The 115,343-nt window shown below is 63.8% G+C and carries 106 protein-coding genes, 1 tRNA gene and 6 pseudogenes (1 of these 113 running past the window's edge); 59 read left to right on the top strand and 54 right to left on the bottom strand.

The features are described from left to right. Positions 1-367, top strand: partial view of an ectoine/hydroxyectoine ABC transporter permease subunit EhuD gene (gene ehuD, locus H3V53_RS06045; RefSeq protein WP_054920513.1) — the 3' portion only. Its footprint begins 293 nt before the window's first position; only the last 367 of its 660 coding nucleotides appear in the window; its start codon lies beyond the left edge, outside the window; the stop codon is at positions 365-367. A 59-nt stretch (positions 368-426) separates the two neighbouring features. Continuing rightward, positions 427-1,251 (top strand): ectoine/hydroxyectoine ABC transporter ATP-binding protein EhuA, encoded by an 825-nt coding sequence (ehuA, locus tag H3V53_RS06040; protein WP_054920522.1) that lies wholly within the window; start codon positions 427-429, stop codon positions 1,249-1,251. Between the two features lie 63 nt (positions 1,252-1,314). Here ehuA and H3V53_RS06035 read toward each other — a convergent pair whose 3' ends face one another. The 5 genes from H3V53_RS06035 to H3V53_RS06015 form a co-directional block, all read right to left on the bottom strand. Continuing rightward, positions 1,315-2,718, bottom strand: coding sequence for an MFS transporter (locus H3V53_RS06035; protein WP_336597169.1), 1,404 nt, complete (start codon positions 2,716-2,718; stop codon positions 1,315-1,317). Positions 2,719-2,878: 160 nt separating this feature from the next. Further along, the gene (locus H3V53_RS06030; RefSeq protein ID WP_336597168.1) at positions 2,879-3,643 is read right to left on the bottom strand and encodes a phosphocholine cytidylyltransferase family protein; all 765 of its coding nucleotides are present in this window, start codon (positions 3,641-3,643) and stop codon (positions 2,879-2,881) included. A gap of 21 nt (positions 3,644-3,664) precedes the next feature. Beyond that, on the bottom strand, positions 3,665-4,669 hold the full coding sequence (locus H3V53_RS06025; RefSeq protein WP_336597167.1) for a flippase-like domain-containing protein: 1,005 nt from the start codon (positions 4,667-4,669) through the stop codon (positions 3,665-3,667). After that, positions 4,666-5,517, bottom strand: a complete 852-nt coding sequence (locus tag H3V53_RS06020) for a HalD/BesD family halogenase (protein WP_336597166.1) — start codon at positions 5,515-5,517, stop codon at positions 4,666-4,668. The genes H3V53_RS06025 and H3V53_RS06020 overlap by 4 nt, the downstream gene beginning before the upstream one ends. Beyond that, positions 5,514-6,203 (bottom strand): CDP-alcohol phosphatidyltransferase family protein, encoded by a 690-nt coding sequence (locus tag H3V53_RS06015; RefSeq protein ID WP_419539426.1) that lies wholly within the window; start codon positions 6,201-6,203, stop codon positions 5,514-5,516. The genes H3V53_RS06020 and H3V53_RS06015 overlap by 4 nt, the downstream gene beginning before the upstream one ends. 251 nt (positions 6,204-6,454) lie before the next feature. Between H3V53_RS06015 and H3V53_RS06010 the strand changes: the two genes are divergently transcribed. Next, on the top strand, positions 6,455-6,889 hold the full coding sequence (locus H3V53_RS06010; protein ID WP_336597164.1) for a hypothetical protein: 435 nt from the start codon (positions 6,455-6,457) through the stop codon (positions 6,887-6,889). Positions 6,890-7,311: 422 nt separating this feature from the next. Here the strand turns inward: H3V53_RS06010 and H3V53_RS06005 are convergent, their stop codons facing one another. Next, a complete protein-coding gene (locus H3V53_RS06005; protein WP_419539425.1) occupies positions 7,312-8,616 on the bottom strand; it encodes a TAXI family TRAP transporter solute-binding subunit in 1,305 nt (434 codons plus the stop codon). 229 nt (positions 8,617-8,845) lie between these two features. On the opposite strand from H3V53_RS06005, the gene H3V53_RS06000 reads away from it, so the two are divergent. Further along, a tRNA-Val gene (locus H3V53_RS06000) sits at positions 8,846-8,922 on the top strand. A 196-nt stretch (positions 8,923-9,118) separates the two neighbouring features. Here the strand turns inward: H3V53_RS06000 and cyoD are convergent. From cyoD to H3V53_RS05975, 5 genes are all read right to left on the bottom strand, one after another. After that, entirely contained in the window at positions 9,119-9,460 is a 342-nt protein-coding gene (gene cyoD, locus H3V53_RS05995) for a cytochrome o ubiquinol oxidase subunit IV (RefSeq protein ID WP_336597162.1), read from the bottom strand. Then, a complete protein-coding gene (gene cyoC / locus H3V53_RS05990; RefSeq protein ID WP_336597161.1) occupies positions 9,461-10,075 on the bottom strand; it encodes a cytochrome o ubiquinol oxidase subunit III in 615 nt (204 codons plus the stop codon). Then, on the bottom strand, positions 10,075-12,087 hold the full coding sequence (gene cyoB / locus H3V53_RS05985) for a cytochrome o ubiquinol oxidase subunit I (protein ID WP_336597160.1): 2,013 nt from the start codon (positions 12,085-12,087) through the stop codon (positions 10,075-10,077). The genes cyoC and cyoB overlap by 1 nt, the downstream gene beginning before the upstream one ends. Before the next feature lie 3 nt (positions 12,088-12,090). Continuing rightward, positions 12,091-12,996 (bottom strand): ubiquinol oxidase subunit II, encoded by a 906-nt coding sequence (gene cyoA / locus H3V53_RS05980; protein WP_336597159.1) that lies wholly within the window; start codon positions 12,994-12,996, stop codon positions 12,091-12,093. Positions 12,997-13,234: 238 nt separating this feature from the next. Continuing rightward, entirely contained in the window at positions 13,235-13,654 is a 420-nt protein-coding gene (locus H3V53_RS05975; protein WP_336597158.1) for a DUF3597 domain-containing protein, read from the bottom strand. A 291-nt stretch (positions 13,655-13,945) separates the two neighbouring features. Here H3V53_RS05975 and H3V53_RS05970 point away from each other — a divergent pair, with 291 nt between their 5' ends. Then, entirely contained in the window at positions 13,946-14,446 is a 501-nt protein-coding gene (locus H3V53_RS05970; RefSeq protein ID WP_336597157.1) for an OmpA family protein, read from the top strand. A 288-nt stretch (positions 14,447-14,734) separates the two neighbouring features. Then, positions 14,735-15,169 carry a septal ring lytic transglycosylase RlpA family protein gene (locus H3V53_RS05965; RefSeq protein ID WP_419539424.1) on the top strand — a complete coding sequence of 145 codons (435 nt, stop codon included), beginning with the start codon at positions 14,735-14,737 and terminating at the stop codon, positions 15,167-15,169. Between the two features lie 381 nt (positions 15,170-15,550). On the opposite strand, the gene H3V53_RS05960 is transcribed toward H3V53_RS05965, so the two are convergent. Further along, entirely contained in the window at positions 15,551-16,714 is a 1,164-nt protein-coding gene (locus tag H3V53_RS05960) for a branched-chain amino acid ABC transporter substrate-binding protein (RefSeq protein WP_419539429.1), read from the bottom strand. A 301-nt stretch (positions 16,715-17,015) separates the two neighbouring features. Between H3V53_RS05960 and H3V53_RS05955 the strand changes: the two genes are divergently transcribed. Beyond that, on the top strand, positions 17,016-17,291 hold the full coding sequence (locus H3V53_RS05955) for a hypothetical protein (RefSeq protein WP_336597155.1): 276 nt from the start codon (positions 17,016-17,018) through the stop codon (positions 17,289-17,291). Positions 17,292-17,412: 121 nt separating this feature from the next. On the opposite strand, the gene ahpF is transcribed toward H3V53_RS05955, so the two are convergent. Together ahpF and ahpC are read right to left on the bottom strand one after the other, a co-directional pair. Further along, positions 17,413-19,005 (bottom strand): alkyl hydroperoxide reductase subunit F, encoded by a 1,593-nt coding sequence (gene ahpF, locus H3V53_RS05950; RefSeq protein WP_336597154.1) that lies wholly within the window; start codon positions 19,003-19,005, stop codon positions 17,413-17,415. A 192-nt stretch (positions 19,006-19,197) separates the two neighbouring features. Beyond that, positions 19,198-19,761 (bottom strand): alkyl hydroperoxide reductase subunit C, encoded by a 564-nt coding sequence (ahpC, locus tag H3V53_RS05945; protein WP_054920476.1) that lies wholly within the window; start codon positions 19,759-19,761, stop codon positions 19,198-19,200. Between the two features lie 243 nt (positions 19,762-20,004). Here ahpC and H3V53_RS05940 point away from each other — a divergent pair, with 243 nt between their 5' ends. After that, positions 20,005-22,395: a DNA polymerase II gene (locus H3V53_RS05940; protein ID WP_336597153.1), complete on the top strand. Its 2,391-nt coding sequence runs from the start codon at positions 20,005-20,007 to the stop codon at positions 22,393-22,395. Positions 22,396-22,449: 54 nt separating this feature from the next. On the opposite strand, the gene H3V53_RS05935 is transcribed toward H3V53_RS05940, so the two are convergent. The 3 genes from H3V53_RS05935 to H3V53_RS05925 form a co-directional block, all read right to left on the bottom strand. Continuing rightward, positions 22,450-23,475, bottom strand: a complete 1,026-nt coding sequence (locus H3V53_RS05935) for a S1C family serine protease (RefSeq protein ID WP_336597152.1) — start codon at positions 23,473-23,475, stop codon at positions 22,450-22,452. A 108-nt stretch (positions 23,476-23,583) separates the two neighbouring features. Further along, complete coding sequence (locus tag H3V53_RS05930; protein WP_054920473.1) at positions 23,584-23,775, bottom strand: hypothetical protein; 192 nt, start codon at positions 23,773-23,775, stop codon at positions 23,584-23,586. Between the two features lie 245 nt (positions 23,776-24,020). Next, positions 24,021-24,212, bottom strand: coding sequence for a hypothetical protein (locus tag H3V53_RS05925; RefSeq protein ID WP_054920471.1), 192 nt, complete (start codon positions 24,210-24,212; stop codon positions 24,021-24,023). Positions 24,213-24,551: 339 nt separating this feature from the next. Between H3V53_RS05925 and H3V53_RS05920 the strand changes: the two genes are divergently transcribed. After that, positions 24,552-24,845 (top strand): hypothetical protein, encoded by a 294-nt coding sequence (locus H3V53_RS05920; protein WP_336597151.1) that lies wholly within the window; start codon positions 24,552-24,554, stop codon positions 24,843-24,845. A gap of 72 nt (positions 24,846-24,917) precedes the next feature. Next, positions 24,918-25,061 (top strand): hypothetical protein, encoded by a 144-nt coding sequence (locus H3V53_RS05915; RefSeq protein WP_336597150.1) that lies wholly within the window; start codon positions 24,918-24,920, stop codon positions 25,059-25,061. Between the two features lie 421 nt (positions 25,062-25,482). On the opposite strand, the gene H3V53_RS05910 is transcribed toward H3V53_RS05915, so the two are convergent. Further along, positions 25,483-25,860 carry a DUF427 domain-containing protein gene (locus H3V53_RS05910; RefSeq protein ID WP_054920467.1) on the bottom strand — a complete coding sequence of 126 codons (378 nt, stop codon included), beginning with the start codon at positions 25,858-25,860 and terminating at the stop codon, positions 25,483-25,485. Between the two features lie 798 nt (positions 25,861-26,658). Between H3V53_RS05910 and H3V53_RS05905 the strand changes: the two genes are divergently transcribed. Both H3V53_RS05905 and H3V53_RS05900 read left to right on the top strand, forming a co-directional pair. After that, a complete protein-coding gene (locus H3V53_RS05905) occupies positions 26,659-26,994 on the top strand; it encodes a DUF3331 domain-containing protein (protein ID WP_336597149.1) in 336 nt (111 codons plus the stop codon). A gap of 203 nt (positions 26,995-27,197) precedes the next feature. After that, the gene (locus tag H3V53_RS05900; protein WP_336597148.1) at positions 27,198-27,755 is read left to right on the top strand and encodes a YbaK/EbsC family protein; all 558 of its coding nucleotides are present in this window, start codon (positions 27,198-27,200) and stop codon (positions 27,753-27,755) included. Between the two features lie 53 nt (positions 27,756-27,808). Here the strand turns inward: H3V53_RS05900 and wrbA are convergent, their stop codons facing one another. Then, positions 27,809-28,408 (bottom strand): NAD(P)H:quinone oxidoreductase, encoded by a 600-nt coding sequence (wrbA, locus tag H3V53_RS05895; protein WP_336597147.1) that lies wholly within the window; start codon positions 28,406-28,408, stop codon positions 27,809-27,811. Positions 28,409-28,708: 300 nt separating this feature from the next. Here wrbA and H3V53_RS05890 point away from each other — a divergent pair, with 300 nt between their 5' ends. Beyond that, positions 28,709-29,293, top strand: coding sequence for a DUF4142 domain-containing protein (locus tag H3V53_RS05890; protein WP_336597146.1), 585 nt, complete (start codon positions 28,709-28,711; stop codon positions 29,291-29,293). A 56-nt stretch (positions 29,294-29,349) separates the two neighbouring features. Here H3V53_RS05890 and H3V53_RS05885 read toward each other — a convergent pair. Next, positions 29,350-29,580, bottom strand: a pseudogene (locus H3V53_RS05885) (MgtC/SapB family protein); the annotation flags it as partial. A gap of 268 nt (positions 29,581-29,848) precedes the next feature. Here H3V53_RS05885 and H3V53_RS05880 point away from each other — a divergent pair. The 3 genes from H3V53_RS05880 to H3V53_RS05870 are packed head-to-tail and all read left to right on the top strand — an operon-like array spanning position 29,849 to position 31,137. After that, positions 29,849-30,205: a hypothetical protein gene (locus tag H3V53_RS05880; protein WP_054920460.1), complete on the top strand. Its 357-nt coding sequence runs from the start codon at positions 29,849-29,851 to the stop codon at positions 30,203-30,205. Continuing rightward, complete coding sequence (locus H3V53_RS05875) at positions 30,202-30,612, top strand: hypothetical protein (protein WP_336597145.1); 411 nt, start codon at positions 30,202-30,204, stop codon at positions 30,610-30,612. The genes H3V53_RS05880 and H3V53_RS05875 overlap by 4 nt, the downstream gene beginning before the upstream one ends. 33 nt (positions 30,613-30,645) lie before the next feature. Then, positions 30,646-31,137, top strand: coding sequence for a lytic transglycosylase domain-containing protein (locus H3V53_RS05870; protein ID WP_054920456.1), 492 nt, complete (start codon positions 30,646-30,648; stop codon positions 31,135-31,137). A 239-nt stretch (positions 31,138-31,376) separates the two neighbouring features. On the opposite strand, the gene H3V53_RS05865 is transcribed toward H3V53_RS05870, so the two are convergent. Then, positions 31,377-31,781, bottom strand: a complete 405-nt coding sequence (locus H3V53_RS05865; RefSeq protein ID WP_336597144.1) for a helix-turn-helix domain-containing protein — start codon at positions 31,779-31,781, stop codon at positions 31,377-31,379. 637 nt (positions 31,782-32,418) lie between these two features. Here H3V53_RS05865 and H3V53_RS05860 point away from each other — a divergent pair. From H3V53_RS05860 to H3V53_RS05850, 3 genes are all read left to right on the top strand, one after another. Next, positions 32,419-32,811 carry a hypothetical protein gene (locus H3V53_RS05860; RefSeq protein ID WP_054920455.1) on the top strand — a complete coding sequence of 131 codons (393 nt, stop codon included), beginning with the start codon at positions 32,419-32,421 and terminating at the stop codon, positions 32,809-32,811. Positions 32,812-32,879: 68 nt separating this feature from the next. Continuing rightward, a complete protein-coding gene (locus H3V53_RS05855) occupies positions 32,880-33,488 on the top strand; it encodes a hypothetical protein (protein ID WP_336597143.1) in 609 nt (202 codons plus the stop codon). An 82-nt stretch (positions 33,489-33,570) separates the two neighbouring features. Beyond that, complete coding sequence (locus tag H3V53_RS05850) at positions 33,571-33,798, top strand: DUF2964 family protein (protein WP_336597142.1); 228 nt, start codon at positions 33,571-33,573, stop codon at positions 33,796-33,798. A 13-nt stretch (positions 33,799-33,811) separates the two neighbouring features. Here H3V53_RS05850 and H3V53_RS05845 read toward each other — a convergent pair whose 3' ends face one another. The 4 genes and pseudogenes from H3V53_RS05845 to H3V53_RS05830 form a co-directional block, all read right to left on the bottom strand. Beyond that, the gene (locus H3V53_RS05845; RefSeq protein ID WP_336597141.1) at positions 33,812-34,891 is read right to left on the bottom strand and encodes a GGDEF domain-containing protein; all 1,080 of its coding nucleotides are present in this window, start codon (positions 34,889-34,891) and stop codon (positions 33,812-33,814) included. A gap of 130 nt (positions 34,892-35,021) precedes the next feature. Then, entirely contained in the window at positions 35,022-35,216 is a 195-nt protein-coding gene (locus tag H3V53_RS05840) for a YqaE/Pmp3 family membrane protein (protein WP_054920442.1), read from the bottom strand. 53 nt (positions 35,217-35,269) lie between these two features. Continuing rightward, positions 35,270-35,608: a YbjQ family protein gene (locus tag H3V53_RS05835; RefSeq protein ID WP_336597140.1), complete on the bottom strand. Its 339-nt coding sequence runs from the start codon at positions 35,606-35,608 to the stop codon at positions 35,270-35,272. 77 nt (positions 35,609-35,685) lie between these two features. Beyond that, positions 35,686-36,407: pseudogene (locus tag H3V53_RS05830) on the bottom strand (sulfite exporter TauE/SafE family protein). 225 nt (positions 36,408-36,632) lie between these two features. Here H3V53_RS05830 and H3V53_RS05825 point away from each other — a divergent pair. From H3V53_RS05825 to rpoD, 9 genes and pseudogenes are all read left to right on the top strand, one after another. Next, complete coding sequence (locus H3V53_RS05825) at positions 36,633-37,523, top strand: hypothetical protein (protein ID WP_336597139.1); 891 nt, start codon at positions 36,633-36,635, stop codon at positions 37,521-37,523. 100 nt (positions 37,524-37,623) lie between these two features. Further along, on the top strand, positions 37,624-38,778 hold the full coding sequence (locus tag H3V53_RS05820) for an acyl-CoA dehydrogenase family protein (RefSeq protein WP_336597138.1): 1,155 nt from the start codon (positions 37,624-37,626) through the stop codon (positions 38,776-38,778). A 424-nt stretch (positions 38,779-39,202) separates the two neighbouring features. Continuing rightward, positions 39,203-41,487 (top strand): annotated as a pseudogene (locus H3V53_RS05815) (DUF3141 domain-containing protein). Between the two features lie 98 nt (positions 41,488-41,585). Next, positions 41,586-42,536, top strand: coding sequence for a phosphate acetyltransferase (locus H3V53_RS05810; RefSeq protein ID WP_336597137.1), 951 nt, complete (start codon positions 41,586-41,588; stop codon positions 42,534-42,536). A gap of 9 nt (positions 42,537-42,545) precedes the next feature. After that, positions 42,546-43,727, top strand: a complete 1,182-nt coding sequence (locus tag H3V53_RS05805) for an acetate/propionate family kinase (RefSeq protein ID WP_336597136.1) — start codon at positions 42,546-42,548, stop codon at positions 43,725-43,727. A gap of 2 nt (positions 43,728-43,729) precedes the next feature. Continuing rightward, positions 43,730-44,509: an enoyl-ACP reductase FabI gene (gene fabI, locus H3V53_RS05800; RefSeq protein ID WP_054920429.1), complete on the top strand. Its 780-nt coding sequence runs from the start codon at positions 43,730-43,732 to the stop codon at positions 44,507-44,509. A gap of 8 nt (positions 44,510-44,517) precedes the next feature. Then, a complete protein-coding gene (locus H3V53_RS05795) occupies positions 44,518-44,823 on the top strand; it encodes an RNA-binding protein (RefSeq protein WP_336597135.1) in 306 nt (101 codons plus the stop codon). Positions 44,824-45,150: 327 nt separating this feature from the next. After that, complete coding sequence (locus H3V53_RS05790; protein ID WP_336597134.1) at positions 45,151-45,312, top strand: hypothetical protein; 162 nt, start codon at positions 45,151-45,153, stop codon at positions 45,310-45,312. A 322-nt stretch (positions 45,313-45,634) separates the two neighbouring features. Next, a complete protein-coding gene (gene rpoD / locus H3V53_RS05785) occupies positions 45,635-47,632 on the top strand; it encodes an RNA polymerase sigma factor RpoD (RefSeq protein WP_336597133.1) in 1,998 nt (665 codons plus the stop codon). A 144-nt stretch (positions 47,633-47,776) separates the two neighbouring features. Here rpoD and H3V53_RS05780 read toward each other — a convergent pair whose 3' ends face one another. The 5 genes from H3V53_RS05780 to H3V53_RS05760 all read right to left on the bottom strand — a co-directional run bounded on the left by H3V53_RS05780 (position 47,777) and on the right by H3V53_RS05760 (position 53,081). After that, positions 47,777-48,217 (bottom strand): PRC-barrel domain-containing protein, encoded by a 441-nt coding sequence (locus H3V53_RS05780; RefSeq protein WP_336597132.1) that lies wholly within the window; start codon positions 48,215-48,217, stop codon positions 47,777-47,779. A 142-nt stretch (positions 48,218-48,359) separates the two neighbouring features. Then, positions 48,360-49,268 carry a hypothetical protein gene (locus H3V53_RS05775; protein ID WP_336597131.1) on the bottom strand — a complete coding sequence of 303 codons (909 nt, stop codon included), beginning with the start codon at positions 49,266-49,268 and terminating at the stop codon, positions 48,360-48,362. A 498-nt stretch (positions 49,269-49,766) separates the two neighbouring features. Next, positions 49,767-50,948, bottom strand: coding sequence for a fumarylacetoacetate hydrolase family protein (locus tag H3V53_RS05770; RefSeq protein ID WP_336597130.1), 1,182 nt, complete (start codon positions 50,946-50,948; stop codon positions 49,767-49,769). 75 nt (positions 50,949-51,023) lie between these two features. Further along, entirely contained in the window at positions 51,024-52,031 is a 1,008-nt protein-coding gene (locus tag H3V53_RS05765) for a LacI family DNA-binding transcriptional regulator (RefSeq protein WP_336597252.1), read from the bottom strand. A gap of 159 nt (positions 52,032-52,190) precedes the next feature. Continuing rightward, entirely contained in the window at positions 52,191-53,081 is an 891-nt protein-coding gene (locus tag H3V53_RS05760) for an SMP-30/gluconolactonase/LRE family protein (protein ID WP_336597129.1), read from the bottom strand. A gap of 984 nt (positions 53,082-54,065) precedes the next feature. Between H3V53_RS05760 and cobA the strand changes: the two genes are divergently transcribed. Further along, entirely contained in the window at positions 54,066-54,827 is a 762-nt protein-coding gene (cobA, locus tag H3V53_RS05755; protein ID WP_336597128.1) for a uroporphyrinogen-III C-methyltransferase, read from the top strand. A gap of 9 nt (positions 54,828-54,836) precedes the next feature. Here the strand turns inward: cobA and H3V53_RS05750 are convergent, their stop codons facing one another. Next, the gene (locus tag H3V53_RS05750; RefSeq protein ID WP_336597127.1) at positions 54,837-55,466 is read right to left on the bottom strand and encodes a CBS domain-containing protein; all 630 of its coding nucleotides are present in this window, start codon (positions 55,464-55,466) and stop codon (positions 54,837-54,839) included. Positions 55,467-55,714: 248 nt separating this feature from the next. Between H3V53_RS05750 and mnmH the strand changes: the two genes are divergently transcribed. Further along, positions 55,715-56,761, top strand: coding sequence for a tRNA 2-selenouridine(34) synthase MnmH (gene mnmH / locus H3V53_RS05745; protein ID WP_336597126.1), 1,047 nt, complete (start codon positions 55,715-55,717; stop codon positions 56,759-56,761). Positions 56,762-56,771: 10 nt separating this feature from the next. Here mnmH and H3V53_RS05740 read toward each other — a convergent pair whose 3' ends face one another. Both H3V53_RS05740 and H3V53_RS05735 read right to left on the bottom strand, forming a co-directional pair. After that, positions 56,772-59,114: a bifunctional diguanylate cyclase/phosphodiesterase gene (locus H3V53_RS05740; RefSeq protein WP_336597125.1), complete on the bottom strand. Its 2,343-nt coding sequence runs from the start codon at positions 59,112-59,114 to the stop codon at positions 56,772-56,774. A 255-nt stretch (positions 59,115-59,369) separates the two neighbouring features. After that, a complete protein-coding gene (locus H3V53_RS05735) occupies positions 59,370-59,858 on the bottom strand; it encodes a GNAT family N-acetyltransferase (protein ID WP_336597124.1) in 489 nt (162 codons plus the stop codon). A 238-nt stretch (positions 59,859-60,096) separates the two neighbouring features. Between H3V53_RS05735 and H3V53_RS05730 the strand changes: the two genes are divergently transcribed. The 4 genes from H3V53_RS05730 to H3V53_RS05715 all read left to right on the top strand — a co-directional run bounded on the left by H3V53_RS05730 (position 60,097) and on the right by H3V53_RS05715 (position 61,534). Continuing rightward, positions 60,097-60,243, top strand: a complete 147-nt coding sequence (locus H3V53_RS05730) for a hypothetical protein (protein WP_336597123.1) — start codon at positions 60,097-60,099, stop codon at positions 60,241-60,243. Positions 60,244-60,257: 14 nt separating this feature from the next. Continuing rightward, positions 60,258-60,827: a lysozyme inhibitor LprI family protein gene (locus H3V53_RS05725; protein ID WP_336597122.1), complete on the top strand. Its 570-nt coding sequence runs from the start codon at positions 60,258-60,260 to the stop codon at positions 60,825-60,827. A gap of 97 nt (positions 60,828-60,924) precedes the next feature. Continuing rightward, on the top strand, positions 60,925-61,278 hold the full coding sequence (locus H3V53_RS05720) for a gamma-glutamylcyclotransferase family protein (RefSeq protein ID WP_336597121.1): 354 nt from the start codon (positions 60,925-60,927) through the stop codon (positions 61,276-61,278). Between the two features lie 109 nt (positions 61,279-61,387). Then, positions 61,388-61,534, top strand: a complete 147-nt coding sequence (locus H3V53_RS05715; RefSeq protein WP_336597120.1) for a hypothetical protein — start codon at positions 61,388-61,390, stop codon at positions 61,532-61,534. 121 nt (positions 61,535-61,655) lie between these two features. Here H3V53_RS05715 and H3V53_RS05710 read toward each other — a convergent pair whose 3' ends face one another. Then, positions 61,656-63,077, bottom strand: coding sequence for an aldehyde dehydrogenase family protein (locus H3V53_RS05710; RefSeq protein ID WP_336597119.1), 1,422 nt, complete (start codon positions 63,075-63,077; stop codon positions 61,656-61,658). A gap of 101 nt (positions 63,078-63,178) precedes the next feature. Between H3V53_RS05710 and H3V53_RS05705 the strand changes: the two genes are divergently transcribed. Then, entirely contained in the window at positions 63,179-64,195 is a 1,017-nt protein-coding gene (locus H3V53_RS05705) for a LysR family transcriptional regulator (protein ID WP_336597118.1), read from the top strand. Positions 64,196-64,291: 96 nt separating this feature from the next. Further along, entirely contained in the window at positions 64,292-64,729 is a 438-nt protein-coding gene (locus tag H3V53_RS05700) for a YciI family protein (protein ID WP_336597117.1), read from the top strand. Positions 64,730-64,762: 33 nt separating this feature from the next. Here H3V53_RS05700 and H3V53_RS05695 read toward each other — a convergent pair whose 3' ends face one another. From H3V53_RS05695 to H3V53_RS05680, 4 genes are all read right to left on the bottom strand, one after another. Next, positions 64,763-65,929, bottom strand: a complete 1,167-nt coding sequence (locus tag H3V53_RS05695) for an ABC transporter permease (protein ID WP_336597116.1) — start codon at positions 65,927-65,929, stop codon at positions 64,763-64,765. A gap of 71 nt (positions 65,930-66,000) precedes the next feature. Next, the gene (locus H3V53_RS05690) at positions 66,001-67,155 is read right to left on the bottom strand and encodes an ABC transporter permease (protein WP_336597115.1); all 1,155 of its coding nucleotides are present in this window, start codon (positions 67,153-67,155) and stop codon (positions 66,001-66,003) included. A gap of 21 nt (positions 67,156-67,176) precedes the next feature. Continuing rightward, positions 67,177-67,881 (bottom strand): ABC transporter ATP-binding protein, encoded by a 705-nt coding sequence (locus H3V53_RS05685; RefSeq protein ID WP_336597114.1) that lies wholly within the window; start codon positions 67,879-67,881, stop codon positions 67,177-67,179. Next, complete coding sequence (locus tag H3V53_RS05680) at positions 67,878-69,335, bottom strand: efflux RND transporter periplasmic adaptor subunit (protein ID WP_336597113.1); 1,458 nt, start codon at positions 69,333-69,335, stop codon at positions 67,878-67,880. The genes H3V53_RS05685 and H3V53_RS05680 overlap by 4 nt, the downstream gene beginning before the upstream one ends. Positions 69,336-69,506: 171 nt before the next feature. Between H3V53_RS05680 and H3V53_RS05675 the strand changes: the two are divergent. From H3V53_RS05675 to H3V53_RS05635, 9 genes and pseudogenes are all read left to right on the top strand, one after another. Continuing rightward, positions 69,507-70,764 (top strand): annotated as a pseudogene (locus H3V53_RS05675) (MFS transporter). Between the two features lie 575 nt (positions 70,765-71,339). After that, positions 71,340-72,005, top strand: coding sequence for a cysteine hydrolase family protein (locus H3V53_RS05670; protein ID WP_336597112.1), 666 nt, complete (start codon positions 71,340-71,342; stop codon positions 72,003-72,005). Continuing rightward, positions 72,002-73,579, top strand: a complete 1,578-nt coding sequence (locus tag H3V53_RS05665) for an aldehyde dehydrogenase (NADP(+)) (protein ID WP_336597111.1) — start codon at positions 72,002-72,004, stop codon at positions 73,577-73,579. Before H3V53_RS05670 ends, H3V53_RS05665 begins: the two co-directional genes overlap by 4 nt. Positions 73,580-73,783: 204 nt before the next feature. After that, positions 73,784-73,966, top strand: coding sequence for a hypothetical protein (locus H3V53_RS05660; protein ID WP_336597110.1), 183 nt, complete (start codon positions 73,784-73,786; stop codon positions 73,964-73,966). Between the two features lie 93 nt (positions 73,967-74,059). Beyond that, positions 74,060-74,695, top strand: a complete 636-nt coding sequence (locus H3V53_RS05655) for an alpha/beta fold hydrolase (RefSeq protein ID WP_336597109.1) — start codon at positions 74,060-74,062, stop codon at positions 74,693-74,695. A 159-nt stretch (positions 74,696-74,854) separates the two neighbouring features. Further along, positions 74,855-75,814 (top strand): NAD(+) diphosphatase, encoded by a 960-nt coding sequence (gene nudC / locus H3V53_RS05650; protein WP_336597108.1) that lies wholly within the window; start codon positions 74,855-74,857, stop codon positions 75,812-75,814. 399 nt (positions 75,815-76,213) lie between these two features. Further along, entirely contained in the window at positions 76,214-76,681 is a 468-nt protein-coding gene (locus tag H3V53_RS05645; protein ID WP_336597107.1) for a FecR family protein, read from the top strand. Next, positions 76,681-77,292 (top strand): OmpA family protein, encoded by a 612-nt coding sequence (locus tag H3V53_RS05640; RefSeq protein WP_336597106.1) that lies wholly within the window; start codon positions 76,681-76,683, stop codon positions 77,290-77,292. Before H3V53_RS05645 ends, H3V53_RS05640 begins: the two co-directional genes overlap by 1 nt. A 113-nt stretch (positions 77,293-77,405) precedes the next feature. Beyond that, positions 77,406-78,941 carry a CHASE2 domain-containing protein gene (locus tag H3V53_RS05635; protein ID WP_336597105.1) on the top strand — a complete coding sequence of 512 codons (1,536 nt, stop codon included), beginning with the start codon at positions 77,406-77,408 and terminating at the stop codon, positions 78,939-78,941. A gap of 46 nt (positions 78,942-78,987) precedes the next feature. Here the strand turns inward: H3V53_RS05635 and H3V53_RS05630 are convergent, their stop codons facing one another. From H3V53_RS05630 to H3V53_RS05610, 5 genes are all read right to left on the bottom strand, one after another. Beyond that, positions 78,988-79,263, bottom strand: a complete 276-nt coding sequence (locus H3V53_RS05630) for a hypothetical protein (protein WP_336597104.1) — start codon at positions 79,261-79,263, stop codon at positions 78,988-78,990. A gap of 410 nt (positions 79,264-79,673) precedes the next feature. Continuing rightward, positions 79,674-80,843 carry a hypothetical protein gene (locus tag H3V53_RS05625; protein WP_336597103.1) on the bottom strand — a complete coding sequence of 390 codons (1,170 nt, stop codon included), beginning with the start codon at positions 80,841-80,843 and terminating at the stop codon, positions 79,674-79,676. Positions 80,844-80,937: 94 nt separating this feature from the next. After that, complete coding sequence (locus tag H3V53_RS05620; protein ID WP_336597102.1) at positions 80,938-81,378, bottom strand: hypothetical protein; 441 nt, start codon at positions 81,376-81,378, stop codon at positions 80,938-80,940. A 75-nt stretch (positions 81,379-81,453) separates the two neighbouring features. Then, on the bottom strand, positions 81,454-82,830 hold the full coding sequence (locus H3V53_RS05615) for an undecaprenyl-phosphate glucose phosphotransferase (protein ID WP_336597101.1): 1,377 nt from the start codon (positions 82,828-82,830) through the stop codon (positions 81,454-81,456). 53 nt (positions 82,831-82,883) lie between these two features. Next, the gene (locus H3V53_RS05610; RefSeq protein ID WP_336597251.1) at positions 82,884-84,374 is read right to left on the bottom strand and encodes a mannose-1-phosphate guanylyltransferase/mannose-6-phosphate isomerase; all 1,491 of its coding nucleotides are present in this window, start codon (positions 84,372-84,374) and stop codon (positions 82,884-82,886) included. Positions 84,375-85,168: 794 nt separating this feature from the next. Between H3V53_RS05610 and H3V53_RS05605 the strand changes: the two genes are divergently transcribed. Continuing rightward, complete coding sequence (locus H3V53_RS05605) at positions 85,169-86,470, top strand: O-antigen ligase family protein (protein WP_336597100.1); 1,302 nt, start codon at positions 85,169-85,171, stop codon at positions 86,468-86,470. Positions 86,471-86,500: 30 nt separating this feature from the next. Beyond that, positions 86,501-87,154 carry a phosphatase PAP2 family protein gene (locus H3V53_RS05600; RefSeq protein ID WP_336597099.1) on the top strand — a complete coding sequence of 218 codons (654 nt, stop codon included), beginning with the start codon at positions 86,501-86,503 and terminating at the stop codon, positions 87,152-87,154. A gap of 72 nt (positions 87,155-87,226) precedes the next feature. On the opposite strand, the gene H3V53_RS05595 is transcribed toward H3V53_RS05600, so the two are convergent. From H3V53_RS05595 to H3V53_RS05575, 5 genes are all read right to left on the bottom strand, one after another. Next, positions 87,227-88,414, bottom strand: coding sequence for a glycosyltransferase (locus tag H3V53_RS05595; protein WP_054920384.1), 1,188 nt, complete (start codon positions 88,412-88,414; stop codon positions 87,227-87,229). 136 nt (positions 88,415-88,550) lie between these two features. Further along, positions 88,551-89,867 (bottom strand): lipopolysaccharide biosynthesis protein, encoded by a 1,317-nt coding sequence (locus H3V53_RS05590; protein ID WP_336597098.1) that lies wholly within the window; start codon positions 89,865-89,867, stop codon positions 88,551-88,553. A gap of 38 nt (positions 89,868-89,905) precedes the next feature. Then, a complete protein-coding gene (locus tag H3V53_RS05585) occupies positions 89,906-90,916 on the bottom strand; it encodes a glycosyltransferase family 2 protein (RefSeq protein WP_336597097.1) in 1,011 nt (336 codons plus the stop codon). Between the two features lie 45 nt (positions 90,917-90,961). Then, positions 90,962-92,077: a glycosyltransferase family 4 protein gene (locus tag H3V53_RS05580; RefSeq protein WP_336597096.1), complete on the bottom strand. Its 1,116-nt coding sequence runs from the start codon at positions 92,075-92,077 to the stop codon at positions 90,962-90,964. 79 nt (positions 92,078-92,156) lie between these two features. Beyond that, the gene (locus H3V53_RS05575) at positions 92,157-94,502 is read right to left on the bottom strand and encodes a polysaccharide biosynthesis tyrosine autokinase (RefSeq protein WP_336597095.1); all 2,346 of its coding nucleotides are present in this window, start codon (positions 94,500-94,502) and stop codon (positions 92,157-92,159) included. A gap of 1,025 nt (positions 94,503-95,527) precedes the next feature. Between H3V53_RS05575 and H3V53_RS05570 the strand changes: the two genes are divergently transcribed. Both H3V53_RS05570 and H3V53_RS05565 read left to right on the top strand, forming a co-directional pair. Further along, positions 95,528-96,457, top strand: a complete 930-nt coding sequence (locus H3V53_RS05570; protein WP_336597094.1) for a GlxA family transcriptional regulator — start codon at positions 95,528-95,530, stop codon at positions 96,455-96,457. A gap of 130 nt (positions 96,458-96,587) precedes the next feature. Next, positions 96,588-97,440: pseudogene (locus tag H3V53_RS05565) on the top strand (ATP-grasp fold amidoligase family protein). Between the two features lie 19 nt (positions 97,441-97,459). Here H3V53_RS05565 and H3V53_RS05560 read toward each other — a convergent pair. The 3 genes from H3V53_RS05560 to H3V53_RS05550 form a co-directional block, all read right to left on the bottom strand. Beyond that, positions 97,460-98,509 carry a helix-turn-helix domain-containing protein gene (locus H3V53_RS05560; protein ID WP_336597093.1) on the bottom strand — a complete coding sequence of 350 codons (1,050 nt, stop codon included), beginning with the start codon at positions 98,507-98,509 and terminating at the stop codon, positions 97,460-97,462. 109 nt (positions 98,510-98,618) lie between these two features. Further along, entirely contained in the window at positions 98,619-100,037 is a 1,419-nt protein-coding gene (locus H3V53_RS05555; protein ID WP_336597092.1) for a response regulator receiver protein, read from the bottom strand. 331 nt (positions 100,038-100,368) lie between these two features. Then, on the bottom strand, positions 100,369-102,057 hold the full coding sequence (locus H3V53_RS05550) for a hypothetical protein (protein WP_336597250.1): 1,689 nt from the start codon (positions 102,055-102,057) through the stop codon (positions 100,369-100,371). A 667-nt stretch (positions 102,058-102,724) separates the two neighbouring features. On the opposite strand from H3V53_RS05550, the gene H3V53_RS05545 reads away from it, so the two are divergent. The 3 genes from H3V53_RS05545 (at position 102,725) to H3V53_RS05535 (ending at position 105,547) form a co-directional block, all read left to right on the top strand. Next, positions 102,725-103,780: an NAD(P)/FAD-dependent oxidoreductase gene (locus H3V53_RS05545; protein WP_336597091.1), complete on the top strand. Its 1,056-nt coding sequence runs from the start codon at positions 102,725-102,727 to the stop codon at positions 103,778-103,780. Between the two features lie 86 nt (positions 103,781-103,866). After that, positions 103,867-105,129 carry a leucine-rich repeat domain-containing protein gene (locus H3V53_RS05540; RefSeq protein WP_336597090.1) on the top strand — a complete coding sequence of 421 codons (1,263 nt, stop codon included), beginning with the start codon at positions 103,867-103,869 and terminating at the stop codon, positions 105,127-105,129. Positions 105,130-105,271: 142 nt separating this feature from the next. Then, positions 105,272-105,547 carry a hypothetical protein gene (locus H3V53_RS05535; protein ID WP_054920346.1) on the top strand — a complete coding sequence of 92 codons (276 nt, stop codon included), beginning with the start codon at positions 105,272-105,274 and terminating at the stop codon, positions 105,545-105,547. Positions 105,548-105,810: 263 nt separating this feature from the next. Here the strand turns inward: H3V53_RS05535 and H3V53_RS05530 are convergent, their stop codons facing one another. Next, the gene (locus tag H3V53_RS05530; protein WP_336597089.1) at positions 105,811-106,506 is read right to left on the bottom strand and encodes a hypothetical protein; all 696 of its coding nucleotides are present in this window, start codon (positions 106,504-106,506) and stop codon (positions 105,811-105,813) included. A 142-nt stretch (positions 106,507-106,648) separates the two neighbouring features. Further along, positions 106,649-107,524 (bottom strand): hypothetical protein, encoded by an 876-nt coding sequence (locus H3V53_RS05525; RefSeq protein WP_336597088.1) that lies wholly within the window; start codon positions 107,522-107,524, stop codon positions 106,649-106,651. Between the two features lie 353 nt (positions 107,525-107,877). Here H3V53_RS05525 and H3V53_RS05520 point away from each other — a divergent pair. The 7 genes and pseudogenes from H3V53_RS05520 to H3V53_RS05490 form a co-directional block, all read left to right on the top strand. Continuing rightward, positions 107,878-107,958, top strand: a pseudogene (locus H3V53_RS05520) (short-chain dehydrogenase); the annotation flags it as partial. Between the two features lie 11 nt (positions 107,959-107,969). Then, the gene (locus H3V53_RS05515; protein WP_336597087.1) at positions 107,970-108,197 is read left to right on the top strand and encodes a hypothetical protein; all 228 of its coding nucleotides are present in this window, start codon (positions 107,970-107,972) and stop codon (positions 108,195-108,197) included. Positions 108,198-108,488: 291 nt separating this feature from the next. Further along, positions 108,489-109,268, top strand: a complete 780-nt coding sequence (locus tag H3V53_RS05510) for a bestrophin-like domain (RefSeq protein ID WP_336597086.1) — start codon at positions 108,489-108,491, stop codon at positions 109,266-109,268. A gap of 135 nt (positions 109,269-109,403) precedes the next feature. Continuing rightward, a complete protein-coding gene (locus tag H3V53_RS05505) occupies positions 109,404-111,299 on the top strand; it encodes an FAD-binding monooxygenase (protein ID WP_336597085.1) in 1,896 nt (631 codons plus the stop codon). A gap of 20 nt (positions 111,300-111,319) precedes the next feature. Next, positions 111,320-111,760: a MarR family winged helix-turn-helix transcriptional regulator gene (locus H3V53_RS05500; protein ID WP_336597084.1), complete on the top strand. Its 441-nt coding sequence runs from the start codon at positions 111,320-111,322 to the stop codon at positions 111,758-111,760. Between the two features lie 252 nt (positions 111,761-112,012). Beyond that, entirely contained in the window at positions 112,013-112,270 is a 258-nt protein-coding gene (locus H3V53_RS05495; RefSeq protein ID WP_336597083.1) for a hypothetical protein, read from the top strand. Between the two features lie 148 nt (positions 112,271-112,418). Further along, a complete protein-coding gene (locus tag H3V53_RS05490; protein ID WP_336597082.1) occupies positions 112,419-113,387 on the top strand; it encodes a hypothetical protein in 969 nt (322 codons plus the stop codon). 121 nt (positions 113,388-113,508) lie between these two features. Here the strand turns inward: H3V53_RS05490 and H3V53_RS05485 are convergent, their stop codons facing one another. Then, positions 113,509-115,188: a glycoside hydrolase family protein gene (locus H3V53_RS05485; protein WP_419539423.1), complete on the bottom strand. Its 1,680-nt coding sequence runs from the start codon at positions 115,186-115,188 to the stop codon at positions 113,509-113,511. Positions 115,189-115,343 lie beyond the last annotated feature (155 nt).

The raw sequence follows: 115,343 nt of genomic DNA, 5'->3' as shown, positions 1-115,343 counted from the left end.
CGTGCACTACGCGTGCTACACGTCCGAAGTGTATCGCGCGGGCCTGAACGGCGTCGCGCGCGGGCAATGGGAAGCGGCGTGCGCGTTGTCGCTGTCGCCGTGGCGCACGTACAGCGGCGTGATTCTGCCGCAAGCCGTGCGGCCCGTGATTCCCGCACTTGGCAATTACCTCGTCGCGATGTTCAAGGACACGCCCGTGCTGTCGGCCATCACCGTCGTCGAACTGATGCAGCAGGCGAAGAACGTCGGCTCGGAAACGTTCCGCTATCTGGAGCCGATCACGCTCGCGGGTCTGTTCTTCCTCGTCATCAGCATCACGTTCGCGCAGCTCGTGCGACGGCTGGAATTCCGCTTGAGGCTGCCATGAAAACGCATGCAGACACCGACACCACTTTGCAGTCCCAGTCCCCCGTGATGGAGAGAGAGATGAAGCGAGACCCCGTTGCCGTGCTGAGCGAAACGCAGAACGCAAAAGGCGAACAGCCGATGGTCCGGTTCGCCGGCGTGACGAAACGCTACGGCACGCTCACCGTGCTCGACGAACTCGATCTGGAAATCGCGCCCAACGAGAAGGTCGCGATTATCGGGCCAAGCGGCTCGGGTAAATCGACGCTGCTGCGCGTGCTGATGACGCTCGATCCGCTGACGAGCGGCCTGATCGAAGTGGACGGCGAGCCGCTCACGCACATGCGCAAGAACAGCGGGCTCGTGCCTGCGTCGCCGGCGCATCTGCGGCGCGTGCGCAGCAAGATCGGCATGGTGTTTCAGAGCTTCAACCTGTTCCCTCACATGACGGCGCTCGCCAATACGATCGAAGCGCCGATGCGGGTGCTCGGCCTGTCGCGCAAGGACGCCACCGATCGCGCGCGCGAACTGCTGTCGCTGGTCGGTCTCGAGGACAAATGCAATCACTATCCGTCGCAACTGTCGGGCGGCCAGCAGCAGCGTGTGGCGATTGCGCGCGCGCTCGCGATGCGCCCGAAGGTGATGCTGTTCGACGAAGTGACGTCCGCGCTCGACCCCGAGCTTTGCGGCGAAGTGCTCAACGTGATCCGGCGCCTCGGCAAGGAGCACAACCTGACGATGCTGATGGTCACGCATCAGATGGGCTTCGCGCGTGAATTCGCGGACCGTGTGTGCTTCTTCTCGCAAGGCAAGATCATCGAGCAAGGTCCGCCGCAGCAGTTCTTCACGTCGCCGCAGCATGAGCGCACGCAGCAGTTCCTGCGCGCGGTTCGCGAAGCCGTTTGAGCGTTCGCGTCGCGCCACGGCGTGACGCGCCTTCGTCCACGCCGGTCACGTCGATCACGTCAGTTACGCCGGCCCTCTTCCACCGCGCGCGAGTTCGTCGCCGCTGTTGTGCGGCAGCTTCGCGGTGACGGGAATGGACGCGGCCGAGAACAGCCCGATCGCGAGAAACGCGGGCCAGAAGTCCGTCCAGACGATGGTGGGATGCCCTTGCAGCTTGTGCGAGATCGACAGGATGATGCCCGCGATCGTCACGCCCAACCCCAGCGAAAGCTGTTGCACGACGCTCGCGACACTCGTCGCGCGGCCGACTTCGGCGCCCGGAATATCCGCGTAGGCGAGCGAGTTCAGCGACGTGAACTGCAACGACGGAAAGATGCCGCCGAACAGCACGACACACCAGATCACGATGTGCGGCGTGCCGGGCGCGAAGAGTCCATAGCTCGCGATGGCGCAGCCGGCGAAGGCGGCGTTGAACATCAGCACGCGCCGAAAGCCGAAACGCGCGAGCACCGACGACGCAATCGTCTTCATGAAGATCGAGCCGAACGCCGATGCGCAGGTGATCGTGCCTGCGGCAAACGGCGTCATGCCGAGCCCTTCCTGCAACGCGAGCGGCAACAGAAACGGCACGGCGCCGAGGCCGATGCGAAACAGCGAACCGCCCGCGACGCTCGCGTGGAAACTCGGAATGCGCAGCAGCTTCAGATCGAGTACGGGCCGCTCGACGCGCCTGGCGTAGTACCCGTAGGCCAGCAGCAATGCGGCGCCGAGCGCGCACATCATCGCCGATAGCGCGTTCGACACCAGTTCGCCGCCGATCAGCGACAAGCCGAGCATGAACAGCGACGCGCCGCTTGCCGACAGCGAGAAGCCCGCCCAGTCGAGCCGCCCAGGATGCGCTTCGCGGACGTTCGCGATGTGTCGGTTGGTGAGCCAGATGCCGAACAGGCCGATCGGAATGTTGACGATGAAGATCAGCCGCCAGTGCAGATAGGTCGTGATGAAGCCGCCCAGCGGCGGACCGATCACGGGCCCGAGCAGCGCGGGCACCGTCAGATAGTTGACGGCGCGAATGAAATCCGACTTCGGCACCGAGCGGAAGATGATGATACGGCCAACGGGCACCATCATCGCGCCGCCGATGCCCTGCACGAAACGCGCGGCGACGAATAACGGCAGATTGGTCGATGCCGCCGCCATTAGCGAGCCTGCCATGAAGATGCCGATCGCCGTGCGGAACACGGAACGCGGACCGTAGCGGTCGGCGACCCAGCCGCAGACGGGAATGAATACGCCCAGGCCGATCACGTAGCTGGTGATCGCGAGCTTCAGCGTGATGGGATCATGCCCGAGATCGCGGGCAAGAACGGGCAGCGACGTGACGAGCACCGTCGAGTCGACGTTTTCCATGAACATCGCGCAGGCGACGATCAACGGAACGATGAAGGCGCCTAGTGCTAAGGCCATGTGGACGAAAGGCGACGACGGAGAAAGCGTCGGCGTAAAGCTGCGATTATGGCATCGTGTCGCCGCGCGACGTTATTGCGCGCGCAACTTCATCGCTCGAAAAAAAAAACGCGCCGGTTGCCCGGCGCGCTTTTTCATCGTTGTGTCCGCGCCGCGGCAATCAGCGCCCCGCACCCACCAGCGGCTGCAGCATCGGCAGAATCTGCGCCGCCGCGCGCTCGACATCGTTCGGAAAGTCGATTTCGATCCACGGCGCGCCCGTGACATCCGCCGTGTCGAACACGTGGCTGCCCTCGAGCAGCAGATCGCGCACGGCTTCCTCGTGCGGCATGTTCGCGCGGCCGCTGTCGACGTATCCCGCGACGATTTGCGCAAAGCGCTTCGCCGTCTGTTCGCGCAGACGGAAGAAACCCACCGACTCGCCAATGGTGTCGTATTCGAGGCCGACCGCGACCTGCTTGCGCAGTTCGACAGGCACGCCGCCCTTCAGGCACAGCTTGACGGGTTCGTCGCCCGTTTCGAAATCGCGGTCGATCAGCAGGCGGTTCGCGTGGGTGTCCGCCACCAGCGCGCTCAGGATGCGCTCGTCGTACAGCACGTCGGCGTCCATCAGCAGCACGTCGCCGCCGCGCGTCAGCGCATCCGCAACGGTATGCACCGTCAGCACGCTGCCCAGATCGAAGCGCGGGTTCAGCCTGATCTCGACCTTGTGCGGCCATTCGATCCGCTCCAGTTCGGCCTCGACCAGTTCCGGCTGGAAGCCGAGCGCGAGCACGACTTCAGTGACGCCCGCTGCATCGAGCATCTGCAGATGACGCTCGAGCAGCGTCACGCCGTCGAAACGCAGCAGGCATTTGGGAAACTGTTCCCCAGCGGGTTGCTGGAGACGCAGGCCAAGACCTGCAGCAAGAATGATGGCGCGCATTCGCGGTCCTTTCTAAAAATATCAATCGACAGCCGGCAGGCGCCCACCGCGCCGCCGCTGCCAGCTACGTTCGCTGAAATGCAGATAGAGCAGGCCAGGCAGGCCGAGCAGCAACTCGCGCGCGCGCTTCACCAGCGACAGGGCGAGCGCCGCTTCCGGCGGCAACCCGACGAGCGGTGCGAGCAGCAGATAGCCGCCTTCCTGGACGCCGAGCGAGCCGGGAATCGCGAACGCCGCGCCGCGAATCGCCTGGCCCAGGCTTTCGAGCAGCAATGCCTCGATCCAGCCGACGGGATGGCCCAGAAAACGCAGCGCGAGCCACACCTCGACCGTACCGACGATCCAGCCCGCGAGGCTCAACGCGAAGCTGGCCGCGACCTTGCCGCGCTGGTCGTATAGCTCGCGCACGGCGACGTCGACGGCATCCGCACGCGTCGTCAGCGCCGACCAGTCGCGCTTGCCGAACACCTTCGAGAGCACGCGCAGCGCCTTGCCGAACAGGCCACGGCGCTGCGCCATGTAGAAGCCGCAGATCATCGCCGCGAGCACGCCCGTGGCAATCAGCGCGGCCGTCTGAAGATCGTGCATCGCGCCGTGCGCCGCCGAAGCGCCGAACAGCAGCAGGCCCAGCATCGCGAACACGATCTGGGCGAGCGCCTGCAACGTGGTGCTGACGGTGATCGCCGCGGCGGCGTCGCGCATGCGCAGGCCGCGCTGCGACAACTGGCGCACCATCATCACCGGTCCGCCGATCTGACCCGCCGGCAGCAGGCTGTTCACCGATTCGCCGATCCAGCGCGCGAAGATCGCGTCGCGCTCCGTCACTTCCTTCTGGTTCCGGTCGAACATCACCGAGATCGCGCCCGCATCGAGCACGAGCGGCAGCAAATGGAACGCCGCGACAATCGCGAGACCCCAGCCGGCTGCCATCAACGTCGACACGACCGAGCCGAAGCCCTGCCACGCGAGCAGCGCGACGAACAGCGCGCCGCCGATCGTCAGCAGGATCATCGCGGCACGCGTCACGCGCCTTCTCCTTTCGCGTTTCGACGGGCGAACTGGCTGAACACCTGGCGAAAACCGAAGTACGCAATAGCGTCCTTCAGGTTCGAGATCACGCGGCGCCACGGACGCATGTTCGGGTCCGTCACGTACTCGAAGGTCAGCGACACGCGCATTTCGTTATCGAGCGCGGGCGTGATGCGATGGCGCAGCTTGTCGCCGTCGAAGAACACCAGACCGCCCGGCGGAATCTGCACGGAGCCCGGCACGTCGGCCTTGTCGGGGTTGCGCGTGTGCAGCTCGTAGTCGAGCCGGCACGACGATTCGTCGATCACGCCGAGCAGCAGCGTGTAGCGGCGGCCGTCGTAGTACGACGTGTCGTAGTGCCAGCCGATATGGTCGCCCGGCTTCGTGTAGTAATAGAGCGCGTACGCGTGAGGATCGTCGGGCGGCGACAGCAGCAGCTTGTCGCCCGTCAGATGCTCGAGCCAGCCGATCAGCTCCTTCGAGCGATACAGCTGTGCGATGAACGGCGCGAGCCGGTCGATCGTATGACGGCTCACGCTGCCGCCCTGCTTGTGACCCGGCAGATAGTTGCGGTTCACTTCGGGCAACAGCGCGCGGGCCGCCGACACCAGTTGCGCCGTCACTTCCGGTGCGAGGAAATCTTCGAGGTACAGAAACGCGCTCTGATCGTCGTAATCCTTGCGCAGTCGCGCGTTGTCGAACGTGCGAACGCGGCTCGCGACAGCGCGATCGGGATCGGGCGCGCCGTTCGATGCACCTTCAGAAACGGCAGAAGCCGGCGCGAGGCCGGCAGTGGTATTGAACGAATGGGATGTCGTCACGTCTTCTTGTGCGGGCGTGCTCATCGGCTCACCCAGGCTTGACTGGTTTCCTGCGCCGGGCGAGTGCGGCGCGCGACGCGCCGGTAATCGATCACCACGTACGCTGCAAATAACGGCGCGCCAATCGACGCGGCCACGAGAAACGGCGCGACACCGCCCGTCAAGGTGACGAGCGGCAGCAGATAGAGCACGTCTTCCGTCTCGAACCCGCCGACGGACGCCTGCTTCGTGCCTGCCTTGCCCGCCATCTCCTCGATGCGCATGCGCAGGAAGAAAATCAGCGCAACCGCGATGCCCGCGATCGTGCCGAGTGCGAACGGCGGCAGGTGCACGCCGATCAGATTGCCGACCTGCGCCGACGTCATGCCGTAGCCCATGCCGCCGAACAGCAGCACGGTGACGAGCGCGTCGCAAGCGAGATCGTAAAAATGACCGATACGGCTCGTCTTGCCGCTGACCCGCGCCAGTTCGCCGTCGGTGTGATCGACGAAATTGGACAGCACGATCAGCAACGCGCCGATGTTGGTCCACATGAACCCGCCCCGAGCCAACGCCAGCCCGCCTGCGAGGCCGATCAACAGGCGCACGGTGGTCAGGTGGTTCGGCGTGACGGGCGTATCCACGAGCGGCATGATGAGCCGCCGGGCGAGCCGAGCGTCCCACATTCTGGGCGGCGGGACGTTGCGGGGAGGATGTGATGGCGAAGTCATAACCCGGAAATATATACGGGATCGAGATTTCTTGCCTCTATCCCTGACAAATGTGTTGCTTTTCAAAGACCTACTGTAACGGACCTGACAGCACGTTTTTCCGAACGCGGGTAGAGTGCGCGTCTGCCGCATCGATGCTACCTGCTCGTACATCGTGCAATTTCCGCTCCTTCGTCGCGCATCGTCGCGGATTCGCCGCCTTTTCCGCTTGTGTCCGCCCGAATTGCCTGCGCCGGCGCTTTGTTCAAAACATGAAACGCATTTTCGCCCGTCCTGTTCTCGCAGCCCTGCTGCTTTCGGCGCTGCCATTTGCACGCGCCGCATCCCTCGATGCCGCCCTCGCCTGCAACGAGTCGGCGCACCAGTTCATCGCCGATCTCGCCGCACAGCAATTGATCGATCCGAAACCCATGCGCGTCGAGAGCAACTCGATCAATGCATTCCGTCCCGTGCGCGGCGCCCGCCTGGAGGCGTACGGGTTTAGCGTGTTTGCCGTGGTCGGCTACGAGCAGGACGATCCCATCTTCCGCGCGGGCAGCGGCGAGCCGCTCGCGAAGTCGGCGTATGGCGCTGTCGTCTGGGGCAGCGACGAAAAGGTGCAGGCCGCCGTCACCGCGGGGGGCAGCACGGCCATCGTTCATCACGTCGCACCGCATGTGACGGCGATTTTCTGCAAGCGCAGCTAGGCGGCTTCCCCGCGCCCATGCCGGCGGGACACGCAGTTATCAACAGATTTCGTGGGTAAGGCTGTGAGCAAGCTCTGAACGAACCGCGCAAGTCATTGACGGCATTCGGTTTGTAGACGATGCATGCATCCGCTGTTTCGCGCTTGCCGCCCGCTTGCGGCGGGCGTCCGGCGGGCGTCTGGCGCGGTTGTCCACAGTTTTCGTGGAGAAGGCTGTGAACATCCTGAGCAAGACGTCGGCAAGTGCCTGATGCAGAAGGATTTGAACGCGCTGCACGCACGATACGGGCAACGCGCATTCGATGCGCCGCCACGCCTTGTCCACAGATTGTGTTCCAACCCTGTGGACAACACCGGGACTTGCCGTGCATCCCACTGACGCGTCACGATTTTTCACCGCCGATTCGCCGCGAGGCAAGCCGCCTACTCGTGCGCATGCGCGCGTCGGCGCGCGCCCTCCAGCCGCTCCCGTACGAAGCGCACGTGCTCGCGCAGGACGTAGAAGCCGTCGGCGTACGCGAGCGGCATGCGCAGCGTATTCAGCGACGCCTCGATCCTGTCCAGCTCGCTCAGCAGCTTCGCGCGTTCCGCATCCGACGAATTGCGCATCGACTCGCGCTCGACGGCGATCAGCGCGCCGTAGTACCGATAGATCCGCGAGCGCACCCGCCACGTGAACAGCGCGGGAATCAGCCGCAGCGCGGGAAACAGCAGCACGGCGATGGGCAGCAGCAACACCAGCAGCCGGTCGACGACCGTCGCGAGCCAGAACGGCAGCGTCCGGTACAGGAAACTCTTGCCCGACTTGTAGTAGCGCGTCGCGTCTTCGCTGATCCGGTACTCGCGCACCACAGGGTTCGGAAACTGCCCGGCCGTTTGCAGCAACCCTGCCTTGCCGTGCACCTCCTGCGCGGCTTCGATCAGCAGATCGGAAATGGCTGGATGCAGGTTCGTGCGCGCGACCAGTTGGGCTGTCGGGCTGATCAGATGGACGGTGTCGGCCGGAATCCGGCGGCGCAGGTCGAGCACGCCGGGCGGCAGCTCCAGTTCGTCCAGATACGGGAAGATCCGCGTGTACGCGCTCGCCTCATTGAAGTTCATCACCGAGATGCCAGGAATGGCGAGCAGCCGCAGCATCAGCGCGCGCGTCGTCGAATCGCCGCTCAGCATCGCGGCGTCGGCCTGATTGGAGACGAGCGCCTTCGCGGCGTCGAGGCCGTCCAGCGGCAATAGCGTCGTCTCGCCGCCCGGCGCGATGCCGTTCGCGTCGAGCAGCGCCAGCGACAGCATCCGCGTGCCGCTGCCCTCGCGGCCGATCGCAATACGCTTGCCCTCCAGATCGGACAGCTGGGCGACGCCGCCGCTGCCGCGATAGAACACGATGAGGGGCACGTACGCCACGCTGCCCAGCGACATCAGCGACGCGATATCCCGTCCCGCCGACTCGCCGCCCTGCACGAGCGCGATGTCGACTTTCTGCTTCGGATCGAGCAGCCGGTCGAGGTTCTGCACAGAACCGTCCGACTCCAGCAGCTTCAGCGTCACGCCATTGTGCGCAAGGATCTTTCGATACTCTTGCGCGTACACCATGAACGAGCTGTCCCGCTGCCCGACGCTCATCGTGATCGTGCGCGGCGGCGCGGGATCGACCAGCCACACGACCAGCCAGACCACCACGGCGAACAGCAGCAAGAACGGCAGCGAGGTCCACGCGAGATCGCGCCACATCGACTGTGTATGGTCGCGAAGCGTCCGCGGAGCCGGTGGAGATTTCGGACGAACACCCTTCATGTTTGGGCCGCCTTTGAGGTGCGCTACCGTCAATCGTAGCCGCCCCGGGTCATTCTGGGGAGCGTCCTCGACGCACGCGGCCGCTGCCGCTTACGGCGTTCGCTAACGAAATCGCGTGAGGGGCTTGCGCGACGGCAAGCAGGTCTCTATAATTCGCGCCTTCGCTAGGCTCGTAGCTCAGCTGGTTAGAGCACCACCTTGACATGGTGGGGGTCGTTGGTTCGAGTCCAATCGAGCCTACCAACGAACATTGCAGTACCTGAAAGCGGCAAGCATCCCATGTTTGCCGCTTTTTTCTTTTCCGCGCGCAATTCGTGTGAGCGTTCGAGCCTTGCGGTTCGAAACGCAGCAATGAAAAAGCCGAAGAACGATTCAGTCCTTCGGCTTTTTCATTTATTCCAGGCTTGTCGCCCGTGACGGCACGACGCGCCGGAGCGCCTCAGCGCGACATCATGTTCATGCTGACGTTATGCATGACCCAGACCGTCCCGAACACGAGAAACATTGCCGCCAGCGCCGTATAGGCAAGCGCCAGCGTATTCCAGCGCTGCCCGGAGCTCGACACGCTCATGTGCAGAAAGAACACCAGATGCACGACGATCTGCACGACGGCGAGCGCGGCCAGCGCAAACGGCGCCGCGTCGGCCGGCAGCCAGCCACGCATCACGACGCCGAACGCGGCGCCCGTCAACAGCACGGCCAGCACGAACCCGACCACATATCCGCCGATACCGCCGTGCCCCGCTTCGCCATGAAGCGCATGAGATTGCGAGTGAGCCATTTAGAGCACGCTCCCGAGATAGACAAAAGTGAACACGCAAATCCACACGACATCGAGGAAGTGCCAGAAAAGGCTCAGGCACGTGAGCCGCGTGATGTCGCGCTGCGTCAGTTGCGGCGCGCGCGCGACCTGAACGGCGAGCACCGCCATCCAGACGAGCCCCGTCGCGACGTGCAGGCCGTGCGTGCCGACCAGCACGAAGAACGACGACAGGAACGCGCTGCGCGACGGACCCGCGCCCTCGGCGATGAGATGCGAAAACTCCGTGAGTTCCAGCTTCAGAAACACGACGCCGAGCACGAACGTCACGGCGAGCCACACGAGTACGGCGCGCGTGTTCTGCTTGCGTGCGGCGACCATCGCGAAGCCGTACGTGATGCTGCTCAACAGCAGCGCGGCCGTTTCGACGGCGACGCCGGAGATGTCGAACAGATCCTTGCCCGTCGGTCCGGCGTTGAACTGATGCGACATTACGGCAAACACCGCGAATAGCGATGCGAACAGCACGCAGTCGGTCATCAGGTACAGCCAGAAGCCGAACACCGAATGCGATTCGCCGTGATCGCCGTGACCGTCAAACTCGTTCAGGGTAGCGGCATGGACTTTTTGCAGCATCACTCGACCTCCGCGAGTTCCGGCGACACGCCCGCATGTTGCGCAAGCGGCGTGCGGCCCTTGTTTTCGATCGACCGCACGACGTCGGCGGGAATGTAGTAACCGTCAGCGCGGCCAAAGCTGCGGCCGATCACGGTCGCGGCGATCGCCACGAACGACGCGATGGCGAGCCACCAGATGTGCCACACAGCGGCGAAGCCGAGCGCAAGGCTAAACACGCCAATGAAGAAGCCCGCGCCCGTGTTCGACGGCATATGGATGTCCTGATACACCGCCTGCACGCCGAGCCCCCTGCCCGTTTCCTTCATGTGCGCGAACGCGTCCAGCTCTTCGACGACGGGGATCGTCGCGAAGTTATAGGCGGGCGGCGGCGATGACATCGCCCATTCGAGCGTGCGGCCGCCCCACGGGTCGCCCGTCACGTCGCGGTACTCCGGCTTGTTGCGATTCACGATGCTGACCACCACCTGCACGACCTGGAACACGACGCCCACGGCGATCAGCGCAACACCGCAAGCCGCAACGATCATGTATGGCTGCCATGCCGGGTCGTCGTAGTGATTCAGACGGCGCGTCGCGCCCATGAAGCCGAGCACATAGAGCGGCATGAACGCCACGTAAAAGCCCGAGAACCAGCACCAGAACGCGGCCTTGCCGAGCTTGTCGTTCAGCTTGAAGCCGAACACCTTGGGGAACCAGTAGCTGAAACCCGCCAGATAACCGAACACCACGCCGCCGATGATCGCGTTATGGAAGTGCGCGATCAGAAACAGTGAGTTGTGCAGCACGAAGTCCGCGCCGGGGATCGCCATCATCACGCCCGTCATACCGCCGATCGTGAACGTGATCATGAAGCCGATCGTCCACAGCACGGGCGCCGTGAATTCGAGGCGGCCGCGATAGATCGTGAACAGCCAGTTGAAGATCTTCACGCCGGTCGGGATGGCGATGATCATCGTCGCGATGCCGAAGAACGCGTTCACATCAGCGCCCGAGCCCATCGTGAAGAAGTGGTGCGCCCACACGAGGAACGCGAGGATCATGATCGCGCACGACGCGTACACCATCGTCTTGTAGCCGAACAGCGGCTTCTTTGCGAACGTCGAGATCACTTCCGAGTAGATACCGAACGCGGGCAGAACCAGAATATAGACCTCCGGGTGACCCCAGGCCCAGATCAGGTTCAGATACAGCATCGCGTTGCCGCCTGCTTCGTTCGTGAAGAAGTGCATGTCGGCGTAACGGTCGAGCCCGAGCAGCGCGAGTGCAACCGTCAGGATCGGGAACGTCGCCATGATCAGCACGTTCGAGCACAGCGCGGTCCATGTGAACACGGGCATCTTCATCAGCGTCATGCCCGGCGCGCGCATCTTGACGATCGTGACGAAGAAGTTGATCGCCGTGATCAGCGTGCCGACGCCCGACAGTTCCAGCGCCCAGATGTAGTAATCGACACCGACGCCCGGACTGAACTGCAGCTCCGACAGCGGCGGATACGCGAGCCAGCCGACCTGCGCGAATTCGCCGATCACGAGCGAGATGTTCATCAGGATCGCGCTGATCGCCGTCATCCAGAACGACAGGTTGTTCAGGAACGGGAACGCCACGTCACGCGCGCCGATCTGCAACGGCACGACGATGTTGAAGAGCCCCACCATCAGCGCCATCGCCATGAAGAAAATCATGATGACGCCGTGCGCGGTGAAGATCTGATCGTAGTGATGCGGCGGCAAATAGCCGGCCGCGCCGCCGCTCGCGAGCGCGAGTTGCAGACGCATCATCACGGCATCGGCGAAGCCGCGCAGCAGCATCAGCACGGCCACCACGATATACATCACGCCGATCCGCTTGTGATCGACGGACGTGAGCCATTCCGTCCACAGCCAGCGCCACTTGTGCGCGCGCGTCAGAAACACGGCGACAGCCAGCACGATCAGTCCCATCAGCGCGCCCGCGCCCATGATGATCGGCTGATCGAACGGGATCGCCTCCAGAGTCAGTTTGCCGAACATGCGTTACTCCTTCGAAGCACTCGTAATGCAGTTGGCGTCACGGAAATCGACGACATGACCGCTGTTGTATTTCGCAATGACGTTGTGGAACAGCTTCGGGTCCACCGACGAGAAGTAGCGCACCGGGTCCTTCTCGCTCGGCTTCGCGACGGCGTAGTAGCGATCCATGTCGAGCCGCTCCTGCGACGCCTTCACCTTCTGCACCCAGCCGTCGAAGTCGGCCTGACTCACGGCGAGGGTGCGGAATTTCATGTCCGAGAAGCCCTTGCCGCTGAAATTCGCCGATACGCCCGCGTAATCGCCCGCGTGATCCGCGATCAGGTGCACACGCGTCTGCATGCCCGCCATCGCGTAGACCTGCGTGCCAAGCTGCGGGATGAAGAACGAGTTCATCACCGAATCGGACGTGATGTGGAAATTGACGGGCGTGCCGACGGGCATCGCCAGCTGGTTCACCGACGCAATGCCGAGATCCGGATAGATGAACAACCACTTCCAGTCGAGCGCGACGACTTCGACGTCGATTGGCTTCACGTTCGATTCGAGCGGCTTGTACGGATCGAGCTCGTGCGTGGTTCTCCACGTCAGCACGGCGAGGAACAGGATGATCAGCGCGGGAATCGTCCACACGACCACTTCGATCGCCGTGGAATGCGCCCACTTCGGCGCATACACAGCGTTCCTGTTCGACGCGCGGTAACGCCACGCGAAGAACAACGTCAACAGAATCACGGGAATCACGACGATCAGCATCGCCCAGGTCGCCGTCGCGATCAGCGACTTCTCGGCGACGCCGACGCTGCCTTTCGGGTCGAGCACTTCAAGTTGACATCCCGTGAGAAACGCGGTCAGGCCGATGCCGACCGCAACGAGGCAACCTCTCGTTAGTAAAGTTGTTTTGACTGACATGTTGGCCCAATAGTCGATGAACCACGCAATGCGCGTATGGGGTTTGCGAGGCAAAGCGCACACGGTCTATGTGCCAGGCGATTCTAGGGACGTACGACCTCTGAAGTCCTGATCCGCATCAAGGACAGAGCAACCCTGAGAGTGCTAACCGTGCGACGCGATGTCACACGGCGAAAGACGCAGCGGGCACTTGTGATTTTTCTGTTACGGCCCGCTGACCCTGGAAAGACAGACTCCGTCAGCTCGCGAGGCCCGCGGGCAGCTTGCCGCCGTTCGCCGCGAGCGCGGTCATCAACTGCTTGTGCAGCCAGATGTTCATGGACGCTGAATCGTTCATGTCGCCGCCGTACTTCAGTTCGCCTGCCAGCGCTTTGCGGTGCTCGAGGCTGCTGTCGACGTCGAGCAGCTTCATCAGATCGACGATCGAGCGGCGCCAGTCGAGCCGCTGCGGACTGGCCGCGGCCAGCTGGTCCATGACGGCGGCGACGTCGACGTCCGCGAGAGCCGTCGAAACGGGCGCGGCGGGCGTACTAGCGGACGCGTCGGGCGTACAAGCGGACGCCTCGGCGGGGGCCGGTGCGACGGGTTCGGCGGGCAGCGTTGCGGCCGGTTTGGCTGCGCCGAAAATCTTGCTGACGATGGTTCCAAAGATGCTCATGAGCGATTCTTCCTTGAAGTGGTGAGGAGGCGTCGCAACGGCGTCGGCCTTCCCGTGCTGCGGATGACGAAGGCGCCGCATGCGACGAGCGCCATTTGATCCGAATAGGTGGCCGTTGCGCGATGTGGCGCGCAATTTTCACGCTTGTTTGCACTCCGGCGCACGCACACCACATCAGATGTGAAATTTCGCAAAACTTCGCATCCCACATGAATTTATCGATTCGCTCGATTGAGAATCGCACGTCGATCGACGTTCGTTTTTCACCTTTCCAACCACGAGATCACAATCATGAAAAAACTGTTGACCATCGCAGCCTGCGCCGTTTCCCTGTCAATGCTCGCCGCCTGCTCGGGCCTCGATCGCGGCAAGGAGGAAGCCCTGAACCAGAAAGCCGGCATCGAAGTGACGCAAACCAAAGACGGCGTGCAGGTTCGTCTGCCCGAGAAAGTCCTGTTCAATTTCAACGAAGCGGCCCTGCGCCGGGACGCCACGCCGGCGATCTCGCGCGTGGTCGTCGTGCTGAGCCGCACGCAAAAGCCGATGATCGTCGAAGGTCATACGGACAACGTCGGCACGCGCGAGTACAACCAGCAGCTTTCAGAAGCGCGCGCGAAGTCGGTCGCCGATGAACTCGAACGACGCGGCATCAGTGCATCGCGCATCACCCTGAAGGGTTATGCATTCGATCGCCCCGTTGTCAGCAACGATTCGCCGGAAGGCCGCGCGCGCAATCGCCGCACCGAAATCGTCGTGAAGGGCGAATCGCTCGAAGCGGTAATGGGCAAATAAAAGGCTCGCCGCACCTTCGCAAGCGCCTTCGCCGCTCCATTCGAGGCGCTTGTTTTCCCGACGCCGCGCCAGCGCGCGTAAAGAATCGTCAAAGAATCCATCCGACGCGCGCATGTCGTCAACGCGAACATTTTGAGACCGTTAGAACGCGCTCCGGTTATTGCTTCGTGCCCTATCGTGTCGACCTTGCGTGTTGTTGGACTACTGGCCATTCTCGGATTGTTCGCGGGTTGCGCGCAGATTCGCGCTGAACATCAGACATCGAAAGCGTACGGCACGGCGCAGGCCATGACACCGTCCGTACCCACCATTTCCCATGACCTCTCCGACGATGCGTCCAGGAACATCACAGTCAATTCCGATGCGATCGCATTTCAACCCGTCAAGGGCACGCTGCAATCGGGCGCGGCGTCGTGGTACGCACGGAAATTCGAAGGCCGCCGCACCGCCAGCGGAGAACGCTACGACGGCCGCTCGTTGACGGCCGCCCATCGCACGCTGCCGCTTGGCACCTATGTGCGCGTAACGTCGCTGGCTACGGGAAAGTCGGTCGTCGTTCGCATCAACGACCGCGGCCCGTTTGTCAAAGGACGAATCATCGATCTGTCTTATGCCGCCGCCAACGCATTGGGATTGACGAGGGTGCCGTCAATGCGCGTGCAGATCGAACGCGTCGAGCGCGCCGTCGGCTTTGCGATCGGGTTCGATGAGTCGGAAAGCTGACATGTCGGCAGGCCGTATCGCGATTGCCGCATGCATCGCCTTGCCTTACTTTTGCGGCGCATTCGCGGCGCCACACCGAGGCGACTCGCGCATCGGCGCGACGGCTCTGGAACGCCCAACCCCGCGAACGTCGCTTCACACGGCCAAGCCTCGCATAGTCGCGCCGAAGGCTGCGCGCAAAACGCATCGTCAAGCGCGCACGCCGCGCCACACCGATGTTTTCTACCGCTGGTCGACCGAGCAGTTGATGTTGGGTGGCGTGGACCCCGCGCAGATCGGCAAAGGCGGCGGTGTCGGCGGTGTCAGCAACAAGCCAACAAGCGAAAACGCGGCTTCCGCCAGGCAGAAGCCGCGTGCATCAGGCGAACGCTCCGAGCCGTCTTAGGCCGAAACGCCACCGTACTTCACGACATCAAGAAGCGTCTTCTTGTGGTCCTGATAACGGTATAGCGTAATCGCGCCGTCCTTCATGTCGCCGTGCGCGTCGAAGGCGATGTGGCCGATCACACCGTTGTAATTCGTCGACGGCAATGCGGCGAGCACTTTGGCGGCGTCCGTCGTATTGGTGCGTTTCATCGCATCGACGATCACGTACACGGCGTCGTAGGCGAACGGCGCATTGAACAGAATCGGTCCGTTGAAACGCGCCTCGAAACGCTTCTCGAACTCGGCACCTTTCGGCATGCGGGACACAGCAAGACTCGCTTCAGAACACACGAGATTGTTGACGGCGTCGCCCGCAAGCTCGGCCACTTTCTCCGTACACGCGCCATCGCCGCTCAGAATCTTCGCACTTAGCCCTAACGCAGCAGCCTGTCGAATGAACGGGCCGACGGTCGAGTCCATGCCGCCGAACATGATGACGTCGGGATGCGCACTCTTGATGGTGGTGAGAATGGCGCGGAAGTCGGTGGCCTTGTCGGAGGTCGCCTCGCGCGCGACGACGCGCGCGCCGCCCGCCCGTGCGGCCGTGGCGAACTCGTCGGCGAGGCCCTTGCCGTACGCCGTCGCGTCGTCGACCACGGCGATGCTTTTCGCGTTCAGCGCCTTGAGCGCATAGCCTCCCAACGCCGGCCCTTGCTGCGCATCCGTCGCGACGACGCGAAACGCGCTCCTGTAGCCCTGTTTCGTATAGTCGGGATTGGTCGACGACGGCGAAATCTGCGCGATACCCGCATCGTTATAGATGCGCGACGCGGGAATCGACACGCCCGAGTTCAGATGGCCGATCACCGCGACCACGTGCTCGTCGACGAACTTCTGCGCGACCTGCGTGCCCGTTTTTGGATCGGCGGCATCGTCTTCACCGTCGAGTTCGAGCCGCACCTTGCGGCCGCCGATCACGAGGCCTGCCTGGTTGATTTCCTCGACGGCCAGACGCGCGCCGTTTTCGTTGTCCTTGCCGAGATGCGCGCTGCCGCCCGTCAGTGGACCCACGTGACCGATCTTCACGACTTCTTCGCCGGCCGCGGCGGCCGCGTGCGCGGGCGGCTCTTTCCGCTCGCAGCCCGTCAACGCCAGGGCTGACAACGAAAGACCGGTCAACAGCCATTTCTCAAGATTCTTCAACGCCATTCTCCTCGATGAATTCCCCACGGAAATGATTCGCTTTCTATATTCGCAATCCGAATCAAATAGCCGAAAACAGTAGCATGCGATACCGCGCGCCACTGTAAAGATTGGTCAATCGAAGGTCGATGCAAACGAACGGCGCGCCATGCATTCCTTGACAAAGTTTGACGCTTGCTGCCAGCGATCCAATGGACAATCGGGTGCGCGCGGAACGCGCATCGCGCCGCAACCGCCGCGCAAGCATTCACTCACAATCAACGGAAGCAAAACAATCATGAAGAAGATCTCTGCCGCCCTGCTGGTCGCATTGTCGACTATGACGGGCATCGCATCGGCGCAAACGTCCGACAACGGCATCGTGATGACGCACGACCGCGAAGTCGCTGCGAAGATCGAACAGCACGCACGCGACATCCAGGCGCAGCCGGCCGTCCAGCAGGACGCGCAAGCCACCGCCGAGAAAGTCGAACAGACGCCGGCGCCGCGCCATCATTACAAAAAGTCCGTGGCGAAGTCGAAGAAGGCGTCTGCCAGCATCGCGGGCAAATAAGCGCTACGAACGGCCGCGTCCAGCACGCGCCGTACAAACAAAAACGGGCTAGCCGCAGCTAGCCCGTTTTTTATTTCACTGGAAGCTCAAAGCCCAAAGCTCGAAGCCCCCAGCCACCCGCTCAAGCTTCGACCAGTTCCGCCGCCTGCGCGTCTTCCACGTCTTCCACGCTCGTGCGGATCAGGTGATCGAACGCAGCCAGCGATGCCTTCGCGCCCTCTCCCACGGCGATCACGATCTGCTTGAACGGCACTGTCGTCACGTCGCCGGCGGCGAACACGCCCGGCACCGACGTCGCGCCCTTCGCGTCGACGACGATCTCGCCGTGCTTCGACAGTTCCACCGTGCCCTTCAGCCATTCGGTGTTCGGCACGAGACCGATCTGCACGAACACGCCTTCGAGTTCGACATGCTTCGATTCGCCCGACACACGATCCGTGTAGGTCAAGCCATTGACCTTCTTGCCGTCGCCCGTGATCGCCGTGGTTTGCGCCTCGGTGATGACGACCACGTTCGGCAGGCTGCGCAGCTTGCGCTGCAGCACTTCGTCGGCACGCAGCGTTGCGCCAAATTCGATCAACGTCACGTGATTCACGACACCCGCCAGATCGATCGCCGCTTCGACGCCCGAGTTGCCGCCGCCGATCACCGCGACGCGCTTGCCCTTGAACAGCGGGCCATCGCAGTGCGGGCAGTACGCGACGCCATGATTGCGGTACTCGCGCTCGCCCGGCACATTGATCTCGCGCCAGCGAGCGCCCGTCGCCAGCACGATCGTCTTCGCCTTCAGCACCGCGCCGCTCGCAAGACGCACTTCGTTGATCTTGCCCGGAATCAGCGCTTCGGCGCGCTGCACATCCATCACGTCGACTTCATAGCTCTTCACGTGCTGCTCGAGCGCCGTGGCGAACTTCGGCCCTTCCGTTTCCTGCACCGAGACGAAGTTTTCGATGGCGAGCGTATCGAGCACCTGGCCGCCGAAACGCTCAGCCACGACGCCCGTCGCGATGCCCTTGCGTGCCGAGTAGATCGCCGCCGCCGCCCCAGCCGGCCCGCCGCCGACGATCAGCACGTCGAACACCGGCTTCTTCTCCAGTTCCTTCGCGGCGCGCGCACCGGCGTTGCTATCGAGCTTCGCAAGAATTTCCTTCACGCCGCTGCGGCCCTGACCGAACACTTCGCCGTTCAGGAACATCGTCGGCACGGCCATGATCTGACGCGACTCGACTTCGCTCTGGAACAGCGCGCCGTCGATCGCAACGTGGCGGATGCGCGGATTGATCAGCGCCATGATGTTCAGCGCCTGCACGACTTCCGGGCAGTTCTGGCACGACAGCGAGAAGTACGTCTCGAACGCGTAGTCGCCGTCGAGCTCGCGAATCTGCTGGATGACGGCGTCGTCGAGCTTGATGGGGTGGCCGCCCGTCTGCAGCAGCGCGAGCACCAGCGACGTGAATTCGTGACCCATCGGAATGCCCGCGAAACGGATGCCCGCCGCTTTGCCCGGCTCGCCGATCGAAAACGACGGCTTGCGCTCGTCGTCGCCGCGCCGCTCGATCACGGCCACGCGCTCCGACAGCGTGGCGATGTCGTTCAGCAGCGCGAGCATCTCCTGCGACTTCGCGCTGTCGTCAAGCGAGGCGACGATCTCGATGGGACGGCTGACTTTCTCGAGGTAGGCTTTGAGTTGGGTCTTCAGATTCGCGTCGAGCATGGTGTTTCGGGTCCGTAGCGAGATGGGATTGGGATGTTCGGTCGCGCTGTTCGCGTCTGAACGGGAGCGCAACGCGGTAAGACAGTTCGCAAGGCTCGTGACCTTGCGGACTGCCTCACGCGGCGCCGCGTCGTGCGGCGCCGCAGAGACAGGATGACAGCGGGTAGCGTGTGGTTTCCAGGAGCCTGGAATTTAGATCTTGCCGACGAGATCCAGCGACGGCGTCAGCGTTTCAGCGCCCGGCGTCCACTTCGCGGGGCAGACTTCGCCCGGGTGCGCCGCGATGTATTGCGCAGCCTGCACCTTGCGCAGCAGTTCGCCAGCGTCGCGGCCGATGCCGTTGTCGTGGATTTCGCACAGCTTGATCTCGCCTTCCGGGTTGATCACGAACGTGCCGCGCAGCGCAAGGCCTTCTTCTTCGATCAGAACGTCGAAGTTGCGCGAGATAGCCAGCGTCGGGTCGGCGATCATCGGGTACTTGATCTTCTGGATCGTGTCCGACGTGTCGTGCCAGGCCTTGTGCGTGAAGTGCGTATCCGTCGACACGCTGTAGATTTCAACGCCGATTTTCTTGAATTCTTCGTAGCGGTCGGCCAGATCGCCCAGTTCCGTCGGGCACACGAACGTGAAGTCGGCCGGATAGAACACGACGACGGACCACTTGCCCTTGAGGCTCTCGTCGGTCACGGTCACGAAATCGCCGTTGTGGTATGCGGTGGCCTTGAACGGTTTGATCTGGCTGTTGATGATCGGCATCTGATGCGTCCTCTTCAGTGAGTTGGGTGGGTTGGGTGCTGCGATGGATTGAAGTATGAAGAAGTTTGCGAGTTTAACAAATTTGATTATGCCGATTCGGGTCATTTAGATTTTCTATCGGACGCCGCAACCCCCCGCCGGGCAAGGGAAAGCCGCGTCGCGCGGACCGTCGAGCGCGAGTAAAATGATGTGAAATGTGTCCGCGGCGCGGTCTTCGGCAGAGACTTCAGCAGGATTTTTCGCTTGAACGAGCTTCAACAGGGGTTTCTTCTCACCCGGCATTGGCGCGATACGGCCACGGGAACGGAGGTCGAGTTCTGGCTCGCCACCGACGATGGCCCGCGCCACATCCGTCTGCGCCCCCAGCCGAATGTCGCGTTCATCCCCGTTGCGCAGCGCGAGCGGGCCGAAACCGTGCTGCGCCAGGAAAAAAATGCGCGCGACACCGAACTGCGGGCGCTCGACCTGTGCGACTTCCAGCATCGGCCGGTGCTCGGCCTGTATTGCCCGCAATACAGGCAGCTGACAGCGCTCGGCAAGCGGCTGGAACAAGGCGGCGTCGACGTGTACGAAGCCGACGTGTTTCCGCCCGACCGCTACATGATGGAGCGCTTCATCACGGCGCCCGTGCTGTTCGGCGGCGAGCCGAACCGGGACGCGCGCGGCCCGCTGCTGAACGCCGACATGAAGCCCGCGGCCGGCTATCGTCCGAAGCTGAAGCTCGTCTCGCTCGATATCGAAACCAGCGCGCACGCCGAGTTGTATTCGATTGCGCTCGAAGGCTGCGGGCAGCGCCAGGTGTACATGCTCGGCGCGCCGAACGGCGACGCCTTGAACCTCGACTTCGCGCTCCAGTATTGCGATACGCGTGCGCAACTGATCGAGCGGCTGATCGAATGGATGGACACGCATGATCCCGATGCGATCATCGGCTGGAATCTGGTGCAGTTCGATCTGAAGGTGTTGCACGAGACGGCGCAACGACACGGCGTGCCGCTGCGCATCGGGCGCGGCGGCGCGGTGATGGAATGGCGCGAGCACGGCCTGAAGCAGAACCACTTCTTCGCGGGCGCGGCGGGGCGCCTGATCATCGACGGCATCGAGGCGTTGCGCTCCGCGACGTGGAGCTTTCCGTCGTTCAGCCTCGAATATGTCGCGCAATCCGTGCTGGGCGAAGGCAAGTCGATCGACAACCCGTATGCGCGGATGGACGAAATCCAGCGCCGCTTCGACGAGGACAAGCCAGCGCTCGCGCGCTACAACCTGAAGGACTGCGAGCTCGTCACGCGCATTTTCGCGAGGACGGAGCTGCTGCCCTTCCTGCTCGAACGCGCGACGGTGACGGGCCTGCCCGCCGACCGCAGCGGCGGCTCCGTGGCCGCGTTCACGCATCTGTACATGCCGCGCATGCACCGGCTCGGCTATGTCGCGCCGAATCTCGGCGACATTGCGGGCGCGGCCAGCCCCGGCGGCTTCGTGATGGATTCGCAGCCGGGCCTCTACGATTCCGTGCTCGTGCTCGACTACAAGAGCCTCTATCCGTCGATCATCCGCACGTTTCTGATCGATCCCGTCGGACTCGTCGACGGCGTCCGTGATCCCGACGACGCGCATTCCGTGCCCGGCTTTCTCGGCGCGCGCTTCTCGCGCACGCGCCACTGCCTGCCGGCGATCGTCGCGCAGGTGTGGGAAGGACGCGAAGCCGCGAAGCGCGACAAGAACAAGCCGTTGTCGCAGGCGCTGAAGATCATCATGAACGCGTTCTATGGCGTGCTGGGCTCGACGGGTTGCCGCTTCTTCGATCCGCGGCTTGCGTCCTCCATCACGATGCGCGGCCACGAGATCATGCATCGCACGCGCGAGCTGATCGAAGCGAGCGGCTACGCGGTGATTTATGGCGACACCGATTCGACGTTCGTCTGGCTGCGGCATGCGCATGCCGAAGAGGACGCGGCGCGCATCGGGCGCGAACTGGTCAGGAAGATCAATGCATGGTGGCGCGAGCATCTGCGCGAGCGCTTCGGTCTCGAAAGCGCGCTCGAACTGCAATTCGAGCGGCATTACCGGCGCTTTTTCATGCCGACCGTGCGCGGCGCCGAAGAAGGCAGCAAGAAGCGCTACGCAGGGCTCACCGTGATGCCCGACGGCAGCGAGGAAGTGGTCTACAAGGGGCTGGAAACCGTGCGCACCGACTGGACGCCGCTCGCGCAGCGCTTTCAGCAGGAGTTGTATCTGCGCATTTTCAGGCAGCAGCCGTATCGGGATTACGTGCGCGATTACGTGCAGCGCACGCTCGCAGGCGAATTCGACGATCTGCTCGTCTATCGCAAACGGCTGCGCCGGCCGCTCTCCGACTACGAGCGTAACGTGCCGCCGCACGTGCGGGCGGCCCGAACCGCCGACGAGTTCAACCGGCAGCGCGGCCGGCCGTTGCAATATCAGAACGGCGGCTGGATCAGCTATGTGATGACGGGCGCAGGCCCCGAACCTCTGGAGACGATCGAGGCGCTACGCTCGGAGATCGATTACGAACACTATCTGACGAAGCAGCTGCAGCCCGTCGCGGACGCGATTCTGCCTTTGCTCAAGGACGATTTCGCGACGCTCGCGTCGGGACAGAGCGTGCTGTTCTGAGGCTCGGTTGGTCTGCGCGACCAACAACCGCGACTCACAGCACAGAGCAAGCCGTCACACCGTCTGCTCGACGGGCCGAACCGCAATCTCGACTCGCTGCGTGCCGCGCAAGACGCTCACGCCCACTTCGCGATCGATCTTCGATCCATCCAGCGCGCGCTGCAGCGCATCCACGCCATCGACGACCTGCCCGTCGATCGCGACGATGGTGTCGTCGGTGCGCAGGCCGCCGAGCGCGGCGGGACTGCCCTTGACGATCTCCATCACACGCACGCCGCTCTCCGATGCCAGCCCGAAGTAGCGCTGCACGCGGCGCGGCAGCGCCATCGTCGTGCCCGCGACGCCGATGTACGCGCGCCGCACGCGGCCATGCGCGAAGATCTGCATGATGACCCACTTGGCCGTATCGATCGCCGTCGCGAAACTGATCGACTGCGCGCCGGGAATGATCGCCGTGTTCACGCCGATCACCTGCCCCGCCGAATTGATCAGGGGCCCGCCCGAATTACCCGGATTGAGCGCGGCGTCCGTCTGGATCACGTCATAGATCATGCGGCCCGAATTCGAGCGCAGCGACCGGCCGAGCGCCGACACGACACCTGCCGTGACCGTCTGCTCCAGCCCGAGCGGATTGCCGACGGCAATGGCAATCTGGCCGACGCGCAGCTTGCCCGATTCGCCAAGCGCGACATGCGGCAGCGGCTCCGGCGAGCCGATGCGCAGCACGGCCAGATCGCTGTGCGGATCATCGCCGACGAGATCGGCATCGAACTTCGTGCCGTCCGCGAGCTGCACGCGGATGTGCGTCGCGCCGTGCACGACGTGGCTGTTGGTCAAAAGATAGCCGTCGGGCGTGAAGATGAAACCGGACCCGGTGCCTGCGCGCGCGTGGCGCTCCGGCGCGCCCGGCATGCGGCGCTCGACGGTGATGAAGACGACAGCCGCGCGCACCCGTTCGAGCGCATCGATGACGGTGCGCGAATAGGCGTCGAGGAGCGTGTTGTCGTCGGACGATGCGGGGGCGGCGGCGTTCGGCAACGCGCCCGACAGATCGTCGATAAAACGGGGACGGCTTCCCATGAAAAGGCTCCGGCTAAGCGAGAGCCGCAGATGCGGGGCGTGCTGCCCGTTTTCAAGAAAGAGAAAGGCGGCGCGCCAGGCGGGCCTACGGGAAGCGCGGATGAAGCGTCAGATCAGTTTGAGGTTGCGGATGCGGCCCATGCGCGGCGAGCGTTCGAGGATCAGCTTCTCGATCACCTCGGGCAGCAGCGCCTTCGGAATATTCGACGGCACGTCCGACACCAGTTGCGACGGCACATTCACGATGAAGTCGTCGGGGGCGGTGGCGAGGCTGTGCTCGTAGGTAACGCGGTAGTCCATGCTTGGGTACGGAAACGGGATGATGTTGCGAGGCGGCGACGGCTGAAAAACCGCGATGGCTTAGGTGCGGACCTTCCAGTTTCGAGATCGTACCTCAGACGCGCCTGCCGCGCCGGACGGCTTGCCCGTATGAACACGTGCGGCGCCGAATGACGAGAAAGCAACACGCGGCAATCCGGCCGATCATCCAATGCGATCGCCCAACGCGAAATCCGGCGCGACGGCGCCGTTCATTCGCCGCGGATCTATCGATGGTACGCGCCGTGGCCCCAGCAACAGCTATATCCCACACCCACACTCACCGACGGTCCCGCGTAGTACCCCGGCGCATAGCCATAGGCCGGCGCGTAGCCGTAACCATAAGGCGGCGCGACGACGCAGCCGCCCAGACCGGCCGTCGTTGCGACAACGGCTGCCAGCGCCCACAGTCTTTTCATGATTGTTCTCCTTGTCCCTTGTTTTTATTTGAACAGACGTTGAAGACAGTGTTCGTGACCACTTGTGACGGCGCATTACGGCACAATACGAGCCGCGTCGGGCGGGCGGCGACGAGCGCGTGTGCAAGAAAGATTCCCGCGCAACCCAGGGCCTTCACTTGCAGACCGGGCGATAACAGTTGCTTACCATTCGCCGGGACGTAAAAAGGAAACGGCGTGCCGTGGACGCGGCAGATTTCGATGACAGCGGTATGAATCCGAAATCGCCTTCTGTTCGACGGATTGAAAAAAGGCCTCGGGGCGCACACTGAAGTCGTGCGAGTGACTGAGGAGCCTGAAATGTCTTCCCGTGATGAACGAAGCGGTCAGTTAGAGTCCGAGGCGCCGGAAGCGACGGAAGTGCCGGAATGGAACAATCCGCGCGACTACCCGCAGGCCGAGCTGATGCGCGGCTTGCAACTCGCGTCCGACACCGTGCTGCGACTCGCCACGCAGACGCACGCCGCCGTTACGCGCGGCGACGCGCCGGGCGCCGAGCTGGCGCGCATGTCGCTCGAAAAGCAGCTCGCGCTGACTACACGCCTGATCGACGAGCTTCTGTTCGACGGCGACGACAGTCACATCATGCATTGACCGGCCGCCCACGCGACCGGGCGTATTGAACGAAACGGCAGCATCCGCAGCGCCGAACGATTGGAATTCGAAATGAACGTTTTGACTGTGATTCTCTCCATCTGGGCCCTGGTGGCGCTGTGCGCGGTGTTTTTCATTCGTGGCGCGACGCCGCGCGTCGAGCGGCCCGTGAAGACCAATCAGACGCACGCGTCGCGCTACTCGATCGCCGAGTAATTCTTTCCGCCGATCGGGCAAGGGCCGAGCGCCTTTGTCCCGTCCTTCGCCGGGCTCCGATTTCGGCCGGCTTCTTCCGACAGACATCCGGGCTTTCGCTGACTGCGTGAATGCGTCGCCATCGGCGCGGGCGCCGCGGCGCCGGGTTTTGCGCGCTGGGCTTGTGCTTTCTTTCGCGCGGCTTACAGATGCACTTCATGCGCCCTGTTTGTGCGAGACGACCGTCATCGCCGCACTGCGACGACGCTGCCCCTTATCGCGCGCGAGCGCTTTTCGCGAACTTTTTTCTGGCGCCCTGTCGCGTCATGTTTGACGTGCGCGTCAACGAAACGCGCGCCCGTTCAAGCGCACGCGAGTCGATCGCACGCAAGCGGACGGCCCGTCCGCCTGCAGCTATCCGCTCGCGTTCATTTGTCCGCGCTTACTGCGCGCCGACCTCGATCGAATCCACGCGGTCGCGATAGAACGCGACATGTTCCTTGATCGACGCGACGGCGTCGTACGGACTTTCATACGACCACACGGCATTGACGGCACGCTCGCCGCCGACGGGAATGCTGTAGTAGCTGGCTTCGCCCTTATACGGGCAATAGGTCGAATGGTCGGTGCGTTCGAGCAGCGACATGTCGACATCCTTGCGCGGAATGTAGAGCACTTCCGGATAGGAGGCTTCGCGAAGCGACAATGCGTCGGCGCTGTCGGCAATCTTGCGGCCGGCCACGGACACAACGACACGCGAGCCGCTCTTCGCAACCGTGATGGGATGATCGGGACCGGGAATTTTGACTGGTTTGTCCATGGCGTCGAATCCTTGCGGGGGAAACAGGTGACGGCCGCACGGCGACGCACGGCCCGGCGAGGTACCGGGCGAGTATGGGCGCCCGTCCTGTGTTGTCAAGCGATGACCCTGGCGTGCGTGGCGGCTCTCTAACCCGTCACGCGCCACGGTGAGTGCATATGCATGGCCGCGCCCCTTTTGTGACAGGCATCCGGGCAGATTGGCGCGTTCGAGCCGTCCATTGTTTGAGTTAGATAAATTGAGTGTTCAATTCCGCGACATTTATCTGCCGATGACGAGCCGTTAGCATGCAGCCCATGCGGCCATTCGTCAGAGCCATTCCTCCGAACGGGCCGCGAAAGCTGATTGCAATGCTGCTGAATGCAACGCTGCAGTACAGCGTGAGCCGCCCCGTTCGTTCGCCGTGATGGCGCAACGACGCGCGGCGCATGCGTTTTTGCCCGCACGCAAGCGGCCGCTGTAGCGGCTGCCGGATGGCCGTCACAAGCAGAACGTAAGTTTTCCGCTGTCGAAGGCGCCGCCTCACCGGGCCATGCTTTAACGAGGAGTCGACGTGAGCAGGATTGGAACTGCAACTGGCACTACGGCCGAACCCAGGCGCCCCGCGCACGCCAACCGGCGCGCCAGCGGCGAGCCAGAGCTGCGCCGCAAGGAAACGCTGTATGCCGACGCGCGATCCGAGTCCATCGGCGGCGGCGCTGCGCCCGCCGTGCGCAGCGTGCCCGATCCGTGGACCACGACCATTTCGCGCCTCGGCAAGCCGCCGGCGCAAGACATCAAGACGCCATCGGCGGACAAATGCGACAACGGGCCGTGCGCGGCTCGCGCTGCGCGCGCAGCGCAGCCGCCGAGAAGAAGCAGGCGGCAGCGGGCGAATATCGCGCCGCGGTGATCACGTTCGTCGAACGTTTCGGCGCGAAGTCGATCTCGATCACGTGGCGCGACTCGACGGCGGGCCGCTACACAGAGCAGCTCTGGGTGCGCCGGATCGCGCGCTCGCGCGGCGTGTGCGCGCTGACGGGCGCGGATATCGTGCGCGGCGATGCTGTCTACGGACCGTTCAGCCGCCCGTCGAGCCGCCCGCGCAACATGTCGCAGATGATTCTCGCGGATCAGCTCGACGACCTCGAATGATCCGCGCAGCGCGAAGCGCTGCCATGTAAAACTACATGCGAAAGCCTTCGCGCCGCGCTCCCGAAGCGCACGTGCAGGCTTTTCGTTTCGACGCCCAGCGCTGATACACGCATCGGCGCATGCGGTCTGCGCGCGCGTCGTGCAGCCGCCGATCGTACAATGTGCGCGCCCCCATCCCGTCCGCTCACTGCTCACAGATCCGCATGCTTTCGCACGAACCGCTTCAGAAGCTCGACATCATCGCGCCCGAGCAACTCGCCGCGCAGTTGCCCGCACATGTCGCTGCATCCGTCGAAGGACGCGACATCGTCGTGTTCTCCGTCACCGACGATGCGTCCGACACGGCCGCCTTCAGCGCGCGCTACGGCTTCCCGATGGAAGACTGCGCGAACACCATCGTCGTTCGCTACAAGAAGGATGGCGGCGAGCATCTCGCCGCGCTCGTGTCGCTGGGTTCGCTGCGCCTCGACGTCAACGGCGCAGTCAAGGCCGCGCTCGGCGCGAAGCGCATTTCGTTCGCGCAGCGCGAGATCGCCACGGAACAGAGCGCGATGGAATTCGGCGGCATCACGGCGTTCGGTCTGCCCATGAGCTGGCGCGTGCTCGTCGACGCCGCCGTGATGGAACGTCAGCAAGTCGTGATGGGCGCGGGCATCCGCGAAGCGAAACTGCTGCTTGCGCCTGCGGTGCTCAAGGAACTCGAGAATGTCGAGGTCGCGCCGCTGACGCTGCCGCCCGGCGGTGCAGAAGAATTGTCATAAGCCTGCGCGCTGAACCCGACCCACGCGTTCAGCGCACATCGAAGCCGCGCCGCCTATCCAAACAGCTTCGCCGCTGTCTTCGCGACAAGCTCTCCCTGATGCCGCGCCCCCGCGAGATCGATCGCGCTGGGCTGACGCGAGCCGTCGCCCGCCGCGATCGTCGTTGCGCCGTAGGGCGCGCCGCCGACGATCTCCGTCATGCTCATCATCCCCTGATGGCTGTATGGCAAGCCCACGATGATCATGCCCAGGTGCATCAGGTTCGTGATGATCGAGAACAGCGTGGTCTCCTGTCCGCCGTGTTGCGTCGCCGTCGATGCGAATGCGGCGCCGACCTTGCCGTTCAGCGCGCCGCGCATCCAGAGTCCGCCCGTCTGATCGAGAAACGCTGCCATCTGCGAAGAGATGCGCCCATAACGCGTGCCTGTGCCGACGACGATCGCGTCGTATTGCTCAAGGTCCGCAACCGTCGCGATGGGCGCCTGCTGATCGAGCTTGTAATGCGCCTTCTTCGCGATCTCTTCCGGCACGGTCTCCGGCACGCGCTTGATGTCGACTTGCGCGCCCGCGCCGCGCGCGCCTTCCGCGATGGCTTGCGCCATCTGTTCGATGTGCCCGTACGCTGAGTAGTAGAGAACGAGAACCTTTGCCATTGCGAGCTCCTGGTTGAGGTCGATGCACGAAGCGGGGATGCTTCGCGCCGCAAGAAAGCAGCAGCGCACTGCCGTGCCGCTCACGATACTCCCGACGCGATACGGATGTCCTGGCAAGGGGTCCGCGCCGTCATGACGCACATGCCTCGCGCCACTCCCTTTACGCCCCGTTACACAAGCGACATGACCGTTTCACCTGCGCGCGGACCCGGCCCATAGAATGCCCTCAACCACTTCGCGTCGTTGTTTCATACGGTCATCTCATACCCTCGTTTCATGCAGCTCACTGAAGGAGAACACATGATCCGCTTGTCCCGTGCTGTCCTCGCCTGTGCATCCACGACCAGTCTGTTGATGTTCGCATCGGCGGTGAACGCGCAAAACACCCAACCAGTTCAATCGGCTCAATCGGCTCAATCGGCTCAAGCCGCGAATGCCGTGCGGCTGCATGCCGCCGATCAGACCTTCGTCAAGGAAGGCACGCAAGCCGTCGCCACGCAGCGCGAAGCCGCGCGTCTCGCTACGTCGCGCTCGACGGACCGCGACGTGAAGGCCTTCGCCGAAAAGGTCGCGGCCGAGAACGGCAAGCTCGCCGACGCGCTGCGCGCAGCGAGCCCGCGCGGCGTCGACGTGCCGCACAACAATCCGGACACGGCGACGCTCGACAGCATCAGGAACCTGCGCGGCGCCGACTTCGACAAGGCCTACATCGAACAGGTTGCGCTGGGCGGCGAGCAGAAAACGCTGTCCGCCTTCCAGGCCGAAATCGCGTCGGGCCGCGACGATCAGCTGAAGGGCGCCGCGCGCAGCGCATTGCCCGTCATTCAGGCGCAATACGCGGCCGCGCAGGAACTCGCCAAGCGCAAGCATCTCGCCATACAGTAAGCGCCTCGAATCGGCATTGAACGAGCGCATCGCGGCAACGTCGCGATGCGCTTTTTTCATTCGGGCGTCAGTTCCGCCTCCTTCGCGGACCAACTGACGCTCGACACGCTCTTCTCCATGCTGATCCGGCTCGCCATCAGTTCGAGCCTCGCCTGATCCTTCGGGTGCGTGCGCAACGTCGCCGTCACCTCGATGCGCGGCGGATCGCCTTCGACGTCCTCGCTCCTCAGACTCTGGAAGGAGAGCGGCTGCGAATACATCGCGTTCGACAGGTGCACGCGAAGGTGCGGCGCCGGCACGCGCCGGGCAGGCAATCCCTCGCGATGGCGCCCGGCGCGTTTCAACCCGCGGGCGGCGCCGAACGTCTGAGGCAACCTCACCGCTTTCCCGCCCGTTCGACGGTCAGAGTTTCCGACCGCCCCCCCATTCTTGAGTCAACTTTCCCGATTTGCCAAACGTTTGCGGATTGCGCATCAAGTTCGCCGCAGCCGTGCCGAAAAACCGCTAAGCCTCAACGACTTCTGGGAGCGGTGCGTGAAGCAGCTTGCGTTTTGTATGGTTCTCGTCGTAATGGCCGGTTGCGCGCAATTGCCCGCCAACACGGCGTCGCAGGCGGACAAGCCGCCCGTGACGAGCGACATCGTCAATTTCACGATTCCGCCCGACGCGCTCGGCGCGCGTGATCCGCAGCTGTCGGCCGTGCTCGCGAAGGCGGGCGCCGTGGCCGCTGCGCAAAAGCAACCCACCACGATACTCGTCACGGCGCTCGGCCAGGACTTGCCGTATCTGAACCAGGCGATCTGGCGCGGCGTGCCGTCGCAGCATCCGGCGAAGCTCAGCCTCGAGAACCTGACGGCGGGCGCCAACCAGCCGTACAGCGTGTCGATCAGGCCGACGGCCGCCACGCCATGAAGGGAGACCAGCCGATGATGCGCACCGTCACGCCCGTGGCCCGCCGCGCCGCACTCTTCGCGTTCGTGGGATGGGTCGCGAGCAGCGCGCTCGTGAGCGAAGCCGCGCATGCGGGTCAGCCGGCCCTCGCGGCCACCCTGTCGACGAGCACCTCGACGGCCGCGCCGGCGACGCCCGCCGCCGACAAGGTCTATCCGCCGCTGCCGACGCTCGCCATGCTGCCGCCCGCGTCCGGCGACGACGACGAGCCGCCCGTCGCGCCGAAGCCCACGGCAAAGAAGCGCAAGGTGCGCGCGAGCGTCGACCTGCGTCCTGCCGCCCCCGCCGCGCGTCTCGTCGTGTCCGACGCATCGCGCACCTATCTGCGATCGGTCGACAAGCAGCTCGACCTCGCGCTGGCCCGGTAGTCGATGGCCGGCGCGCACCAGGGAGCGTCCAACGTGTCCTCACACCGACTGTCCGCCGCAGCCCGCTTGCGGCGCCCGCTGAAATGCCTGCTCGGCGCGCTCGCGCTATCGCTCGCGTCGTTGACGTGCACCACGGCCCGCGCCGACGACTGCTTCGAACAGGCTGCCGTCTATCAGGGCGTCAACCCGCTGATTCTGCGCGCGGTCGCGTGGCATGAATCGAAGGGGGACCCGGCGGCCGTCAACCGCAATGCGAACGGCTCGATCGACGTCGGCCAGGCGCAGATCAACTCCGTGCATTTCAGCGACCTGAAACGGCTGGGCATTCCGCACCGCGCGCTCACGGACGCGTGCGTGAACATCTATGTGGCCGCGTGGCTCATCAAGCAGAAGATGGTGAAGTACGGCAACACGTGGCGCGCGATCGGCGCGTATCACTCGGAGTCGCCGAAAGAGCGCGACGCGTACGCGCGCAGCATCCAGAAGATTCTGGTCGCGTGGGGCGAGTTGCCGATCACGCGCTGAAGGGGCTGTTGCGCGTGTTTTTCGCGTCTTTGGCGTCTTTGGCGGCCGTGACCGCCTTCGCCCCTGTTCAAGCATCGTGGGATGCGCCCTTTGAGCGGACTTTGAGCGGCCTTGGAGCGCTCGTTGCGCATCCTTGGAGCGCCCTTTGAACGCCCCCTGCTGCAATCGCTTCGGCTTTCTTTGAGCGACCTCGTAACCCCTCGTTCAGACGCCGCCCTATCGCGTTGCCGTCCGCACGCTCACTTGCGCGACTTCGTGAGCCGGTGCCCGAGTCCGAGATTGGTGGCGATCTGCCACGTATACACGCGCGAGTAGCTGACGCCGAAGCGCGCGCGGATCAGTTCGCGCAGCCGGTTGCTGGTCCACGCATCGGAGGGAAAGCCGTGGATGCCCGCGGGCCCGCTCAGCGCCTGGGCGATCCACTGCATGGCGGCGTCGTCGAGCACCGACGCGCGGCCGCCGACGCTCATCTGTCGCAGCGACTCCAGCCCGCCCTCGTTGACGAGCGCGCGGTACTTGCGCACCGTGTTCTCCGAGATATGCAGCTGCGCGGCGACATCGCTGACAGACGCGCCTTCCATCAGCATCCTGCCGGCGGCAAGGCGGCGTACGACAGTCGGCAAGTCTTCGTTTCGTGCAGGCATGAGCGTTTCTCGCTGACGGTCGGAACACAAAGGCCCGCATTGCCGCATGACGGGACTTGCACTTCGCCAAACGCAAGCCAAAAACCACCAATAGCCGTTTTGTCATCCGTTGTGGCGGGTGTCGATAAAATTTAATGAACATAAAGAAATCATTTAAAGTCTTTATTGCAATTGATTTAACGCAATTCAACAGCGATGCCAGTTCAGTCAACAATTAATATAATCCTCATATTTCAGAATCGCTGGGTTTATTTCTTGTATTTACCGAAATCGTTTGCTAGCATGCAGTAACCGTTACCTACGACGAGTCCGTCAAGCATGACAATCCGCACATTAATAGCGTGCGCCTGCTGCGTGTTCTTAGGAGAACGTCGCATGGCATTACGTCGATCTCAATAGCGAGCCGCCCGTCCGCCGGCCTTGAACAGGCAGCGGCAATAATCCGACTTTTTAATTCACCGCTCTAAATGCGGAATGGATGTGCGCGCCCGGAAAATAATCATCCGCCTCAAACGATATTAACTCACGCTTTATCGGCATAAACGGCGCTTTAGCCGTAATACCAGACAGGCTAATTGCAATACGCATGTCGCGCGGCGTACGCACGCGCGGCGGCACATCACACGCGGAGGAAAAGATGGAAGCGGAAAGGGTTGACCGTATCGTCGTGGCGCTGCGGCGCGCCGCGGAACGTGAGCGGCTCCTCACCTACCAGCGCTTTCACGCAATGTTCGGTGCAAGCGACCCGCTCACGGCCCGCTATGCGGCGCTCGAGCGCGCGATTGCCGCGCTCGGCGAGGTGTCGAGCATCGACTACGGCGTGCTGCTCGCGCTCAGCAATGGCCTGCCAGGCCCCGATTTCTTCCGCCGCTTCCAGAAGCATCGCTACGCCGATTATGTCGCCGTGATGGGGCCGCCCATCCACCGGCAATCGGTCAAGCGCAAGCGCATGCTGGTCGAGGCGGAGCGCCGCCGCGTCTACGACGACGCGCGCAGAAAAGCCACCAGCCAGACGGCGGAAGCGGCCTGATCGGGGTCGCCCAGCCAACCGGTTACACGGCCAACGGACCGTCGGTCCATTCCAACGAGGAGTGTCATATGCAACTTGCAGTTCGCCGCCCGATTCGCATGCTGGCCATCGCCGCGGCCTGCGCCGCGCTGACCGCGCCCGCCGTCGTCGTACGCGCGCAGGACAATCCCGCGCCCTCTTCCGCGCCGAACGCCGTCGGCACGGCTGCCGTTGTCGAAGTGACCGCGCACGTCACGCAAATCAACCCCGATACGAACGAAGTCACGATCCGCGGGCCGCGCGGCGGCACGTCGATCGTCGAAGTCGATCCCGACGTGGGCGACGTGAAGAAGCTCAAGGTCGGCGACGAGGTGCACATCTCGTACAAGGGCGCGCTGCTGCTGTCGGCCGACAAGGTGGACACGAAGGGCGTGCGCTCGCGCACGGAAACGCAATCGACCACGCCCGTGAAAGGCGGCGCCTCGACGCAGACGCAACATGTCGAAGTGGTCGCGACCGTGCAGAAGATCGATCGCAAGAAGCGCGAGGTCACGTTGCGCGGACCGCAACGCACCGTCGTGCTGCAAGTCTCGCCCGAGGTGCCGCTCGACAAGCTCAAGGTCGGCGACAGCGTCCGCGCAACCTACGTGTCCGCGACGGCCGTCCAGGTGACGCGCAACGGCGCGCCGATCCAGTAACGCCGCTCGCCTGCACTCCCGTCCCGCCGCGCAGCCGGGACGGGCCACTTCCGCTCATCGCCACCCTCGCGCCGCCCATCCGATGCCCATCGAACCCTGGAACTCCCCGAAGCGCCGCGCGCGACGCAAGATGATCTGGAGCAAGGCGCACGTCGTGCTGGCCGCGATCGGCACGCTGTCCGCCGTCGCTGGCATCGCCGTCGCGATCAACGGCGGCCTCGAATTCAACCGCACCAAAGTGTTCGTCGGCGTCGGCATCATCGTCGTGTCGACTGTCCTGTACGTGTCGATGCTGTTCGTCGACGACTAGCAGGCGCGCCGCCTCACGCGGCCAGTGTCGCGACGCGGTTGCGCCCCTCGCTTTTCGCCTTGTACATTGCGCGATCGGCTTCGTCGACGAGCGTGCGCCCGAGGCCGTCGAGATCGGCGTCGGGCCGCATCGCGTGCGCGGACACGCCGATCGACACGGTCAGCGGGATGCGTCCGCCGCCGTCGCCGCGCAGTTCGAGTTGCGCGACGGCGGCGCGCATCCGCTCCGCCACGACGAGGGAATCCTTCAGATCGCCCTGCAGCAGCACGGCGAATTCTTCCCCGCCATAACGCGCGATGGTGTCGCCAAGCCGCGTCTGCTTGCGCAGACAAGCGCCCACCAGCGCGAGCGCGCGATCGCCGACGGCGTGGCCATGCGCGTCGTTGATCGGCTTGAAGCTGTCGATATCGATGAACAGGCAACCAAGCGGCAGCCGATACCGCGACGCGCGCGTCGTTTCCTCGCGCAGGCGTTCGTCGAAGTAGCGCCGGTTGGGCAGGCCGGTCAGCGCGTCCGTCGCACCGAGCCGCTCCAGTTGCTCGCGATGCGCGACGTTGTCAAGGCTCGCGGCGGCGATCACCGCGAAGCGCTCAAGCATGTCGGTCGCCATGCCCGCCGCGAAGCGGCTTTCGTTGTCGCTCGCGAAGCACAGATAGCCGCTCACCTGCCCGTTGGCCGCCAGCGGCAGCAACGCGATGCTGGCGGGCCGCGCGTGGTCCGGCTCGCCATCGAACAGCGCGGCGCCCGCCGCCTCGTCGAGCGCGGCGGGCGCGCCGAGCCACGGACGGCCTTGCACACACAACCGCACAGCCGCCTCGCCCATTTCGCGCGCGGTCTTCAAAGGCGACGCGCAAGAACGCAGCGCCATTTCATGCAGCAGCGGCAACGTGTCATTGAGCCACAAGGTCACGCGCTCGAGCCCGAACTCGCGCGGCAGATAGTCGAACAACACCCGGCACAGCGACTGGAAATCCTGCGCGCGGATCAGTTGCAGTTCGACATCCTGAAAGCGGCGCAGCGTGCGTTCGTTGCGTTGCACCGTATCGACGAGCGCGCGAAGGCGGACGGACGGGGGCGTGTGTGTTGTGCTCATGGGGCCGTTGGCCGTTGCAAAAGGGCTCGCAAGAGGGGCCCGACGTCTGGTTATCGGCCGCAAAGCACATGGGCTTGAGGCCGGACGGTTGCAACGGGTGAAACCGGCGCAGCATGCGCCGAACGATCGCTCAGTTGCGCCGGGCGAGCGCCGCTTCGATCTTGCGATCGGTCTTGTATTGGCTCAACGCATACACCGACCAGATCGCCGCCGGCAGCCAGCCGATGATCGTAATCTGCAGCACGAGGCAGATGATTCCCGCAATGGGACGGCCGATCGTGAAGAACTGGAGCCAGGGCAGCAACAGGGCAAGCAACAGACGCATGGGATTTCCTTCTGGGTTGATGAAAAGGGATTGAGCGGATCAAGCGACACGGATCAAGCGACGGCGCGCCGCACATGCACGGCCGTGCCGTAGCACAGCACTTCCGTGACGCCCGTCGCGATTTCGGTCGCATCGTAACGCACGCCGATAACAGCATTCGCGCCGAGCGTCGCCGCTTCGGCCACCATGCGCTCGTACGCGTCCTGCCGAGTGCGCTCGCACAGCGACGTGTAAAGCGAGATGTTGCCGCCGAAAATGGTTTGCAGCCCGGCGCCGATCGAGCCCACCACCGAGCGCGAGCGCACGATGATGCCGCGCACGACACCCAGCGTGCCGTCGACGGTATAGCCCGGTAGTTCGAAGGTCGTGGACACCATGTTTCTTTCGATCATGTCGCTCCCCTGGTTAGTTGAATCGCTGTCTTGAATCGGATCTTCGATGAACATGCGCATGCGCACGCAAGCCTGGCTCAACGCCCCGCTGCCCACAGCAGCGACAAGCCGGACGACACCATCAGCCCGTCGACGACAAGCCTGAACGTGCCGGGACTCATGCGCACGACGATGCGCCGCGCGCAGAACGCGCCCGCCATCAGCGACGAGCCGACGATCAGCCCGTCGAGCACGACGTGCGGCGGCAGCGCGCCGAAGTGGCCGAACGTTGCGACCTTCGCGGCATAGACGGCAAGCGAGCCGGCCGCTTCCGTCGCGAGAAACGCGCCCTTCACGAGACCGTAGCCCATGAATACGGGCACCGTGATCGGACCCGTCGAAACGACGATGCCCGTCAGAAAGCCGACAGGCGCGCCAATCGCCGCGAGGTGCCATGGCAGGAAGCGCAACGAGCGCCGCGCGAGCCAGCGCCGCGCGGGCACCATCGCGACGAAGAACAGGCCGAGCGCGATCTCGACGGCGTGCGGCGCAGTGCGAGCAGCGTGCGCACGCCGAGCGCCGCGCCCGGCACGGCCGTCGCGCAGTAGGCGCCGCACGCGCGCCAGTCGATCTCGCGCCACCACGCGAGCACCTTGCCCAGGTTGCCCATGATCGCCGCGATCGCCATCACGGGCACCGCCTGTTGCGGACCGAACAGCATCACGAGCACGGGCATCAGCAGCATCGACGAACCCGTGCCGATCACGCCGCTCAGCGTGCCCGCCGTGAGCCCGACGGCCAGAACCAACAGATAACCCACGCGCATCCCCGTCCGTTGCGTTGGCGCCATGCTACTGGAAAATGGCGGCGCCTCGCCTGAACGTCTGATTAAACCGCCCGACTTACTTTGAATCGTCAGGGCCGCTGCATCCAAATGCTGCTACAACTCGTATTGAATAGACGTATCGCGTGCGGGTTTCGTCTGCGGATTATCGGCCGACGACGCATGTGTCCAATGCACGACGTGGACTCGAAAGGAAGCGTGATGATGAGCGAAGCCAGCAGGATGTGCGTGGCAGGCGGACTGCTCATCGGCGCGCTCGCGCTCGCCGCGCTCGGGCTGCAGTTCGGTAATCGCGAGTCGGCGGCGAAGGATGCGGGCGGCCGCGCCGACAGCGTGATGCAGGCTGCCGCGCGCCCCGTGATGCCCGACGCGCCCGTCGCTGATCCGCGCAGCGCCGGCATCATGCGTACGCTGCAAGCGGTCCGCGACAGTCTCCAGCGCGGCGATCTCGCTTCCGCGCGCGTGCTGCTCGATGCCGTGCAGACGATCCGCGGCGACGAACCGCAGGCGCTGCTGTTGCAAAACGAACTGGCCGCGCGCGAAACGAAGACGCGCGAAACGAAGACGCGAGATACGGCGGCGCAGACGGCTGCCGATGACCACGGCGCGGCGAACACATCTGCGCACGCGCACGCCTCCATCAAAACGCCTCATGCGCGAGCGAAGTCCGCGCGGCATGAAATGCAAGCACTGGATAAGGACGATGCGGCGCCCGCCTCCGCGCCCCTCCATGTCGAATCGACCAGTGCGACAGATCTTCAGACAGCCGGCGGCCGCGCGGCCGTCGGCGCAGCTGCAGCTCAAACGCACGACGAACGGCAGCCGGTGATCGCAGCGCCGATCCTGAGCGCGGCCGCAACCGCGCAGCCGCCCACGACGTCGACCGCCGCGCCCGCGCCGCAAGTTGCCGAGCCGCCCGCCCCGCCCGCGGTCTCCGCGACAGGCGACGCCCCGAAAACGCGTGCGCAAGTGCGCGACGAACTGAGCCGCGCCCGCAGCAACGGAACGATGTCGCGTTTCGGCAATCCCGACCCGTATGGTCCGGGAGGCGCGCCGGGCCGCAGCGCGCAGCCGTCGGTCCCGACGTGGTGATCGTGCAAAATGGAGGGCCCGCACAGCGGACGGCATAAACAACACCACGCACTGGCATGGGCATGACGGGCGAACCGCGCCTTTGCATACAGGGAACACGATGATTCGCGACCAGGAAACACTGTCCATTCTTCTCGATTCGCTGTCGCGCTTCGTGCGTGAGCGTCTCGTACCCGCCGAAAACGAAGTCGCCGACACGGATGAAATTCCCGCCGACATCGTCGGTGAAATGCGCGAACTCGGTCTGTTCGGCCTGACGATTCCCGAGGAATACGGCGGCCTTGGCCTGACGATGGAAGAAGAAGTGCTCGCCGCCTTCGAGATCGCGAAGACCTCGCCCGCATTCCGCTCGCTGGTCGGCACGAACAACGGCATCGGCTCGCAAGGACTGATCGTCGACGGCACCGACGCGCAAAAGCGCCACTATCTGCCGAAGCTCGCGTCGGGCGAACTGATCGCATCGTTTGCACTGACAGAGCCAGGCTCGGGTTCGGACGCAGCGTCGCTGCGCACGACGGCCGTTCGCGACGGCGATCACTACGTGATCAACGGCACCAAGCGCTTCATCACGAACGCGCCGGAAGCGGGTATCTACACGGTGATGGCGCGCACCAACCCCGACATCAAGGGCGCGGGTGGCATCTCGGCGTTCATCGTCGAAAAGGGCACGCCGGGACTGTCTCTCGGCAAGACCGACAGGAAGATGGGCCAGAAAGGCGCGCATACCTGCGACGTGATCTTCGAGAACTGCCGCGTGAGCGCAGCAAACCTGATTGGCGGCAAAGAAGGCGTCGGCTTCAAGACGGCGATGAAGGTGCTCGACAAGGGCCGCCTGCATATCTCGGCGATCTGCGTCGGCGTAGCAGAGCGGATGCTCGACGACGCGCTGCGTTACGCGATGGAGCGCAAGCAGTTCGGCCAGCCGATCGCCGAGTTCCAGCTGGTTCAGGCCATGCTCGCCGACAGCCGCGCGGAAATCTATGCGGCGCGCTCGATGGTGCTCGATGCCGCGCGACGCCGCGACAACGGACAGGACGTGTCGACGGAGGCATCGTGCTGCAAGCTGTTTGCGTCGGAGATGTGCGGCCGCGTCGCGGATCGCGCGGTGCAGATTCATGGCGGCGCAGGTTATGTGTCCGACTACGCCGTCGAGCGCTTCTATCGCGACGTGCGTCTGTTCCGCATTTACGAAGGCACGACGCAGATCCAGCAACTCGTCATCGCGCGCAACATGATTCGCGACGCGAGCCGCTGAATCCATGCGCAACGCGCGCGCAACTCGCAACTCATTACGCGCAAACAACATACGCACATCACGCGATCGATTGATCTAACTCATACCACTGCGCGAGTCAGCGCTTTTCACATTGCCAGATAAATCATCGCGTCCTACACTGGGTTGTTGACGCATCGCAGCAGAAAGCGCATGCGTCGGGCGCACGCGCGGCGTGTGTCCGTGGCGTGTCATTTGGCCGCATTCATCATCGCGTCACGCGGCTGCCATTTTTATCGCTGATCTTGATCGATGCCGCGCCTCATCGTGAGGCGCGCTGCAGTCTCGCCCTGGTTTCAGGCCGCGCGGTCCATTGCGCCGATGCGCTTCGTGTACGTGTTGCGTACGCGTGATGCATTCGCATGGTGAGCGTGGCGCCGACTCTTTGAGGGAGTTTCAAGCGACCATGAATCAGTCTCTACCGAGCTCCGGTTCGCCCAGCTTTTCTGTTCCGCCAATGCCGCTCGCGTCGTTGCCCGGCAACCTCGTCGCGCAAGGCTACGCGTACGCCGTCGATGCATGGCAGCGCGGCGTGCTGTTCGCCGATGTGATGCGTCAGCGCGGGAACCAGTATCAGGCGCACCTGCAGGAACGCGTGCCCAATGTGCTCGATTTCGGCGCGGACCTCGTCCTCGACGGACGGCTGCTGCCGCGTCCCGTCAACTATGGCCTCGTGCGCATCCCGCCGCCCGACGACCTCGCGCCCGACCGCGATTTCGTCGACGGTCATGATCCCGGCCGGCTGCGGCCGTTCGTGGTCGTCGATCCGCGCGCGGGACATGGGCCGGGCATCGGCGGCTTCAAGCGCGACAGCGAAATCGGCGCCGCATTGCGCGCCGGCCATCCGTGCTATTTCGTCGGCTTCCTGCCCGATCCCGTGCCGGGACAAACGGTCGAAGACGTCATGCACGCGGAAGCCGCGTTCCTCGAAAAAGTGATCGAACTGCATCCCGGCAGTCCCGGCAAGCCTGCTGTGATCGGCAACTGTCAGGCGGGCTGGCAGATCCTGATGACGGCCGCGATGCGCCCCGACCTGTTCGGCCCGATCATCGTCGCGGGCGCGCCCGTGTCGTACTGGCAGGGTTGGCGCGGCAAGAACCCGATGCGCTACTCGGGCGGCATGCTCGGCGGCTCGTGGCTCACGGCGCTCACGGGCGACCTCGGCGACGGACGCTTCGACGGCGCATGGCTCGTGCAGAACTTCGAGAACCTGAACCCCGCCAACACGCTCTGGACCAAGCAGTACAACCTGTACGCGAGCATCGATACGGAGGGGCCGCGCTATCTCGGCTTCGAAAAGTACTGGGGCGGCCATGTGTTCCTGAACGCGGGCGAGATGCAGTACATCGTCGACAATCTGTTCGTCGGCAACCGGCTCGTGAGCGGCGAGATCGTGATGTCCGACGGCGTGCGGCTCGATCTGCGCAACATCCGTTCGCCCATCGTCGTGTTCTGCTCGTACGGCGACAACATCACGCCGCCGCCGCAGGCGCTCGGCTGGATCACGGACCTCTACCGCAGCGACGCCGATCTGACCGGACACGATCAGACCATCGTCTACGCGACGCACGACAGCATCGGCCATCTCGGCATTTTCGTGTCGAGCAGCACGGGGAAAAAAGAGCACCGCGAATTCGTTAGCAATATCGATCTGATCGACATGCTGCCGTCGGGGCTCTACGAAGCGCACATGGGCGCGAAGACGGAAGCGACGGAATACGCGGACCTCGTGCAGGGCCAGTATGTGCTGTCGATTTCGCCGCGCACCCTCGCCGACGTGCGCGACATCGTGCAGCCGGACCCTGAAAGCGACCGGCGCTTCGCGACGGCCGCCTATGTGTCGCAATTCAATCTCGGCCTGTACCGCACCTTCATGCAGCCGTGGGTGCGCGCATGCGTGGCGCCGTGGACAGCCGACTTCGCCAGCAAGCTGCATCCGCTGCGCGTGACCTATGAATCGTGGTCGGATCGCAATCCGTTCGCGTCGTCGGTGGCGCAGGCGGCGCAGAGCGTCGAAGCGGCGCGCGCGCCCGTCGCCGCGGACAATCCGTTCTGGCAGATGCAGACGACCATGTCCAATGCCGTCATTGCATCGCTCGATTTCTATCGCGACATGCGCGACGCCGCCGTCGAGCAGCTTTTCGAAACGGTCTATGGCACGCCGTGGCTGCAGTCGTTCGCGGGCCTGCCGCCGCCCGGCGACACTCAGGCCAACGCCGCGCTGACCGAGCCCGGCGGCACCGAAGAGCGCGAGGCATCGATCGTCGCCGAGCACGAGCGTCTGCGTCACGACATGACGGAAGGCGGCCTGCTCGAAGCGAGCGTGCGCGCACGCTCTACGTGAAGCGCACGCACGGCGAAGCCGACGAACGGCGCTTCAACCTCGCGCGAGAAATGCTGAGCACGCTGTCCGATCAGGGCATTCTGGCGTTCAAGCATGTCTTGCGCGAGCAGGCGGCGCTGCTGCGCCTCGACGCCGACGCCGCGATCGACGCCCTGCCCGGCCTGCTCGCGAGCGCGCCGCCCGACAACATCCGCACGGCCGCGCGCAACATCGACAAGCTCAGCACGATGCTGCCCCTCGACGACCACGAACGCGCCGATCTCGCCCGCGTGCTGACGATTTTCGAATCGGCTTCGAAGAAGAAAACGTCGCGGCGCGCGGAACCCGCGCGTCAGCAGGTCGAATGACACTCGCATGACACTCGCGTCCCGTTGCGCGCGCAGACGGCAACCGTCCGCCGCGCAACGCAGGCACCCGGATCGGTTCATCTACGAGGGCTCATCACATGGAACAGCAGCGGGAACACAAGCGCGATAAATACGAGCGTCTCGTCGCGTTCGCCGCGACGCTTCCGCCGACGCCGACGGCTGTCGCGCATCCGTGCGATCACGATTCGCTGTCGGCTGTCGTCGAAGCCGCGCGCCTGAAACTGATCGCGCCGATCCTCGTCGGTCCGCGCGCGAAGATCGAAGCGGCCGCGCTGGAAGGCAAGCTCGATCTGGACGATCTACCCATCGTCGACGCGCCGCACAGCCACGCCGCCGCCGAGTGCGCCGTGCAGCTCGTGCACGAAGGCCGCGCGCAGGCGCTGATGAAAGGTTCGCTGCATACCGACGAACTCATGGGCGCCGTCGTCGCGCGCACGGGCCTGCGCACGGAACGGCGCGTGAGCCACTGCTTCATCATGGACGTGCCGGGCCACGACGATCCCCTCATCATCACCGATGCGGCCGTCAACATTTCGCCGACGCTCGACGAGAAGCGCGATATCGTGCAGAACGCCATCGACCTCGCACGCGCACTGCGCTTCCCGGACGCGCGCGTCGCGATCCTGTCGGCGATGGAAACGGTCAACTCGAAAGTGCCGTCCACACTCGATGCGGCCGCGCTATGCAAGATGTCCGACCGCGGGCAGATCAAAGGCGGCATTCTCGACGGGCCGCTCGCGCTCGACAACGCGATCAGCGCCGAAGCCGCGAAGATCAAGGGCATCGAGTCGCCCGTCGCGGGCCGCGCGAACGTGCTCGTCGTGCCCGATCTCGAAGCGGGCAACATGCTCGCGAAGAGTCTGACGTTTCTCGCGGGCGCCGATGCCGCGGGCATCGTGCTCGGCGCGAAGGTGCCCATCATTCTCACTAGCCGCGCGGACTCGCTGCTCACACGGCTCGCATCGTGCGCGGTGGCGTCGATGGTGGCGCTCGCGCGGCGCGAGCAACCCTCTTCCGCGATCGTCTGAGGGCCCGGCATGGACGTCATCCTCGTCATCAACGCGGGCTCGTCGAGCATCAAGTTTCATGCATTCGAAGCGAACGGCGCGCAACTCGAACCGATCGCGGGCGGCAAGCTCGAAGAGCTCTACACGAACCCGCGCTTCACGGTGAAGCGCCAGAGCGGCGACGTGATCGAAGACAAGCGCTGGCCCGAAGGCGAGAAGCTCGGCCACGACAACGCGATCGCGTTTCTGCTCGACTGGCTGCGCAGCCATAACGAAGGCCGCGCGAAGCTGCTCGCAGTCGGCCATCGCGTGGTGCATGGCGGCGCCACGTATTCGGCGCCCGTGCGCGTCGATGCCCAGGTGCTGCAGGCACTCGAAGCGCTCGTTCCCCTCGCGCCGCTGCATCAGCCGCACAACCTCGCGGCGATCCGCTCGATCATGGCGCGCAACCCGCAGCTGCCGCAGATCGCGTGCTTCGACACCGCGTTCCATCACACGCAGCCCGCGGTCGCAACGCGCTTCGCGCTGCCGCCCGACATCACGGACCGCGGCGTGCGGCGCTACGGTTTTCATGGGCTGTCGTACGAGTACATCGCGAGCGTGCTGCCCGGCACGGACGAGCGCGCGGCCAAGGGCAAGACCGTCGTGCTGCATCTGGGCAACGGCGCGAGCATGACGGCGCTCGACAACGGCAGGAGCGTCGCGAGCACGATGGGCTTCACGGCCGTCGAAGGTCTCGTGATGGGCACGCGCTCGGGCAGCCTCGATCCCGGCGTCGTGCTGTGGATGCTGGAAGAAGCGAAGATGGATGCGCAGGCGATCGAATCGCTGTTGTACAAGCGTTCGGGTCTGCTCGGCGTATCGGGCATTTCGAGCGACATGCGCACGCTGCTCGCCAGCACCGACCCGCGGGCCGCCGAAGCCGTCGAGCTGTTCTGCTATCGGATCTCGCGCGAACTGGGCTCGCTCGCGGCGGCGCTCGGCGGGCTTGACGCGATCGTCTTCACGGCGGGCATCGGCGAGCGCGCGGACCCGGTGCGCAAGCGCGCGTGCGAGCTGGCTGCGTGGCTCGGCGTATCGATCGACGACGAGGCGAACAAACGGCACGGTCCACGCATCAGCGATCAGACAAGCGCCGTGGACGTGTGGGTGATCCCCACCAACGAAGAACTGATGATCGCGCGGCACGCGCTGCGCCAGCTGGAGGGCTGAGTATGGACACACCAACGGGCAAGCCGCTCGATCAACGCAAGGTGCTGATCGTCGGCATCGCCAACGAGCATTCGATTGCGTACGGGTGCGCGCGTGCTTTCCGCGAACTCGGCGCGGAACTCGCCATCACGTATCTGAACGACAAGGCGAAGGCCTACGTCGAGCCGCTCGCCCAGGAGCTGGGCGCGTCGCTGCTGTTGCCGCTCGACGTGTCGAAGCCCGGCCAGCTCGAAGCCGCGTTCGACGCGATCCGCGCCACGTGGGGACGGCTCGACGTCGCGGTGCATTCGATCGCCTTCGCGCCGAAAGAAGACCTGCAAGGCGGTTTGCTGAACAGTTCGCCCGAGGGGTTCTCGATTGCGATGGACATCTCGTGTCACTCGTTCATCCGCATGGCGCGCCTTGCCGCGCCGTTGATGGACGACGGCGGCGCATTGTTCGCGATGAGCTATCTCGGCGCGTCGCGCGTCGTGCCAAATTACGACCTGATGGGTCCCGTGAAGGCCGCCCTCGAAGCGTCGTGCCGCTACCTCGCGCACGAACTCGGGCCGAAGCGCATCCGCGTGCACCCCATCTCACCAGGGCCGCTCAAGACACGCGCGGCGTCGGGCCTGAAGGACTTCGACCTGCTGCTGAACGAAGCCGCCGAACGCGCGCCCATTGGCGAACTGGTCGACATCATGGACGTCGGCTACACATGCGCGTTCCTGTCGACGCCGTACGCGCGGCGCATGACGGGCAACACGATCTTCGTCGACGGCGGAGTCAGCATCATCGGCTAGACGGCGCTATGAAACTCTTCATCAGCGGATTTCCGCCCAGAGCGACCTGCGACGATATCAAGGCGCTCGTGTTCCGCTACTCGCACGCGGATTGCCGCGACATCGACCTGGTCGGCGCGGCCGACGAGCATCCCGCCGCGCTCGTTTCGATCAAGGGCGCGAACTGGACCACGCTCAACAACCTCCGGCGCCGTCTGCACGGCATGTACTGGCATCGCTGCAGGCTGTCGGTGCAGGTGCTGTCGTTCTGGGACGTCAGCGAAGCGGCCGAGGCGCGCCGGCAAACAAGAACACCTTCACTGAACCGGGCCTGATCGACCGCCGCCTGTAAACCGTTTCCTCTCTGGAAACGTTGTACTTCTGCGCGCCGCGCCCGTGCCTGCTCTGACGTCGCTGCCGTTATGTCATAGCATGATGGATCTTGCACGGCACGCCAGCAGCCGCTTGCCTTTTCTCGCCCGATTCGAAAAACACACGTAGTCGAAATGAACGATGCATCGCATAAGATGAGTTCAATCTCATCATCGTCGAACGCCCCCGCCGTGACGACACCCTCCACTGCCGCAAAACGGGAACGCGCGCACGATCACCCCTGCGCCATGCACAAGGACTCCGCGAGGCACGGCGGAACGCCTTGGGCAATGTTCGCGCTGTCGGTGGCCGGGCTGCTGGTGGGCATTTTCGCGGTGGTCGGGCCGGAGCACGTGTCTGTCGCCGTCGCGAAGACGCTGCTCACGGTCGGCTGCCTGCTGATGGCGGCGCTCGCGGGAGTCGTCGCTTCCGATCTGTCCCGCAATCGCTGAGCGTGCTGCACCAACGCGGCGCATCCCGAAACGTATAAAGTGGTGCACCGCATCACTTTTCCTGCTATACTCGCAGATTCACTTTTCCGCACGCGTCGAATTGCGTCCTAACTGGAAGGCATGACACGGAAGCATTGCGCAGAGACTGTCCTGCAAACCCACCAAAGGCTTGTTGCCGTGGGTCGTGCAGATGACCTCGAGCGCATCGTTCCGGGTCGATCGATTCGTGCAACACCCCGCCCTCCCTCACGATCCGACAGGTCATGCTGCCTGCCGCGCGTGCGCGCGCGGGGAAGCGAAACAGCCTGCCGAGGAGAACGTATTGGCAAAGCTTGACCGGGACAACTCCCAGTTCGAAACGACCGCAGCGAAGGCGCCCAAGCGCGCCGCAAAGGCAAAGGCGCAACCCGCCGCCGTGCCGCAAGACGCCGCCTTGATGGAATCCCTCGCTGAAGAGCGTCAACGTCAGATGCGCGCGCTGATCGCGCTGGGCCGCGAGCGCGGCTATTTGACGCATGCCGACATCAACGACCACTTGCCCGACAACTTCACCGAGACAGCCGCGATGGAAACCATCGTCAGCACGTTCGGCGAAATGGGCGTCTCGGTGTACGAAACGGCGCCCGACGCGGAAACGCTGCTGCTGAACGACGGCCCGTCGGCCGCCGCCACGGACGATCAGGCGGACGAAGAAGCGGAAGTCGCGCTGTCCACCGTGGATTCCGAATTCGGCCGCACGACCGACCCCGTGCGCATGTACATGCGCGAAATGGGCGCGAGCGAGCTGCTCACGCGCGCCGGCGAAATCGAAATCGCCAAGCGCATCGAAGGCGGCCTGCAGGACATGGTGCAAGCCATCGCGATGTGCCCGTCGATCATCTCGACCATTCTGGCGGACGTCGACCGCGTGGTGGCGGGTGAGATCCGTATCGACGAACTCGTCGACGGCATCAGCAATCCGAACGAAGCCGCCGAGCTCGACGACGAAGCCGCCGAAGCGGCAGCGGAAGAAGAGCTCGACGCGAGCGCATCGGACGAAGACTCGGACGACGATGACGGCGACCTGTCGGATGACGGCGGCGAAAAAGCCAACGCCGCTCGCCTCGAACAGCTGACGGCCGACAGCCTCGCGATCTTCCAGCGCGTGCGCGACCTGTTCGCGAGCGTGCCGGACATGCCCGTGACCGACAAGCGCCGCGCCACCGCGATTGCGAACCTGCGCGAGTCGATCCAGCAGGAACTCACGCCGATCCGCTTTACGGCCAAGACCATCGACCGTCTGTGCGCGGAAGTGCAGGCGCAGGTCGCGCAGGTGCGCGCGATCGAGCGCAACATCCTGTCGATCGCCGTGGACCGCTGCGACATGCCGCGCGAAGCGTTCGTCGAATCGTTCCCGGGTCACGAGACCGATCTCGAATGGACGACGCGCACGGCTGCGAAGTCGAAGACGTACGGCCCGGCGCTCGAGCGTCACCTGCCCGCCATCCAGTCGGAACAGCAAAAGCTCGTCGACATCGAAGCATCGATCGCGCTGCCGCTGCAACAGCTCAAGCAGATCAACAAGCAGCTCGGTTCGGCCGAAGGCAAGATGCGCCAGGCCAAGCGCGAGATGATCGAAGCGAACCTGCGTCTGGTCATTTCGATCGCGAAGAAGTATGTGAATCGCGGCATGCACTTCCTCGATCTGATCCAGGAAGGCAACATCGGCCTGATGAAGGCCGTGGACAAGTTCGAATACCGCCGCGGCTGGAAGTTCTCGACGTACGCGACGTGGTGGGTCCGTCAGGCCATCACGCGCGCGATCGCCGACCAGGCGCGCACCATTCGTGTGCCCGTTCACATGATCGAGTCGATCAACAAGCTGAATCGCATCCAGCGCGAGATCGTGCAGCAGACGGGCCAGGAGCCGCATCCTTCGGTGCTCGCCGAGCGCATGGACATGCCCGAGGCGAAGATCCGCAGCATCCTGAAGATCGCGAAGAATCCGGCCTCGCTGGATTCGCCGGTTGGTGAAGATGCCGACACGACGCTCGGCGACATGATCGAGGACACGTCGGCAACGTCGCCCGCCGACGCCGCGATCCACGCGAACATGCGCCGCGCAATCGACGAAGCGCTCGATGCATTGACGCCGCGTGAAGCGAAGGTGCTGCGCATGCGTTACGGCATCGATACGGCATCGGAACTGACGCTCGAAGAAGTGGGCCGCCAGTTCGACGTCACGCGCGAGCGTATCCGCCAGATCGAAGGCAAGGCGATCCGCAAGCTCAATCATCCGAGCCGTGCGGACAAGCTGCGCCCGTTCCTCGAACGCAGTTGATCCGCAGTTGATGTACAAGGCCGCCGCCTGGCGCGCGCGGCCTTGCTACAAAAAAGCGCGGCAGCCAACAGGCTGCCGCGCTTTTTTTTTGCTCGACGTTCAGACGGGCATACGAACACCGCATGCGCCGTCGAACCCCGCCGCTCAGTGATGCTCGCTGTATTCCTTGCGTGCCATCGGCGTGGCGCGAACCTTCGCATACTGGAACGCCGGGATTGCCTTGACTGCATCCTTCGTCGCGCCTGCCCAGACGAGCTTGCCGTTCGTATAGTCGATCTGCGACAGCGGCACAGCCACATCATGCTGCGAGACGCCAAGGAACTGGTGCGCAGCCACGATCGCAAACGAAGACGCGTTGTCCGGCGCAATGATGATGTCGTGCATCACCCCGACCTTCTGTCCTTGTTCGTTGTAGACCGGCTTGCCGAGCAGGCTCTTCTTCACGCTCCAGCCGTTGATGATGATCGCTTCCTGCTCGACACTCACGCCGATGGTCTGCGAACCTGCCACCTGCGCGTTTGCCTGGTTGCCGATCACGCCGAACGTCGATACCGCGATCAGAACCGCTGCCCACTTTGCCTTCATAGCTTATTCTCCGATGTGAAATGTTGCGAGGAACTGCCGCTTCTTGTAAGGAGCGCTCTACATTACCTCATCAGAAAGAAAAAGTCGCACAAGGGTACGTGCGCCGTTTTAGGGAATGCACGGCGACGTGCGTCGGCGGCGCCTATTTCGCGAGCCGCAATCCCTTTGCGAGCACCGTGCCGTCCTTCTGATTGACGAGCCACACGGCCTGCACATTCGCGTGCAGCGTCGAGGTGCGGCGCGTGATGTCGGTGGGCTCTTCATCGGTAGGGTCGCTGTGCTCGCGCGTCTCGCTCAGATACGGCGGTTCGAGCGTGCAGACCAGCACGATGGCGAAGTTGTCGTCGGCCTGCTCGAAGCTCGCTTGCGAGAGCTTCAGGCGCCCCCGCGCCGTGGTCTTCGTTTTGCCGCCGGTCCGCAATTCAATCGAATCGATCTTCTGGATGAAGCCTTTTGCCTTTGCATCGGGCGCGATAACGAGACCGCGACCGCTTTGGCCTTCGATCTTCTGGTAGAGCAGTATCGTGTCGGGATGTTCGTCGCCCGCAAGCGGCACGTTCACACTCAGCATGTCCGTATTCGCGCGATACAGGATGCCGTGCGGCGCGGGAATCATGAACAGAAACGTTCGCTGTCCGTTTTCCGTCGTCGCGGCGTGGCCGCGCACGATACGGTCGAACGGCTCGCGCGCGAGATTGCGAATGCGATCGGTTAGCGAATGCGTCGCGCCGGAAGGCATCTGGCGCGCGAGCGCGTCGCGCAGCTTGACGGGGTCATCGGGCGTGACGTGATCGGGCGTTGCTGTCGCGCTCGCCGCTTGCGCTTCGTTTGACGTTTTTGTCTCGCTGGCTTGCGTGGCCGGGTTCGTTGCGGATTTCGATGCCGGTTTCGGTGCCGGCTGGGGTGCCGATTGTGTCGCCGATTGCGTCCCCGATTGCGTCCCCGATTGGGTCGCCGCCTGCGTACCGCTCGCGGCAGATAGCGCCAATGCGATGCATAGCGGCGGCATCATGCGATTGACCCAGGCAACCGTGCGATTCAGAAATTGCACAACATCCTCTCCGTTGTAATGGGCGCTATGCTTGCGCCTTGCCGCGTCGAACGCGGTCCGTTTCAGCTCGATTCTAAGCGTATTCGGTCAACGGGATTGGGTAGGCCCGCAGCGCCATCGCGCGCAGCCGGACAAAAAAAACGCCAGGCACGGAAGCACCTGGCGTATGTCGCGCTGTCACTACGCGGGCGCTCGATGCGACCTTCTACTTGTTTGATCGGAAACACGCCAATCGACTGCCGGGTCTTGCCCGCCAGACCATCGACGCATGCGTGACGGCCTCGCGTCGCCGGATTGCTCCGTGTGCCCTTCCGTGTATAACGACCCGCCACGGCTCGCCTTTAGGCTTTTCGCGTGGAAATTCAGGCGGCGAAAGAAATAAGCGCGACGGATGAATGGCTCATCGCAATCGATCGAGTTTGCGCAACGGCGCAGCCCGTCCGCAAACCTTGCTGCTTTCGATGCGCGGCATGAAGCCGCGAAGGCGTTATCGCGCGCTCACGCAAGCAGCCCGCGCGCCGCGAGATTCGCGTACAGCGCGCGCACGCCGAAGGTCCACGGCGTGATCTGCGTGCTTAGCTGCACCGTATTGCGCAATGCGCCGAGCTGCGGCGTCGAGATCGTCACGACGTCGCCGAGATGATGTGTGAAGCCGCCGCCCTTCGTGTCGCGGTCCTTGATCGGCGAAAACATCGTACCGAGAAACAGCATGAAGCCGTCGGGATATTGATGATGCTTGCCGCAGGTCTGCGCGACGAGATCGGCGGGATCACGGCTGATCTCCGACATATGGCTCACGCCTTCGAGCAGAAAGCCGTCATCGGCGCCTTCGACCCGCAGCGCCACACTCGCGCGCCGCACGGAATCCAGCGTGAAATCGCCATCGAACAGTCGCACGAACGGACCGATCGCACACGATCCATTATTGTCCTTACATTTGCCCAGCAGCAGCGCCGACCGCCCTTCGATATCGCGCAGATTCACGTCGTTACCGAGCGTCGCGCCCACGATCGTCGCGCGGCTGTTCACGGCCAGCACGATTTCCGGCTCCGGATTGTTCCATGTCGAGGCCGCGAGCAAACCGACATCGGCGCCGAACCCCACCGACGACATCGCCTGCGACTTCGAAAACACCTCTGCATCGGGGCCGATGCCGACTTCCATGTATTGCGACCACGCGCCGCGCCGCTCGAGTTCCGCCTTCAGTCGCGCTGCCGCTTCCGAGCCGGGTTTGACCTTCGACAGGTCCGTGCCGATCACCGTCGCAATTGTCTCGCGCACTTCTTCGGCCTTCGCGGGGTCCCCGCCCGCCTGCTCTTCGATCACGCGCTCGATCAGGCTCACGGCGAACGTGACGCCGCATGCCTTGATCGGCTGGACGTCGCACGGCGCGAGCAGCCGCACGTTCGCGGCTGCGTCGTTCGCGAGGCTCGCCGCGACCAGTTGCGCCGCGCTGCCCAGGTGTTCGCCCGGCGCGTTGCGCGCGACGTCCACGGCATCGTCGCGCTCGAACAGATCGGCCGTGGTCGGCGCGCTCGACGTGATGTCGAACACCTCGCCGTTGCGCACGGCCACCACGCTCGGGCCTTCGTGCCCGCCCGTGGCGCGCCACACGCGGCCGATCAGCAGCGCGCGGTCGAGGTCGGCGGGAAGATAGTTCATGTCGGTCGATGCGGTCATGACGCGAGTCTCCGATTTCGTTATCGGTAACAAAAAATCATGGTATCACGGCGCAAGAAGGGCTCGACGCGCGCATCAGGCGCTTTCGCGCGCGATCACCGTGTACTCGATCACCCGCTTGCGCAGCGACGCGCGCGCCGGCTTGCCGGCGCCGTTGCCATCGCTCGCAGCCAGCGCGGCCAGCAGCGTCTCGCCCGTGTGCGCGCCGATACCGTAGGCGTCGACGGAAATCGTCGTGATCGTCGGCGTGCAGCACGCGGCCACTTCGAAATTGCCGAAGCCCGCGATGGCGATGTCGCCCGGCACCGACAGCCCGCGCCGATGGCACTGCATGATCGCGCCGAATGCCGACATGTCGCTCACGCACATCACGGCGTCGGTATCGGGCCATTGCTGCAGCAGCTTGTCGAGCGCGGGCGCGCCGTGGCTCATCGTGATGGGCGATTCGCCCAGGCGCACGACGCGCTCGCTCATGCCCCGCGCCTTCATTTCCTGCTGATAGCCCTTGAGCCGTTCGAGTCCGCGCCTGTCGAGCTCGCTCGCGCCGCCGATGAAGCCGATGCGCCGATAACCGCGCTCGCACAGATAGCGCACCATCTCGCGCGCCGCTTTGGTATTCGAAAAGCCGACTGCGGCATCGATCGGCGACGCGGGCAGATCCCACATCTCGACGACGGGCACGCCCGAGCGCACCAGCAATTCGCGCGTCGCAGCCGTATGCTGCGCGCCCGTCAACGCGATGCAGCGCGGCTGATGACGCAGCATCGAGCGCACGAGCCGCTCTTCGCGCTCGAGGTCATAGTCGGTATCGCCGATCAGCAGTTGCAGACCGTGCGGTTCGAGCGCGGCTGTCAGGCCGCGCACGGTGTCGGAGAAATTGGAGCTGGCGAGCGACGGCACGAGCACGGCGGCAAACGCCGAGCGTCCCGACGACAGCGCGCCCGCCGCGGCATCGGCGACGTAGCCGAGTTCGTCGATGGCCTGCTGCACGCGCTCGCGGGTCGCGGGCGCGACGCCGGTGCCCGCCAGCACGCGCGACACCGTCATCTTCGATACGCCTGCGAGCGCCGCGACATCGGCCATGCGCGGCGGGCCGGCAAGCGTGCCGCGTGATTCGATGGCGCGCTTCGCGCCGCGTGAAGTGCTCGACATGCTGATCGGCCCTGGTCGGATTCGTGAACAGGCGCCTATCATACCGGCACCGCGCGCACCCGCCGTCGGCGATCGACGTGAGCGCCGCGCTCAGTCCGTCACGCGCAATGCGCTGCGTTTTTCGATGAGGCCCGGCACGAACACGCGCATCGCGAACACGCCGCCCGATTGCGGATACTGTTCGATCTCTTGCGCGGGCCGCCCCTGACGCGCGGTCGTCACGTAGAGCGTGCGCAGGTCGTCGCCGCCGAACGCGCACATTGTCGGGCAGCGCGCGGGCAGATGATGTTCCTCGACGACCTTGCCTTCGGGCGAAATGCGCACCACGCGCCCGCCTTCGTACAGCGCGGACCAGTAGTAGCCTTCGCTATCCACCGACGCGCCGTCGGGGCGTCCGCGATCCGTCGGCGTCGGCTCGAACTTCACCCAGTCTTCGCGCGGGCCGACCTCGCCGCTGCCGATGTCGTACGGATGACGGTAGATCGTGAAGCGCGGCGTGTCGGAGTGGTAGCACCAGCGATAGTCCGGGCTGAACGCCATGCCGTTCGACGTGAGCAGGCCCGCGTCGATCTTCGTCAGCGCGCCGTTCGCATAGCGGTACAGCGAGGCGGCGTTGCCCGCTTTCGGCTCGTCGAGCGTGCCGAGCCAGAAGCGGCCGCGCGCGTCGCAGCGGCCATCGTTGAAGCGGCTCGCGGCAGGGTTCTCGGGGTTCGCGCACAGCTTGCGCACCACGTTGCCTTTCGCATCGAGCAGATAGATGCCCGTGCGCATGCCGGCAATGAATCCGTCGTCCTCTGTCAGCGAAAAGCATCCGATGTTTTCGGGCATCGCAATCGAGGTGTCCTGTCCCGTCTTCGGATCGAAGCCATGTAACGCGGGCGCCTGAATGTCGACCCACCACAGCTTCGCGCGGCGTTCGTCCCAGCGCGGGCATTCACCGAGCGCGGCGGCGGCAGGCAATACACATTCGAACGTCTGCATGATGACGATCCTCTGCGATGAACGGTGGGGCCGCGCGCCCGACGCAGCGCGCGGATCGGTCAACAGTAGCAGACATTCGCGCGCGCGGCAGCGTCAGCACCCGGCGGATCCTGCTTCGATAGCTGACTCGCCGGCAACGCATCGCCGGTCCCTGTCAACTCGCACGGCCCCCTCTGCGAATGCCGCTGCGACGCATTCGCGAACGCGCGCCGCGATCGTCCCTGAGGCGTTCGGGACGCGTGCTCGCGCTATGACGCAAGGCGTCCGTGTCGTCGCTTGCCGATGAAACTGCCGGCGTCGTGTCGCGCGCGAAGCACTCGATCCAGGCCGAAATGCGCTGCTTCATTCCCTCTCCATGAGATTGGTGTCGCGGGGTCGCCTGATAGAACGTGGCGACCGCGCGAGCGTAAACGCAAACGGCGTCCCGACCGTCCGGTTCGAAAACCAGACCGTGGGACGCCGTTGTCCAAGCGATGCTGCAAAGCCAGCTGCGGCGCGGCTCATCGTCGATGCCGCGGCGTCCGACATGCAAGCTGTATGCCACTTCCGGCGTTCAGCGACCGGCCGCCACCGCTTGAGCCCGTGGATCGCGCCCAGCCGCATGCATCGGCGCGTGAACGATCTTGATGCCTCGCGGCACGCTCGTGGTGCGTCGCAGCACTACGCGAGTGCGCCGCCGATCGGCACGCATCGATCGTTCACATGACAACCCAGGCACATCGTCGCCCCACGCGGCAAGCACACTCGCGTTCGGTGCGAACAGGCGGCGCGTCGAACGAAGCGTCTGGCCTCGTTCTTGCAACTACGCGTTTCGCCGGCAAAGGCGCCGGCATCGAATCGAATCCGGGCATGCGACATCGACTGCCCGCGACATGAACAGACAGGATTGAACCGGACAGCGGCGTCCCCCTTCGTGCATGCACGAGCGGGACGCCGTTTTGCATTGGCGCGCGCATGCATGCCGGGCACGCGATGGAGAACAGGATGAACAAGGGCAAAGTGACACTCGTCAGCGCAGGACCGGGCGACCTCGATCTGTTGACCTTCAGGGCAGCGAAGGCCATTGCCGCCGCCGACGTGCTGCTGATCGACGACCTCGTCGACGACGAGATCGTCACATTGAAGGCGCCGCACGCGCGCGTCATCAGGGTCGGCAAGCGCGGCGGCTGCAAATCGACGCCGCAGGCCTTCATCCAGCGGCTGATGCGCCGCTATGCGCTGCAAGGCAGGCACGTCGTGCGCGTCAAGGGCGGCGAGGCGCTGCTGTTCGGCCGCGCCGGCGAAGAAATCGCGGAACTCGCGCAGGCAGGGATCGCCGTCGATATCGTCAATGGCATCTCGTCGGGTTTCGCGGCGGCGGCGGGGCTTGGCGTGTCGCTCACGCATCGCGACCATTGCCAGGGTGTGATCTTCGTGACGGCGCATCTGCGCGACGGCACCGAGCCCGACTGGGGGGCGCTGGCGGCGACGGGCATGACGCTCGCGATCTACATGGGCGCGAGCCGCATCGACAGCATCAGCGGCGCGTTGCGCCACACGCTGGCGCCCGACACGCCCGCCGCCGTCGTGCAATGGGCGGGCACGGCGCGCGAGAAGCGCGTCTGCGCGACGCTCGGCGACATCGCGGCGCGCGCGGCACAGGCGCAGATCGCGAGCCCGGCCGTGATCCTGATTGGAAACGCTATCGGCGAAAGCGTGGCGAACGAGGCGGCGCGCAGCGAGCCGGTACGAAGAATGCGCGCGTGATCCGTTAGCTCATGCGGCGCCCGGCAGGCCGCACATGATCTTCACGATATCGGCCTGCGTCAGCATGCCGATGACGCGCCCGCCCGCTTCGACAACGGGCAGATGATGGTGCCCGTTCTTCGCGAAGAGCGGAATGACGTCTGTCAGCGGCGTGTCCGCTTCGACGTAGTGAACGTGGGCCGACATCACCGTCGTGACGGGCCGCTCGCGCCGTTCTTCTTCGGGCACGGTGACGTCGGAGGCGAGCTTCAGAAAAGGCAGGACTTCCTCGAGCGGCTGCAGATCGACGTGCGTGACGACGCCTTTGAGGCGCCCTTCGGCGTCGACCACGGGCAGCAGCTTGATATGACGGGCGTCGAGCACTCGCAGCGCGCCGCCGATCGTCGTATCGACGGACACCGTGACGGGCGGCTTGCGCATCACGTCGGCGCATCGCAGCTGCATCAGGTCGTGCAGAAACGCTTGCCTGCGCAGTTCGTCTAGCAGCGCGCGCCGCCTGTCGTGTGCCTCATGTCCCTCATATTCGTCATATGCGGCCGCGTGCGGCTCGTGCGCCGCAGCGTCGCCGCTGCCATGCTCGGGTCCGATGCGTTGCCGCTGGCTCCCGAAACACCAGTGCAAAACCGACGAGATCGACATGTTCGCCTCCGCGGTGACGTTCGACCGTTCACCTGATTACCAATGCAGCGCCCAGCGCTTTCGGCTCGCTTATTGCCCGCATATTGCCTGCTTTTCGCCTGCGTTCGGCTTGCGCTATCACAACGTCACTTTACATCATAACGTGAGATATTGCCGGGCGACGGCAGTCGCGGCGCTGCGAGGGCAAAAAGTCCAGCATGCGATAATCGCGCATTACGTCGCGCCGCGACGGCCTTTTGCTTCTGCCCTTGAAATCGCTTCTCGCCCCGCTCGACCAGATCGCGGAATTCGATGAAATCGTCGACGTCCGCACGCCGCTCGAATTCGCCGAAGACCACATTCCCGGCGCGCTCAACGCGCCCGTGCTGTCCAACGAGGAGCGCGTGGTCATCGGCACGATGTACAAGCAGGTGTCGCCTTTCGAGGCGACGCGCGTCGGCGCCGCCATGGTGTCGCGCAACATTGCCGCGCACCTGGAAACGACCTTTGCGGACCGGCCGCGCAACTGGCGGCCGCTGGTTTATTGCTGGCGCGGCGGCAAGCGCTCCGGTTCGATGACGACCTGGCTGAATCTGATCGGCTGGCGCGCGCGGCAACTGGACGGCGGCTACAAAAGCTATCGACGCAACGTCGTCGATCTGCTCGAAACACTGCCGCAGCAATTCAGCTACATCGTGCTCGCGGGCCATACGGGCAGCGGCAAGACGCGTTTGCTGAACGCGCTCGCGCACGCGCACGCCCAAACGCTCGACCTGGAAGCGCTCGCCGCGCATCGCGGCTCCATTCTCGGCACGCTGCCCGGCGCGCCGCAGCCTTCGCAGAAAGCATTCGACACTTCGCTCGTGGGCGCGTTACGCGGTTTCGATCCGCAGCAGCCCGTGTTCGTCGAAGCCGAGAGCCGGCGCATCGGCGCCATTTCGTTGCCGCTTTCGTTGACGCAGCAGATTCATCGCGGCACCTGCGTCACGGTGGAAACGCAGCGCGACGAGCGCATCCGCCTGCTGTTGCAGGACTACGCGCATCTGTTCGACAACCCTACGCAGTTCAAGTCCCTGCTCGCGAAGCTCGTCGAGCTGCATGGGCACGCGAGAATCGGCGAATGGCAGCGCATGATCGACGAGGACCGCCGCACCGAGCTGTTCGAGCAGTTGATCGATCTGCACTACGACCCCGCTTACGCGCGCAGCACGCGCAAGCATTTCGCGCAGTTGCCGGAGTCGCTGCGCTTCGCGCTGCGGCCCACGCAAGCCGATCTCGACGAGCAGGCGCGCGCGCTGCTGAACCAGTTGCGATAGCCCCTGCGCTTTACCAGTGCTCCGCCGTCGGCCACGGCAGGCGCTGCAATGACCAGTCCAGTTCCGCGCCGACCACGCAGCGCCCCTCGCCCGATTGCAGCGCGACCGTCACCGCGATGCACGGCCGGCCGCTCGCCAGCGACAAATACGGGCTGCTCGTGATGGGCACGCCGGGCCGCAGCACGGCATTGCGGAAATACGGCCGATGGTCCCAGCGCGCATCGCGCGGGTTCGCCACGGGATGCAGCGACGCGCCGTCGATCGCGGACGCCTTGCCCGGCACTTCATGCCCGATCTGCCGGCCTGTGTCGTCGAGGACGAAACAGCTGATGCACAACTCCAGCTGCGCGAGATCGTAGAACGCGTCGTTGAGCGGCATGCCCTTGAGCCACGCGTCGACGCCGGCATCGAGCGCCTGCCGGTACGGACCGACTTCCGATTCGAACATCGCGTGCTGATGCGCGCGCCCTTGCGCGATCACGTCGAAGGCGTGGTCGATGCGCCGGTGCACGGCGTCGGGCGGCGTGACGGAGGCGGACGGACGCCCCAGCAGGTAACCCTGCGCAAAGTCGACATTCGATTCGACCGCGAGAATCAGCTGCTCCGTTGTTTCGACGCCCTCCACGACCACGAGCATGCCCGCCTGATGCAGCAGCGACACCAGCTTCGGCAGGATCGGCTGATCCGCGCCGGCGCTTTTCGCGCGGATCAGCTCGCCGTCGAGCTTCACGAGGTCGGGGCGGATGCGCAAAAGCCGGTCGAGATTTGAGTGGCCCGCGCCGAAGTCGTCGACGGCGATCAGGAAGCCGTGGTTGCGATACTCGCTCGCCGCGCGCGACAACTCGTCGACGCTGCCGCCATGCGATTCCAGCAGTTCGAGCACCACGCGCTCCGGCTCGAGACCCGCCGCGCGCGCAATCGTCGCGAGCTGGTCGGGGTAGCCTTCGGCGACGAAGGTCGCCGGCAGAATGTTGAGGAACACCCATGCGCCGTCCGTTATCAGGCGGCGCGCGTTGCGCACGTGCAGCGCGTGGCTCACGCGGTCCAGCTCGCCCTGATCGGTGAACGGCTTCGGCGAGAACAGCACGGCGGGCGGCACCTGTTCGCCGTCTTCGCGCTCGCCGCGCAGCAGCGCCTCGAAGCCCACCTGCTTCTGATGCGACAGGCTGTAAAGCGGCTGGAAATGCGAGGTCAGCCAGAAATCGTCCCATTGCTGGCGCAGCGGATGCAAGGGTGCGTCGTCCGCACGCTGGTCGTCCCACGTGGGGCGCACGGAGTCGACGAACGTCGCGCGCTCCGCGCAGACGCGGTTGCGGCCGGAATACTTGGCGCGCAGCAGCGCCTCGTCGGCGCGGTCGAGCAGCGCCATCACGCTCTCGCCCGGCCGGTACTCGGCAACGCCGAAGCTCGCGCTCAACTGCCCGTCGGGCCGCGCGATCCGGCCGATCGCCTCGCGCAGCGTTTCGGCCAGTTGCGCCGCCGCGCGCAAGCCGGCGTCGTGCAGCAGCGCGAACTCCTCGCCGCCGATCCGGCTCACGATATCGCCGGACGACGTCACATCCTTCAGCACGCGCGCGACGTCCGCCAGCGCCTGATCGCCGACACCATGCCCGAACTGGTCGTTCAGCGACTTGAAGTAGTCGATGTCGAGAAAGATGGCGCTCGTCTTGCTGCCGCGACCGAGCTTCGACAGACGCAACGCCGCCTGTTCCAGAAAGGCGCGGCGGTTTTGCAACCCTGTCAGGGGATCGGTGGCGGCAAGACGCGCGAGCCGCTCTTCGAGCAGGAAATGATGGCGCCTGAACCCGTAAAAGCCGAAATGAAACACGGCTGCTGTGGGCACCGCGATCAGCACCCACATCCAGCACACGGCGTCCGCATCGCCGCGCGGATGCGGCAGACCCAGCAGGAAGGGCGTGCCCGCCGCGTAGAAGAGCGCCGTGCCGATGCCGAAATGCGCGGGCGTCAGCCACAGCGGCGCGGCGCAGACGGGGATCACCACGATCGCGGGCAGTGCCCACAGCAACGGCTCGTCGAGCCCGGCAACCGTCAACGCGATGCCCGCGAGCAGGACGAGCGTGTACGCCACGCCGATGCTGCCGAATATCCACGTGCTCTTCGCGCGTGGAATCGCGACCACGAGCAGCGCAAGGCCGGCGGCACACGCGAGCCGCCACGCGAGCGGCACGGCGCTGCCCGCAGCGAGGCTGCGCGCGCTTGCGAACGCAATGAAGGCGACGACGGTAAACGCCATCGTCACGGTTGAAAGGGGGCGCTGATGCTCCAGCGAACGTCGGTGAAACCGGTTTCTAAATCCGGCGTCGGACGTTTGTTCCGTCAAAAAGGAAAACATGTTGACCCAGGCCAGTTCACGTCACTCTGCCGATGTATAACGGCAGCAAAAGCCTGAGGTTAATACTTCAGATCAAATCACGCGCACGGACGTTCGGATTGCGCCGCGGCGTGATTTGACATTTGCGCTCACGCCGTGCCGATTGCGCGGCGTGGATTGCATCGGACGGGCGTGTGTTGCGCACAACCCTTTTATTTTTTTGATGGGGTGATGGGCGCCGCACGGAAGAGAGTCCCAACGCGCGCCGCTTGCGTCTCATAGCACGCGTGCGAGAAAGCGCGTTCCGGCAACGGGATTCGCGTAATACGCAGCCGTATCGATGAAACCGAGACGCTCATACAGCCGCTGCGCGAACGCCGTTCGAGGCACGGAATCCAGCACGAGCCGCTCATAGCCCAGCGCTTTCGCGTTGAGGATCATGGCGCCGATCAGCTGCTCGCCAAGCCCAAGACCGCGCCAGTCCGGCCGCACGTACAGGCGCTTTACTTCCGCGACCTCGTCCGAATGACGCAGCAGGCCCACACAGCCCGCGAACCGTCCCTCGTCTTCGGCGACGATGAACATGCCCGAAGGCAGCGTGAAGGTCTGCTCGAAGGCTTGCATTTCCGCTTCGAAGCCTCGATACGACAAGTCCATGTCGAGCCACCGCACGTATTCGCGGATGATCTCGACGAGACGCGCCGTATCGCCGGGGAACACGGCCTCGCGAATGTGAGGCTTCGTCCGATGGAGTGAAGTCGACATATCGTCCTCGCGCTGAAATATCCGGATCGACCGTATGGCAGGCAGCGTATCTCCCGCGGCAGCGCGAGGTCTTGAACGTTTGTGATGCTTGCCGGCCTGTGTCTTCTCCATGTCGTCCCTTTCCTGACGCGTGGGCAATTTCTCGCAAGCAACCGGATTTATCGCCCGCTGCTCCCCCGAATGCATCGGCATGCGCCGCCTATGCTCGCAGCTCGAGACTATCTGCATCGAGGGGCTCATGCGCTTTACCACCGTTTCCATCGTGCTCGCCGCCGCGCTGTCCCTGCAGGGATGCGCGACGTCGCTGCAAACCTTCATGCTCGGCGGTCTGGCCGGCGCGGCGGCGGGCATCGGCGCCGTCACCTGCGTCGTCGTGTGTCACTAGCCTCGCGCCTGCCGATGAAGCTCAACCGTTATGCGCTCGCCGCCAGCTTCAATTGCGCGAAAGCGCATTCGACGGCGGAAACGCTGATCTGCCGCGATGTCGCCCTCTCGCGAGCCGACGACGAACTCGGCAACCTGTTCAGGCTCGCGCAGCGCCAGGCCGCCGACGGGCGCGCGTACCGGCGCGACAGCGACAGCAAGTGGGCGTGGCGCGAAGCGAATTGCACGGACATCGCGTGTCTCGCCGACTGGTACGCGACGCGCATCGAAGAGATCCGCGAGCAGTTGCACCAGTCCGCGCAAGACGGCGAACGCGCGCGGCCCGGCGACGCCGATCTCGCCGCAGCGTCCGAGCCCGCCGTGAGGCCGGCGATCAAGCCAGCGCGACGGGACGTGCACGCTTCGTCTGCCCGTGACATCCGGCAATGCACGGCCACGACGCAAGACCTCGTGCCGCCCGTGCAATGCCACAACGTGCTCGAAAAGCGCACGGCATGGCGATCCCGCGACGCTGACGCGGACAACTGGTTCTGCGGCGTCGCGATGATCGAGGGACGGCCGCAACAGGGCAGCGCTTCGCAATAGGAAAGCGATACGAAACGCGCTGCCGAGCGATCCGCAATACCCAACGACTCGCGGCGCTACACTCCCGTTTTCGTCTTTCGATTCGAGGAGCGCTCACGTGAACACGCCCAACGCCCGCATCGTCCAGCTGTTTTCCTACGGCACGCTGCAGGATCGCAACGTGCAGCTCGCGAGCTTCGGCCGCGAACTCACGGGCCGCCCCGACGCGCTCCCGGGCTATGCGCAGACGCTGCTTGCCATCGAAGATCCGAAAGTCGTCGAGTTGAGCGGCAAGACGCATCACCCTGTGGTGCGCCCGAGCGTGAATGCCGCCGATGAAGTCGCGGGCACCGTCTTCGAGATCACCGAACAGGAGCTCGCCGCCGCCGACGAGTACGAAGTGTCCGACTACAAGCGCGTGCGCGTCACGTTGAAATCGGGCATCGATGCGTGGGTCTACATCGCCGCATAAAAGACCTGCGCTGTCGGCTTACCGCGCCTTACCAACGCTCAAGTTGCGCGTGCAACGAGACGTTGGTGTCGTCAGTGCAACGAGAACTTGCGACTGAAGGAGGCGTGCAATGGTAAGCAGTGTCGGATATGGAACGACGGCGGCGTCGCCGCAGCCTAAGCAGCACGCTTGCGTGTCCGGCGAAGCAACGGCGCAAACCACGCAACCGGCTGCGCCGGGCCTGACGATCGGCGGAATGATTTCGCTGATGGTGTGACGCGAGCCGCGATGCCGCTGCAACGCTTCGCGGGCGCAGCGGCCAGCGCAGGCTGCTTGCCGAGCGCATCGAGGTCCTCATCGAGGCATTCACCGCAGCCTTCAACGCAGCGTCTCGCGCGTTACAGCACGCCGAGCACCGCTTTCGGCTCCAGATACGCTTCGAGCCCGTACGTGCCATACTCGCGCCCGATGCCCGACTGCTTGAATCCGCCGAACGGCGCCGCCGGTTCATGCGCGAGCGTGTTGACGAGCACGCGGCCCGCGTCGATCCGCGCCGCCACATCGCGCGCACGCTTCGCGTCCTGCGAGAACACGTACGCCTGCAAGCCGTAGTTCGTGTCGTTGGCAATCGAGATCGCTTCTTCCGTGTCGCTGTACGCGATGATCGACAGCACCGGGCCGAAGATTTCGTCGCGCGCGATCGTCATGTCGTTGGTGACGTCGCTGAACACGGTCGGGCGCACGAACCAGCCTGCGCCGAGACCGTCGGGACGCCCTTCGCCGCCCGCGATCAGACGCGCGCCCTCGTCGATGCCGATGCGGATATAGCGCTGCACGCGCTCCCACTGCTTCTGGCTGACCATCGGACCGATGGTCGTGCGCGGATCACGCGGGTCGCCTGATTGCGCGCGCGCCACTTCGTCGCGCACGAGCGCTTCGAATTCGGCGAGCCGCGCGCGCGGCACCAGAATACGCGTGCCCGCGATGCAAGCCTGGCCGCTGTTCATGAAGCCCGCCTGGATCGCTAGGGGCACGACCTGCGCGAAGTCGGCATCGTCGAGTACGACGACGGGCGACTTGCCGCCCAGTTCCAGCGTCACGCGCTTCAACGTATCGGCGCCCGTACGCAAAATGGTCTTGCCGACGGCCGTCGAACCGGTGAACGACAACTTCGCGACATCCGGATGCGAGCTGATCTGCGCGCCGACCGATTCGCCGCGCCCCGTCACGATGTTGAACGCGCCGGGCGGCAAGTCCGCCGAGTGCAGCGCCTGCGTGACGATATGCGTCTGGATCGCGCTCATCTCGCTCGGCTTGACGACGGCCGTGCAGCCCGCCGCCAGAGCGGCCGCGAGCTTGCCGCAGATGAAGCCGGCGTCGCTATTCCACGGCGTGATCAGCCCCGCGACGCCGAGCGGCTGCATCACGACTTCCGCCGTGCCGGCGCGCCGCGTGAACGCGTAGTCCTCCAGCACTTTCGCCGCTTCGATCAGCACGCTGCTCGCGTGCTGCGCCATCCAGCGCCCGCGCGACACGGGCGCGCCGTATTCCTCGACGATCGCCTCGTACAGCTCGTCCTCTTTCGCAACCACAGCGGCATGCATGCGCTTGAGCATGTCGATGCGCGCGCGCTGGCTAGTGCGCGAAAACGCCGGAAAGGCGCGCTTCGCAGCGGCGATGGCGTCCCGCGCATCCTTCGCGTCGGCGAGACGCACGCGGCCGATCACGCGCTCCGTCGCCGGATTGAAGAGGTCGAACATTTCGTCGCCATGTGGCGTGACGAACGCGCCGTCGATATAGATGGTGTCGATGATCTGCATCTGCATGTCCCGTCAAAAGCTTGCGTTGCCATAAGATAGCGGCGTGCGATTGAATCGACTAGCCGTACAATCGGACATGACCTATTGAGCAAATCAGGACAATGAAAACGACCGGTCTCGCCGAACTCGAAGCCGTACTGGCCGTCGCGCGGCATCGCAGCTTTCGTGCCGCCGCGAACGAGCTGGGTGTGTCGACGTCGGCGTTGAGCCATAGCGTGGCGGCGCTGGAGGCGCGCATCGGCGTGCGGCTCTTTAATCGGACGACGCGCAGCGTGTCGCTGTCGGAAGCGGGCGCGCAGTTCGTCGACAGCGTGGCGCCCGCGCTGTCGAGTATCCGCGTCGCGCTCGAACAGGCGGGCAGCTTCCGCGACACGCCGAGCGGCACGCTGCGCATCAACACGTCGGTGGGCGCCGCGCATCAGGCCATGCCCGTGTTCATCGCGTTCCTGCAACGCTATCCGGAGATGAAGCTCGACATCGTCACGGAAGGCAGGCTGATCGATATCGTCGTCGAAGGGTTCGATGCGGGCATTCGTCTCGCCGACACGGTGCCGCAGGACATGATCGCCGTGCCGTTCGGCGACAAGCAGCGCTTCTGCGTGGTCGGCAGCCCGGCGTATTTCGCGCGGCACGCGCCGCCGCGCACGCCCGCCGATCTGAACCAGCACCGCTGCATCCGCACGCGCATGCCGAGCGGCGCGATCTATCAGTGGGAATTCGAGCGGCACGGCGAAACGGTGCGGATCGACGGCAAGGGCGCGCTGACGCTCGACGAGCCGGGCCTGATGCTGGCCGCCGCGCGCGCCGGGCTCGGTCTCACCTACCTGACCGAGTGGACGCTCGCCGCCGATCTCGCCGCGGGTACGCTCGTGCGCGTGCTCGACGACTGGCTGCCGCCGCTCGACGGCCTGTGCCTCTACTATCCGGGGCGCCGGCACGTGCCCGCCGGCTTGCGCGCGCTGATCGAGACGATCCGCGAATGGGCGGACCTGCAGCGCGCCGATCCCGTCCGGCAGCCCGCCCCGAAGACGCGGCCGGCGTCCCGTGCGGCGCCTTCCGCGCGAAAGCCGAAAACCGTAAGATCGGGCGCAACGGCAAAGGACATGAAAAAAAGCTGACAACGCATGTCGATTTGCGCCGCCGCCAACCGTCGTATCAGAGAAAGCGCCGCCGCGAGCGTGCGGATTCAAAAACTTCGTTCAAGGAGAAAGACGATGCGAGTGATGGTGATCGTGAAAGCGACGGCCGAATCGGAAGCGGGCAAGATGCCGACGGAAGCACTGCTGACGGCGATGGGCAACTACAACGAAGAACTGGTCAAGGCGGGCATCATGCAGGCGGGCGAAGGCCTGCATCCGAGTTCGAAAGGCAAGCGGGTGCGTTTTTCGGGCGCGCAGCGCACGGTGATCGACGGTCCGTTCGCTGAGACGAAAGAACTGATCGCTGGCTTCTGGCTGTGGGAAGTGAAGTCGATGGAGGAAGCGGTCGAATGGGTGCGGCGCTGCCCGAATCCGATGGAAAGCGACTCGGAAATCGAAATTCGCCAGGTGTTCTCGCCGGAAGACTTCGGCGATGAATTCACCCCCGAAGCGCGCGAGCAGGAAGAACGCCTGCGCGCGGAAATCGCGCAACAGGCGAACAAGTCGAAGTAAGCGCTACCGCGCTGCGCCGCGCCCAGTCAGGGCTCAGCGCGTACGCAGCGCGTCGACGATATTCATGCGCGCCGCGCGCATGGCGGGCAGAAAACCACCTACCAGCCCCATCGTCATCGAAAACGCGAGTGTCTTCGCGACGATCGCGGGCGTCAGGATGAAGCGGAACGACAGGTCCGCGAAGGTCTGGAAGTTGGTCGTCGAAAACGACGCGAACTGCATGAACGCCGCGCAGCCAAGGCCCGCCAGCCCGCCGACGAGCCCAAGCAGCATCGCCTCGATCAGGAATGCCGCCAGCACGTTCGCGCGCTGAAAGCCGAGCGCGCGCAGCGTGCCGATTTCCGCTACGCGATTGGCCACCGACGCATACATCGTGATCATTGCGCCGATCATCGCGGCAATCGAAAAGATCATCGACAGCGTGAAGCCGAGAATATTGAGGAACGTGGACAGCGCCTTCGACTGGTCGCTGTAGAACGTCTGCTCGCGCTTGGCTTCGTCGGCGAGACGCGGGTCGACGTCGATGTCGCTCCTGAAGCGCTCGAACTGGTCGGGCTGCGCGAGCCGCACCACCATCGACGAATAGCTGCTGCGCCTGAACGACTGCATCAGCTGATCGACGTCGCCCCAGATTTCCGAGTCGAAGCCGCTGCCGCCGGCGTCGAACGTGCCGACCACGGTCCAGTCTCGCTGGGCGAAATGCAGATGCTCGCCGAGTTGCGTGCCGCTGAAACCTTTCGCGACGCTGCTGCCCACCACGATTTCCGACGAGCCCGGGCTGAACATGCGCCCGGACGCGAGCTTCACTTGTGGCCGCAAGCTCATGCCCGCAGGCGACACGCCGCGGATCACGACGTTCGACGGCTTGCCCGAGCTGCGCTTGGCGAGCGAAATCAGCACGACGGATTCCTTCGACGCCATGCGCCGGCCGTCGCCGCCCATCGCGACGACGGGATGCGTTTCGATCACGTTGGCCTGCGCACGGTCGATCGCGCTCTGCACTTCCGTTTCCGCGCCCTTGCGAATCACCACGACGTTGTCCTGTTCGCCCGTCGATACGAGCGTTTTCTTCAGCCCCGCGTCGAGCATCAGCACCGTCGCGAACACGAACACCACGAGCGCGAGGCCGCCCGCCGTGAGCGCCGTGGTCAGACGGCGTGTCCACAGGTTGCGGGCGATGTACGAGAGAGGAATGGCCACGATGAGTTTGCCTGCTGTGCTTGTCCGCTGTGCTTGTCCGCTGTCTTTGTCCGCCGTCTTTGTCCACTGCGCTAGCCGATGGCTCGCAGGCCTTCGACGATCCGCACGCGCGCAGCCTGCATCGCGGGAATGATCGCGGCGGCCAGCCCAACGACGAGCGCGCAGGCCGCCTGCTGCACCAGCGTATCGTGCGACACGGCGAACACCGGGAACACGCCGCCCGTCGCCTGCTTGAAAAAGCGCGCGGCGGGCGGCGTCGCGAGCATGCCGAGCGCGCCGCCGACGGCGCAGATCGTCAGCGACTCGCCGAACATCAGCAGCCCGAGAAAGCCCGGCCCGAAGCCGAGCGCCTTGAGCGTCGCGTATTCGACGGTGCGCTCGCGCGCGCTCATCGCCATTGCGTTCGCCATCACGGCCATGATGATGACGATCACCACGTACGACACCAGTTCGATGGCGGCGATGATCTGGTTCGACATCGCGACGAAGCCGAGCTGGAACGCCTGTTCGGTTTCCGTCAGCGTCTCGGCGAGCGAGTTCTTGAACACGTTGTCGATGTTGCGCGAGACGGACGCGGCGTCGTCGGGATTCGCAATGCCGACCACGTATACGCCGACCTGGTCCGCGCGCCGCCCCGGCATCTTGCGCACGCTTTCGTTCAGATAGTCCCAATGAAAAATCAGCTGGCGCGTGATCGTCGATTCGTCCTTGCCGTCGAGGATGCCGCGCACGACGAATTCCCACGTGCCCGGATAAATCGTGCCCTTGATGGGAATCACATCGCCGACCGTGAAGCCGAACGCGTTCGCCAGTTGCCGGCCGATCAGGCAGCCTTTTCGGTCGCGTTCGTAATCGGCGCGTTGCTGCGCGGGCAAGATGAATTCGGGGTAGAGGTCGAGATAGTTGTCCGACACCGCGAATTGCGCGAAGAAGTTTTTCGGCTCGCGATAAATGCCGCCGAACCAGCTCGACCGTGCGACCATCGTCACGCCGTCCACGCCGCGAATGCGGTTCTCGTACGAAAGCGGCAACGGAAACGCGAGCGAGATGGCATTGCGCGTGACGAGCCGCGCGTTCGACGCGGCCGCCGCGCCCGCGTACCACGCGTCGACCACCGTATGCAGCAGCCCGAACGCGAGCACGGCGATCATCAGGCCGAATACCGTCAGCGCCGTGCGCAGCTTGTGGCGCAGCGCGTTGCGCGTGATGAGCTTCAGCAGGTACATGGCGATTCGTCGCCGGATCGGCTAGCGGGCCGCGCCATCGATCAGCTCTCCCTTTTCCAGATGCACGAGCGCCCGCGCCGCGCCCGCCGCGTGCGCGTCGTGCGTGACCATGATGATCGTCTTGCCCAGCTCGCGGTTCAGGCGCTGCATCATCGCGAGCACTTCTTCGGCGGACGCGCGGTCGAGGTCGCCCGTGGGTTCGTCGGCGACGATCAGCGTCGGATCGGTGATCAGCGCGCGCGCAATCGCGACGCGCTGCTGCTGTCCGCCCGACAGTTCCGAAGGGTAATGGTGCGCGCGATTGCCGAGATTCACCATGTCGAGCACGAGTTCGACGCGCTCGCGGCGCTCCTTGCGCGTGAGACGCGTGAGCATCAGCGGCAGCTCGATGTTTTCGAACGCCGTCAGCACGGGCATCAGGTTGTAGAACTGGAAGATGAAGCCGACGTGCGCCGCGCGCCATTGCGCGAGCGCCGACTCCGACAGCCGCGTGATATCCAGCCCGCCGACGCGCAGCTCGCCGCCGTCAGGCCGGTCGATGCCCGCAATCAGATTGAGCAGCGTGCTTTTGCCCGAGCCCGACGGCCCCATCAGCGCGATGAAATCGCCTTCGCCGATGGTCAGCGTGATATCGGACAGCACGGGCACGGTCTGCACGCCGCGCCGGTACGACTTGACGAGGTGCCGGATCTCGACGAGGGGCGCGAGGCGGTTCGGTTCGCTCACTGCTTTTTCGCCACGGTGACGTTGGCGCCGTCCTTCACGCGCTCGCCCGGCGCGCGCACCAGCACGTCGCCGGGACGCACGCCGCTCACCGCGATCAGGTCGCCGAGCGTGGCGCCCGTCGTGACGGGCACTTCATGCACCGTGTCGTCCTTCACGACGAACACGACCTTGCGCCCGTCGCGCGCGACGATGGCCGCGGGCTGCACGGCGACGACCGGCTGACGGTCCTGCTGCGAAACGGGCTTCGACAGAAACGCGATCTTCGCGCTCATGTCGGGCAGCACGCGCTCGTCGCGATCGACAAAGCGCACCTTGACGAGCACCGTCGCCTTCGAGCGATCGACGGTCGGCACGATGCGCGACACGCTGCCCGCAAAGCGCATGTCGGGCAGCGCGTCGAGCTGGATTTCGCACGGCGCGTTGACGGCGATCTTCGCGATGTTCGACTCGGCAACGTCGGCTTCGACTTCGAGCGTGTCCATGTCGGCGATGGTCACGACGGCGCCCTTGCTGTCGGAGGCTTGCGAAAACGGCGTGATGTTGTCGCCGACGTTCGCGTGCTTTTCGATCACCACGCCGTCGAACGGCGCGCGGATCACGGTCTGATCGACGGCGACCTGGGCGGCCTGCGCGTTGGCCTGCGCCGCGACGATGGCGGCGCGGCTGTTGTCGATCGACGCAACGGCCTTGTCGTAGCGCGCGAGATCGGCGTCGTATTGCGTTGCGGGTATCGCGCCGTTCGGGGCGAGGATTTTCGAGCGGCGCAGATTGATTTCGGCGTTCTGCAATTCCGCCCGCTGCAGCGCGAGGTTCGCCTGCGCGACCTTGATCTGCGCCTTGGCCTGCGCGAGCGACGCCTCGACGTCATTGCTCTCGATGCGCGCGATCACTTCGTCTTTCTTGACGCGCGTGCCTTCCAGCACGCCGAGCCATTCGAGCCGCCCTTGCGCCTTCGACGACACGGCTGCCTTGCGCTGCGGCACGACGTAGCCCGTCGCATTCAGCAACGTATAGGCTTGCGACGGATACGCCGACACCACGGTCGTGGTCTCGACGGCTTGCGGGCCGGCCAGCTTCAGGCCGGCGACGGTCACGCCGATGAGGATCAGCGCGAGCGCCCCGTAGCCGATCCAGTTGCGCCGGCGGCCCTTCGTGGCGATGGCCGGCCGGTCGATTTTCAGCCGATTCAGATCGTGGTCTGCCAATTTTTTATATCGTCGCCGGGTGACGGACGCGGTGCGCTTGCGGCGTGCATGCAGCCGGCTCGCGGCCCGCGTCGTCATGCCGGCTACCTGTATGTAGACGGGTCCACAGTATAGCGCCGCATCCCGGGCCCGCCGCCATCGCGAAAAGGCCGCGCGCGGCTCGCTGAAGTGCTGGTTGAAGTGCTCACTCAGGTGCTTCGCAACGACTTTCGACAGCGCCTTGCCGACGCGCATCGTCGGCGTTTGCATTCCGTCTGCCTGTTTGCGGAATCGATGTTAGGGTGACGCGCTATTGGCAGCGGCTCATGCCGCTGCGCAACCGTCTCTTCTTCCTTGCGGCCTGCGAAGCCTGGCGCGCCGGACCGGCCGCGCGCGGGCCCACGCACGCCGCTCATTCATCGCTCATTTACGACTAACGAAATGAACTTCGATAACAACGTTTCGGACAATCCAGCAGACGTCGCCGGCGCCGCGTCGTCGCCCTTGCGCGCATGGCTCGCGGTGGCGTCGGTGACGATCGGCGCGTTCGCCTTCGTCACGACCGAGTTTCTGCCCGTCGGCCTGTTGCCCGACGTCGCGCAAACCTTCGGCGTCCTGCCGGGCACGGCTGGCCTGATGGTGACGATTCCCGGCATCATGGCCGCGCTTTCCGCGCCGGGCCTGATGCTGGGCGCGGGCCGCATCGACCGGCGGCTGATCCTGATCGTGCTGTCCGTCGCGCTGCTCGCGTCGAACCTGCTGTCGGCGTTTGCGCCGTCGTTCGCGGTCATGCTGGCGGGCCGCGCGCTGCTCGGCGCGGCGCTCGGCGGCTTCTGGACACTGGCGCTCGCCGCCGCGGGCCGGCTCGTGAAAGCGCACGAGGCGCCGCGCGCGACGGCGATGATCCTCGCCGGCGTCACCTGCGCGACGGTGATCGGCGTGCCGCTCGGCACGTTCATTGCGGATCTCGCTTCGTGGCGGCGCGTTCGTTCATCGCGACGGCGGTCCTCGTGACCGTCGCGCTGGTTTTGCAGATCGCGCTGCTGCGTCGCTGCCGTCGAAAGCGGCCCTGCGTTTCGCCGATCTCGCAACGCTCGTGCGCCGCCCCTTTCCGCGCAAGAGCCTGTTGATGGTGGCGCTGATATTCGGCGCGCACTTCTCGTCGTACACCTACATCGCGCCGTTTTTGCAGGACGCGCATTTCGGCGCGTCGACGATTACGGCAGTGCTGCTCGGCTTCGGCATCATCGGCTTCTTCTCGAACTTCGTCGTGTCGACGTTCGTCGCGCGCAAGCTCAAGGCGTCGCTCGCGGGCGCGACACTGCTGCTGATGTTCGCGCTGCTGTCGCTGCCGCTGCTTGCGCATCTGGCGCCCGTCGTGATGGCCGTCGTGCTGGTCTGGGGCGTCGCGTTCGGCGCGATTCCGCTGTGCGTGAGCATCTGGATGCAGGAAGCATCGCCCGATCTGCCCGAAGCGGGCTCGGCGATGTTCGTCGGCATCGTGCAGGTGGCGATTGCCGTGGGCTCGTCGGTGGGAGGCGCGATCGTCGATCATGCGGGCATTCCCGTCGATTTCCGGTTCGGCAGCGTGCTCGCGGTGCTCGGCCTCGTCACGCTGGCGAGCTTCCGCTCGCGCGGTCCGCGTGCCGTGCCTGAAAAGGCCGTCGAGGCGCGGGACGCTCAGACGGAGTGCGTTTAAGGCCAGGGTTCAAGCCCTCGGTAAGCGCACCATCGCGCGTGAGGCCCCTGCGCGCCTCACGTGCGCCCTCGATTACTTTCTCTTGAACGCTGCGTGCGCTCGCCGCCGAACTGGCTACTGAGCGCGCCGTCGCGATCCTTTCGTTCGACTGCCACGTCGCCATTCGGTCTCGCGTTGCCGAGCCTGACATCGTGACCGCGATCGCGGTGCGTGACACGCGCCGCGAAGTCCGCCGCTGTCGTTCGTGCATCACATCTCGCCCCATGCGCACGCCGCTCGAACGATGGGACAAGACACCCGCCTGTTTTTCATAACTCCACATTTCATAGTAACACGTATCGCAGCCTCTCACCCACGCGTACGCGCGCTTTTCTCGGCATGCATATACGATTTCACGAACACATAAATCCATTCGATCGAGGCACATCAACTTGACACTATGTTTTTCATAGTTATATGCTGCCCGTATTGCAGCGATGCATGAGACGTCATGCGTCGTCCGATCAAGGTAGCCCGGCGCCGACTGCGGAACGCGAACGAAGCGCGTTCGCACCCTTTTCGAATGGAGATATGAAATGTCCAACCCTGTTTATCGCGCGGAGCGCACCGGCCTGCTGCTGGTCGATCCCTACAACGACTTTCTGTCCGAAGGCGGCAAGATCTTTCCGATGATCAACGAGATCGCCACCCATGTCCGGCTGCTCGACAATCTGCGCGCCACCGTCGCGGCCGCGCGCAAGGCCGGCATTCAGGTTTTCTACGTGCCGCATCGTCGCTGGCAGCCGGGCGATTACGACAACTGGGATCATCCGAATCCCACGCAACGGCTCATCCAGAAGCGTCAAAGCTTTGCCAAGGGCACGTGGGGCGGCGAATGGCATCCCGAGTTCGTGCCGCAGGAAGGCGACATCGTCGTGGCGGAACACTGGGCTCAAAGCGGCTTCGCGAATACCGATCTCGATTTCCAGCTGAAGCAGCAAGGCATCACGCATGTGATCGCCGTCGGCCTGCTCGCCAACACGTGCATCGAATCGACGGCCCGTTTCGCGATGGAACTCGGCTACCACGTGACGCTCGTGCGCGACGCGACGGCCGCGTTCAGCGCGGACATGATGCGCGCCGCGCACGATCTGAACGGCCCGACCTTCGCGCACGACATTCTCACGACGGACGCGCTGATCGCCGCGCTGCCCCAGGCGCAGGTCGCCGCGCAAGACAACGCCCAAGGAGACGCGGCATGAAGCTCACTGGCAATCTGCTGATCGGCGCGCATGAAGTGACGGCCACGGCTGGCACGATGAAGGCGCTGAACCCCGCGACCAACGCGCAGATCGAACCGTCGTTCGCATTCGGCGCAACCGCGGAAGTCGAACGCGCAGCGCGACTCGCCGACGATGCCTTCGACAGCTACAACCACACGTCGCTCGACGCGCGCGCCGCGTTTCTCGAACGCATCGCCGATGGGCTCGATGCCGTCGCGCCCGAACTGGCGCAGCGCGCATCGCTGGAAACCGGCTTGCCCGCCGCGCAGCTCGAAGCCGAAACCGCGAAGGCGGCAACCCAGTTCCGCCAGTTCGCCGACGTCGTGCGCCAAGGGCGCTTTCGTCAGGCCACGATCGATCCCGCACAGCCCGAGCGTCAGCCGCGTGCGCGCATGGATCACCGGATGCAGAAAATCGCCCTCGGCCCCGTCGCGATCTTCGGCGCGAGCAACTTCCCGATTTCCTACTCGGTCGCGGGCGGCGATACCGCGTCGGCGCTCGCCGCAGGCGCGCCCGTCATCGTCAAGGCGCACAATGCGCATCCGGGCGCCTCGGAAATCATGGCGCGCGTCATCCAGCAGGCCGTCAAGGACGCCGGACTGCACGAAGGCGTGTTCTCGATGCTGCGCGGCGGCGGCAATGAAATCGGCGAGGCGCTCGTCGATCATCCGCTGATCAAGGGCGTGACGTTCACGGGTTCGGAAGCGGGCGGCATGGCGCTGTTCCGGCGCGCGCAGCAACGTCCCGATCCGATTCCCGTGTTCACTGAAATGACGAGCGTCAATCCCACCTTCGTGCTGCCCGCGGCGCTCGCGGCGCGCGGCGGTCCGATCGGCGACGGCTTCGGCGAGCGCATGCTGGTCAACGTCGGGCAAGCCTGCCTGAAACCCGCGATCCTGCTCGCGATCGACGGCCCCGGCTACGCGGCATTGAAGCAGGCGCTGACGGCCCGCGTCGAAGCGATGCACGCGCGCACGATGCTGACGCCCGGCATCTGGAAGTCGTATGGCGACAACCTCGCGCGGCGCGAAAGCGCGGGCGCGCAGCGCATCGCCGCGGGCGGCAAGGCGGAAGGCGCACTGGACGGTCAGGCCGTGCTGCTCGAAGTGGACGGCGCGCGCATGCTCGCCGAACCGTCGCTGTCGGAGGAAGTGTTCGGCCCGGCCGCGCTGCTCGTGCGTGTGCAGGACGTCGAGCAACTGCTGGCGCTCGCCAAGCAGTTCCGCGGTCAGCTGTCGGCGACGCTGCAGATCGATGCCGCCGACCACGCGCTGGCCGCCCGCCTCGTGCCCGTGCTCGAACGACGCACGGGACGCATCGTCGTCAATGCGTTCGCGCATCCGCAGGAGGTGTCGCATGCATCGATCCACGGCGGCCCGTTCCCCGCGACGTCGGATAGTCGCTTCACGTCGGTCGGCATGACGGCAATCGAGCGCTTTTTGCGCCCGGTCTGCTATCAGGGCTTTCCGGACGCGCTGCTGCCGGAGGCGTTGAAGCACGACAATCCGCGCGGACTGTGGCGTCTGACGGACGGTGAACTGTCGAAAGCCTGACGCGCCAGGCCGTTAGCCCGTCGCATCGAGCCTGCGCGCGCTCCGGCGCGCGCAGGCTTTTTTGCGTTCTGAAACCGCGCCAGAACAGGCCATCGCCCCACTCATTTTCTCCTCATTCGTGCCACGCATGATGTCGTCACAGCAGCACACGACCTCGCGTCGGCGCTGAACACAGCGACACGACGCTTCACGGAATCAGGAGCCATGATGGACTTCCACCCGCCCTTCCTCATCTTCTGCGCGCTTGGCGCGAGCGTCATGATCATTTCCATCGTGCTCGCGATCGTCGCGGAAAAAGTCGACAACTGGCTCGATCGGCAAACGCAGGCATGCACCCGCCGCCGCGCGGATGTCCCTCGTCATGCCGAGGTGTCGCATCTGCTGTGAGAGCGCGCCGCGCACCGCCAACCGAGCCTGAAGGTGTCGAACACGATCACTTCATGATGCTTCGTGAGCTGCGCGAGAAAAGCGGCGTCCCAATTGGAGATCGTCGCGCGAAACCCTGTCTGCATCACGCGACACGCTGAAGCTGCGGGACGTGACCGTGGTCGGCTGGTCGATGGGCGGCGCGATCGCGGCGCACTCGCGATCGATCATCCCGCGAACGTGCAGCGCATCGTGCTGATGAGCGCGCCCGCACCCGGACGGCTCGGCGTGCCCGTCGCGCCGGGCGTCGAAGCCACGCTGTCGGGCAGTCCGGGCACGACCTTCGGCGACGTGATGAAAGTCCTGTTCCCGCCGACCGCCGTTCGGGCAGGCGCCGAATGCTTCCGCAACAACATGTTCACACCCGCCGATTACGCGTCGCCCGCCATTCCGTCCAGCGTGACGGCACGACAATCGGCGCTGCTGCGCGCATGGGCGCACGACGACGCAGCCGCCCAGGCGCTGCGCACCACCCATGTCGACGCGCTGGTCCTGGCGGGCGACGACGACGCGGCCCTGTCGACGCAAAACGCCCAGGCGCCCATATACACGCTGCCCGGTGCGCAGCAGTTGACGATTCGCGCGGCGGGCCACGCGATGATGTACCGGTATCCCGATGCGCTGGCAGCGGCGATCAACCGCTTCATCGCGCAATCGCCGGCGCGGCAGGTGGCGGAAACGGCGGACTGATTCCCGCCGGATGCTTGCGCTTTCGATGCCGCTTTCGATGCCGCTTGCGGCAGCGGTCTCGCGTGTGCCGCGCGCCATGCTGCATCGCGATGCATCGCCCTGCGTCGCGCCTGAGCCCGTGCCATACTTGCGGCTCGTCCCGGCACGCCATCCAACATAATGATCGCCCCTTCCGCTTCCATCGGCTTCAACCTCAATCCGCTCGACCGCCGCTCCGAACAACGCAACGACGAGTCCTTCATCGCGCGTCTGCGTGACGATCGCGCGGCCCGCTTTCTCGTATTCGACGGCGACGTCCCCCTGCTCAAGCGCGGCGAAAGGCACGATGCGTGGTTTCTCGCCGACGAAGCGGCCGCCTTCGGCGCGCCGCTGCAGAGCGTGTTTCTCGGCGTGGAGCGCGACGGCAGCGGGCGCTTCGCGCTCGGCTTCGCGGCGGGCCTCATGGAAGCGAAACGTCCAGCCGACAGCCAGCCCCACGACAAGCCGTTCGATCGCATCGATCTGCGCTCGATCGCGCTGCAAGGCCTCGTCGAGGAAGCGCTGCTTGGCGTGCTAGGCGAGGCCAAATCGATGCTCGACTGGCACAGGCGCCACCGTTTCTGCGCGAACTGCGGCGCGCCCAGCCGACCGGTCGCAGCGGGCTGGCAGCGTGCGTGCGATGCATGCGGCGCGCGCCATTTTCCGCGCGTGGACCCGGTCGTCATCATGCTGGCGATCGACGGCGAGCGGTGCCTGCTTGGACGCCAGCGCCAGTTCGCGCCGGGCATGTACTCGGCGCTCGCGGGTTTCGTGGAGCCGGGCGAAACCGTCGAAGACGCCGTGCGCCGCGAAGTGCTCGAAGAAGCGCGCGTGACGTGCGCGGGCGTCGTCTATTTCGCGTCGCAGCCGTGGCCGTTTCCTTCGTCGCTGATGATCGGCTGCTTCGCGAAGGCGAGCGACACGGAAATCGTGATCGACGAGACGGAACTCGAAGACGCGCGCTGGTTCAGCCGCGCCGAAGTCGCGGCGATGCTCGCGGGCACGCACCCGGACGCACTGTCGGCACCGAAGCCGTTCGCGATCGCGCACCATCTGCTGCGCGCGTATGTCGAGCATGGCGCGGCCGTGTTGAACGGCTGACACGTCGCGTCAGCGGCCGCAGCGTGACCTCATCGCGCACATACATTGCGGCCGATTTCCTCAACTGACCGAGGCGTCTGCGCGCCGCCCTGGCGTTCGCGCAGGCGGCGCGTCGTCAATGCGTCCGGACGCATTCCGCCCGCCGTCCGCGTCTCCTACCTGTACGCGAACCTTCACACGAATGAACAACCGCTCGATGCTGATGCATAGCCGCGGTCAACGCGCCAGCCACTAGCAATAGTTCTGCCAGAAACACCGACTGCGGCGACGCGATATGCGTGCTAACGCACACTACGTTCGCGCTATGCACGCTAATATTTCGTGGATCAACTTCCATGCGCGCCTGCCGTCTCGCGCGCGGTGTCTTCTGCGGCGAATTGCGCCGCCCGGTGGTCACCTATGCGCATGCAAGCCGTCCAATACGTGCTGGTTGTCGCCTGTGGGTGCGCTCCCGTCATCGACGCCAGCGCCGCCGATGCAATCGGCGTCGTCAAAACCGTCAAAGGCGCTGTTCATATCGAGCGCGCCGGGCAAAACGTCAACGTGGCTGTCGGCAGCGAAGTGCTCCCCAACGACCGCATCGTGACGGGACCGGAATCTTCCGTCGGCATCACGCTGCGCGACAACACGCTGCTCACCGAGGGCTCCAGTTCCACGCTCGAACTGAACCGCTTCGCATTCGACACCACCACGCACGACGGCGCGTTCGACGCCACGATCCGGCACGGGTCGCTCGCCGTGGTCGACGGCAAGCTTGCGAAGGCGCACCCCGAAGCGGTGCGCTTCAGCACGCCCACCACCACGCTCGGCGTGCGCGGCACCGAATTCATCATCGAGGTCGGCGGCAACGGGGAGAACGCGCGTTGATGGCCGCGGCGCGCACGTGCCGGCTGAAATGGGGCGCCGTGTGTGCCGCGCTCGCATGCGCGGCGGGATGCTCGACGCCCGACAAGGTCACACTGCTGCCCGACGCGGACGGCACGGTCGGCTCGCTGGTCGTGCGCAGCGGCAACAAGACGCAAGTGATCGACAAGCCCTACGCGACGGCGCAAATCAAGTCCGGCGGCGACATCGAACAGACGGTGAGCAGCCAGGCGAATGTCGATGCGCAATATGGCACGCTGCTTGCCGCACAGCCGCCGCGGCCGAGAACGTTCACGATCAACTTCCTGTTCGACTCCGCAACCGAACTCGCGCCGCAATCGACGGCCACGGTCCAGCAACTGAAGGCCGCCCTCGCGAGCTGGCCCGCGCCGCATCTTACCGTCGTCGGACATACCGATCTTGCGGGCTCGCAGGAATATGACGACAAGCTGTCGATGCAGCGCGCGCAGACCGTCAAGGCGTTCCTGGTCAAGGCGGGCATCCCGGCGAAGGAAATCGAAACAGCCGGGCGCGGCAAGCGCGAGCCGCTCGTGCACACGGCGGACGGCGTCCCTAATCAGATGAACCGGCGCGTTGTCATTACAATTCAATGATCGGCGCGCTTCGCCACCGCGCCTAGGTTGGACAATGCCGTGTTGCACATCGCTGTGCTGCACACGCCGCGTTGCACTTTGCCGCGTTGCACTTTTGATTAGCCGCCGCCGACATGAAACGCTTCTGCGACTCATGGGTCACTCTGATCAGGAAGCTGCTGCGAGCCGGTCAGGGCCGCCCCGTCGCGCTCGTCGTGCTGTTGGGTCTAAGCTTCGTGAATCTTTGCAGCGAATGGCCCGGCAATCTCCCGCGTCCGCCGCTGCTCGACACGGTGGAAAACATCGTGCCCGATTCGTTCGGGACCGCGCGGCAGTTGCTGTTCGATCACTATCAGCGCCGTTATCCGCGCGTGCCGTCCTCGCAGCCAGTCACGATCGTCGCGATCGACGACAAGACGCTCGCAGCCGTCGGTCAATGGCCGTGGCCGCGCAACCGGCTCGCGAACCTCGTCGATGCCATCGCAGCGCAAAAGCCGCTCGCGATCGGGCTCGACCTCTACATGCCCGAAGCCGATCAGACCTCGCCCGACAAGGTGGCCGACAATCTGCCCGCTTCCGCTGCGGCGCTTGCAACCGGCTTGCGAGCCTTGCCGAGCCACGAAGCGATTCTCGCCGACGCATTGCGCGCCACGCCTTCCGTGCTTGGCGCGGCGGCCGTCGAACACGCCGCGTTCGATACCAGCACCGACCTGCGCAGCGCGCCCATTCTCGTGCACGGCCTCGATCCCATCGACAGGGTCAAGCGCTACCGCTACGTGCTGGCGAGCCTGCCCGAATTGCAGGCCGCCGCGCACGGCCAGGCGATGCTGAACGTCGCGCTCGAAGAAGGCACGGTGCGGCGCATTCCGCTGATCCTCGGTCTCGGCGACAAGCTGGTGCCGTGCATGCCGATCGAAATGCTGCGTGTGGTCACGCGGGCGGCGGCCGTCGACGTCTTTTCGGATGCGACGGGCGTGCAGGCCGTGGGCGTCGCCGACGTGCGCGTGCCGACGCAGCCCGACGGCGACATCCTGCTGCATGTCGCGTCGATTCGCGACACGCAGCAGCGCTACGTGTCCGCGCGCGACGTCCTGCAAGGCAAAGTGGACGCGGACCGCTTTCGCAACAAGATGGTGCTCGTCGGCTTGACGGGCACGGGTCTCACCGACATGCGCACGACCGCGCTGGGCGAACTCGTGCCGGGCATCGAAATTCAGGCGCAGATCATCGAGACGATTTTCGACGGACGCTTCCTGCAGCGGCCGGTGTGGGTCAAGTGGGCAGAGACCGCGTTCGTGCTGGCGTTCGGCCTGTTGATCATCTGGTATCTGCCGCACTGCGATTCGCGCTTCGCGGCGTTCGTGCGGGCCGTGTCCAGGGCGACGGCCATCATCGGCATCGTCCTCAACCTGATGCTGTTCGCGAGCTGCCTGCTCGTATTCCGCTACTTCGGCTTGCTCATCGACGCCACGGCGATTTTCATCATTCTGTCGGCTGTGATGGGCTGCTTCTTCACGCATGCGCTGCTCGACCTCAGCGCGCAGCCCAAGCGCGATGTCCCGTTCGACACGCCCGCGCCCGCCCGCGCATCTGCTCAAGCCGATGAACCGCACGCGAACGCGCCGCCCGCGCAAACGACGCCGTCCGGGCCCGTCCAGCGCACGGAATGAGTCGCGGAGGCCCGCAACGGCGCACTCCGCGACGGATCTGCGGCCTTCAGCGATCGAGCGGTTCGTCGAGCACAGCCATCGCGCGATGGCCTGATTCCGTGTGCGCCATTTCGTCGTCGCCGAAGCTCGCGGCGCTTTCGCTAGCCATGTTCACATGGCTCTCCTGCATGTACGACGCCTGCGCGACCTGTCCGCTTTGCGATGCGGGCGCACCGACGTCCGGCCGATACCACGGCGCGGGACCGTAACCGCTCGCGAATGCGGGCGTAGCGAGAGCCGCTGAGCTGGCGGCGAGCAAAAATGCGATGATCTTCACTTTCATAAGGACTCCAATTCAATAAGCAAACGATCGCATCCGCCATGCGGACGATGTCCGTGGCGGAGCATCACGTTCGAAGTTGATGGGAACGATGTGAACGGGCCGCGCGGCGCGTTCACGACCGAACTCAGGCAGGCTCAGGCGAACAACACTTTCTCGGAGTGTGAGCAATGCTGCTGGCGCGGCGACCCGCTGATGAACGGGTCGCCGTTGTGCCCGCGGCTATCGATGCACGACATGTGCCAACGATGGCCGGCGCGTTGCACGCCGGCTTCGGATGCCTGAAAACAAAGGAGATCGCGTGCGGGCGGCAACGCCCCTGCCGCATGCGCGAGCCGCGCCCCTGTCGGTGCCTGGCCGACGTTGTTCGCCTCGGTGTGCGCCGCCGCCCAACACAGCGGACCGGCTAACTTTTATTGCGGCTCATACCATGAGTACGTCGCGAGCGTGCTCACGGGCGGATCGCCGACCTGCAGCGTAACGTCGCGATGCGAGATCAGTTCGATGCTGCGTAAATCGCCCATATATTGCCGCACGTCGCCGTTGTCGTTGATGTAGGCGACCACATTGCCTGTCACGCCCGCCACATTCGTTCGCGACAGCGTTTGGCCCCAGATGTCGAAGAACTGCCCGAGCGTGAAAGTCTTCAGGTTCGGCGTTTCGATGTGGATGATGCCCGTCGAGTCGTGCGTGTGCATCTCGTAGTTGCACTGCGACAGAATGCCGACGTTCGCGGGCAACGCGAGCCACTGGCCGTTCGCAATGATCGCGAGGTGCGGATGCACGTGATAGAGCTCGGCCATTCCCGGCGCGCAGATCAGCCCGTCAACGCCCGCGCCCGTGCCGCCCGACGACGTGTTCCCGTTCGCCCAGTGCAGCGTGCCGACCGTGCCGCCGAAATTGAGCGCCACCAGCTTCGGATCGAAAGACGGCGGATCGGTCCACGCGAAGGTCGGAATCTGTCCGAGCGGCGAGCCGACCTGGATCGTCACCTCGCCATGCGCGGGCAGCGCCAGGGCGGCGGGGTCCCCCGTGTATTGCGTGAGCTGGCCACCGTTGTTCACGTAGATCGCGACGGGCAGGCCCGTCAGGCCGGCCACATTCGATGTCGACAGTGGCTGGCCCCAGACCGCAAAGAACTGACCGAGCGTATACGACGCGCCCGAACTGGCGTCCATGCGGATCTTGCCTGACTCGTCGTCCGTATGAACGGGATACGCGCAACCCGTCTGCGCGGCCATCGTCGGTGCGACCGTGCCGATGTTCGCAGGCAGCGCGAGCGGCTTGCCATTCAGCGTGATAGTCAGATGCGAGTAGGTGTACGTGTTGCCGCGTGCGCCGCAATTCAGCCCGCTCACGGCCTGCCCGTTGCCGCCCGTTTGCGTCGATCCCGCGGGCCAGTGTTCGTCGCCGACCTGCGTGCCGTCAGCGAGAGGCGTTGCGGCCGCCAAGGTCGGCGCGCCGCCCGAACTCGCGCTCGGCGACCCCGGCGATGACCCTGACCCCGATCCGCCGCCGCCGCAACTTGCCAGCATCGAAATAGCGCCTACCGTGACGATCCTTGAAACGAGGCCGGTCGACATGTGGAACTCCGCGTGAACGTTGTTGGGCGATGCGCCGGCGCAATGCGCGGGTCATGGCATCGAAAACAGGGCAGCCCGCGTGAGGGGCGCGCGATCAACGCTTGTGTCGCGGACGGCCGACCCAGGTCTTGAGCCTTCGCATCACCGCCCAGAACGGCCCTTCGTGGGCAAGCGCGTTCGCCTGTGTATGCGGCATGCACTGCAAATCGTGCCAGTCGGTTTCCAGCGAGCGCGCGTGACCTGCTTCCGTGTAAGGCCACACCATCGCGCGCGCGCCCACGACTTGCGTGGAGGCGCCGCGTCCGGCACGCTCGAGATAGGCATTGATGGCCGATGCCTCGCGCTCGGCCGCTTCGCGTGAGGACGTGGCGACGAAGTCGTCGAGTCCTTCAAGATGAACACACCACAGGCGATCGTCCCGATCGTCATGCTCGTCCCAATGACTCTCGCGATCCGACGCGGCGCGTTCTCCACTCTCCGGCCGACCCGGTTGCGCTTGAATCGAAGACTTGTTCAACCTGCTGACATGAGTCATGAATGGCGCACCTGCTTCCCTGCGTTCGACAATGCGAGCCTCGATCGCCTCGATAAGCACACGGTCCATCTACGCTCAATACGCGTTGTGATGAAGCATGCCCTTGAAGATGGTTGCGAGGATGATTCTTACGTCCAGCCCGAAGGACCAGTTGCGAAGATAGTAGAGATCGTGTTCGACACGCCCTTCCATCTTTTCGAGGCGGTCCGTCTCGCCGCGAAATCCGTTGACCTGTGCCCAGCCCGTGATGCCAGGCTTGATGCGATAGCGATGGATATAACCCGACACGACGTGCTGATACTGGTCGTCGTGTTCGAGTGCATGCGGACGCGGGCCCACCACCGACATGTCGCCGCACAGCACGTTGAAGAATTGCGGCAGCTCATCCAGACTCGTGCGCCGCAAGAAACCGCCGACTCGGGTAATGCGCGGATCGTCGCGCTTCGCCTGTTCGAGCACGCCCGCCTTCTTTTCGTGCAGGCGCATCGTGCGGAACTTGTAGATCGTAAAGACGCGGCCATCGGCGCCCTTGCGCTGCTGCTTGAAGAAAACAGGACCACGCGAACTGAGCTTCACCGCGATCGCGCAAACGATCAGGATGGGTGAGATGGCGAGCAGCGCGCATAGCGCGAACAGTCGATCGAACAGATCTTTCTTCACCATCGCATTGGGCGGCAAGGGCGACGCGGCGAGATTGATCGTCGGCTGATCGAGCAGACTGCTGACGCTGCCTTCGAACAGCGCGAGTGCGCGCACGTCGGGCATGAAGCGGATGTTGATCAGATCATTGCGGAACTCGTCGACCAGTCTAAGGATCGCGCGCTCTTCCGTCAGCGGCAATGCAAGCCATACTTCGCCGATGTTCTGTTCGCGCACATAGCGCGCAAATTCCTTGTGTTCCGTGAAGGTCGGCACCCGCGCCTTGCAACCCGAGCCGCGCTGCAGGTCGTAGACCGCCCACGGCCGGAATCCGGATGCAGGCGCGCTGTCCATTTTTTGAATGATGTCGTTACAGTGGTCTCCGCACGCGGCGATGGCGACGCCCTGTAAATCGAGCCCCGCATTGCGCACCCTTCCCATCAGGCTATGAATGACGAGCCGGCTGACGATCAATCCGCTTCCCGACAGCGCCGTCCAGTAGACGAACCACAGTCGCGAAACAAGATCGATCCGATGCAGCGAGAACATCAAGGCCATCGCGCATCCCTGCACGATCAGCCAGCCTAACGCGATTTGCCCAGCCAGCAGGCGCTTCGAACGCCCGCGCCATGACGCATACACGCCGAACGCAGGAAATATCGCCAGCGAAAATGCCGCGGCGAATGCGACGAACGCCAGATAGAACCCGCGTTGCGACACGTCGTCGAAGCGGATTTGCGACGCGACCAGTGCGCCCGCGACGATCAACGCGACGTCGAGTAGTCTCGCCAGGAATCCCGTCAATGCTCGCATCCCAACACCTCTTTGACTACGTACATGTGCACTTTTTCTTTCGCCTTGGCGCGTCAGTTGCAGCGGCCATACTTGTCGTCGAAACGGACGATGTCGTCTTCTCCCAGATAGGCGCCCGATTGAACCTCGATGATCTGCAACGGCACGTGGCCGGGGTTCTCGAGACGGTGTTGCACGCCGATCGGAATGTAGGTCGACTGGTTCTCGGTGAGCAGGAACTGTTCGTCGCCCCGCGTCACGAGCGCCGTACCGCATACGACGATCCAATGCTCGGCGCGGTGATGGTGCATCTGCAGCGACAGCCGTCCACCTGGGCTCACGACAATCCGCTTCACCTGAAACCGCTCGCCGTGATCGATCGAATCGTAAAAGCCCCAGGGGCGCCGCACCTTGCGATGCGTGTCCGCCTCGGGTGATCTGGTTTCCCGGATGCGCGACACGAGACCCTTCACGTCCTGCACATGCGAGCGATCCGCCACGAGCACCGCGTCATCTGTTTCGACGACGACGAGGTTACTGGTCCCTACGCAAGCGACGAGCCTGCCCTGCGAACGAGCGTACGTCGACGTCGCGCCTTCGAGCAGCACGCGGCCATTGGCAACATTGCCGAATTCGTCCTTGTCCATCGCTTCCCACACGGCGTCCCACGAGCCGAGATCGGACCACCCCGCGACGAGCGGCACGACCACGCCCGCAAACGATGACCCGGGCTTGCCGAGTTGCTCCATCACGGCATAGTCGATCGAATCGGAAGGCGACTGCTCGAAGTCCGACGCGCCCGGCGCGATATGACCGTCGTCGCGTTTGCCGTTTGCGTAGGCCTGAATGCACGCTGCGTGCATGTCGGGTTGAAAGAGCTTCAACGCGGCAAGCCACACGGAAGCGCGCACCACGAACATCCCGCTATTCCACCAGTAGCCGCCCGACGCGACGTATTTCGCCGCAAGCTCGGCGGCGGGTTTTTCGACGAAGCGGTCGATACGATGCGCGCCGTCGTCAAGCCGCTCGCCAAGGCGTATGTAGCCGAAGCCCGTGTCGGGGCGCGTGGGCGGCACGCCGAGCGTGGCGATCTCGCCTTGCTGCGCGTGAACGGCTGCTACCTCGATTGCGCGATGCAGTGCCGGTATGTCGGCAATGGCATGATCGGCGGGCATGGCGACGAGAATGGGATCATCGCCTTCGACACTCGCCGCGAGCGCTGCCAGCGTCAGCGCAGGAGCCGTATCGCGCCGCGCCGGTTCGACGACGACGCATGGCTTGACGCCGCATGCGCCCGCCTGCTCGCGTGTCACATACGCATGCTCGACGCCGCACACGATCACGGGCTCTGCTGCCACGTCCCACGTTTTCGCGAAGCCATCCATGCGTCCCATGGTGGCTTGCAACAGCGACTGATCGCCGATGACATCGATGAGCTGCTTCGGATATTGCTCGCGCGACACCGGCCAAAGCCGCGTGCCCGATCCACCCGCCAGAATGACCTGCACGAGACGGGCATTTTTGGTGGTCGTGCCGGTTGTCTTCTCGCCGACAGTGCCCGCGATAGTGTGTTCTTCAGCAAATGTGGTTTGTTTGTCCACTTCAATCTCCCTGGTATTGAAGTCTGCCGCCCCCGTCACTCATGGCTGTTCAAACGGATTTCAGGGGATGCAGCAGCCGCTTTAACTCCAGGCACGTTGCGCACGAGCGTTGGATACGTCAGCGCAATGGAGTGCTGGAAGCAGATTGCATCGGCTGCGAATGTCGTTGACGGCGAAACATCCGCCCGCTCACGACTCGCACACCATGCAAGATGATGAAAAAAGATCGAAACAACGATGCCGGGAATGCGAGCATCATTCGCGAACTATCATGCGAACAATCATTCGGCACCGCGCCTGTCGATTCAAGCTCTGAACTGATGATAGCGACGTGACGCTGCGCGACGATATTCGTGGCGCAAACGGTTGATGTTATGGCCGGTCACGCTGATGCTTTAGGAACGTCCGCTAACGAATGCTGGCTGTTTATTTTTCGTTGCAATTTCCGCATGGGAATCAAAGGCCATCCATGGTAATTTTCATGTAGAAGATGTTCTCTGCGTGGCTTCTGCGTAACCTCCGCGTGACATGTGAAGCCAGCATGCATGCGCCAATTTCCCGGCTTTATGCGGCGCCTTGCACACTGATCTCCGGATACAGGAACATCACACTTCAAAGGCAGGTCGCAATTCCTTTCCGGACCAACGGTCGTGCGATCGGAGGCCCGCCGCACCTGAATCACGCGCGTGCGTCATTCCGCGCCGCTTCGCCAGCTGCTTCATCTGCATGACGCACACCTGGACTTCACGAGAGCTGACATGGCTTATATATCGGTATTTGCGCTATTTCTGACCGTCACCAATCTGGTGCCCGTTAGCGCAGTGGGATTCTTGCCGATCATTCTTTGCGCATGGCGCTTTTTCGGCAGAAGCTACCCGTCGTTCATCGCGCCGTTGACAGCTTTGACCTTATTGATTCTGGTCTCGACGCTGCTCTACGATCCGCATTCACTGACCCAATTCGACTTTTATCGTCGGGACGGCAACTACTTCATTTCGTATGCGCCTATTTTCGCGGGCTGTCTCTACGCGCATCGCTGGGACATGAACAAGCTGTTACGCGCCTTTTTCGTGTTCGCGGTAGTCGTCAACATTCCGCCTTACGCGTTGTATCTCGTACAGAATGGCCTGCTCAGTATCTTCAAACATCCAGACGATAGCTTCGGTAGCTTCTTCATCGCGCGTAATGCGGCAGGCGGTTTCCTCGCCATGCTGTTCTGCCTGGGCGTCGCCTGCTATCTGCAGCAGCGCAGCCGTATCGTGCTCGCGCTGATCGCGTTGTGCGGCCTGATGCTCTTTTCCACCTACAGCCGCGGCTCTTTGCTGGGCGCGCTAGCCGTTCTTCCCTATCTGTACTTCGGGCGCAAGCGCCTGATTCTCGCGTCGCTGATTGCCTGCCTGCTGGTCGGATCGCTCGCCATGGCGATGTACCACGTGCGGCCCAACGTAGACTACATGGGCTACACGTTCACCATCCAGAATTCGGACGCCAAGGTGGCGAACCTCGACATACGTTATGAATGGCTGTGGCCGCGCGCGCTCACTTATTTCCGCCAGAGCCCGATTGTCGGGATGGGATTCGGTTCTTTCGACGACCAGATCCGCAACGTCACGTCGTACTTCGGCTTGCTCGGCATACCGTCCGATATCGTCGTCGAACATAGCGACTCGCACGCGCACAATTCATATCTGAACTTCCTCGCGGAACTCGGCATCGTCGGGCTGACGCTGCTGCTGAGTTTTTACTGGAAGCTGATCAAGTGGAGCCAGAATGGCGCCGCGCGCAGCGCGTTGATGGAGCACGGCAGAAACTTCGCCGCGTACCGGTTCGTCGAGATTTCATCGGTGTGCCTGCTGGTGATGGCCGCGACGGAACATCGTCTGGTCTCGCCGTCCAATGTGCTGATTCTTTCCCTCGTCATTTCGCTGCTGCTGGCGTCGCGCCCGGTGCGCGTTGCCAAGCCCGAACCGGCGCGCAACGCGTTCCGCGTGCAGCCGCCGTATCGACATCACGCTCCGACCTATCCGGCGGCCACGGGACGTAACACATCCATCCCGTGACGCCCGCGACAATGAGGTGAACAACCCCACATGTGGACTCTTTACTCGAATGTAGGCGACGCTGCCGTCACACTGCCCGTGGCGACGGTGTGTGCAATCTGGATTGCGAAGACCGATCTGCGCCTCGCGCTTCGCTGGGTCGTCACGTTAGGCTGCGGCATGCTGCTGGTCGGCGCGACAAAGATTCTCTACTACTCATACGGCGTATCCATTCCGTTCGCACATTTTCGCGTCATCAGCGGGCACACGACGCTTTCCACTGCGGTATGGGCCGTGGCGATCGCGCTGCAATTGAGGTGGTGGCGGCAGCCGGCATTCCCAGGCATCGTCGCTGGCTTGCTGCTCGGTGCGTTGACGGGTGCGTCCCGTGTGCACGGACACTCGCATTCGATATCCGAAGTCACATTGGGCTGGATAGTCGGCACCATCGCCGCCGTGAGCTTCCTGCGGGTGGCGCTGCGGATGCCATTGCAGCCGTTTCAGCCGTTTCTGCCCGTGTGGTCGACGCTCTCCCTGATCGCCGTTGCCGTCTTGACCTATGGGCACACCGCGCCGTTTCAGGATCTCATCGAGGAAAAGTCCGTGACGTTGCGCGAACACACGCCCCGTCTCGCCTGCGTGCTCTCACGCGGGCGCATTCCGCTGCACATACATGGCATTGAGGGTGGCCGTGGTCCGCACTGAAGGCGGCACGGCAGGAACGCGGATCACGCCTTAAGAAAACGTACTGCGAAGTACGCCGGCGCTCCCGCGCGATCAAACGATCAGATGGCGGTCTTCTTCCAACGCCGATTCCTCTTCGTGAATCGGATAAGGAAGGGTGCGGTCGAAGAGGCTGCCAGGCATGCGCGCGTCGATGAACGACGTCAATGCCGCCTTGAATCGTTCCGACGAGAACCGCTCGGCGTTCTTGCGGCACTGGCGCGCATCGAACAAACCCGGATACTGTTCGAAGCGCTGCAAAGCCTCGAGTAGCGACTCCGTCGTCTGCTCCTCGAAGAACACACCTGTCGGCCGTTCACGCGGCAAGCCAAGCACCGATTCGAGCGCACCGCCCCGGCCGAACGCGACGACGGGCGTGCCGCAAGCCTGCGCCTCGACCACGGAGATGCCGAAGTCCTCCTCGGCGGCAAACACGAATGCGCGAGCACGCTGCAGATGATCGACCAGCACGTCGAACGGCTGGTGGCCGAGAATCGTCACGTTATCGCCGGCGGCTGCCTTGACCTTTTTCATGTCGGGCCCGTCGCCGATCACGACGAGACGCCGCTCAGGTGTTTGCGAAAACGCCTTGACGATCAGATCGATACGCTTGTACGGTACCATGCGCGATGCAGTGACATAGAAGTCGTCCTTGCTCTCGCGCATCGGCAGATGATTCAGATCGACGGGCGGATAAATGACGGTCGCGTCGCGCTGATAAGCCTTCTTGATCCGGCGCGCGATGAACTTCGAGTTCGCGACGAGATGATCGACGCCATTCGCCGAACGCGAATCCCAGCCGCGGATGTAATGCAGCAGCACGCGCGCCATTGCCGATTTGACGCCCGCCGTGAGGTGCGATTCTCTCAGGTACTGATGCTGAAGATCCCACGCATAGCGGATCGGCGAATGCACATAGCTCACGTGCATCTGGTTCGGCCCGGTCAGCACGCCCTTGGCGACGGCGTGCGAACTCGAAATGACGAGATCATAGCCGGAGAGGTCGAGCTGTTCGATCGCAATCGGCATCAACGGCAAATACGAGCGATAGCGTTTGCGCGCAAACGGCAGACGCTGAATGAACGACGTGTTCACCGCTTTGCCTTTGATGCACGATCGGTCTTCCATGAAATCGACGAGCGAATACAGGTCCGCGTTCGGAAAGCACTCGATGATGTTCTGCAGTACTTTCTCCGCGCCCCCCGTTACCACTAGCCAGTCGTGAACAATCGCAACTTTCACTGTGACCTCCATTTGCTCATCCGATCCATTCTTACTTCCCCACCCCGCGCCAACCATCGGCGTTCGAGTCCGTCGCGTTCATGCGCGAAGGAACGTTTTGTCGCCGCCACGGCATCTCGTGATTGCTTGTTCTGCATCACTCGTCCTTGCCCGCGCCCGCCTGCCCTCTGACGCCCCACGCAACTCTTGCCATTGCAATCGCGCGTCCCGCGCCCGGCAACAGCGTAATGAGCTCCAGCTTGAACATGAGAAACAGCAGCGTGACGGACAACGAAAGCTCACCGAATACACGAGCGAACGCCATGCCTTCTGCGCCGAAACGCGGCGCGAGCCAGAGCGCTGCGAGCAGATTGGCGGCGCCGGACGCCGCGCCCGCGATCGCGAGCAGCTTGTCCTTGCGGCGCGGCACGAACACGTAGAACGCCGCGAACTCGTTGAAGGCGGCAAACGGAAACATCCATGCGAAGCACTGCAATACGCGCGCGCTCGGTCCGAATGCTTCGCCGAGGATCAACGGCATGACGATCGGCGAAAGCGCCAATGCGCCGCAGAACACGAGCAGTCCGTAACCGAGCAGCAGCATCGCGCCGTGCCGGGTCGTCGCATGCGCGCCCGCCTTGTCGCCCTGCGCGAGCTGGCGTGAAATGGTCGGAATAAACACTTGCGACGCGGGCCCCATCAGGCTCAATCCGATCGTCGCAAAGCGCTCGGCGGCGCCGAAGTAGCCGACCTGCGCGGGCGTTGACAGCAGCGTGAGCAGATACGTCGACGATGCCGTGAGCACCACCGATCCCGACGAATAGCAAAAAAGCATCGTCGAGCCCTTCAGCAGCGGCACGATACCCTCAGTCGAAAGGCGCGGCCATCCTATCTGCCAGGTTGCAAGGCCGTATGAAATGGCGAGCGAAAGCACACCCGCCGTGAGCAGGCTGGCGACGACCCACACCGAATCCGCCGGCCCTCTGACCAGACTGAGCACGAGCACGAGACTCACGGCAAAGCCGAACACCTCGATCATGATCGGCGTGCGGAAGTGGTGCCGGCCCTGATAGAGCCAGCCCAGATTCAACGCGGACACGATGCCGAGCGTCGTCGCGAGAAGGCCGATCAGCGGCCGCTCGGATAATGTGGGCGAGCAATACGTCGCGATGACGCCGATCGACCCGCCTATTACAGCGAGCAACAGCCTTGCGCTGAGATGCTGCGAGTGAATGGCGTTACATTCGCGCGGGTTCTGCGCCTTCGATATTTCGCGCATGCCGACAAACGTGAAGCCATAGCTCGTCAGCATCCAGATCACGTTCATCAGCGACATCGCTGCCAGAACGCGTCCGTATTCGGAGACGCCAAGCACGCGACCGTAGAACGGCACGACAATGATGAGATACACGTATCTCATCAGATATCCGCCGTAGACGAATGCGATGACGTTAGCGCTCTTCTTACCGTTCATTCCCACCTCTTCGATTGCCGCAACTCATGTCGTGCCCGTTATTGCTCGACCGTTCCGCGACGCGCAAGCGGATTGGTGATGTATCGAATCACGAAGTCGGAAAGAGGCGAATACGGCAACAGGCAAAGGCTCGACAGAAAAAGTGTCCCGGCCTTCTTTTTCAGGCTCCAGAACGGATTCGCAACGATGGAGTGCAGATAGGCGCGGGATTCGTTCAGCATCCAGCGCCAGCGCGCGCCTACGGGCGCCTGATAGAGACTCGAACCGAAATAGGCCTTCTCGTGCGCGAAATCGTGGAAAGCCGACGGCAGTTCGAGATTCAGACGCTCGTGCGCGATATCACGCAACGTCGCCCATCTTTCCCTGAATGCCTTCGGCGCCTTGGTGATCTGCTCGGAGTTCGCGAACGACACGCTGGGCGTCGTCGAACGATGCACGCGATACGCGCCGAGCGATCGCGAAATCGTCGCGACGGACCCCGTCAACGCCGCACCGTAGATCGCGTAGAAATCCGCGCCGTAGCGATTGATGCCGCTCTCCGGCACGGGGAAAACCCGCTTCAACGCGCCCACCCGATAGGCATTGCCCGATGCGGGCGGCGACGGATACAGCCAGCCCTTCTTGAGCAAACTCGCGCAATCGGCGGGCGGTTCGGTGTTCGGAACGTACGCACCCGTCAGATTGCCCGCATCGTCGACGACATCGAGTCGAAATTGCACCTTTGCTACGCCGTGTTGCTCGAACTGGCGCATCACCTCCGAAACCGTTCCCGGATACAGCACGTCGTCAGAGTCGAGGAAGATCGCGAATTCCGTATCCAGAATCTCCACGCCAAGGTTGTAGGCGGACACCTGGCCGCCGTTCTCCTTGAACACGGGCTCGATGCGAGATCCGTACGATTCGATGATCTCCCGCGACCGGTCCGTCGATCCGTCGTCGATCACGATCACGCGCGTGCCCGGATAGTCTTGCGCCAACGCGGAGTCGATTGCCTCCGCGATGAAGCGTTCGTAGTTGTAGTTGCAAATGACGATGGCGATCTGCTTCATAGGATCCGACGCAATGGATAAATTCAATGGTGCTCCACGCACTACTCAGCTTGTCGATGCACGCGGCGACAGTTGCGCCACGTGTTCGCTCTCGTTGCCGTACAGAACATCGAGCAGCTTCTTGGCCGACCGATCCCACCGATACTCGCGCGCATGCGCGATGCCTCTCTCGCGGTACTCCTGCCGCAGCGAGCGGACACTCATCATCTGCGAGATCTTTTCGGCAATGTCCTGCGCGGAAGTGGCATCGCAATACATTGCGGCGTCGCCGCACGCTTCGGGAATCGACGTACGCGTCGATGCGATAACAGGGCATCCGCAATACATCGCTTCGAGCGGCGGCAGCCCGAAACCCTCATAGAGCGACGGAAACACCAGACAGCCCGCGCGCTCGTAAAGCGCCTTCAATTCACCGTCCGACACAAAACCGGCCCACACGATCTGTCTCGAACGCGACATCGCGTCGAGCCCTTCGCTCGCGAATATCCGCTGGTTCCTGCCGCCGACGATCACGAAGCGGACCTCGCGCAAATGACTCAGGCTCTCAATCGCCTCCAGTACGCGCTGAAGGTTCTTGCGTGGATCGAGACTGCCGACGATCACGCAATACGCGTCGTCCTTCAACTGCAGGCGATCCATCACGCCGTAGTCGGGTATGACGCGATCGAGATGATCGGCGCCGGGCGGAATGACCGCGACGCGCGATTCGTCGATCTTCAGGTGATGGCAGATGCGGCGCTTCGAAAACGCCGAGACGGTCAGCACCGTCGGCTCCATGCGCGGAAGAACCGAAAACAGCAGCCGGTACCACAGCAGGAATTTCTTCGAGAAGCCATGCGGCACGTCGTACACGGCCATGTCGTGCACCATGACCACCTGCCTGCGCATCAGAAGCGGTGTCGTGTTGCACAGGTTCACAAGCGTCTTGCCTCTCGCCGCAATCGGCAGCGTGATCTGCTCCCACAGCGTGCCGCGCAGCCACGGAAAACGGCGCTGCCGCTTTAGCGATGCGCCCGGCTCCCTCGCGTCTTGCGGCACGAAAATCTCCAGTTCGTCGCCTGGGCTTTCGCGCAATTGCATTGCTCTCGTCAATTCGTACGCAACCCTTTGAACGCCTGTAATGGGTTGCGAGGTGAATTTTCCGTTGATCGCGAATGCCATGTATTTCTCCGCCTGACCAGATTGCACGTGTGCCGGTGTTCTTGACTTGCTGAGCGCAGTGTTGGCGCACAACGTTCTGCTATGAACTGGCCGCTTCGACGTCGCCGAAGTCGCTCGCATAGTTGGTCGCGTAGCCGTAATTGCGCGTGCTGCGGCGTAGCGGTATGCCATTGAAGACAGCGCCCGCAACACGGCCGCCCGCGCGCTCGATCTTCTTGATCGTGTCGGCGATCTCTTCTTCCGATTGCATGCCGGAGCGCAACACGAGGAACGACGAGCCTGCTTCGTTCGCGATGATCGAGGCGTCGGTGACGGCGAGGAACGGCGGCGTATCGACGATCACCAGATCGAAGTGGTTGCCCAGACGCTGGAGTATTTCCCTGAATCGAGGCCGCGTAAGCAATGCAGCCGGATTTTCCGGACGCGTGCCGCAAGACATGAACGTCACGCCTTCCACGCCCACATGACGCAGCGCATCGCGCAGCGGAAGCCGCTCGGAGAGCACTTCCGACAGCCCGCCGCGATTGCTCTGGCTGAAGAATGCTGCGAGGTGGCCGCGACGCATGTCGGCGTCGATCAGCGCGACGCGCGCGCCCGCTTCCGCGTGCAAAGTGGCCAGATTCGCGGCCACGAAGCTCTTGCCCGCCGACGTCGTCGGCCCGGTGATCATCACGATGTTGTTGCGCGTGTGCGCCAGATCGCGCGCCATTGCCGTGCGGACCGCACGCAGCGCCTCCACCGATGCATCGTGCGGAAAGCGCTGGGCGAGAATCTTGTTGCCGCTCGTCCCAAACGACGGATCGATCTTCTCGCCGTTGCCCGTCAACTCCGGCGCGTCGGCGCCGCGCGGCACGGCGGGCGTATTCCGGTTGCCGCCTTGCAGCGGCGTGCGGGCAGCGGCAGGCAGGCTGCGATCCAGCATCGACTGCTGATGACTGAACAGCACTTCGCCGACGACAGGCACGCTCAAACGGCGCTCCACGTAACGCGGGTCCGTGACGCCCACCAGCACGTGACGGCGCATGAACACGATGAAGATGCCCGCGACGAAACCGAGCACGGCGCCGCCGGGCAATACGATCAGCGGATCGGGCTTGACGGGTCGATGCGGCCTGACGGCTTCGTCGAGAACGTGCGCGCCGCCCGTCGTGCTTGCGCGGCGCACTGTCAGTTGCTCGGCCTTTTGCACCATACCCATGTAGACCGTTTCCGCGACCTTCTGCGCGCGAATCAGATCGACGCTCTCGCGTTCCGATGCAGGCATGCCCGAGAAGCGGTTATCGAATTGCGACTTCGCGTTCTTCAACTGTGCCAGTTGCGTGTCGATGCTCTGGATCCACCGGCTTTGCGGCGCGTATTTGTCCAGCAATTGCGTGCGCTGCAGTTCCAGACTCGCGATCTGCTTGTCGAGATCGAGTCCGCCTTGCAGGTAGGACTGCGCTTCCGCCGTCGGCTGCATCGAATTGGCCTTGGCCCGGTACGTCTTCAACGCTTCTTCGGATTTGCGCAAGTCGGTCAGCAGACGCGGCAATTCGCCCTTGATGAAGTTGAGCGTCTGCGTGTCGTTCAACTGACGGCTCGCGATGGCGGACGCCAGATATTGCTGCGCGAGCGCATTGGCGACTTCAGCGGCCTTGGCAGGATTTTTGTCCGCATACTCGATCTCGATCAGTCCCGAATCCTTGACCTTGTCGGTGATCTTGATCGAATCCATGAAGCGCTTGGTCGCATCTACCGCGTTCCAGCGAATCACCTCGAAGCGCGTGCCCGGACGCGCCGCGAGCCGGTCTATCTGCGCCGAAATGCCGTTGCCTGTGACGGGCTTGCCCACCTCGCCCTTCAACAGCAATTCGCCCGAGGGACCGAGCAGTTCATATGCGCCGCCGTCGAGCGCGACGAGACTCAGCTTCTCTTCTTCGAGGTTCGGCGGCACATTCAGATAGCCGAACTTGACCACCTCGCCGCCCCACGCGAAGGACTTCAGCCCCAACCACGCACCATTCGGCTGGCCTGGCGTCGCGAACTTGTCCGCGATGTCGCCAAGAATCGGAATCGTGCGAGGTTTGACCGATATGTCGAAGCGGTAGCGGTCGATCACGGGATCGAGAACCGAACGGCTGCGCATCACTCCCATTTCCGTGCTCGGCGAAGGCGATGGGGGCGGGAGCGTCTCCTGGTTCTGAAGCGCAAGGCCCAGTGCATTCGGCTCAGGCGGATCGACACGCACCAGAACATCGGCGGAATAGATGGGGGAGGCGATGAGCTGATACGCGACCGCAAGAAGAAATACGACCACCGTGGCGGCTACGATTTCCCAGATGTGGTCCCGCATCAGGTTGAGCATCTCACGAGCGCTGAGTTGCCCGCGCTCGACCTCGGGGGCAACAGGTAGCGAGTTCGAGGGGTAATAATCCACGGGAGTCATCCTTTGACGTTCGGTTGCTCGGGCACGCTGCGGAACTGCTGAATACACGCGTCCACGGCGGTCGAAACCGCCGGGAGAATCGCGACAGAAGTTCGTCAGCCGCGCGCGGGCCGATGGTTTAAGGGACGGCTGGCAATAGCGACCCACGCGGCGTGCAGTAGCCGATGGTCGCCAGATGCCCTGTCAGAACATGAGGACGGAAGAGCAAGCAGCTAGCGTGTTTTACTCATACGCGGTCCTTTTTCCGGCGTCGACGATTGCTTGGGACTCGACGGTCTCCGTGCCAGAAGAGACCTCATCAGTCGAGCATGCGTTATTCCCGCTTGCCCGAATACCTTCATTGGCGCTTCCATGTCGTCTGCGAATCGCTCGAGAGCGACCGTAAATTCCGATGAAAAAGCGCATCTGGTCCCGCAAATCGGCGATCGAATGATGTTGCGATGAAGCATAGCGGCGCAGAAATAAAATTAGTACAAACCCGGCTTAAATTCGGGTGCTAATGGCCGATATCGTGGAACACGTTACATGGCGTGACTGACAGGGAAAGAGTTGTTGCGATCTGAAATTCGTGTAACAGAGTGATACGCCTGGAATTAAATGGCGTAACACAACAGTAATAGCAGTGCGGCTGAACCTGACATCGCCCCGATGCGAACCGCTGCTGCCGTGCCCCTTATTTGGCAAGCGTTGCAGACGATCTGGCGCATCTCTCACTCAACGAAATCGGCCAATTCAAGTAAGGAAAAGTTTGCCTTATTAGCGAAAACACCAGGTCATCACACCTCTTTAATCAGTAAGAATTTCCCCGATCCGAACAATTTCGCCACTTCGGTCGCGCGAATCGGACAACTGTCGCATGTCCCTTTTCTCTACGGTATTCTGATTTGCGTCGAATTGTGGCGCATTAATTGGGAGAGCTAACGGTGAATGGGATTTATCAAACAGATCCGTGGCGTGCCGATGGACGGCCCGAAAAACCGAAATTTGAAAAGCACATTGGTCTACTCATCTCTCCGAATTGCTCGATGGCAGCAGCGGGAGCGATCGGCGACGCTTTTTGCCTCGCGAACAGGCTCGAAGAGCAAGTGGGCGACGAGCCGCCCTATCGCTTCTCGGTGCTGTCGGAGTCGGGAGGCTTCGTGACGGGCGGCTCGAGTTTTCCGATCTGGACACAGAAACTGGACCGCTATCAGCTCGTCGATTTCCATGCATTCTTCGTTGCATGCAGCGGCGACCCTATGACCCAGTCGAGCGAGCACCTCGTATCGTGGCTGTCGCGGCAAGGTTCGGGCGCCTCGTCCTGCACGCGGCAAAAGACAGATTTGTCGAGCGCCCCGGGCCAAACCGTCGTGCCCGTGTTCGTGCTCGACGACGGCTTGTCGGAAACGCGCCCCGCTGGCGCAACGGCGACCGACATGGCGCTCGTCCAGATAGAGCGCGACCTCAGCGCGGAAACTGCACGCCGTATCGCACATGCGCTTCAACCGCACGTGCACGAGCGCATGCGGCCCGATGCAGACGATCTCGGCGTCGCGACCACTACGGAGAAAATCCGCGAGTCGGCGCGCTGGATCAGAGAGAACTACAGCAAGACGATTTCAGTGAGTCAGGCTGCCGATTCCGCGGCCATGAGCAAACGGAACTATCAGCGCAGATTCAAGGTTGAGTTTGGCATGACGCCCCTCGAATACCTGCTTCGCACGCGCTTCGAGGTGGTCTGTTCCATGCTGATGGATACGGACTTGCCGATCGACAAGATCGCAAGACGTTGCGGCATGGGCGACGGAAACCGGCTGGGGCGTATCTTCAAGGTCCGCTACGGCATGTCTCCGACGAGCTTCCGCGCGTTACGTCACCTGCGTAACGGAAGCCGCGTGGTCCCTCCTGTCGTTGCACAGAGCGAGCCCAGCGAACGCGATGCCGCGGACGATGTGCTGATGAAGTCGGCCGACTAGCGGGAGATGGGAGAGCGCAGACATGCCAATAACAGAATATGCGCGCACTGCTGCGCAAGTGCGTCGATCCACCGATGAACGGCTGCGGGACCAGGACGCGGCAAGCGCCCGTTCGCCGCAATCCACGGTCATGAGAATGAAAGAGAAAGCCAAGGCGATGCTGCCCGATTCGCTGTTCGTCAGTCTGTTGCACAAGAAACGCATCGGCCGCTATCCGCGGTTGCGGCAGCCCGCGACCTTCAACGAAAAGATCCTGCAACGCAATCTTCGGCCCGATCCGCGCTACGTACGATTGACCGACAAGATCGACGTAAGGGAATACGTTGCCGCGAAGCTTGGAGAAGAACATCTGATTCCGCTCATTGCGGCGCCCGATGTATTTACGCGCGAAGTGTTCGATGCGCTGCCCAGTTCATTTGTGATGAAGGCCAATCACGGCAGCACGTTTGTCGAAATCGTCAGGGACAAATCCGCGACTACGTTCGAAAGTCTCAAGGCACTCGCCGACCGTTGGCTCGCCACGTCGTTCTATTGGGTCGCGCGCGAGCGGCACTATCGGACGATCAAGCCGCGCATTTTTTTTCGAAGCGCTGCTGCTGGACCGCTCCGGCCAGATTCCCGCAGACTTTAAAATCCACTGCTTTGGCGGGCCATCGGGGCGGCCGCTGATGTACATCCTGCTGATCACGGACCGCTTTGGCAGCAGCACTCACGGCGACGTCTTCGACGCCCAATGGCGGCGCACGGACGTGATGATCGGGCCGTACACGCGCAGCCCCGTGCCTCCCGCGAGACCGGAGAACCTGGATGCCGTGCTGCGTGCCGCTGCCACACTGGCAAAAGATTTCGATTACGTTCGTGTCGATCTTTATGCCCCAGACAATCGCGTGTACTTCGGCGAGTTGACATTCACGCCGGGTGCAGGCGTGCTGCCCTTCACCCCCGACTACATCGACTATGAATGGGGCAAGCTTCTGACGTGACCCCTGCCAGTGCATTCGATCAGGCGTTCAACGGTTGCCCTTCGCTATACACGTTGAACGCCCGTTGCGAATGTTCTGCGGAAGCAACGCGATCTGCCCGTTCTTCTTCTGCCTGTGCTTTGCCTTGCGTCCACGCGCGGTACTCCGTCGGCGATTTTCCGATGCAACGGCGAAACAGCTTGCCCAGTCTGTCGCCGCTCGCCAGTCCAACGTGCCGCGCCACTTTGTCCGCGGGCAACGAGGTTTCCGCCAGCAACTCGCAGGCGCGCTCCAGTCTCACTCGCTGCAGATATTCGGAAGGCGACGTGCCGATATAAGTCTGGAAGTTGCGCAGCAGCGTACGCTGGCTCATCGCGCACGCCTCCGCGGCGTCGGCGACGCATACGGACCGATGGCAGTTGTCGCGCAGCCACCGCGCCGCTGCGCGAATCCTGTCGCCCGCCGTATTGGCCGCATCGGACGACGAGGCCCATTCGCTCGAATCCAGCAGTGCGGTGCGATGCAGCGCCTCCTGCGCGATGGATTCGCCGAAATCCGCGCGTATGGCTTCGAAGGCTGCCTTGATCGCGTTGCCCAACTGCGCCCGGCGCCGCTGCGCCTGCTCGTATCCGCTGGCGGCCGCACTATCATCCTGCTGCGAACGCGCTGCTGCGCCGACCGCCTGCATGTCGACAGCCGTCGCAAGGAACTTGACGGGCGTTCCGTTCGAACGCATGCGGTGCAACCATTGCGCGGCCGACGGCGTATCGAAAACTGCCCTCGAATGTGGGCCAGCGGCAACGAACACACGCGAGAATGGCGTCTCCGATGCGTTCGCGAGTTCATCCGTCGATACGAATAGCGAGCGGTCGCACTGGACATGTCCGCCGCTCGTGGAAAGGAAGCGCATATCGTAGCTGCGGGCAGCCTCCGTCTTCGCGAGCGAGCATGCGCATTCGAATGCTTCGGCAATCGCGCCGATCCCGAGCAGATCGCATGCATCGCTGAGTACGAACGCGATTCGTCGTACGGTCGAAACGTCGCTGCAGAGTGTGTGCAGTTTCCATTGCCAGTTGTTTTCGACGAACATGGTCTCTCCCTGGATTGTTGGATGGCATGCCTGCGCATGCAACGACTACTAAGACGATCTTTCAGCGACTCCGCTGAAAACGCCGATACAAAAAACGCGCGTGGATGCGTTAGCCGGGCCTCAGTGCCTCGGTGACGGCATCGACGACCTCTGCGGGATCAGTGGAACGCGGAAACCAGCGGTCCCATTGCACCCAGTCGAGGCGCGCATCGTCCGTCGAAAAAGCGATCGTCACAGGGCGATTCGAGTAGCCCGACTCCCCGAATACATCGCCGAGGAACTCCCCCGCATCGGCGACCCCGACGGGACTCGAACTGACAATGACGCGGGGATTGAGCCGCCGCGCTTCGCACCGCGCCTCTTCCGTCGTCACCGCGGACATCACCTCCATGCCCCGCGAGGTGAGCCGCGACACCAGCAGCGACAGACGCCCTGCATCGGGATCGAACACCAGCACGTCGACTCGCGTCGCGGACTTGGCCGCCGCATGCCGCGCGCGCGGACGATGACGCGGCCGCACTTGCGTGCGGACCCAGCGCCTGAGCGGCCAGACAGTCCGGTTGAGCTCGTGCATCAGCACCAGGTGGCGCCAAACGTGCGCGGCGCTGAACGAACGCCGGCGCGCCTGCCGTTCGAGCAGACGCTTGCATCCAGGCAGATGCAACAGCGAGCACCCCTTGAACCAGCGCAGGTCGCGATGCGTATTCCCGGACCAATGACGGCCCACGGCGCGATGCACGCCGAGATCGATGATCTGATGTCCGTGGTCGGCAAGCAGATTCAATGCAGCCGAGATGAATGCTTCGTCGCCGTTGTGATTGAGCTCCGGCGCAATCTGCCGGTAACGCTCGAAACAGGCATGCGCATACGGCACCAGCTCGTCGATAAACCCCGCCGATGCAAGCAACACCTCGCCGCCGAACCATCTCGGGTTTTGCAGGCGAGTGCCCGCGACCGCTTCGAGATCGGCTGTCACCCGCGCATCGCCATACGCGGAGAACTCCTGATCGGAAATATCAAATGCGCCCACGCCCGTCGATGCGCATCGCCGCAGCAGTTCGTCATCCATGGTTCGAAGCGCGAGCATGTCGGTGTCGAGGACCATCAGCATCTCGCCTTCGCCCAGCATCGCGCCCAGTTGCTCCATCATGTCGAGCTTGAAATGCGCGGCGTAGAACCCGGTGTTCTTCGGCAATGACATTGTCGACTGCGCGAGTTGCACCAGGTGCGGCCGGGATCGCGCGTCGACCTTGTCGAGGTACTTCGCGACCTCATCGCGCACGTTCGTTGCGATGGTGAGCGTCGGCAGCCCGACAGCCTTCAGACTGCGGTTGAGCGTGATCGCCTGATCGACGTAGCAGAACGGATCGCCGTTCTTGCAATTCGGGCTTCCCGCGCTATCGGTTTCGATATAGACGAGCGCGCACGGCACGATGCCGATGGCGCGTCGTGCAGAACCCGACGAAGGCGGAAACATCTGCTTGAAAGTGGGCACGGAATCGTTGCGCAAACGCGCTGCGTCAAGCATCGCTTTCTCCCGTTTGCCTGTCGTAGCACGGCGCGCGCCCTCGATTGCATGCAACAGGGGCGCGCCTGATTCGAGTTCGCGATCGACGTCCGACGTGGACATCCAATGCGTGGCGCATTCAAACAGCAGTATCCATGCCAGTTGAATCGACACGTGCAACGGGGAGCGCAACGCGACAGGTTTCCGCCTTTGAAAATTTCTCCTGCACCAAGTGCAATTTCGTCGTGCGACGTTTATGCGATCGGCAAAAACCTCACTTCATGAGAATACGTCGCATAGCGCTGGAAGTATTACCTGATCGCGGCTTGGCGAAAAAATTCGCGGCACAAGGTCAGGTGTCGGCGTGAGTCACGATGAAACTCGCGAACGCGTTGTACGTGAGCGTTACCGCCATGCCGTCGATCATCACGCCATACGTGTCGTTCCCGCTATCCAGTTCGTAGTACATCACCGACTGAATGTTGTTTGTTTTTCTCGCCTGATAGTAGGTCGCGTAGCGCGTGCTGATGTAATTGGCGCGATACGCCGGACTCTTTTCGGGCCCCGTGTTCCATTCGGTGAGAAGAAACGGCACGCCATAGCGTGCCTGGCAATAAGCGGGCAAATCGAAGCCTGGCCCTGAGCCATCCGAGCCGATGTCGAAGATGTCGCCGTAGACCTCGTAGTTGTGCCACGTCGTCATATCCCAGCGAACCTGCGGATAACCGCTCGTGCCATCGGGCTGCATGCCTTCCCACAACGCATCCGCCGCGCCGATATCCGCGACGCAGAAGTTGATTCCGCATTTCGCCGCGGGTTGAACGGCCTTCACGCCGTCGATCATGCCGCGCATCAGGCCTCGCATGATAGGCCAGTTGATGTTGTTGAAATCGACGGGCTTGGTGCCCGCGTTGGTCGAATCGAGAATGATTGCGCTGTCGCGCGTCAGTTCGTTCCCGCACTCATACATCGCGACGCCATACGGTGCGAGCGCCGATGCGACGGTCGCGCCGCACGCGTGCCCCCGGTTGTACGCGGCCGCCTCGCTGGCGAGCAGCACGCCGTTTGCATCGCGCATGCCGATCTGCAGCAGCACGAACAGCGTGAGCCCTGCCGACTGAAACGCCTGCGCGAGCGGCACAACGGCATTCAACTGCGCGGGATCATCGGTGCAACCAATGCGATAGGTAGAGCAACCCATGTTTCGCAAGATCGACACGACCTGCGAAGGCGTGTAGCGATAGTCGTAGTGCCCGTTGATACCGTGGAAAGATCCGGGTGTCGCTGCAGCTGCGATGCGCGGATCACTGCACGGCAACCACTCGCCGCGATCGTCGCAGACATGGAACTGGCCGCCCGTCGATTGATACCAGACCTTGCCGCCGTACCAGAGCAGCAGCGATGCGTTTGCGCTCACGCCGACGAACGCGTTGTTGCGAAGCACGGCGCCGTTCGCGATGGTCCAGATCGCGCCGACCTTGTCGATGATTCGTGGTGCGGGCGGCACGGTGGTGCCATCCGCCGACGTGCCACCCAGGCGGGGATCGGCGCAGGCGAGCCAGGCCGAGCCGCTCCAACCGTAGAACTGCCCGCCCGAGCCCTGGTGATAGATCAGGCTGCCATACCAGAGCAGCAGCGTGACGTTGTACGTATTGCCCGCTTGTACGCCGTTGCGATAAACGGAGCCGCCGACGAGCGTCCACAGCGCAGCCTGGTTGTCGGTGATCGATGCAGCCGGCGGCACGGCAGTGCCATCTGCCGATGCGTGCGTGCCGATGTCGCTGGGGGAGCGCGTGGCGGTGTCGGTTGAGGAGCCGGATGCCGCGCCGTTCGTCGTCGTTGCGCTTCCCGCCGTCGATGTCCCGCCGATTTGCGTCGTCGTGGCCGCGCCCGGCGTGCTGCCTGACGTTGCGCCTGTTGTCGATACGGCGGCACTCGCGTCCGTTGCATTTCCCCCGCCGCCGCCGCCGCCGCACGCAGCGAGCACATAGCTCCCGCCAACGGCGCTCACCAGACCAAGAAATCGACGACGTTTAACTATCACAAATCAATCCACTGCCGGGCGGTGCCGGCGAAAAAGCCCGATCGGGGGAATGCGGCGAGTGCGCGAACGGGAGGTGGCAAAACGCCTCCATTTGTTTCGAGGTCCTTATCAACCGATGTTGTGTCCCGCTGATCATCAACCGGCCAGTGCCCGTTTCATTTGCGGGGTTTATCGGATGCGGGCGCCATCGACGCTGCGGTAACCATTGCCGCCGATTGCGCGCGTGACGTCACTGATGTATGGATATCGACCGCCGGCGCTGGGGCGCGCAGGGAGCGCGCGAAATAGAACAATGTTTTCGCTCACGCGCGTTTAGATAAAACAATCTGCTTTTATCGATCGCAGTGATCTGTGCCCTGTCGATGAATTCGAGTCGGGAAATCTGGGTCCAAAGTCGAATCTGTGCGCAACGGATATGGGGCCAAAGTAAAGAATAACGTTCTCGTTAATACCCTCATTGCCATGCATGCAAGCGTCGAGCGCGCGGTCTATTCGGTAGTTTTTTCCACCCACATGTCTCACTCGCAAGTCGCGAGCGCGTACCGTTCGACGCCTGTGCTTATCCATGCCCGGCATGGTGCCTTCATTGCCGGCGCATCCCCTTGTCTGTATCGTGAATGCGGCATAGACACACCACATCACCCGACTCGCTCGAGGAGCCTGTATGACATCTGCCGCAGACGCCCCGCCCGCGCCGCCCATCCGCACCGATGTACTGATCGTCGGAGCTGGACCTGTCGGCCTGTTCACGGCATTCGAGGCGGGCGTGATCGGACTCACGAGCCATATCATCGACAACATCGAGCGCGTGGGCGGACAGTGTGTCGAGCTGTATCCCGACAAGCCGATCTACGACATCCCCGCCATCCCCGTGTGCACCGCGCGCGAACTCGTCGATCGCCTCGTCGAACAATGCCGGCCGTTCGCGCCGCCGATGCATCTCGGGCATCGCGTCGAGACGCTCGAACGGCTCGACGATGGACGGTGGCGCGCGCGCACGGATAAGGGCCTCACGTTCGAAGCTGCCGCCATTCTGGTCGCCGCCGGCAACGGCTCGTTCGTCCCGCAGCGGCTGCCGCTCGACGAAGCCGTGCCGCTCGAAGGCCGCCACGTTCATTACAGCGTCCCCAACCTCGACGAGTTCGCCGGCAAGAAGGTCGTGGTCGCGGGCGGCGGCGACTCGGCGCTCGACTGGGCATTGGCGCTGCGCGGCGTTGCGCAGCACGTTACTCTCGTGCATCGACGCAACGGTTTTAGCGCGACGGATTCGAGCGTCGCGAACATGCGCCGCGCCGTCGAAGCGCACGAAATGGATTTCCTGGTCGGCACGATCGGCAGCCTGAATGCGCCCGGACAAAAACTCGCATCGGTCGAAATCAAGCAAATCGGCGGCTCGGTGCATGTCGATGCCGATCATTTGCTCGTGCTGTTCGGCCTCGTCGCGGATCTCGGTCCGATTGCCAAATGGGGCATCGACCTGCAAGGCGGACGCATCGCCGTCGATACGTCGAACTATGAGAGCTCGCTGCCCGGCATTTTCGCGGCGGGCGATATCGCCGGTTACCCAAACAAGCAGAAGCTGATTCTGTCCGGCTTTCACGAAGCGTCGCTCGCGCTTCGCAAAGCCTACAACTACGCGTTTCCGGACAAGAAGCGCGTGCATGTCCATTCCAGCTACGACGCAAAGCTGGCGGAACGCGTCGCCGCGTCTCACGCCTAGCGCGCCCGCACACGCTGCGGCGACGCAGGGCGTCGGGCGCGGCGCTTCGTGTATAAAGGAGTCAGTCTGAACTCTCGGAGTGCCCTGTGTCCGAAACCCCGCCGTCAAGCACGAACGCCGCCGCGGAAGAACTCGACGCGCCCGTCTGGCGCCGCGGCAAACCGTGGATCGTGGGTACTGCGATCGTGCTGCTGCTCGGGATCTTGCTGGCCGTCTTCCTGCCGTTTCACAGGCACCCGGACGAACGCGCGCTGAGCGAACTGGGATTCATCAAGGGTACCTGCAGCGACAGCGACGGTGCGGCATCCGCGCCTGACGACTGTCTCGCGCTGCGCGCCCAGCCCACATTGACCGCGTCGCAAGTGACGGCCGCGATACCGCATCTGAAGAACGCCGACCTCAAGATCCAACTGAACCTGGCGGGCACGCAGGTCGACAATCCCGCTTCGCTCGGCGAACTGGACAACCTCGAATCGCTTGATCTGACGGGCACGCCCGTCTGGAACATCGACGCGCTCAAGGGCGCGCGCTCGCTGAAGCGGCTCGTCCTGCATCGCACGGAAGTCGAAAACATCGACGCGCTCAAAGGGCTGACCGCGCTGCAATCGCTGAATCTGTGGGACACACGCGTGGCGAATCTCGATGCGCTTAAAAACCTGAGCGATTTGCGTCAACTCGATCTGCGCGACACGCAGGTTCGCGACCTCGATCCGCTGGAAGATCTGCCGCACCTCGACACGCTCAAGCTCGGCGGCGCGAGAAACGTTCGCAATGTCGACGCGCTCAGTCAGCTCACCGCGTTGACTACACTCGACCTCAACGAGACCCAGGTGGAGAGCATCGGCGCGCTGAAAAAACTGCGCGACATGCAAGCGCTTTATCTGGCGAACACGCCGCTGCGCGACATCGACGTGCTCAAGCAGATGCCCGCGCTCAAGACGCTCGTGCTCGACGGTTCCAAAGTCGGCAATATCGATGCACTGCGCGGGCTGACGCAACTGGACACACTGGTGCTCGCGCGCACGCAGGTCACCGACATCGAAGCATTGCAGGGCCTCACGCGTTTGCAGCGGCTCAATCTCGCGGACACGCGCGTCGAGAATATCGACGCGCTGAAAGACCTGAAGAGCCTGCGCATGCTGAACCTTTTTCGCACGCAAGTTCGCAACGTGGACGCATTGAAGGGACTGACCGGTCTTCAGGAACTTTATCTCGCCAATACCCCCGTCGAGAACACCGATGCGCTCAAAGGGCTTAGTGGACTGAGAGAACTTGTTCTCTACGGCACCAAAACGAGGAATGTCGACGATCTCAAGACGGCGCTGCCGAAAACACGCATCGTCTGGTGAGCATTCGACATTTTCGCAACAGGTGCGGAAGGTCACACAGCAGCAGGCTGGATTTTGATAGTCTTGATCCGACGGCATGCAACGGCGGATAAATGCTTGCTGCGACATTCGACCAGGTGTCTGAGTACCGGAGGGTACGCTCATGCTTAACTGGCTTGCAAACCTGATTTCCCATCACGCTCCCACGCCCGAAAAGCAGGCTGAACGGGCTTTAAGCGAACTTCGAATGGGGCTTTTCCAAGCAGAGCAGCGGGTTCTGGATGCACAGATGCAGGCCGACTACTATCGGAGCCGCATCGCGTTCTGCGAGGAGGTCGTCAAGACCGGCATCGAGCAGGTTTCCGATCACCGGAAATGCCCAGCCGAAGTCTCCGTCGAAAGCCTTCGGCCCAATCTGAAGCTCACAGCTGCGCAATAGCTTTCAGCCTGGCCGGAGTTCAGCCAGGACTTACCCAGGTAATGCGCTGGGCCGACCCGTGTCATGCGGGTCGGTGGGAAGCGTATTGCGCTGGATGTCGGCGTGCAGTTTCGGCGCACCTCGCCTTCACTTCGCGCGCGGGCCTGGAGCCTGTGCCGCACGCTGATCGTCGCCGCTATCTGATATCGCGAGTGGGCCCTTCTCGGCCAACGATATCGGATCGGCACATTGCTTCGCATAGCTCACTATATGCATGCTAACGCCTACCAGGGCATCGGGTCCCGATGATGATGCACCGCTTCGTCGATGTGCTGCATCCACCCGGCGGGCGCCATAGTCGGCATCGCGGACGGATGCGCGTCTCCGGACAGCTGCTGTTGCGCCACGTTGCCCGAAACCTCGATGCGCTGGCGCTGGGCCGCGAACCGCACGTGCAGCACGGCGGCGAGCGCGCGATCAAAGGCATCCGCCTCGTCGTCGACGGGCACGATTGCCGCGAGCGACTTCGCGAACTTCGATGCGCCGTTCACCGCCTGGTTGTCGAGTGCGCCTTTGTGCAGCGAGAAATCGCGTTGCACGTCCGTCTTCAACGCCTCGATAGCCATGGCGACTTTCTCGTACGCCCGGGCGGGCGCTTCGACGTGATTCTGAAGGTCGGGGGCGCACATGGTCGGGATGTCCGCCAGCACGTTGCGGTCGCTGTTGACGTTTGCTGCAAGAATCTTGATGTACGCGACCTCGACGGCGAGCACGCCATCGCGACGGCGGCAGCATGCGTGCGCGCGCGCAGCGCCCTGCATCGCGGACGCAAACGACGTGAAATCGCGCAAACGCAGATGCTTTGCGGCGCAATCGAGAACGGCTTCGGGCGCCAGCCGTAACTCATGCGCCACCGACAGGCTCGTCTTCATCATCCGCAGAAGAAGATCGGACCATTCGTCCCGACGGCACGCCGTCATCGAACGCTCGTTCGTCGCGGCTCCGCGGTCGCGTCAGATCAACGCATCTTAACCTTGGCCGCCTTTCATCATAGTTACATGCCCACGCCGCGCGCTGTATCCAGTTCGCGCAACCCGCCGCTCGCCGGAATCAGAAGCAATGCTATGGCTCGCGGCGAGCCAGCCATTGCGCGACGTTGATGGCATACCGATGCGTGTCCCGCAGCGCCTGCTGCTCCGTCTGCATTCCATCGCCCGGCGGTTCGTCGACGAAACTCGGGCAACCGAGCCGCGCGTCCCAGTTGTAGTCGGCGAAGTGGTGAAAGGTGCTTTGCGCGACGGCGGGTCCGCCGCGATCGGATGGCTCGAACGCCACGGCGAGATTGAAGCGCTTGCCGCTTATTTTGCTTTTGCCTTGCGCGATCACGCGGGCCGGCTCGTCATCGGGCGCATCGACAGCTCCCTCGTGCGGGTGCGCGGGCAGGTACCGGATCACGCCACCCGGCGCTGCCTCGTTGCGCAACAGTGGATGCGTCGGCCCGACGACGGCAACTTCCTGAAAATCGCCATTCGCGCCCGAATGAAAATTGGGCCACGAGATGTGCGTCGAGTACGGATCATCGCAGACACATCGCGACGGGTCCGGGTCCACGTTGCGCGTATGAAAGTGATTCGCCTTGCCGAGCGCCTCGAGACTGCACAGCGAACTGCCCACGTCCATGTGATCTCTGGCGAGCAGCAGGCCGCGGCCCGACTGCCGGAAGCGCGTAATTCCCGCGCAGTCCTCCGGGGTCAGGCCATCGCCCTCATCGACGGCAAAGAGCCACATTTCGTCGAAGCCGGTTTCGTCGAGACGGGACAGCACGGTATCGGGCTGCCCGCGCTGCTCGCGGTCTCTCGCAACGACGTCGAACGCAGGGTGTCCGTCAGCATCCGTATGCGTGCGCAGCAGTTCCGCCAACTGGCTGAACCGCGCGATCGACCAGTCATCGGCAGCGGACGGGATGGTGGTTTGTAGCAGGATCTTGATGGGTTGCATGATGGCCTGATGTCACGTCAATGGGGCAGCATAACCCCTGGGGGCAGCGAACGTGACCGTCTGGCGCGACACAGCGGTGATGCTTCGCGAGCGCCGCGTTCGTCCACGCGCACGTTTCATCGTAGGCAAAAACGCCGCGCCGCGATAGGCGCGCATGCGGATACACGGTGTTGTCCGAGGGGCACCTATCCGGATGACACGGGCGCCCGATGCCGGATAGTTTTTCTATCCGACTGCTACAGATCTTCTCGTTTGTCGCGCTGCCTGCCAGCGACGATAGTTCAGTCACCGGACGCAATGCAGATTTTGGATAGCCGGTCCGACGACTCAACATCAAACGAAGGAGCATCATCATGAAGCTGACGAACAAGATTGTTCTGGTGACGGGCGGCACGTCGGGCATCGGCCTCGAAGCGGCCAAACTCTTTCGCGACGCGTGCTGACGGTGACAGTACCTTCAGCATTCGCCGACAAGTGGCTGCTCTGGCGCCTCGAATCTTTCCAGAAGCAGCATCCGTATTACGACCTGCGCATCGACACCAGCAGTCATCTGCTGAACGATTCGGCGGCAGCGCTCCAGACGGCCATCTCTGGCAACGGCGTTGCCCTCGGCAGAACCACGCTCGTCGAACGGGACTTGGCCTGGGGGGCGGCTCGTGCGGCCGTTCAATGAAATACAAAGCTGTGAGCTTGCGTACTATCTGGTGTTCAGAAAGGCGAGCGAAAACGCCGCGCCCGTCGTGGCATTCAGAGACTGGCTGATGGCTGAAACCGGAACGCGATGAGCCATCGCTTTCAAACGATCGACATGTCACCACTTCAATGTTCGTGCATGGCATGAGCTTAAATAGTTGCGCACGCGCCGATTGCGATCATCACGCGCACGCTTGTCATTCGCACCCGGTCATCCGTCATCCGGCAAATCGGATCGATTCGTCAGACGGGAAAGGGAGACAAACGCGATATGAGCACCTGGCTGCATGAACTGCCATTGGGCTGGATGGCACTCTTTATGTTCGCTGCAACGTTTCTGGCGGGCGCGATCATTCACGGCGTCATCGGCTGGCTGGCAGCGCGTCAGCACCGGCACACCTTCATGGCCGTTTCGCCCGGCCTGCTCTCGCCCATCGGCGTCATCTTCGGTCTGCTCATCGCCTTCACGGCCGCGCAGGTCTGGACCGATACGGAGCGCGCCAACGCCGCCATCAACGCGGAAGCGGGCGCGCTGCGAACGGTCGTCATCCTGTCGGCCGTCTTGCGGCAAGACGAACAGGTGCAGTTGAGAACGCTGGTGCGCGACTACATCCAGTACACGATCACCACCGAGTGGCCGAAGATGGCGCAAGGCGCCGTCACGCTGAAAGTCAGTCCGCCCACGCTGAACAAGGCGCTTCAGTTCACACTGGCGCTGACCGCCGATACGCCCGGGCGGCAGGCAGCCCAACGCCAGGTAATGGAGTCGCTGCAACAGGCGCTCGAAGCGCGCCGCCAGCGCATCCTCATCAGCGCCTCGGAAGTGAGTGGCGTCAAATGGGCGTGCCTGTCTTTTCTGGCCGCGTGCCTCGTTGTGACGATCGCCCTCGTTCATTGCGAAAACCGGCTCACGTCCGCCATCGCAATCGCGCTTTTTTCCGCGGGTCTCGCAACGAGCATGTTGCTGATCCTCGCGCACGATCGTCCCTTCACAGGGGAAATCGCCGTCACGCCCGAACCGCTGTTGCAGGTGATGCCCCCGGATCATTGATCGATGAAGCAGCGATCGATGACGCAGCGCTGACACCAGGGTAAACATCCACCACTGCATGAAGTCCTTTTTAATGGTTGGTGTACGGAGTATATTCGCAGTCATGCTCATATGCACGGGACGGAGGAAGACATCATGCAGTTCCATCTCAACGGTTTCCGCGTCGGCGATCCGACCATCGAGCCCGCTGCGCCAGGCGCGCCTCGTGTGGCGATGCCCGACGCGGTCGATGTGCTGATCGCCGGGAGCGGTCCTGCGGGTCTCGTGCTCGCGGCGCAACTGTCGCAATTCCCGACGATCGCGACGCGCATCGTCGAGCGCCGCAATGGGCCGTTGCTGATGGGACAGGCGGACGGCGTCGCATGCCGGACTGTCGAGATGTTCAATGCGTTCGGGCTCGGCGATCGTTTGCTGCGAGAAGCGTATTGGGTGAACGAGACGGTCTTCTGGCGCCCCGATGCGACCGACCGCGACACGATCAGGCGTACGGGACGCGTTCAGGACACCGAAACAGGCCTGTCGGAGTTTCCGCATGTCATCGTCAATCAGGCACGCATCCAGGACTATCTGCTCGACGTCATGCGCCGTTCCGAGCAACGGCTCGAGCCCGATTACAACCTGGAGGTTGTCGATGTGCAACGCGACGACTCGCACGACTATCCCTTGAGCGTCACGCTGCAGCGCACCGACGAATCGCGGGCGGGCGAACAGATCAACGTGCGCGCCCGCTATGTCGTCGGCTGCGACGGCGCGCGCAGCCGCGTGCGCACCGCCATCGGGCAAACGTTGCGCGGCGATGCCGCGAATCATGCATGGGGCGTGATGGATGCGCTCGCGGTCACCGACTTTCCCGACATCCGGCTGAAGGCGGCCATTCAATCCGCGAGCAAGGGCAATCTCCTCATCATTCCACGCGAAGGCGGCTATCTGGTCCGCTTCTATGTCGATCTCGGCGAGGTCACGCAGGACAATCGCGACACCATCAAACAGACCACCGTCGATCGCATCATCGAGACGGCGCAGCACATCCTGCATCCATATTCGCTCGACGTGAAGGAAGTCGCGTGGTTCTCGGTGTATGAAGTGGGGCAGCGTCTGACCGACCGCTTCGACGATGCCGTCACGAACGATGGAACGCGTCGCGAACCTCGCGTGTTCATTGCGGGCGATGCGTGCCACACGCATAGCGCGAAGGCGGGGCAAGGCATGAACGTGTCGATGCAGGACGGCTTCAATCTCGGCTGGAAACTCGGCGCGGTATTGCTGGGACGCAGCGGCGCCGACCTGTTGCGCACCTATTCCGACGAGCGCCAGCCCATCGCGCAGGAACTGATCGATTTCGACAAGGAATGGTCCGCGATGATGGCTGCCCCGCCGAAGGACGCGAACCGGCCGGAAGCGGGCGGCGTCGATCCCGCTGAACTGCAGGCCTGTTTCGTTCGCGCCGGCCGATACACGGCGGGTGTCGCGACACATTATCAGCGAGGCATGCTGACGGGCGCAACGACGCACCAGGCGCTCGCGAAGGGCTTGACGATCGGCATGCGCTTTCATTCGTCGCCCGTCGTGCGCATCGCTGATGCGAAGCCGGTTCATCTCGGGCACGCCGCGCGCGCCGATGGCCGCTGGCGCCTGTACGCGTTCTCGGACGCGAACCGGACTGCGCTCGATGCGCTGTGCGAGCATCTCGCCACATCGCCCGACTCCGTCTTGCGGCTCGTCACGCCCGACGATGCCGACGCCGACAGCGTGCTCGATCTGCGCGCGATATTGCAGCAGCCGCATCGCGATGTGCGTCTGGACGATTTGCCCGCATTGCTGCTGCCGCGCAAGGGCCGCTATGGTCTCATCGATTACGAGAAGGCATTTACGCGCGACCCAGCGGCTGATATCTTCGGCGAGCGCGGCATCGACCGCGAACGCGGCGCGCTCGTCGTGGTTCGTCCGGACCAGTACGTCGCGCATGTTCTTCCACTCGACGCATACGCGGAACTGAAGGCCTTCTTTCAGCCGATCTTCCGCCTGCCCTAATTCGCTTCAGCACCGCGACATTGCCCATCAAACAGAACGATCCCAAAGCGCTCGCGAAATTCACGGGCAGCCTCGTGCGCCGCGCGCAGCAGCGCCACGTTGCTATATGGCTCAGTGAAGTGTCCGCCGAGATCACGAGCGTCCAGTACGCGGCGCTCGAAATCCTGCAGGCGACGCCCGGCGTCAATCAGCGGCAACTCGGCGACGAACTCGACGTGGACCGTTCGACCATCGCCGATCTCGTCGCGCGCATGGTTCGCAACGGTCTGATCGAGCGCACCGATGATCCCGACGACAAGCGCAGCTACGTGCTGTATCTCACCGCAGACGGCAAAAAGCAGCTGGCTCTGTTGCGCCCGCGTGTCGAAGAGGTCGAGCGCGTTCTGACTGCGGCGCTGACGGCGCGCGAATCCCGGGAGTTGCGGCGCCTGCTGTCGGCACTGTTGCCGCCACAGGTATAGCGCGGCTTATCGTTAAACGTAGGCAACCTCGGCGCGACCACGCAGTGCGCGCGCGCCGATCGAACTGTCGCGACGCGATTGACCACACGACGATCGAACCGTACGCGCGCGCAAACCCGGCGCAAACCCGGCGCAAATCCGGCGCAAATCCGGCGCAAATCTGGCCCGAAAAAAATACTTGATCCGGGCTCTATTCTTTTGGCAGACGGTGCCGATAACACCGCTCATAAGTCCCGCCAGACGAGGCTCATCATGCCATTCGACCTTACCGCCAGCCGCCCCACCCGATTCAAACGTCCGCTGATCATCCTGGTCGGCTGTGCCACCGTACTGGCGAGCCTGTCCATCTGGGGTCGCGTGCCCGCCGATGCGCTCGCCGACGCGGATCGCGAAGTCGCCCAGTTCGGCCCCGCCCGTCCCGGCAGCGCATGCACGGCCGAAGGCGCCGTCTCGCGCGATGCCGGCGGCACCTTTCTGATGTGCTGGAAGCAGGTCTGGAGCCGACCCTAGCCGTCCGCCCGCATTGCCCCGCGCATTGCTGCGCGTGTGAAGCCGCGCGCGCTTCCGTTGGGAAGCGCACGCAGCGAAGTGACGGGCGTTTGCCTGTTACTTCAGACGTTGTACGATTTTCCCATCGATAACGATAAAGGGAGGCCTCATGGACACAACCTTGAGGCAGACGCTGGCGGGCGCTTTTCTCGCCACAGGGTGCCTGGTGTCGGCGCCGTCGCACGCGTACAGCGCCGCCGATGACGCCGAGGCCCAGGACCGCGAAGTGAAAGCGGCCTACGATCGCGGCTATAAGGCGGCGAAAGACGAACTCGCCCGGCAAGCGGCAAAAGGCACGGCCGACAATGCCCCCGCCGCGGCCGCGACGTCGGCGCAAAAGACGGCGGCCGAGCCGGCGCGCAAACCCATCCTCGACATCAAACACGTCTATAGCGACGCGAGCGATGTGGAGACGGTGCAGGAGGTGCCCGTCACGTCCAAGCCGCTGCCTGACGACGCAACTGCATCAGCAACTGCGCCTGCAACCACGCAGGCAGCCGCGCAACCCGCGGCGCAATCTGCCGCGCCCGAAGGGGATGCCCGCAACGCGCCGCCGAAGGCTGCGGCCCGTCGTCCGTCGACGGCAGTCGCCGACGCTGCGGCAGATCCCGACGCGCTGCCAAAGCCGCAACCGGTGCAGCGCGCCAGCGTGCAGCCGCGCAATGCCGGTACGGGTCGATCGACGGGACGTGTGCTGCGGCAGGACGCGCCGCCCCCGGAAGAACTGGCCGACGACGACTACGACACGCCCATGCCGCGCAGGGCACAGGTCTATTCCACGGGACCGCAGTACATCCAACCACGAGCGCAGTACGCGCAGCCGCGAGCGCAGTATGCCCAGCCGCAGGCGCAATACGTGCAGCCGCAGATGCCGCAGATGCAATACGCGCAACCGCCCGTATCGATGCAGCCGCCCCGCGTGCAAACCTACGGCTACGTGCAGCGGCCGACCTACACCGCGACACGTCCATACACGTACTACGGGCCGCCCGCTGCATGGGCCGACGAGTATCAGCCCGCGCCCTATGCGGGCCAATGGTACTGGTCGCCGCAGTATGGACGCTGGCTTTACTACTGATGTTTCGCGAGCCCGAGCCGGGAAAAGACCGAAAAAAAAAGCCCGGCGATTGCCGGGCTGGAGAGAGCATGAGGCTGCCGCCGGACTTCGACGGCAGCTTCATCGCCGATGACGACTGCGATTACTGACCCGTGTAGCCAACCGGCACGGTCGAGTTGTTCTTCGCGACCGTCGCGTTGTTCGACACGATGTACTGCGGCACTTCCGTCAGCGTCAGCGACACCTGACCGTTCGTGTACGGAACCGTGCTGACGTTGCCGTAACCGTCGATCTTCGTCACGTTGCCCGACGTACCCGCGTTGTCGACCTGCAGCGAGTAGCTGGTCGAGTACGTCTGGCTGTACGTGCCGTTGCTCGTCGGCCACTGGCTGTTGCTGTGCGTCCAAGCTGCCGTGACGACCTTGCCGTTGCCAAGCTGCTGGAACGCATAGGCGAACGTACCGGCCGGCGTGTTCTTCACGCGACCCAGCGTGTTCGTGCCATCCAGCACGCGGGTCATCGCTGCAAACGCCATGGCTTCAGGCTTCGGCGACAGGTTCGATGCACCGAACGCGCCATTCGCGTTGTTCAGATCGAAGAACGAACCGTAGCCCGTTTCGCCCGGATAGTCCGCACCGTAGAACAGCGTCGTCATCTGCGCGCCGCCGCCCAGCACGATGATGTGCGAGCGCACGCCAACGGCAGCATGAGCGAACAGCTGGTTCTGCGACGGGCCCGATGCGTACGTGATGCCCGGGTCGTAGCTCGTGCCTGCTTCCGTGAAGAACAGCTTCATGTTCGGCTTGCCCGCCTGCATCACCGAGCGCAGCTGTGCCACCTGGTTGTCGAGCGCGTTGAGCTGGTTCGCCGGATCCGGGTCCGAGTCCTGCAGTTCAGGCGGATGCGACGGGAAAGTACCCGCGTTCCAGTAACCGTGCGTCGACACCGCGTCGATGTAGTTCCACAGGCCCAGCGCGCCGAACTTCTGCAGATAGCCCGTCGTGCAGGTGTCGCAATGCGCGGGGAACGGATTGCCCGTGCCCATCACGATCGCATTCGGATCGGTCGAGTGAATGCCCTGGTAAGCGGCCTTGTACATCGCGACGAAGTTCGCGTCGCTATCGGCCCAGGCGAGGCTCGGCTCCCACGTCACCTGATAGTAGTTGTTCTGCTGGTTCGGATAGTTGGCCGCGCGGATCAGGCTCGTGTCCGTGCCGACCTTCGCCATGAAGCTCTGGTACTCGTTCAGATCCTTCGGTGCGTAGTAGCTGTCGGTGTACTGACCCGTCTTCGAGTTCCACGCCGGAATGCCGTCCAGACGCACGATGCGCATCTGATCAGGATTGGCCTTGTAGAACGGAAGCAGGTCGTTCACGCTCGGCGTGTACGTGTTCGGGCCGTTCGGCTCCATCGCCGACTGCTCGCGATCGTCGATCGTCCACGTAATGCCCAGGGCGTGCAGCGCGGCGATGTTGCCGTTGAAGCCCTGCATGCCGAAGCGATGCTGATCCTGATGCGCGTACGTCGGGGTGCCCAGCACGGATGCCAGGTTCGGCAGCACGCCGAACGTCGCGATACCCGTCGGACGCGTGCCGCTCTTCGGCAGCGTGCCGCCCTTCGAGCGCAGCGTGGCCGTGAGCGCGCCGTAGCCGGACCACGTCGACGTACACGAGATCGTGTTCGTCTGCACGCCTGCCGCCACGGGGAAGCTGCCCTGCGACTTGATCGCGCCGTTCGAGTCGGCGATCGACCAGACCACGGTATCCGCGCTCGGCGCGTTCGTCGTGATGGCGAGCTTGAACGGCGTGTTGTTCTGGAACACGCGCAGACCGTCGGTGGTCGGCGTGTCAGCCGTGATCAGGCCATTCGGCGTGCCGCCTGGGCGACGAGCATGGGCAAATAGGTGATGCCGACGGATGCGGCCGCAATGTGCAGCTCGGGCTTTTCAGGCACATCTTTAGCCACGGCCGCGACGGA

Source organism: Paraburkholderia bengalensis, from assembly GCF_037126505.1.
Lineage (GTDB): Bacteria > Pseudomonadota > Gammaproteobacteria > Burkholderiales > Burkholderiaceae > Paraburkholderia > Paraburkholderia bengalensis.
Note: the sequence above shows the minus strand (reverse complement) of the source record. Positions and strands in the feature narration are given on the sequence as shown.

Bases quoted from the DNA above. Each gene is read 5' to 3' on its own strand.
- H3V53_RS05810 (WP_336597137.1), top strand. From the start codon at position 41,586: ATGGAACAGCAGCGGGAACACAAGCGCGATAAATACGAGCGTCTCGTC.
- H3V53_RS05625 (WP_336597103.1), bottom strand. From the start codon at position 80,843: ATGTCGACCGGCCTCGTTTCAAGGATCGTCACGGTAGGCGCTATTTCG.
- H3V53_RS05790 (WP_336597134.1), top strand. From the start codon at position 45,151: ATGTTCGCGCTGTCGGTGGCCGGGCTGCTGGTGGGCATTTTCGCGGTG.
- H3V53_RS05770 (WP_336597130.1), bottom strand. From the start codon at position 50,948: ATGACCGCATCGACCGACATGAACTATCTTCCCGCCGACCTCGACCGC.
- H3V53_RS05880 (WP_054920460.1), top strand. From the start codon at position 29,849: ATGGTTCTCGTCGTAATGGCCGGTTGCGCGCAATTGCCCGCCAACACG.
- H3V53_RS05780 (WP_336597132.1), bottom strand. From the start codon at position 48,217: ATGAAGGCAAAGTGGGCAGCGGTTCTGATCGCGGTATCGACGTTCGGC.
- H3V53_RS05975 (WP_336597158.1), bottom strand. From the start codon at position 13,654: ATGAGCATCTTTGGAACCATCGTCAGCAAGATTTTCGGCGCAGCCAAA.
- fabI (WP_054920429.1), top strand. From the start codon at position 43,730: ATGGACACACCAACGGGCAAGCCGCTCGATCAACGCAAGGTGCTGATC.
- H3V53_RS05910 (WP_054920467.1), bottom strand. From the start codon at position 25,860: ATGGACAAACCAGTCAAAATTCCCGGTCCCGATCATCCCATCACGGTT.
- H3V53_RS05835 (WP_336597140.1), bottom strand. From the start codon at position 35,608: ATGATCGAAAGAAACATGGTGTCCACGACCTTCGAACTACCGGGCTAT.
- H3V53_RS05845 (WP_336597141.1), bottom strand. From the start codon at position 34,891: ATGAGCACAACACACACGCCCCCGTCCGTCCGCCTTCGCGCGCTCGTC.
- H3V53_RS05510 (WP_336597086.1), top strand. From the start codon at position 108,489: ATGAGCACCTGGCTGCATGAACTGCCATTGGGCTGGATGGCACTCTTT.
- H3V53_RS05535 (WP_054920346.1), top strand. From the start codon at position 105,272: ATGCTTAACTGGCTTGCAAACCTGATTTCCCATCACGCTCCCACGCCC.
- H3V53_RS05605 (WP_336597100.1), top strand. From the start codon at position 85,169: ATGGCTTATATATCGGTATTTGCGCTATTTCTGACCGTCACCAATCTG.
- H3V53_RS05750 (WP_336597127.1), bottom strand. From the start codon at position 55,466: ATGTCGATCTCGTCGGTTTTGCACTGGTGTTTCGGGAGCCAGCGGCAA.
- H3V53_RS05925 (WP_054920471.1), bottom strand. From the start codon at position 24,212: ATGAAAAGACTGTGGGCGCTGGCAGCCGTTGTCGCAACGACGGCCGGT.
- H3V53_RS05955 (WP_336597155.1), top strand. From the start codon at position 17,016: ATGAAGAAGATCTCTGCCGCCCTGCTGGTCGCATTGTCGACTATGACG.
- H3V53_RS05825 (WP_336597139.1), top strand. From the start codon at position 36,633: ATGATGAGCGAAGCCAGCAGGATGTGCGTGGCAGGCGGACTGCTCATC.
- cyoD (WP_336597162.1), bottom strand. From the start codon at position 9,460: ATGGCTCACTCGCAATCTCATGCGCTTCATGGCGAAGCGGGGCACGGC.
- H3V53_RS05865 (WP_336597144.1), bottom strand. From the start codon at position 31,781: ATGCCTGCACGAAACGAAGACTTGCCGACTGTCGTACGCCGCCTTGCC.
- cyoA (WP_336597159.1), bottom strand. From the start codon at position 12,996: ATGTCAGTCAAAACAACTTTACTAACGAGAGGTTGCCTCGTTGCGGTC.
- H3V53_RS05545 (WP_336597091.1), top strand. From the start codon at position 102,725: ATGACATCTGCCGCAGACGCCCCGCCCGCGCCGCCCATCCGCACCGAT.
- H3V53_RS05890 (WP_336597146.1), top strand. From the start codon at position 28,709: ATGATCCGCTTGTCCCGTGCTGTCCTCGCCTGTGCATCCACGACCAGT.
- H3V53_RS05905 (WP_336597149.1), top strand. From the start codon at position 26,659: ATGCGACAACGGGCCGTGCGCGGCTCGCGCTGCGCGCGCAGCGCAGCC.
- H3V53_RS05730 (WP_336597123.1), top strand. From the start codon at position 60,097: ATGCGCTTTACCACCGTTTCCATCGTGCTCGCCGCCGCGCTGTCCCTG.
- H3V53_RS05590 (WP_336597098.1), bottom strand. From the start codon at position 89,867: ATGAACGGTAAGAAGAGCGCTAACGTCATCGCATTCGTCTACGGCGGA.
- H3V53_RS05700 (WP_336597117.1), top strand. From the start codon at position 64,292: ATGCGAGTGATGGTGATCGTGAAAGCGACGGCCGAATCGGAAGCGGGC.
- H3V53_RS05570 (WP_336597094.1), top strand. From the start codon at position 95,528: ATGGCAGCAGCGGGAGCGATCGGCGACGCTTTTTGCCTCGCGAACAGG.
- H3V53_RS05615 (WP_336597101.1), bottom strand. From the start codon at position 82,830: ATGCGAGCATTGACGGGATTCCTGGCGAGACTACTCGACGTCGCGTTG.
- H3V53_RS06035 (WP_336597169.1), bottom strand. From the start codon at position 2,718: ATGGCCTTAGCACTAGGCGCCTTCATCGTTCCGTTGATCGTCGCCTGC.
- H3V53_RS05645 (WP_336597107.1), top strand. From the start codon at position 76,214: ATGCGCATGCAAGCCGTCCAATACGTGCTGGTTGTCGCCTGTGGGTGC.
- H3V53_RS05920 (WP_336597151.1), top strand. From the start codon at position 24,552: ATGTCTTCCCGTGATGAACGAAGCGGTCAGTTAGAGTCCGAGGCGCCG.
- H3V53_RS05850 (WP_336597142.1), top strand. From the start codon at position 33,571: ATGCCCATCGAACCCTGGAACTCCCCGAAGCGCCGCGCGCGACGCAAG.
- H3V53_RS05690 (WP_336597115.1), bottom strand. From the start codon at position 67,155: ATGTACCTGCTGAAGCTCATCACGCGCAACGCGCTGCGCCACAAGCTG.
- H3V53_RS05735 (WP_336597124.1), bottom strand. From the start codon at position 59,858: ATGTCGACTTCACTCCATCGGACGAAGCCTCACATTCGCGAGGCCGTG.
- H3V53_RS05630 (WP_336597104.1), bottom strand. From the start codon at position 79,263: ATGAAAGTGAAGATCATCGCATTTTTGCTCGCCGCCAGCTCAGCGGCT.
- H3V53_RS05930 (WP_054920473.1), bottom strand. From the start codon at position 23,775: ATGGACTACCGCGTTACCTACGAGCACAGCCTCGCCACCGCCCCCGAC.
- H3V53_RS05665 (WP_336597111.1), top strand. From the start codon at position 72,002: ATGAAGCTCACTGGCAATCTGCTGATCGGCGCGCATGAAGTGACGGCC.
- H3V53_RS05805 (WP_336597136.1), top strand. From the start codon at position 42,546: ATGGACGTCATCCTCGTCATCAACGCGGGCTCGTCGAGCATCAAGTTT.
- H3V53_RS05705 (WP_336597118.1), top strand. From the start codon at position 63,179: ATGAAAACGACCGGTCTCGCCGAACTCGAAGCCGTACTGGCCGTCGCG.
- H3V53_RS05525 (WP_336597088.1), bottom strand. From the start codon at position 107,524: ATGCAACCCATCAAGATCCTGCTACAAACCACCATCCCGTCCGCTGCC.
- H3V53_RS05635 (WP_336597105.1), top strand. From the start codon at position 77,406: ATGAAACGCTTCTGCGACTCATGGGTCACTCTGATCAGGAAGCTGCTG.
- H3V53_RS05560 (WP_336597093.1), bottom strand. From the start codon at position 98,509: ATGTTCGTCGAAAACAACTGGCAATGGAAACTGCACACACTCTGCAGC.
- ahpF (WP_336597154.1), bottom strand. From the start codon at position 19,005: ATGCTCGACGCGAATCTGAAGACCCAACTCAAAGCCTACCTCGAGAAA.
- H3V53_RS05640 (WP_336597106.1), top strand. From the start codon at position 76,681: ATGGCCGCGGCGCGCACGTGCCGGCTGAAATGGGGCGCCGTGTGTGCC.
- H3V53_RS05490 (WP_336597082.1), top strand. From the start codon at position 112,419: ATGGACACAACCTTGAGGCAGACGCTGGCGGGCGCTTTTCTCGCCACA.
- H3V53_RS05795 (WP_336597135.1), top strand. From the start codon at position 44,518: ATGAAACTCTTCATCAGCGGATTTCCGCCCAGAGCGACCTGCGACGAT.
- H3V53_RS05580 (WP_336597096.1), bottom strand. From the start codon at position 92,077: ATGGCATTCGCGATCAACGGAAAATTCACCTCGCAACCCATTACAGGC.
- H3V53_RS06030 (WP_336597168.1), bottom strand. From the start codon at position 3,643: ATGCGCGCCATCATTCTTGCTGCAGGTCTTGGCCTGCGTCTCCAGCAA.
- H3V53_RS05715 (WP_336597120.1), top strand. From the start codon at position 61,388: ATGGTAAGCAGTGTCGGATATGGAACGACGGCGGCGTCGCCGCAGCCT.
- H3V53_RS05855 (WP_336597143.1), top strand. From the start codon at position 32,880: ATGCAACTTGCAGTTCGCCGCCCGATTCGCATGCTGGCCATCGCCGCG.
- H3V53_RS05840 (WP_054920442.1), bottom strand. From the start codon at position 35,216: ATGCGTCTGTTGCTTGCCCTGTTGCTGCCCTGGCTCCAGTTCTTCACG.
- H3V53_RS05965 (WP_419539424.1), top strand. From the start codon at position 14,735: ATGACACCGTCCGTACCCACCATTTCCCATGACCTCTCCGACGATGCG.
- nudC (WP_336597108.1), top strand. From the start codon at position 74,855: ATGATCGCCCCTTCCGCTTCCATCGGCTTCAACCTCAATCCGCTCGAC.
- H3V53_RS05740 (WP_336597125.1), bottom strand. From the start codon at position 59,114: ATGTTTTCCTTTTTGACGGAACAAACGTCCGACGCCGGATTTAGAAAC.
- H3V53_RS05875 (WP_336597145.1), top strand. From the start codon at position 30,202: ATGAAGGGAGACCAGCCGATGATGCGCACCGTCACGCCCGTGGCCCGC.
- H3V53_RS05760 (WP_336597129.1), bottom strand. From the start codon at position 53,081: ATGCAGACGTTCGAATGTGTATTGCCTGCCGCCGCCGCGCTCGGTGAA.
- H3V53_RS05495 (WP_336597083.1), top strand. From the start codon at position 112,013: ATGCCATTCGACCTTACCGCCAGCCGCCCCACCCGATTCAAACGTCCG.
- H3V53_RS05820 (WP_336597138.1), top strand. From the start codon at position 37,624: ATGATTCGCGACCAGGAAACACTGTCCATTCTTCTCGATTCGCTGTCG.
- ahpC (WP_054920476.1), bottom strand. From the start codon at position 19,761: ATGCCGATCATCAACAGCCAGATCAAACCGTTCAAGGCCACCGCATAC.
- ehuA (WP_054920522.1), top strand. From the start codon at position 427: ATGAAGCGAGACCCCGTTGCCGTGCTGAGCGAAACGCAGAACGCAAAA.
- cyoC (WP_336597161.1), bottom strand. From the start codon at position 10,075: ATGCTGCAAAAAGTCCATGCCGCTACCCTGAACGAGTTTGACGGTCAC.
- H3V53_RS05860 (WP_054920455.1), top strand. From the start codon at position 32,419: ATGGAAGCGGAAAGGGTTGACCGTATCGTCGTGGCGCTGCGGCGCGCC.
- H3V53_RS05620 (WP_336597102.1), bottom strand. From the start codon at position 81,378: ATGACTCATGTCAGCAGGTTGAACAAGTCTTCGATTCAAGCGCAACCG.
- H3V53_RS05765 (WP_336597252.1), bottom strand. From the start codon at position 52,031: ATGGCCGATGTCGCGGCGCTCGCAGGCGTATCGAAGATGACGGTGTCG.
- H3V53_RS05600 (WP_336597099.1), top strand. From the start codon at position 86,501: ATGTGGACTCTTTACTCGAATGTAGGCGACGCTGCCGTCACACTGCCC.
- H3V53_RS05970 (WP_336597157.1), top strand. From the start codon at position 13,946: ATGAAAAAACTGTTGACCATCGCAGCCTGCGCCGTTTCCCTGTCAATG.
- H3V53_RS06010 (WP_336597164.1), top strand. From the start codon at position 6,455: ATGAAACGCATTTTCGCCCGTCCTGTTCTCGCAGCCCTGCTGCTTTCG.
- H3V53_RS05585 (WP_336597097.1), bottom strand. From the start codon at position 90,916: ATGAAGCAGATCGCCATCGTCATTTGCAACTACAACTACGAACGCTTC.
- H3V53_RS05710 (WP_336597119.1), bottom strand. From the start codon at position 63,077: ATGCAGATCATCGACACCATCTATATCGACGGCGCGTTCGTCACGCCA.
- H3V53_RS05900 (WP_336597148.1), top strand. From the start codon at position 27,198: ATGCTTTCGCACGAACCGCTTCAGAAGCTCGACATCATCGCGCCCGAG.
- cyoB (WP_336597160.1), bottom strand. From the start codon at position 12,087: ATGTTCGGCAAACTGACTCTGGAGGCGATCCCGTTCGATCAGCCGATC.
- H3V53_RS05660 (WP_336597110.1), top strand. From the start codon at position 73,784: ATGATGGACTTCCACCCGCCCTTCCTCATCTTCTGCGCGCTTGGCGCG.
- H3V53_RS05530 (WP_336597089.1), bottom strand. From the start codon at position 106,506: ATGACGGCGTGCCGTCGGGACGAATGGTCCGATCTTCTTCTGCGGATG.
- H3V53_RS05935 (WP_336597152.1), bottom strand. From the start codon at position 23,475: ATGGGAAGCCGTCCCCGTTTTATCGACGATCTGTCGGGCGCGTTGCCG.
- cobA (WP_336597128.1), top strand. From the start codon at position 54,066: ATGAACAAGGGCAAAGTGACACTCGTCAGCGCAGGACCGGGCGACCTC.
- H3V53_RS06015 (WP_419539426.1), bottom strand. From the start codon at position 6,203: ATGACTTCGCCATCACATCCTCCCCGCAACGTCCCGCCGCCCAGAATG.
- wrbA (WP_336597147.1), bottom strand. From the start codon at position 28,408: ATGGCAAAGGTTCTCGTTCTCTACTACTCAGCGTACGGGCACATCGAA.
- H3V53_RS05915 (WP_336597150.1), top strand. From the start codon at position 24,918: ATGAACGTTTTGACTGTGATTCTCTCCATCTGGGCCCTGGTGGCGCTG.
- H3V53_RS05725 (WP_336597122.1), top strand. From the start codon at position 60,258: ATGAAGCTCAACCGTTATGCGCTCGCCGCCAGCTTCAATTGCGCGAAA.
- H3V53_RS05555 (WP_336597092.1), bottom strand. From the start codon at position 100,037: ATGCTTGACGCAGCGCGTTTGCGCAACGATTCCGTGCCCACTTTCAAG.
- H3V53_RS05505 (WP_336597085.1), top strand. From the start codon at position 109,404: ATGCAGTTCCATCTCAACGGTTTCCGCGTCGGCGATCCGACCATCGAG.
- H3V53_RS05575 (WP_336597095.1), bottom strand. From the start codon at position 94,502: ATGACTCCCGTGGATTATTACCCCTCGAACTCGCTACCTGTTGCCCCC.
- H3V53_RS05670 (WP_336597112.1), top strand. From the start codon at position 71,340: ATGTCCAACCCTGTTTATCGCGCGGAGCGCACCGGCCTGCTGCTGGTC.
- H3V53_RS05680 (WP_336597113.1), bottom strand. From the start codon at position 69,335: ATGCAAACGCCGACGATGCGCGTCGGCAAGGCGCTGTCGAAAGTCGTT.
- H3V53_RS06020 (WP_336597166.1), bottom strand. From the start codon at position 5,517: ATGAGCACGCCCGCACAAGAAGACGTGACGACATCCCATTCGTTCAAT.
- H3V53_RS06005 (WP_419539425.1), bottom strand. From the start codon at position 8,616: ATGTGGCGCGATCTCGCGTGGACCTCGCTGCCGTTCTTGCTGCTGTTC.